Origin of the sequence: Micromonospora sp. NPDC049523, assembly GCF_040676775.1 — a bacterium.
Lineage (GTDB): Bacteria > Actinomycetota > Actinomycetes > Mycobacteriales > Micromonosporaceae > Micromonospora_G.
The window spans coordinates 1-115,061 of record NZ_JBFAPP010000002.1 but is presented as its reverse complement, the minus strand read 5'-3'; the positions used below and the strand labels follow the sequence as shown (position 1 = coordinate 115,061).

At 70.8% G+C, this 115,061-nt stretch carries 101 protein-coding genes, 1 rRNA gene, 1 pseudogene and 1 riboswitch (1 of these 104 running past the window's edge); of the genes and pseudogenes, 30 read left to right on the top strand and 73 right to left on the bottom strand.

The annotated features are described in order from the left end of the window. On the bottom strand, positions 1-953 hold the start of the coding sequence (locus tag AB0J90_RS03045; RefSeq protein ID WP_363591583.1) for a polymorphic toxin-type HINT domain-containing protein. 5,569 nt of this gene lie to the left of the window's left edge; 953 of the gene's 6,522 nt are visible here — the first part of the coding sequence; it begins with the start codon at positions 951-953; the stop codon falls past the left edge of the window. Positions 954-1,105: 152 nt separating this feature from the next. Continuing rightward, positions 1,106-1,765 (bottom strand): TetR family transcriptional regulator C-terminal domain-containing protein, encoded by a 660-nt coding sequence (locus tag AB0J90_RS03040; protein WP_363591581.1) that lies wholly within the window; start codon positions 1,763-1,765, stop codon positions 1,106-1,108. An 81-nt stretch (positions 1,766-1,846) separates the two neighbouring features. Between AB0J90_RS03040 and AB0J90_RS03035 the strand changes: the two genes are divergently transcribed. Next, positions 1,847-2,377 carry a GNAT family protein gene (locus AB0J90_RS03035; RefSeq protein ID WP_363591579.1) on the top strand — a complete coding sequence of 177 codons (531 nt, stop codon included), beginning with the start codon at positions 1,847-1,849 and terminating at the stop codon, positions 2,375-2,377. Positions 2,378-2,395: 18 nt separating this feature from the next. Here AB0J90_RS03035 and AB0J90_RS03030 read toward each other — a convergent pair whose 3' ends face one another. From AB0J90_RS03030 to AB0J90_RS03020, 3 genes are all read right to left on the bottom strand, one after another. Continuing rightward, positions 2,396-2,896, bottom strand: a complete 501-nt coding sequence (locus AB0J90_RS03030) for a VOC family protein (protein WP_363591577.1) — start codon at positions 2,894-2,896, stop codon at positions 2,396-2,398. A gap of 112 nt (positions 2,897-3,008) precedes the next feature. Next, the gene (locus tag AB0J90_RS03025) at positions 3,009-3,758 is read right to left on the bottom strand and encodes a TIGR03943 family protein (RefSeq protein WP_363591575.1); all 750 of its coding nucleotides are present in this window, start codon (positions 3,756-3,758) and stop codon (positions 3,009-3,011) included. Continuing rightward, complete coding sequence (locus AB0J90_RS03020) at positions 3,758-4,714, bottom strand: permease (RefSeq protein WP_363592167.1); 957 nt, start codon at positions 4,712-4,714, stop codon at positions 3,758-3,760. Before AB0J90_RS03020 ends, AB0J90_RS03025 begins: the two co-directional genes overlap by 1 nt. Positions 4,715-5,033: 319 nt before the next feature. Next, a riboswitch (TPP riboswitch) is annotated at positions 5,034-5,140 on the top strand. 78 nt (positions 5,141-5,218) lie between these two features. On the opposite strand from AB0J90_RS03020, the gene AB0J90_RS03015 reads away from it, so the two are divergent. The 3 genes from AB0J90_RS03015 (at position 5,219) to AB0J90_RS03005 (ending at position 8,204) form a co-directional block, all read left to right on the top strand. Continuing rightward, positions 5,219-5,791 (top strand): ECF transporter S component, encoded by a 573-nt coding sequence (locus tag AB0J90_RS03015; protein ID WP_363591573.1) that lies wholly within the window; start codon positions 5,219-5,221, stop codon positions 5,789-5,791. 146 nt (positions 5,792-5,937) lie between these two features. Further along, a complete protein-coding gene (locus AB0J90_RS03010; RefSeq protein ID WP_363592165.1) occupies positions 5,938-7,407 on the top strand; it encodes an ABC transporter ATP-binding protein in 1,470 nt (489 codons plus the stop codon). Further along, complete coding sequence (locus tag AB0J90_RS03005) at positions 7,404-8,204, top strand: energy-coupling factor transporter transmembrane component T (RefSeq protein ID WP_363591571.1); 801 nt, start codon at positions 7,404-7,406, stop codon at positions 8,202-8,204. The genes AB0J90_RS03010 and AB0J90_RS03005 overlap by 4 nt, the downstream gene beginning before the upstream one ends. Positions 8,205-8,453: 249 nt before the next feature. On the opposite strand, the gene AB0J90_RS03000 is transcribed toward AB0J90_RS03005, so the two are convergent. The 7 genes from AB0J90_RS03000 to AB0J90_RS02970 all read right to left on the bottom strand — a co-directional run bounded on the left by AB0J90_RS03000 (position 8,454) and on the right by AB0J90_RS02970 (position 16,475). Further along, positions 8,454-9,101 carry a hypothetical protein gene (locus tag AB0J90_RS03000; RefSeq protein WP_363591569.1) on the bottom strand — a complete coding sequence of 216 codons (648 nt, stop codon included), beginning with the start codon at positions 9,099-9,101 and terminating at the stop codon, positions 8,454-8,456. A 37-nt stretch (positions 9,102-9,138) separates the two neighbouring features. Beyond that, positions 9,139-10,413 carry an ABC transporter permease gene (locus AB0J90_RS02995; protein WP_363591567.1) on the bottom strand — a complete coding sequence of 425 codons (1,275 nt, stop codon included), beginning with the start codon at positions 10,411-10,413 and terminating at the stop codon, positions 9,139-9,141. After that, positions 10,410-11,201, bottom strand: a complete 792-nt coding sequence (locus AB0J90_RS02990) for an ABC transporter ATP-binding protein (RefSeq protein ID WP_363591565.1) — start codon at positions 11,199-11,201, stop codon at positions 10,410-10,412. Before AB0J90_RS02990 ends, AB0J90_RS02995 begins: the two co-directional genes overlap by 4 nt. After that, on the bottom strand, positions 11,198-12,454 hold the full coding sequence (locus tag AB0J90_RS02985; protein ID WP_363591563.1) for an efflux RND transporter periplasmic adaptor subunit: 1,257 nt from the start codon (positions 12,452-12,454) through the stop codon (positions 11,198-11,200). The genes AB0J90_RS02990 and AB0J90_RS02985 overlap by 4 nt, the downstream gene beginning before the upstream one ends. A gap of 41 nt (positions 12,455-12,495) precedes the next feature. Then, the gene (locus AB0J90_RS02980) at positions 12,496-14,274 is read right to left on the bottom strand and encodes a HAMP domain-containing sensor histidine kinase (protein WP_363591561.1); all 1,779 of its coding nucleotides are present in this window, start codon (positions 14,272-14,274) and stop codon (positions 12,496-12,498) included. Continuing rightward, positions 14,271-14,999: a response regulator transcription factor gene (locus tag AB0J90_RS02975; RefSeq protein ID WP_363591559.1), complete on the bottom strand. Its 729-nt coding sequence runs from the start codon at positions 14,997-14,999 to the stop codon at positions 14,271-14,273. Before AB0J90_RS02975 ends, AB0J90_RS02980 begins: the two co-directional genes overlap by 4 nt. Before the next feature lie 90 nt (positions 15,000-15,089). After that, entirely contained in the window at positions 15,090-16,475 is a 1,386-nt protein-coding gene (locus tag AB0J90_RS02970; protein ID WP_363591557.1) for an HlyD family efflux transporter periplasmic adaptor subunit, read from the bottom strand. 497 nt (positions 16,476-16,972) lie between these two features. On the opposite strand from AB0J90_RS02970, the gene AB0J90_RS02965 reads away from it, so the two are divergent. After that, positions 16,973-17,605 carry a hypothetical protein gene (locus tag AB0J90_RS02965; RefSeq protein WP_363591555.1) on the top strand — a complete coding sequence of 211 codons (633 nt, stop codon included), beginning with the start codon at positions 16,973-16,975 and terminating at the stop codon, positions 17,603-17,605. A 36-nt stretch (positions 17,606-17,641) separates the two neighbouring features. Here AB0J90_RS02965 and AB0J90_RS02960 read toward each other — a convergent pair whose 3' ends face one another. Together AB0J90_RS02960 and AB0J90_RS02955 are read right to left on the bottom strand one after the other, a co-directional pair. Then, entirely contained in the window at positions 17,642-18,169 is a 528-nt protein-coding gene (locus AB0J90_RS02960; protein WP_363591553.1) for a hypothetical protein, read from the bottom strand. A gap of 110 nt (positions 18,170-18,279) precedes the next feature. Next, complete coding sequence (locus tag AB0J90_RS02955) at positions 18,280-18,903, bottom strand: helix-turn-helix domain-containing protein (protein WP_363591551.1); 624 nt, start codon at positions 18,901-18,903, stop codon at positions 18,280-18,282. Positions 18,904-19,004: 101 nt separating this feature from the next. Here AB0J90_RS02955 and AB0J90_RS02950 point away from each other — a divergent pair, with 101 nt between their 5' ends. Then, positions 19,005-19,472, top strand: a complete 468-nt coding sequence (locus tag AB0J90_RS02950; protein ID WP_363591549.1) for a nuclear transport factor 2 family protein — start codon at positions 19,005-19,007, stop codon at positions 19,470-19,472. A gap of 72 nt (positions 19,473-19,544) precedes the next feature. Here AB0J90_RS02950 and AB0J90_RS02945 read toward each other — a convergent pair whose 3' ends face one another. Next, positions 19,545-19,799: a hypothetical protein gene (locus tag AB0J90_RS02945; RefSeq protein WP_363591547.1), complete on the bottom strand. Its 255-nt coding sequence runs from the start codon at positions 19,797-19,799 to the stop codon at positions 19,545-19,547. Between the two features lie 312 nt (positions 19,800-20,111). On the opposite strand from AB0J90_RS02945, the gene AB0J90_RS02940 reads away from it, so the two are divergent. Next, complete coding sequence (locus AB0J90_RS02940) at positions 20,112-20,408, top strand: MTH1187 family thiamine-binding protein (RefSeq protein WP_363591545.1); 297 nt, start codon at positions 20,112-20,114, stop codon at positions 20,406-20,408. After that, complete coding sequence (locus AB0J90_RS02935) at positions 20,405-21,169, top strand: haloacid dehalogenase-like hydrolase (RefSeq protein ID WP_363591543.1); 765 nt, start codon at positions 20,405-20,407, stop codon at positions 21,167-21,169. The genes AB0J90_RS02940 and AB0J90_RS02935 overlap by 4 nt, the downstream gene beginning before the upstream one ends. A gap of 90 nt (positions 21,170-21,259) precedes the next feature. Here AB0J90_RS02935 and AB0J90_RS02930 read toward each other — a convergent pair whose 3' ends face one another. Beyond that, entirely contained in the window at positions 21,260-22,213 is a 954-nt protein-coding gene (locus AB0J90_RS02930) for a chlorophyllase (RefSeq protein WP_363591541.1), read from the bottom strand. A 215-nt stretch (positions 22,214-22,428) separates the two neighbouring features. Here AB0J90_RS02930 and AB0J90_RS02925 point away from each other — a divergent pair, with 215 nt between their 5' ends. Beyond that, positions 22,429-23,016, top strand: coding sequence for a TetR/AcrR family transcriptional regulator (locus AB0J90_RS02925; protein ID WP_363591539.1), 588 nt, complete (start codon positions 22,429-22,431; stop codon positions 23,014-23,016). Here the strand turns inward: AB0J90_RS02925 and AB0J90_RS02920 are convergent. Next, positions 23,013-23,786 (bottom strand): isoprenyl transferase, encoded by a 774-nt coding sequence (locus tag AB0J90_RS02920; RefSeq protein WP_363592163.1) that lies wholly within the window; start codon positions 23,784-23,786, stop codon positions 23,013-23,015. The genes AB0J90_RS02925 and AB0J90_RS02920 overlap by 4 nt on opposite strands. A 35-nt stretch (positions 23,787-23,821) precedes the next feature. Continuing rightward, on the bottom strand, positions 23,822-24,664 hold the full coding sequence (recO, locus tag AB0J90_RS02915) for a DNA repair protein RecO (RefSeq protein ID WP_363591537.1): 843 nt from the start codon (positions 24,662-24,664) through the stop codon (positions 23,822-23,824). 147 nt (positions 24,665-24,811) lie between these two features. On the opposite strand from recO, the gene AB0J90_RS02910 reads away from it, so the two are divergent. Then, positions 24,812-25,594 (top strand): DUF4097 family beta strand repeat-containing protein, encoded by a 783-nt coding sequence (locus AB0J90_RS02910; RefSeq protein WP_363591535.1) that lies wholly within the window; start codon positions 24,812-24,814, stop codon positions 25,592-25,594. 26 nt (positions 25,595-25,620) lie between these two features. On the opposite strand, the gene AB0J90_RS02905 is transcribed toward AB0J90_RS02910, so the two are convergent. The 7 genes from AB0J90_RS02905 to AB0J90_RS02875 all read right to left on the bottom strand — a co-directional run bounded on the left by AB0J90_RS02905 (position 25,621) and on the right by AB0J90_RS02875 (position 32,932). Beyond that, a complete protein-coding gene (locus AB0J90_RS02905) occupies positions 25,621-26,829 on the bottom strand; it encodes an acyltransferase family protein (protein WP_363591533.1) in 1,209 nt (402 codons plus the stop codon). 229 nt (positions 26,830-27,058) lie between these two features. Then, positions 27,059-27,982: a GTPase Era gene (era, locus tag AB0J90_RS02900; protein WP_363592161.1), complete on the bottom strand. Its 924-nt coding sequence runs from the start codon at positions 27,980-27,982 to the stop codon at positions 27,059-27,061. 8 nt (positions 27,983-27,990) lie between these two features. After that, entirely contained in the window at positions 27,991-28,392 is a 402-nt protein-coding gene (locus AB0J90_RS02895) for a cytidine deaminase (protein ID WP_363591531.1), read from the bottom strand. Further along, complete coding sequence (locus AB0J90_RS02890; protein WP_363591529.1) at positions 28,385-29,815, bottom strand: hemolysin family protein; 1,431 nt, start codon at positions 29,813-29,815, stop codon at positions 28,385-28,387. The genes AB0J90_RS02895 and AB0J90_RS02890 overlap by 8 nt, the downstream gene beginning before the upstream one ends. Next, positions 29,815-30,282, bottom strand: coding sequence for an rRNA maturation RNase YbeY (ybeY, locus tag AB0J90_RS02885; RefSeq protein ID WP_326556276.1), 468 nt, complete (start codon positions 30,280-30,282; stop codon positions 29,815-29,817). Before ybeY ends, AB0J90_RS02890 begins: the two co-directional genes overlap by 1 nt. Positions 30,283-30,315: 33 nt before the next feature. Beyond that, positions 30,316-31,374: a PhoH family protein gene (locus AB0J90_RS02880; RefSeq protein WP_363591527.1), complete on the bottom strand. Its 1,059-nt coding sequence runs from the start codon at positions 31,372-31,374 to the stop codon at positions 30,316-30,318. Between the two features lie 148 nt (positions 31,375-31,522). Next, on the bottom strand, positions 31,523-32,932 hold the full coding sequence (locus tag AB0J90_RS02875) for a serine hydrolase (RefSeq protein ID WP_363591525.1): 1,410 nt from the start codon (positions 32,930-32,932) through the stop codon (positions 31,523-31,525). A 206-nt stretch (positions 32,933-33,138) separates the two neighbouring features. On the opposite strand from AB0J90_RS02875, the gene AB0J90_RS02870 reads away from it, so the two are divergent. Beyond that, positions 33,139-34,080: a sigma-70 family RNA polymerase sigma factor gene (locus tag AB0J90_RS02870; RefSeq protein ID WP_363591523.1), complete on the top strand. Its 942-nt coding sequence runs from the start codon at positions 33,139-33,141 to the stop codon at positions 34,078-34,080. A 110-nt stretch (positions 34,081-34,190) separates the two neighbouring features. Next, complete coding sequence (locus AB0J90_RS02865) at positions 34,191-35,081, top strand: alpha/beta hydrolase (protein WP_363591521.1); 891 nt, start codon at positions 34,191-34,193, stop codon at positions 35,079-35,081. A gap of 48 nt (positions 35,082-35,129) precedes the next feature. On the opposite strand, the gene AB0J90_RS02860 is transcribed toward AB0J90_RS02865, so the two are convergent. Continuing rightward, the gene (locus AB0J90_RS02860) at positions 35,130-35,480 is read right to left on the bottom strand and encodes a histidine triad nucleotide-binding protein (protein WP_326556271.1); all 351 of its coding nucleotides are present in this window, start codon (positions 35,478-35,480) and stop codon (positions 35,130-35,132) included. 37 nt (positions 35,481-35,517) lie between these two features. On the opposite strand from AB0J90_RS02860, the gene AB0J90_RS02855 reads away from it, so the two are divergent. Next, positions 35,518-36,270, top strand: a complete 753-nt coding sequence (locus AB0J90_RS02855; RefSeq protein ID WP_363591519.1) for an SDR family oxidoreductase — start codon at positions 35,518-35,520, stop codon at positions 36,268-36,270. Between the two features lie 137 nt (positions 36,271-36,407). Then, positions 36,408-36,725 (top strand): helix-turn-helix transcriptional regulator, encoded by a 318-nt coding sequence (locus AB0J90_RS02850; protein ID WP_363591517.1) that lies wholly within the window; start codon positions 36,408-36,410, stop codon positions 36,723-36,725. Positions 36,726-36,958: 233 nt separating this feature from the next. Here the strand turns inward: AB0J90_RS02850 and AB0J90_RS02845 are convergent, their stop codons facing one another. Together AB0J90_RS02845 and AB0J90_RS02840 are read right to left on the bottom strand one after the other, a co-directional pair. Next, positions 36,959-37,231: a hypothetical protein gene (locus tag AB0J90_RS02845; protein ID WP_363591515.1), complete on the bottom strand. Its 273-nt coding sequence runs from the start codon at positions 37,229-37,231 to the stop codon at positions 36,959-36,961. Continuing rightward, the gene (locus AB0J90_RS02840; protein ID WP_363591513.1) at positions 37,225-37,467 is read right to left on the bottom strand and encodes a hypothetical protein; all 243 of its coding nucleotides are present in this window, start codon (positions 37,465-37,467) and stop codon (positions 37,225-37,227) included. The genes AB0J90_RS02845 and AB0J90_RS02840 overlap by 7 nt, the downstream gene beginning before the upstream one ends. A 146-nt stretch (positions 37,468-37,613) precedes the next feature. Between AB0J90_RS02840 and AB0J90_RS02835 the strand changes: the two genes are divergently transcribed. Both AB0J90_RS02835 and AB0J90_RS02830 read left to right on the top strand, forming a co-directional pair. Beyond that, positions 37,614-38,456, top strand: a complete 843-nt coding sequence (locus tag AB0J90_RS02835) for a helix-turn-helix transcriptional regulator (protein WP_363591511.1) — start codon at positions 37,614-37,616, stop codon at positions 38,454-38,456. Between the two features lie 9 nt (positions 38,457-38,465). Then, positions 38,466-38,642, top strand: a complete 177-nt coding sequence (locus AB0J90_RS02830) for a DUF397 domain-containing protein (RefSeq protein WP_363591509.1) — start codon at positions 38,466-38,468, stop codon at positions 38,640-38,642. A gap of 396 nt (positions 38,643-39,038) precedes the next feature. On the opposite strand, the gene AB0J90_RS02825 is transcribed toward AB0J90_RS02830, so the two are convergent. After that, the gene (locus AB0J90_RS02825; protein ID WP_363591507.1) at positions 39,039-39,443 is read right to left on the bottom strand and encodes a hypothetical protein; all 405 of its coding nucleotides are present in this window, start codon (positions 39,441-39,443) and stop codon (positions 39,039-39,041) included. Next, positions 39,424-46,929 (bottom strand): ricin-type beta-trefoil lectin domain protein, encoded by a 7,506-nt coding sequence (locus AB0J90_RS02820; RefSeq protein WP_363591505.1) that lies wholly within the window; start codon positions 46,927-46,929, stop codon positions 39,424-39,426. The genes AB0J90_RS02825 and AB0J90_RS02820 overlap by 20 nt, the downstream gene beginning before the upstream one ends. A gap of 266 nt (positions 46,930-47,195) precedes the next feature. Here AB0J90_RS02820 and AB0J90_RS02815 point away from each other — a divergent pair, with 266 nt between their 5' ends. Beyond that, positions 47,196-49,646 (top strand): glycoside hydrolase family 3 C-terminal domain-containing protein, encoded by a 2,451-nt coding sequence (locus AB0J90_RS02815; protein ID WP_363591503.1) that lies wholly within the window; start codon positions 47,196-47,198, stop codon positions 49,644-49,646. A 10-nt stretch (positions 49,647-49,656) separates the two neighbouring features. Here the strand turns inward: AB0J90_RS02815 and AB0J90_RS02810 are convergent, their stop codons facing one another. The 6 genes from AB0J90_RS02810 to hrcA form a co-directional block, all read right to left on the bottom strand. Further along, positions 49,657-50,391: a 16S rRNA (uracil(1498)-N(3))-methyltransferase gene (locus AB0J90_RS02810; protein WP_363591501.1), complete on the bottom strand. Its 735-nt coding sequence runs from the start codon at positions 50,389-50,391 to the stop codon at positions 49,657-49,659. Between the two features lie 9 nt (positions 50,392-50,400). After that, positions 50,401-50,742 (bottom strand): hypothetical protein, encoded by a 342-nt coding sequence (locus tag AB0J90_RS02805; RefSeq protein ID WP_363591499.1) that lies wholly within the window; start codon positions 50,740-50,742, stop codon positions 50,401-50,403. Continuing rightward, positions 50,742-51,203, bottom strand: a complete 462-nt coding sequence (locus AB0J90_RS02800) for a hypothetical protein (protein ID WP_363591497.1) — start codon at positions 51,201-51,203, stop codon at positions 50,742-50,744. The genes AB0J90_RS02805 and AB0J90_RS02800 overlap by 1 nt, the downstream gene beginning before the upstream one ends. Further along, complete coding sequence (locus tag AB0J90_RS02795; RefSeq protein ID WP_363591495.1) at positions 51,190-51,828, bottom strand: hypothetical protein; 639 nt, start codon at positions 51,826-51,828, stop codon at positions 51,190-51,192. Before AB0J90_RS02795 ends, AB0J90_RS02800 begins: the two co-directional genes overlap by 14 nt. Before the next feature lie 490 nt (positions 51,829-52,318). Continuing rightward, entirely contained in the window at positions 52,319-53,452 is a 1,134-nt protein-coding gene (gene dnaJ / locus AB0J90_RS02790; protein ID WP_363592159.1) for a molecular chaperone DnaJ, read from the bottom strand. Between the two features lie 100 nt (positions 53,453-53,552). Further along, positions 53,553-54,575: a heat-inducible transcriptional repressor HrcA gene (hrcA, locus tag AB0J90_RS02785; RefSeq protein ID WP_326556264.1), complete on the bottom strand. Its 1,023-nt coding sequence runs from the start codon at positions 54,573-54,575 to the stop codon at positions 53,553-53,555. A gap of 252 nt (positions 54,576-54,827) precedes the next feature. On the opposite strand from hrcA, the gene AB0J90_RS02780 reads away from it, so the two are divergent. Further along, complete coding sequence (locus tag AB0J90_RS02780; protein ID WP_363591493.1) at positions 54,828-55,547, top strand: DUF4870 domain-containing protein; 720 nt, start codon at positions 54,828-54,830, stop codon at positions 55,545-55,547. Positions 55,548-55,621: 74 nt separating this feature from the next. Here the strand turns inward: AB0J90_RS02780 and hemW are convergent, their stop codons facing one another. Beyond that, positions 55,622-56,845 (bottom strand): radical SAM family heme chaperone HemW, encoded by a 1,224-nt coding sequence (gene hemW / locus AB0J90_RS02775; RefSeq protein ID WP_363591491.1) that lies wholly within the window; start codon positions 56,843-56,845, stop codon positions 55,622-55,624. Positions 56,846-56,862: 17 nt separating this feature from the next. On the opposite strand from hemW, the gene AB0J90_RS02770 reads away from it, so the two are divergent. Both AB0J90_RS02770 and AB0J90_RS02765 read left to right on the top strand, forming a co-directional pair. Continuing rightward, positions 56,863-57,648, top strand: a complete 786-nt coding sequence (locus AB0J90_RS02770) for an enoyl-CoA hydratase family protein (RefSeq protein ID WP_363591489.1) — start codon at positions 56,863-56,865, stop codon at positions 57,646-57,648. A gap of 192 nt (positions 57,649-57,840) precedes the next feature. After that, the gene (locus AB0J90_RS02765; protein WP_363591487.1) at positions 57,841-58,704 is read left to right on the top strand and encodes a hypothetical protein; all 864 of its coding nucleotides are present in this window, start codon (positions 57,841-57,843) and stop codon (positions 58,702-58,704) included. A gap of 10 nt (positions 58,705-58,714) precedes the next feature. On the opposite strand, the gene AB0J90_RS02760 is transcribed toward AB0J90_RS02765, so the two are convergent. From AB0J90_RS02760 to AB0J90_RS02730, 7 genes are all read right to left on the bottom strand, one after another. After that, the gene (locus AB0J90_RS02760; protein ID WP_363591485.1) at positions 58,715-59,455 is read right to left on the bottom strand and encodes a VOC family protein; all 741 of its coding nucleotides are present in this window, start codon (positions 59,453-59,455) and stop codon (positions 58,715-58,717) included. Positions 59,456-59,476: 21 nt separating this feature from the next. Then, on the bottom strand, positions 59,477-60,121 hold the full coding sequence (locus AB0J90_RS02755; RefSeq protein ID WP_363591483.1) for an MOSC domain-containing protein: 645 nt from the start codon (positions 60,119-60,121) through the stop codon (positions 59,477-59,479). 122 nt (positions 60,122-60,243) lie between these two features. Further along, positions 60,244-60,525: a GlsB/YeaQ/YmgE family stress response membrane protein gene (locus AB0J90_RS02750; protein ID WP_363591481.1), complete on the bottom strand. Its 282-nt coding sequence runs from the start codon at positions 60,523-60,525 to the stop codon at positions 60,244-60,246. 81 nt (positions 60,526-60,606) lie between these two features. Beyond that, a complete protein-coding gene (locus AB0J90_RS02745; RefSeq protein WP_363591479.1) occupies positions 60,607-61,134 on the bottom strand; it encodes an NUDIX domain-containing protein in 528 nt (175 codons plus the stop codon). Then, positions 61,131-63,020: a translation elongation factor 4 gene (gene lepA / locus AB0J90_RS02740; protein ID WP_363591477.1), complete on the bottom strand. Its 1,890-nt coding sequence runs from the start codon at positions 63,018-63,020 to the stop codon at positions 61,131-61,133. Before lepA ends, AB0J90_RS02745 begins: the two co-directional genes overlap by 4 nt. A 236-nt stretch (positions 63,021-63,256) precedes the next feature. Beyond that, on the bottom strand, positions 63,257-63,871 hold the full coding sequence (locus tag AB0J90_RS02735; protein WP_363591475.1) for a DUF4240 domain-containing protein: 615 nt from the start codon (positions 63,869-63,871) through the stop codon (positions 63,257-63,259). A gap of 94 nt (positions 63,872-63,965) precedes the next feature. Then, a complete protein-coding gene (locus AB0J90_RS02730; protein ID WP_363591473.1) occupies positions 63,966-64,499 on the bottom strand; it encodes a DUF4240 domain-containing protein in 534 nt (177 codons plus the stop codon). A 214-nt stretch (positions 64,500-64,713) separates the two neighbouring features. Between AB0J90_RS02730 and AB0J90_RS02725 the strand changes: the two genes are divergently transcribed. After that, complete coding sequence (locus AB0J90_RS02725) at positions 64,714-65,697, top strand: phosphotransferase (protein WP_363591471.1); 984 nt, start codon at positions 64,714-64,716, stop codon at positions 65,695-65,697. Between the two features lie 146 nt (positions 65,698-65,843). Beyond that, positions 65,844-66,116, top strand: a complete 273-nt coding sequence (rpsT, locus tag AB0J90_RS02720) for a 30S ribosomal protein S20 (protein ID WP_363591469.1) — start codon at positions 65,844-65,846, stop codon at positions 66,114-66,116. A 487-nt stretch (positions 66,117-66,603) separates the two neighbouring features. Here the strand turns inward: rpsT and AB0J90_RS02715 are convergent. The 4 genes and pseudogenes from AB0J90_RS02715 to AB0J90_RS02700 all read right to left on the bottom strand — a co-directional run. Further along, positions 66,604-66,921, bottom strand: a pseudogene (locus AB0J90_RS02715) (hypothetical protein); the annotation flags it as partial. Positions 66,922-67,157: 236 nt separating this feature from the next. Then, entirely contained in the window at positions 67,158-68,132 is a 975-nt protein-coding gene (gene holA / locus AB0J90_RS02710) for a DNA polymerase III subunit delta (protein WP_363591467.1), read from the bottom strand. A gap of 140 nt (positions 68,133-68,272) precedes the next feature. After that, on the bottom strand, positions 68,273-70,678 hold the full coding sequence (locus AB0J90_RS02705) for a ComEC/Rec2 family competence protein (protein ID WP_363591465.1): 2,406 nt from the start codon (positions 70,676-70,678) through the stop codon (positions 68,273-68,275). After that, a complete protein-coding gene (locus AB0J90_RS02700; RefSeq protein ID WP_363591463.1) occupies positions 70,675-71,448 on the bottom strand; it encodes a ComEA family DNA-binding protein in 774 nt (257 codons plus the stop codon). Before AB0J90_RS02700 ends, AB0J90_RS02705 begins: the two co-directional genes overlap by 4 nt. A gap of 239 nt (positions 71,449-71,687) precedes the next feature. On the opposite strand from AB0J90_RS02700, the gene AB0J90_RS02695 reads away from it, so the two are divergent. Continuing rightward, on the top strand, positions 71,688-72,362 hold the full coding sequence (locus AB0J90_RS02695; protein ID WP_363591461.1) for a maleylpyruvate isomerase N-terminal domain-containing protein: 675 nt from the start codon (positions 71,688-71,690) through the stop codon (positions 72,360-72,362). Between the two features lie 14 nt (positions 72,363-72,376). On the opposite strand, the gene AB0J90_RS02690 is transcribed toward AB0J90_RS02695, so the two are convergent. The 5 genes from AB0J90_RS02690 to pepN form a co-directional block, all read right to left on the bottom strand. Next, the gene (locus AB0J90_RS02690) at positions 72,377-73,243 is read right to left on the bottom strand and encodes a DegV family protein (RefSeq protein ID WP_363591459.1); all 867 of its coding nucleotides are present in this window, start codon (positions 73,241-73,243) and stop codon (positions 72,377-72,379) included. A gap of 132 nt (positions 73,244-73,375) precedes the next feature. After that, entirely contained in the window at positions 73,376-74,005 is a 630-nt protein-coding gene (locus tag AB0J90_RS02685; protein WP_363591457.1) for a histidine phosphatase family protein, read from the bottom strand. Further along, positions 74,002-74,400: a ribosome silencing factor gene (gene rsfS / locus AB0J90_RS02680; RefSeq protein WP_363591455.1), complete on the bottom strand. Its 399-nt coding sequence runs from the start codon at positions 74,398-74,400 to the stop codon at positions 74,002-74,004. Before rsfS ends, AB0J90_RS02685 begins: the two co-directional genes overlap by 4 nt. A gap of 103 nt (positions 74,401-74,503) precedes the next feature. Beyond that, on the bottom strand, positions 74,504-75,097 hold the full coding sequence (nadD, locus tag AB0J90_RS02675) for a nicotinate-nucleotide adenylyltransferase (protein WP_326556244.1): 594 nt from the start codon (positions 75,095-75,097) through the stop codon (positions 74,504-74,506). Positions 75,098-75,270: 173 nt separating this feature from the next. Then, on the bottom strand, positions 75,271-77,802 hold the full coding sequence (gene pepN, locus AB0J90_RS02670) for an aminopeptidase N (RefSeq protein ID WP_363591453.1): 2,532 nt from the start codon (positions 77,800-77,802) through the stop codon (positions 75,271-75,273). 69 nt (positions 77,803-77,871) lie between these two features. Between pepN and AB0J90_RS02665 the strand changes: the two genes are divergently transcribed. Further along, complete coding sequence (locus AB0J90_RS02665; protein ID WP_326556242.1) at positions 77,872-78,090, top strand: DUF397 domain-containing protein; 219 nt, start codon at positions 77,872-77,874, stop codon at positions 78,088-78,090. A gap of 103 nt (positions 78,091-78,193) precedes the next feature. Here the strand turns inward: AB0J90_RS02665 and AB0J90_RS02660 are convergent, their stop codons facing one another. Both AB0J90_RS02660 and AB0J90_RS02655 read right to left on the bottom strand, forming a co-directional pair. Next, complete coding sequence (locus tag AB0J90_RS02660) at positions 78,194-79,072, bottom strand: NAD(P)-dependent oxidoreductase (protein WP_363591451.1); 879 nt, start codon at positions 79,070-79,072, stop codon at positions 78,194-78,196. A 144-nt stretch (positions 79,073-79,216) separates the two neighbouring features. After that, positions 79,217-81,463, bottom strand: a complete 2,247-nt coding sequence (locus AB0J90_RS02655; RefSeq protein ID WP_363591449.1) for an FUSC family protein — start codon at positions 81,461-81,463, stop codon at positions 79,217-79,219. A gap of 286 nt (positions 81,464-81,749) precedes the next feature. Between AB0J90_RS02655 and trpS the strand changes: the two genes are divergently transcribed. After that, complete coding sequence (trpS, locus tag AB0J90_RS02650; protein ID WP_363591447.1) at positions 81,750-82,763, top strand: tryptophan--tRNA ligase; 1,014 nt, start codon at positions 81,750-81,752, stop codon at positions 82,761-82,763. Positions 82,764-82,810: 47 nt separating this feature from the next. Here the strand turns inward: trpS and AB0J90_RS02645 are convergent, their stop codons facing one another. From AB0J90_RS02645 to AB0J90_RS02610, 8 genes are all read right to left on the bottom strand, one after another. Beyond that, on the bottom strand, positions 82,811-83,272 hold the full coding sequence (locus tag AB0J90_RS02645; protein ID WP_363591446.1) for a GNAT family N-acetyltransferase: 462 nt from the start codon (positions 83,270-83,272) through the stop codon (positions 82,811-82,813). Positions 83,273-83,342: 70 nt separating this feature from the next. Continuing rightward, positions 83,343-84,842 carry a GTPase ObgE gene (gene obgE / locus AB0J90_RS02640; protein WP_363591444.1) on the bottom strand — a complete coding sequence of 500 codons (1,500 nt, stop codon included), beginning with the start codon at positions 84,840-84,842 and terminating at the stop codon, positions 83,343-83,345. Positions 84,843-85,061: 219 nt separating this feature from the next. Beyond that, positions 85,062-85,319 (bottom strand): 50S ribosomal protein L27, encoded by a 258-nt coding sequence (rpmA, locus tag AB0J90_RS02635; RefSeq protein WP_326556236.1) that lies wholly within the window; start codon positions 85,317-85,319, stop codon positions 85,062-85,064. 49 nt (positions 85,320-85,368) lie between these two features. Next, a complete protein-coding gene (rplU, locus tag AB0J90_RS02630) occupies positions 85,369-85,683 on the bottom strand; it encodes a 50S ribosomal protein L21 (RefSeq protein ID WP_326556235.1) in 315 nt (104 codons plus the stop codon). A 163-nt stretch (positions 85,684-85,846) separates the two neighbouring features. Next, positions 85,847-86,437: a hypothetical protein gene (locus tag AB0J90_RS02625; protein ID WP_363591442.1), complete on the bottom strand. Its 591-nt coding sequence runs from the start codon at positions 86,435-86,437 to the stop codon at positions 85,847-85,849. Between the two features lie 166 nt (positions 86,438-86,603). Then, positions 86,604-89,693, bottom strand: a complete 3,090-nt coding sequence (locus AB0J90_RS02620; RefSeq protein ID WP_363591440.1) for an Rne/Rng family ribonuclease — start codon at positions 89,691-89,693, stop codon at positions 86,604-86,606. Positions 89,694-89,831: 138 nt separating this feature from the next. Then, positions 89,832-90,551: a TIGR03936 family radical SAM-associated protein gene (locus AB0J90_RS02615; RefSeq protein WP_363592157.1), complete on the bottom strand. Its 720-nt coding sequence runs from the start codon at positions 90,549-90,551 to the stop codon at positions 89,832-89,834. Between the two features lie 143 nt (positions 90,552-90,694). After that, positions 90,695-92,671, bottom strand: a complete 1,977-nt coding sequence (locus tag AB0J90_RS02610; RefSeq protein WP_363591438.1) for a TIGR03960 family B12-binding radical SAM protein — start codon at positions 92,669-92,671, stop codon at positions 90,695-90,697. Between the two features lie 161 nt (positions 92,672-92,832). On the opposite strand from AB0J90_RS02610, the gene AB0J90_RS02605 reads away from it, so the two are divergent. After that, positions 92,833-94,605: a hypothetical protein gene (locus AB0J90_RS02605; protein ID WP_363591436.1), complete on the top strand. Its 1,773-nt coding sequence runs from the start codon at positions 92,833-92,835 to the stop codon at positions 94,603-94,605. An 81-nt stretch (positions 94,606-94,686) separates the two neighbouring features. Further along, positions 94,687-96,159: a cryptochrome/photolyase family protein gene (locus AB0J90_RS02600; RefSeq protein ID WP_363591434.1), complete on the top strand. Its 1,473-nt coding sequence runs from the start codon at positions 94,687-94,689 to the stop codon at positions 96,157-96,159. A 28-nt stretch (positions 96,160-96,187) separates the two neighbouring features. On the opposite strand, the gene AB0J90_RS02595 is transcribed toward AB0J90_RS02600, so the two are convergent. The 3 genes from AB0J90_RS02595 to AB0J90_RS02585 form a co-directional block, all read right to left on the bottom strand. Beyond that, complete coding sequence (locus tag AB0J90_RS02595; protein ID WP_363591432.1) at positions 96,188-96,880, bottom strand: lysophospholipid acyltransferase family protein; 693 nt, start codon at positions 96,878-96,880, stop codon at positions 96,188-96,190. A 236-nt stretch (positions 96,881-97,116) separates the two neighbouring features. Further along, a complete protein-coding gene (gene ileS / locus AB0J90_RS02590) occupies positions 97,117-100,281 on the bottom strand; it encodes an isoleucine--tRNA ligase (RefSeq protein ID WP_363591430.1) in 3,165 nt (1,054 codons plus the stop codon). Between the two features lie 379 nt (positions 100,282-100,660). After that, a complete protein-coding gene (locus AB0J90_RS02585; protein ID WP_363591428.1) occupies positions 100,661-102,226 on the bottom strand; it encodes an alkaline phosphatase D family protein in 1,566 nt (521 codons plus the stop codon). Positions 102,227-102,308: 82 nt separating this feature from the next. Between AB0J90_RS02585 and AB0J90_RS02580 the strand changes: the two genes are divergently transcribed. Further along, positions 102,309-102,902 (top strand): carboxymuconolactone decarboxylase family protein, encoded by a 594-nt coding sequence (locus tag AB0J90_RS02580; protein ID WP_363591426.1) that lies wholly within the window; start codon positions 102,309-102,311, stop codon positions 102,900-102,902. Between the two features lie 226 nt (positions 102,903-103,128). On the opposite strand, the gene AB0J90_RS02575 is transcribed toward AB0J90_RS02580, so the two are convergent. The 3 genes from AB0J90_RS02575 to ndk form a co-directional block, all read right to left on the bottom strand. After that, positions 103,129-105,924 (bottom strand): DUF6493 family protein, encoded by a 2,796-nt coding sequence (locus AB0J90_RS02575; protein WP_363591424.1) that lies wholly within the window; start codon positions 105,922-105,924, stop codon positions 103,129-103,131. After that, positions 105,921-107,273: an SWIM zinc finger family protein gene (locus AB0J90_RS02570; protein WP_363591422.1), complete on the bottom strand. Its 1,353-nt coding sequence runs from the start codon at positions 107,271-107,273 to the stop codon at positions 105,921-105,923. The genes AB0J90_RS02575 and AB0J90_RS02570 overlap by 4 nt, the downstream gene beginning before the upstream one ends. 94 nt (positions 107,274-107,367) lie before the next feature. Then, the gene (ndk, locus tag AB0J90_RS02565) at positions 107,368-107,793 is read right to left on the bottom strand and encodes a nucleoside-diphosphate kinase (protein WP_363591420.1); all 426 of its coding nucleotides are present in this window, start codon (positions 107,791-107,793) and stop codon (positions 107,368-107,370) included. Between the two features lie 154 nt (positions 107,794-107,947). On the opposite strand from ndk, the gene AB0J90_RS02560 reads away from it, so the two are divergent. Then, positions 107,948-109,594 (top strand): VOC family protein, encoded by a 1,647-nt coding sequence (locus AB0J90_RS02560; RefSeq protein ID WP_363591418.1) that lies wholly within the window; start codon positions 107,948-107,950, stop codon positions 109,592-109,594. Positions 109,595-109,615: 21 nt separating this feature from the next. Here the strand turns inward: AB0J90_RS02560 and AB0J90_RS02555 are convergent, their stop codons facing one another. Genes AB0J90_RS02555 through AB0J90_RS02545 form a run of 3 tightly spaced genes read right to left on the bottom strand, consistent with a single transcriptional unit; the run spans position 109,616 to position 114,085 of the window. Beyond that, positions 109,616-110,125, bottom strand: coding sequence for a DUF4233 domain-containing protein (locus AB0J90_RS02555; RefSeq protein ID WP_363591416.1), 510 nt, complete (start codon positions 110,123-110,125; stop codon positions 109,616-109,618). Positions 110,126-110,138: 13 nt separating this feature from the next. Next, the gene (locus AB0J90_RS02550; RefSeq protein WP_363591414.1) at positions 110,139-111,473 is read right to left on the bottom strand and encodes a folylpolyglutamate synthase/dihydrofolate synthase family protein; all 1,335 of its coding nucleotides are present in this window, start codon (positions 111,471-111,473) and stop codon (positions 110,139-110,141) included. Beyond that, a complete protein-coding gene (locus AB0J90_RS02545) occupies positions 111,470-114,085 on the bottom strand; it encodes a valine--tRNA ligase (protein WP_363591412.1) in 2,616 nt (871 codons plus the stop codon). The genes AB0J90_RS02550 and AB0J90_RS02545 overlap by 4 nt, the downstream gene beginning before the upstream one ends. Positions 114,086-114,154: 69 nt before the next feature. On the opposite strand from AB0J90_RS02545, the gene AB0J90_RS02540 reads away from it, so the two are divergent. Further along, the gene (locus AB0J90_RS02540) at positions 114,155-114,844 is read left to right on the top strand and encodes a hypothetical protein (RefSeq protein WP_363591410.1); all 690 of its coding nucleotides are present in this window, start codon (positions 114,155-114,157) and stop codon (positions 114,842-114,844) included. 122 nt (positions 114,845-114,966) lie between these two features. Here AB0J90_RS02540 and rrf read toward each other — a convergent pair. Then, positions 114,967-115,061: ribosomal RNA gene (rrf, locus tag AB0J90_RS02535) — 5S ribosomal RNA — on the bottom strand; the annotation flags it as partial.

Sequence of the window (115,061 nt, the reverse complement as noted above, 5' to 3'; positions counted from 1 at the left end):
TCGGCCCGGACCACCACGCCGTCGGCCGACTCGGTGACGGTCATGCCGTAGGACCAGGCCCAGCCGGGACCGAACGGACCGCCGGCCGGGCTCGCCGAGGAATAGGTGCGGGACGAGGCGAACGGTACGCCGAACGACGCCATGCCCAGGTCCTGCTCGACCCGGACGAACGCGCCGGTGGCGGTGTTCACGCCGATGCCGCGTACCGCCTGACCGGCGGCGGTCAGGCCGAGCGCGTTGCCACAGCCGCAGCCGGCGGCCTGACCGGCCGGGATGGCCGGCGGCTCGATGGTCGTACGCGGCTTCGCGTTGTCCGACGGCTCGGAGATGATTTCCCGGCCGTCGTCGAAGATCGCGGTGGCGGTGACGTAGTAGTCCTTGGTCGGGTCGAGCACCCAACCTTCCCTGGTGCCGAACGACCGACAGTACTGACGCTGGCCGGTGCACCGCGCCCGCTCCAACTCGTCCTTGCCGAGCGTGGTCGACGCCTGCTCGGTACGGGACTCGGCGTCGTAGATCGTCGCCTTCCAGGAGGTCCAGGGCTGTTCCTCGCCGGCCACGTCGAAGTAGGCGACGACCGAGGTCTCGCCGAGCGCGAAGCCGGACCGGAGCAGCAGGTTGTCGAAGACCTCGTCCTCGGCGGCGGTGCGGGCGACGCCCGGCTTGGGCACCCGGGCCCACTCGGCGGCCGAGAGTCGGTTCGGCTCGCCCTGCGCGGCGGTGCCCGGCGGCACCACGGGTGGGCGTTTGTCCGGCGGGAATTCCTTGTCGGGCCGGACCGAATCGGGCAGCGGCCGGTCGACCGGGCCGGGGCCGGGACTGGCGGTCGGAACTGGCGCGACCTGGGCGCGGGCCACCTTCGCGGGCGGCGCCAAGGTGACGACAAGGGTCAGGATGCAGAGCAGCGCCAACCATCGGGCGCGCGGAATCCACAGCAGGGTACGACTGAACACGATCGGAGCCTCCCCGTGAAAGCCATGCCCGATGGTTCAGATCACCGGGCATTTACCCGACCGATAATAGGTGCTGGTCAATATTCGTGCGGGTCATGAAGGCGACAGGAAATTCCCCCGATAAGCCCATAGAGATCGATCATGAGCTATTGCTATGGTTGCACCGATTTCCACTGATCCCTTGTGGACTGACGATCAGTCGCTACCGGCACACCGGTTCCTGGCGGGTGCCCGAGGGTGCCGAGAAAGCCGTCGAGCAGCTCGACCTGCCGGGCGGGTGGGAACTGCGCCTGGTCGAACAGCGCCTGCACGACCAATCCGTGGGCGAAGGCCGCGGCGATCGCCACCACCTGGTCGGTGTCGGTCGCGAGGGGCAGTTCCCCGAGGTCACGGGCGGTTTCGACGTGCGTACGCAGGCGGGCCCGCCAACGGTCGTAGCGGGCGGTCTGGCTGGCGCCGAGCGCCGGGTCGGCGAGTGCCGCGTCCCAGAAACTGACCCAGGCCCGGCTCACCGCCGTCAACTCGGGGGTCACCGGCAGTACGTCCAGCAGCGCGGCCCGCAGCGCGGCCAGTCCCGGCCCGGCGGCGACGTGCCGAGGTCGGGCGGCGGTGCGTTCCTCGGCCAGGTCGAGCGCGTGCCGCAGCAGCGCCTGCTTGCTGGGAAAATAGTGGCTGACCAGGCCGGTGGAGGCACCCATCCGGGCGGCGACGGCACGCATGGTCAGGCCGCCGAAGCCGTGCTCGGCGAGCACGTTCCAGACCGCGTCGGAGACGTCCCGCCGCCTCGCGTCATGGTCACCCTTCGCGGGCATCGCGTACTCCTCACCGCCGTGGCCGACGCTATAGTACGTAACAAACGTTTGGTACGTACATCCTGAGTCTGGAGCCCCCGCATGCTCAGTCACCCCCTCGCCCCCGGCGCGGACCTCCGGCCGCTCGAACCCTGGCAGGCGGCCGAGTTCGCCGGGTACGTCGAACGGCACCGGGCGCACCTGGCCCCGTGGCTGCCCTGGGCGGTGACCATCACCGACACCGACTCGGCCCGGCAGTTCCTCCAGCGCTACGCCGACTCCCAGGCTGCCGACGGGGGCCGGATATTCGGCATCTGGCTCGACGGCGTACTCGTCGGCGGGGTGCTGTTCCGGGTCTTCGACAGCCGGGTCGGCACCTGCGAGATCGGGGTCTGGCTCGCCCCGCGGGCGCAGGGGCGTGGGCTGGTCACCCTGGCCGCCCGGCAGCTGATCGACTGGGCGCTCGGCGTACGCGGTCTGACCAGGGTGGAATGGCGTACGGTGCCCGACAACAACCGCAGCATCGCGACCGCCCGACGGCTGGGCATGACCCGCGAAGGTGTGCTCCGTCAGGCGTTCCCGCACAACGGCGTACGCCACGACATCGAGATCTGGGCCCTGACGGCGGCGTAGGCCGATCGTGGTCCCCGGTCAGCTCGGGCCGGCGAATCCGCCCCTGGGCTCGATCAGTTCGAGGTTGGTCCCGTCCGGATCGTCGAAGTACGCGACCCGGGTGCCGACCGCGTCCGGCGGGGTCACCTCGTCGGCGGCAAAGGTGTAGGGCTCGCCGAGGAAGTCGTAGCCGGCGTCGCGCATCCGGGTGTAGACCGATTGGAGATCGTCCACCTGGAAGCAGAGGTGCATCGACCCCGGCCGGTTGGCGGCGGACTGCCCGGGAGCACCGACCGGGTCCTCGAACTCGATCAGGTCGATGCCGAGATTGCTCAGGTGGAAGGTGGCGTAACGCAGCTTCGACACGGGCAGCCCCTGCGATCGCGCGAAGCCCTGACCCTTCATGCTCTCGTTGTCGACCGCCGGCTCCACCCCGGTCAACGCCCGGTAGAAGGCGACCGAGCGATCAAGGTCGGAGACGGAGATTCCGACGTGTGCGGCCGTGTCGAGGCCGAACGATTCCTCCGGAGTGCCTGCCATGCTGTCCCCTTCCACGGTCCCGGTCGCGCCTGCGCGCACCGATCCCATGGCAGTGCCCACTGGCCGGGGAACTAACCGTCGAGCGGGGCAACTCACCCCGACCGGCCTCGCTTCACTCGTACGGTTGCTTCGGTGGTTCGACCTGGCGCCACGACTCCACCTCGAGGTACGGGATCTCCTCGTCGTTGACCGGGTCCTTGGCGATCCGGTCGGAGTAGCGGCCGACCACGTCGACCCAGGTGTCCGGGGCCAGGCCGGTCGGCGGGTCACCGGCCAGGCCGAGCTTGATCGGCCGACCGTCGGCCGCACAGCAGGACAGGATCATGCGGGCCAGGATCGGTTCGCCGTCGGCACCGGTGGCGACGAACCCGGTGAGCTGCACCCGCCGGTCACCGAGCGAGACGCCCTTGTCGAAGATGGCCCGGGAGGCGTAGTCGAGCACGCCGATCCGGACCGGGTCACCCTCGGGCAGCGGTGGGTAGTCGGACAGCGGCTGGCTACCGAGCGCGGTCCCGGCCTGGCCGGCCGCGTACGAGCCCAGCGCCGGTGGGGCGACCAGCAGCAGGCCGAGCACGGGCAGGATGAGCAGCCAACCGACCCGCGGCTCGTGGTGGCCCTTGCCCCCGTGCCCGTGGTCGTGCCCGTGGTCGTCCGCCACCGCCTCGCCGCCGGCCGTACGCCGGGCCGGGCGCAGGTCGTGCACCAGGGTCATCACCGCCACGGCGATCAGCAGGATCGCGGACCCGATCAGGAAGGGTTGCAAACCCTCCTTGACGTAACGCAGGTACATGTCGCCGAGACTGGCCTTGAGCACCGCCCCGCCGAGCAGCAGCAACACGACCGCCTGTGCCTGTCGGTTCATCAGAGCACCACCGCTCCCACTCCCACCGCCACCAGTACGGCGACCGCGAACGTCGCCGGGGCGAACCGGAACGCGAACCGTCGCCCGAAGACACCGGCCTGCATCGAGATCAGCTTGAGGTCGACCATCGGCCCGACGACCAGGAACGTCAGCCGGGCGGTGAGCGAGAACTGGGACAGCGACGCGGCGACGAACGCGTCCGCCTCCGAGCAGATCGACAGCAGCACCGCGAGGACCGCCAGCGCCAGCACCGACAGGATCGGATTGTCGGCGAGGGTCTGCAACCAGCGTTCCGGGACCAGCACGTTGATACAGGCCGCAGCCATCGCGCCGAGCACCAGGAAGCCGCCCGCGTGCACCACGTCGTGCCGTACGGCCGAGAAGAACGCCCGCCCCTTCGACAGTCCGTCCAGGTCGGGGCGGTGCGGCAGCCGGATCCAGTCGGCCCGGCCCAGGCGCAGCCAGAGCCAGCCCATCAGCATCGCGACGATCAGGCTGGCGACTCCCCGACCGACCACCATCTCCGGGTTCTGCGGGAAGGCGACCGCGGTGGCGGTGAGCACTATCGGGTTGATCGCCGGTGCGGCGAGCAGGAACGCCAGCGCGGCGGCCGGGGTGACGCCCCGACGGATCAGCGACCCGGCGATCGGCACCGCGCCGCACTCGCAACCGGGCAGGATCACTCCCGCGCAGCTCGCCACCGGTACGGCCAGCGCCGGATGTTTCGGCAACGCCTTCGCCCAGAAGGAGCGGGGCACGAAAACCGCGATCACCGCGCTGAGTACGACACCGAAGACGAGGAACGGCACCGCCTGCACCATCACCGAGACGAAAACCGTGGTCCAGGTCTGCAGCCGGGGGCCGGAGATCGCGTCGGCGATCGGGCCACGGAAGACGACCAGCAGGACGAGCAGCCCGGCGAGCACCTCCACCGACCCGATCCGGTCGCCGAACAGCCGTTGACGAGGTGCCGGGTCGCCGGCTGTGGGCGTACCGCCGGGGGTGGTGTGGCCACGGTCGGGACCGGTGGTCAGACCCGGCGCCGTGCCGTCGACGCCACCGGTCGCGGGCGGGATCGTCCAGTCGATCTCGTCGCCGGGCCCGGCGCGGCGCTGCGTCGCGCGGTCGGAGGCGGTCACGGCGTCTCTGCTCTCCTCGCTCGGCCGGGTCCGGGGGCAGCTCACCCTAACCCGAGTCGCGGTGTCCACCACCACACCCGATCGATACGCCACTGTGCCGTGCCGCCGGTCGGTGCTAGCGTCGCCGAAACAACTTCACATCCGACAGGGGAGCGCACAGCGCTGAGAGTGCGGGATGACATCCGCAGACCCTCGAACCTGATCTGGGTAATGCCAGCGCAGGGAGTTCGGTCATGCTCCGGCCGCGCCGGAGTCCGGCACCACGCCGGGCCGAGGCGTGCGACTTCTCCTGGTTCATTTCGAGAACTGGGAGCCAACACCATGAACAACCGCTGGCGGACACTCGACATCGTCATCGCCTCGACCCTCGGGGTGGCGTTCGGCGTCATCTTCTGGGCCTGGGGCCTGCTCTGGAACGGTCCGGCCGACGCCATTCCGCTGCCCGGTCGCGCCGTCATCTACGGCGTGTGGCTGGTGCCGGCCGTCCTGGGCGCGCTGGTGATCCGCAAGCCGGGCGCGGCCCTCTACACGCTGACCCTGGCCGCCCTGGTCTCGGTGGCCCTGGGCACCAGTTGGGGCTGGACGCTCGTGGTGCAGGGGCCGATCGAGGCGGCCGCCGCGGAGCTGGCCTTCGCCGCTTTCGCGTACCGGGTCTACCGGCTGCCGGTGAGCCTGCTGGCCGCCGCGCTGGCCGGCCTCGCCGCCGCCATCTACGACATCTACGTCTGGTACCCCGGCACCGCCTGGGACAGCTTCCGCCTCCCCTACCTCGCCCTGACCACCGCAAGCTCCCTGGTGGTGGCCGGCCTAGGCAGCATCGCCCTAACCCAAGCCCTAGCCAACACCGGCGTCCTGGACCGCTTCCCCGCCGGCCGCACCCGCCCCACGATCTAACCCCCCTCCCTCCCCCCTCCTCCCTCCTCCCTCCTTCCCCCCGGACACATGGTGTTGATCATGAAGTTAGCGACGATTTGATCTTGTTCTGGGGGCGTCAACTTCATGATCAACGACTTGGGGAGGGGGTGAGCGCGGTGGGTGGGGTGGGTGGGGTGGTGGTCAGGGGGTTTGGGTGGCGGCATGCGGGGCGGAAGGGGTGGGCGGTTCGGGGGGTTGATCTGCGGATTTCGCGCGGGGAGCGGGTGTTGTTGCTGGGGGGTTCGGGGGCGGGTAAGAGCACGTTGTTGGCGGCGCTCGCGGGGCTGCTCGCCGAGGACTCCGGTGAACAGGCGGGGCTGATCGAGGTCGACGGGGTCGATCCGCGTACGGCACGGGACCGGGTCGGCATCCTGTTCCAGGACCCGGAGAGCCAACTCGTGATGGCACGGGCCGGCGACGACGTGGCGTTCGGGCTGGAGAACCGGGGCGTGGCGGCCGGCGAGATCTGGCCCCGGGTCGACGAGGCGATGCACCGGGTCGGTTTCCCCTACGGACGTGACCGGTCCACCGCCGCCCTCAGTGGCGGCGAACAGCAACGACTCGCCCTGGCCGGCGTACTGGCGCTCCGGCCCCGGCTGCTCCTGCTCGACGAACCCACCGCCAACCTCGACCCGGCCGGCGCCGCCCTGGTCCGGGACGCGATCGCCGCCGCGGTGGACCGCGACACCACCCTGATCCTGGTCGAACACCGGGTCGCGGAGGCACTTCCCCTGGTCGACCGCGTGGTGGTCCTGGAGCCTGGCGGCGGCATCCGCGCCGACGGCAGCCCGGACGAGGTCTTCGCCGCGCACGGCGACGCCCTCGCCGACGCCGGGGTCTGGGTACCCGGCCGGTCGGTGCGCGCCCGACCGGCAACCACCGCCGCCGGCGAACTGCTGCTCACCGCCGACCGGCTCGGCCTGCCACCCCGGCTGGCCCCGACCGATCTGACCGTACGGGGCGGCGAGGCGGTTGCCGTACTCGGGCGAAACGGGGTCGGCAAGACCACCCTGGCGCTGCAACTCGGCGGGCTGATGAAACCCGGCACCGGGCGACTCGACGCCACCCCCGCCCTGGCCGGAGCCGACGCCGGTACGCCACCACACCGCTGGCGGGCCAACACGCTGGTACGCCGGATCGGCTCGGTCTTCCAGGACCCCGAGCACCAGTTCCTCGCCGGTACGGTCTTCGACGAACTGGCCCTCGGGCCACGCCGGACCGGCCAACCAGAACCCGTCGTACGCTCCACGGTGGACGATCTGCTCACCCGGCTGCGGCTGGACCGGCTCGCCGGGGCGAACCCGTACACCCTCTCCGGTGGCGAGGCGCGGCGGCTGAGCGTGGCGACCGCCCTGGCCACCGCGCCCCGGCTGCTCGTACTCGACGAGCCCACCTTCGGCCAGGACCGGCGTACCTGGATCGAGCTGGTCGACCTGCTCGCCGACCTGCGCGACGCCGGCCACGGCATCGTCACCGTCACCCACGACGCCGACTTCGTCACCGCGATCGCCGACCGGACCGTGACCCTGCCCGGCCGAGACGACCCCGCCACCGACCCGACAACCGACCGCCTGAACCGGGGAGTTGGCGCGTGATCAGCACTGGGCCGGTGGGGGCGGCAACGGCGCCGCTGGCGCGGCGCAATCCGGTGGCGAAGCTCGCCGCGGCGCTGGTCTTCTCGTTCACCCTGGTCGCGACGATCGACCCGGTCGCGCCCGCCGTCGCCATCGCCATCGAACTGGCCGTGCTGCCGCTGTTCGGCCTCGGCTACCGCACCCTGGCCCGGCGGGCCTGGCCACTGCTGATCGGCTCGCTGGGCATCGTGCTCACCATGGTGCTGTTCGCCGCCGACCGGAGCGGAACGGTGCTGCTCGACGCCGGCCCGATCACGGTCACCACCGGCGTGCTCACCACCGCGCTGGGCCTGGTCCTGCGGGTGCTCGCGGTGGCACTGCCCGGCGTACTGGTCTTCGCCACCACCGACCCGACCGACCTGGCCGACGCGCTGATCCAGAACGCCAGGGTGTCACCCCGATTCGCGCTCGGCGCGCTGGCCGCGTTCCGGATGCTGCCGCTGCTCGCCACCGAATGGCAACTGCTGGGCATGGCGCGGCGGGCCCGAGGCGTGGACGCCGGACGTAACCCGATCGCCCGGCTGCGACTGTTCGGCGCCACCGCGTTCGCCCTGCTCGTCGGGGCGATCCGTCGGGGCACCCGGCTCGCCACCGCGATGGACGCCCGCGGCTTCGACGGCGGCACCCCGCGTACGGTCGCCCGGCGGCAGCGGTTCACCGTCGCCGACACCGCGCTGGTGGCCGGTGCCGCCGTACTGGCCGGGGCGGCGCTGACGGTCAGCGTCCTGCTCGGTACGTTCCAACCTCTGCTCGGCTGATCATCACCGGCATGGCACTCGCCGGCTTGCCGGCAGCGCTCGTCACCGGCATCCCAATCCCGCACGCAGGCCGACGCGAGCACGGGGCAGGAGACGGAGGGCGGCGCGAACACGGGGCACGAGACGGAGGGCGGCGCGAACACGGGGCACGAGACGGAGGGCAGCGCGAACACGGGGCACGAGACGGAGGCGGCGCGAACACGGGGCAGGACACGGAGGGCGGTGTGGGGACAGGTGACGGCGCCGGGCTTACTTCGACTGGGCGGTGACCTTCGTGGCGGTGACCGTGCCGGCGGAGTTGGGTCCGTCGACGGTGACGGTGTCACCGGCCTTGAGGTCCTTGAGTGAACCGGTCTTGGCGACCGCTACCGCAGTGTCGGCGCCGGTCCGGACGGTGATCACGGTGCCGTCGTCGGTCTGCACGTACACGGTGGTGCCGTCGACCAGCTTCACCGTGCCGGTGGTGGTCTGTGCCGTACCGCTGTCGGCGCCGGGCGCGCTGCCGCCGGTAGTGCCGTCCGGTCGGCCGGCGCCGCCGGGGAAGCCGGCGAAACCGCCCGCGCCGCGCTGGGTGCCCCGGCCGGTCGCGGCCGCCGGACCGGAGCCGGGCGGATCGCCGTACGACTTCTGCACCTGCACCCCGCCGAGGAAACCGCCGATCAGCAGCACCGCCGCCCCGAGGTAGAGCGTTGCCCGGTTCCACCAGCGACGCCCCGCCACGGCGGCCAGTTCGGCGGCGAGGTCACCGTCGTCGTCCGGGCCCGCCCCGGCCTGCGGGGTGAACGTGTCGGCGACCACGAGGGGCGGGCCGACGACGGTCGGGGCGTCCGCCGCGTCGTCCCGATGGACTCCGGGTGCACCCGGCGAACGGCGACCCCACCGCACTGCTCTGCTCATCGCTGCTTCCCCGGAATCGCTGGTAGTCACTCGTGGCTCACTCGTAACGGAGGGCGTCGATCGGCCGCAGACCCGCGGCCCGGCTGGCTGGAACGCTGCCGAAGAAGAGTCCGATCGCGACCGAGACACCCAACGCCAGGGCGATCGAGCTCGGCACCACCACCGGTTTCACGCCGACGATGGTGAAATGACTGCCGGCCAGCGCCGCCAGCACCCCGAGTCCCCCGCCGACCAGGCTGAGCATGGTCGCCTCGGCCAGGAACTGGGTGAGGATCACCCGGCGGGGCGCACCGAGCGCCTTGCGGATGCCGATCTCGCGGGTCCGTTCGGTCACCGTGACCAGCATGATGTTGGTGATGCCGATCCCGCCGACGAGCAGGCTGATCCCGGCCACCGCACCGAGCAGTACGGTGAACGTGTCCGCGGTCTCGGTCTGGGTCTGGAGCAACTGGGCCGCGTTCTGGATCCGGTACGGCGTACCCTGCGCCCGTCCGGCGGCGGCGCCACCGCGGGCAGCCGCCCCTGCGGCAACCGGGCCACCCGCAACCGCTCCACCGGCGGCTGGTGCGACCTTGAGCCGCTGGTCGAGAATGGTGGCGATCTGCGCCTGGGCGTCGTCCACCCGGTCCGGTCCGGTCGCCTCGACGAGCACCGAGTTGACCGCGCCGTACCCGGTCAGGGTCTGCTGCACCGCGGTCAGCGGCGCGATCGCCACGTCGTTGGCGTCCTGGAAACCGGTCGCCGACCCCTTCTCCGCGAGTACGCCCACCACCGTGTAGAGCGCACCGCCGACGGTCACCTGCGCGCCGAGTGGGTCCGTACCGGGGAACAACTCGGCGGCCACGGTCTGCCCGATCAGCACCACCCGGCGGCCCTGGGTGAGATCCGAGTCGCCGAACGCGGCACCGGTCGCGACCGAGGTGTTCGACGCACCGAGGTAACTCGGGTACGTGCCGACGAACTGCGACACCTGATGGTCGGCGCCCTGGTACGTGATGGTCGCCGAGGCGCTCACCACCGGGGAGACCGACCGCACGTCCGGTGCCAGCACCGGGTCCTTCAGCGCCAGCGCCGTCGGTACGGTGATCGCGTCGCTGCTGCTGCCGCCCCGCGCGGTGCTCTGCACGGTGAGGGTGTTGCTGCCCAGCGCCGCGATCCGGTCGGTGATCTGCTTCGCCGAGCCGTTGCCGACCGCGACGAGCAGGATCACCGCGCCGACCCCGATCAGTACGCCGAGCATGGTCAGCGCCGAGCGGAGCTTGTTCACGGTGATCCCGCGTACGGCGAACCGCAGGATCTCGAAGAAGCTCATCCGATCCGCTCCAGCCGTACGGTCGGCCGGTCGGCCCCGCCGTCGCCGACGGAACCCGGGCCGCCGCCCTTACCCCTGCCGTCGCCCGGACCGTCCTGGCGCTGGTCGCTGGCGATCTCCCCGTCGAAGAGCCGGACCAGGCGTTTGGCCCGGTCACCCACTTCCGGCTCGTGCGTGATCATCACGATGGTGCGTCCGGCCGCGTTCAGCCGGTCGAAGATGGCCAGTACGTCCGCGGTCGACCGGCTGTCCAGATTGCCGGTCGGCTCGTCGGCCAGGATCAGCGCCGGTTCGGTGACCAGTGCCCGGGCCACCGCGACCCGTTGCTGCTGACCGCCGGAGAGCTGGTTCGGCTCGTGCCCGGCCCGGTCCGCCAGCCCCACCAGGTCCAGCGCGGCCAGCGCCCGCCGACGCCGTTCGTTCGCCTTGACCCCGGCGTACGCCAGCGGCAGTTCCACGTTGGCGACCGCGCTGGTCCGGGCGATCAGGTTGAACGCCTGGAAGACGAAACCGATCCGCCGGTTGCGGACCAGGGCGAGTTGGCGATCGTCGAGCCGGCTCACGTCCACCCCGTCGAGCAGGTACTGCCCGGTGGTGGGCACGTCCAGGCAGCCGAGGATGTTCATCAGCGTCGACTTGCCCGAACCCGACGAGCCCATGATGGCCAGGTAGTCACCCGCACCGACGACGAGCGACACCCCGCGCAGCGCGTGCACGGTCGCCTCGCCCTCGCCGTACCGCTTGGTCAGCCGGCGGACGTCGAGCACCGCGCGCTCCGGCGCGGTCATCGCCCGCCTCCCGCGGCGCCGGCACCGCGCGGGAAGCCGCCACCGCCGGTGAAGCCGCCACCGCCGGTGAGCCCGCCGCCCGGCCGGCCGCCACCGGTCGTCCCGGTACCGGTCGTGCTGGTACGGAGCACGACCAGCTCACCGACCTGCAACCCGGACGTGACCTGTACGGTCTGGTCGCCGGTCAGCCCGACCTCGACCGGGCGGGTCACCGGCTGCCCGTTCTCCAGCACGGTGACGGTGTGCCGGTTGCCGACGGTGGTGAGCGCCGCCGAGTTGACGTAGATGGTGTCCTCCACCTGGCCGACCGTCACCGACGCCTGCACGGTCTGGCCGGGGCGGGCGCCGGGCGGTAGCTGGTCCACCCCGAACACCACGCCGTAGGTGACCACGTTGTTGCTGGTGCTGGCGTTCGGGTCGATCGAGGACAGCTTGCCGGTCGCGGTCGCACCGGCGAGCGCGTTCCAGGTGATCGTGGCCGGCTGGCCGACCTTGAGTTTGGTCGCGTCGGCCTCGGCGACCGAGGCGGACACCTCCAGTTTGCCCAGGTCGGCGAGCTGGACGAAACCGGTGGTCGAGCTGCCTGACGCCGAAGCACCTCCGGAAGACCCACCGCCGGAAGACCCATTGCCGGACGACGATCCTCCCGACGAGGACCCCGACCCGCTCGACCCGGAACCGGACGAACTGGAACCGGAACCGCCGGTGGAGCTGCCGACGCTGCCGTTGACGGCCACCACGGTCCCGGCCATCGGTGCCTTCAGCACCGTCCCGTCGACCGCGTCCCGGGCCGTGTCGACGGCCAACTGGGCGGTGGTGACCTGGCTCTGGGCGTCGGTGGTGTCGGTGCCGGCCGCCTCGGCTCGGTCCCGGGCCGCCCGGGCCGCGTCCAGATTGGCCTGCGCGGCGGTGAGCTGCCGGTTCGCGGCGGTCGGGTTCACCTTGGCCAGCACCGTGCCCTGGGTGACCAGATCACCGACCTTGACCCGGATTTCGCTGACCGTACCGCCGGTGCCGAAGGTGGCGCTCGCGGTGGCGGCGCTGCGCAACGTACCGGCCGCCGACACGGTGGCGGTCACCGTGCCCTGCCCGACCGGGATCGTACGGGTGGCGCCCCCGGTCGCCGCCGAACTCGACTCGGGCTTGACGAAGGAGGTGTAGATCCAGACACCGCCGCCGATGATCGCCAGGCCGAGTATGGCGTTGACGAGCACCGACGGGCGGCGTAGCGAGACCAGACGTCGCACCGGCATGCGGGCCAGCCTGGATCGTCCGGCTCGGAACAGCCCCGGCGTCAGCTCGGAGCAAGCTGGGAACCACCCGCGTGCTCGGGCGGCGGGCTGCCGTCGGGCGTGGTGGTGACCTGTTCGGCGGGGCTGACCGGAGCGGGGTCCATCATGGTCGGTAACACCACCCGGAAGGTGGCGCCGGTGCCGGGCGGGCCGACCAGGTCGACCCGGCCGCCGTGGGCGTGCACGATCGCCGCCACGATGGCCAGCCCCAACCCGGAACCGACACCGGGAGTACGGGTACGGCTCTGGTCGACCCGGTAGAGCCGTTCGAAGATCCGGCCCGCGTGCTCGGGCGGTACGCCCGGACCGGTGTCGGAGACCTCCAGCACCGCGTACTCGGGTCCGCTGCCGGGCAGGGCGGGATCAGCGGCGGTGAAGTGGCCGACCCGGACGGTGATGTCGGCGTTCGGCGGGGTGTGTTGCAGCGCGTTCGTGACCAGGTTCGTCGCCACCTGCCGCAACTGGTGCTCGTCGCCGAGCACGGTCACCTGTTCCAGCCCGCCGCCGAACGGATCGGGGCCGGACGGATCCGGGCCGGACGGATCCGGGCCGGACGGATCGGGGCCGGACGGATCCGGGCCGCCGCCGGGCTTCGGGGCGGTGCCGAGCGGGACCAGCCGGACCGGGCGGTCGGGCCGGCGGGCGTGCGCGTCCCGGATGGTGTCGGCGGCGATCGCCAGCAGGTCCACCGGTGCCCGGCGCATCGGCCGGCTCAGGTCCAGCCGGGCGAGTTGCAGCAGGTCCTCGACGAGCAGGCCCATCCGGGCCGCCTCGTTCTCGATCCGGCTCATGGCCTCGTCCAGCACCGGCCCGGGTGGCGTCCCGCCGCGCCGGTACAGCTCGGCGAAGCCGCGGATCGAGGTGAGCGGCGTACGCAACTCGTGCGAGGCGTCCGCGACGAACTGCCGCAACCGCTGCTCGGAGACCGTACGGGCGGCCATCTCGGCGCCGATCCGGTCGAGCATGACGTTGAGCGCGATGCCCAGCCGTCCCGGCTCGGTGTGCGGGTCGGCGTCCTCCACCCGCCGGGCCAGGTTGCCGGCGGTGATCTCGCTGGAGATGCGTTCCATCCGGGTCAGCGGGCGCAGTCCGATCCGTACCACCAGGGCGGCGACCAGGCCGAGCACGAGCAGGACCAGCAGCATCACCGCGCCGTCGATAAGCAACAGACCGTCGGCGGTGGCGTCGACGTCGCGCAGCGAGGACGCCACCACGGCCAGCCCGCCGTTCGCGGTCGGTGCGGCCAGCACCCGCCAGCTGCTGTGCGAGTCCGCCGAGTCGACCGTGAACGGTTCACGGCGCTCGGCCAGGTCGGTGAAGCCGGTCAGGTCGGGTGGGGAGAGTTCCTCGTGGGACAGGACGGCGACCAGCACCCGCCCGTCCGGGCCGTAGATCACCACTGCCTGGCCGGGGCCACCGGCGGGAGCGGGTCGGCCGCCGCGGGCCGCCCCGGGTCCGAAGTCCGGCACCAGACCCGCGATGTACGGGCGGATCGACCGCGCCAGCTGCTCGTCCACCCGGTCGGTGAGGTACGACCGCAGCAACACCAGCCCGGCCGCGTTCGCCACGATCAACGCGATCGCGGTCAGTACGGCGATCACCACCACCAGCCGGGCACGCAGTGTCCAGTGGCTCCACCTGCGTACCCGGGCCAGTCGCCGCCGCCACCGCCCGACCGGGGGTGCCGCCGTCCAGTCGGGCGGTGGCGGGGGCGGCCAGCCGGGTACGGCGGTCCCACCCGGTGGGGCGTGACCGCCGGGCTGGCCGGGCCGGCCGGTCATTCGCCGGCCGGTCGAGGCAGCCGGAGCGCATACCCCACGCCCCGTACCGTCTGGATCAGTGGCGGATCCCACCGGTCGATCTTCTTGCGCAGGTAGTAGACGTACGACTCGACGATCCGGCCGTCGCCGCCGAAGTCGTAACTCCACACCCGGTCCAGGATCTGTGCCTTGCTGACCACCCGACCGGCGTTGACCATGAGGTAGCGCAGCAGGTTGAACTCGGTCGGCGACAGGTCCACCAACCGGCCCGCGCGGCGTACCTCGTGCGCGTCCTCGTTCAGCTCCAAGTCGGCATAGTGGATCACACCCGGCTCCGGCTCGACCCGGCTGCGCCGCAGGATGGCCCGGATCCGCAGCACGACCTCCTCCAGGCTGAACGGCTTGGTGACGTAGTCGTCGGCACCGACGGTCAGCCCGGAGATCCGGTCCTCCACCGCGTCCCGCGCGGTCAGGAAGAGCACCGGTACGCCCCGGCCGTCGGCCGCCGTCCGCAACCGCCGGGCCACCTGGAAGCCGTCCAGGTCCGGCATCATCACGTCGAGCACCACGAGGTCCGGCTCGAATTCGGCGGCGGCGGTCAGCGCCTCGTGCCCGCCGTACGCGATCCGCACCTCGAAATCGATCAGCCGCAGGGTCGCCGACAGCAACGCGCAGATGTTCGGCTCGTCGTCCACGACGAGCACCCTGGTCGACCGCCGGGCCGACGCTCCTGCCGATGGGCGCACCCGTCGACCTCCTCCCCCTCGAACTCCGCGTCATCTTTAGCCGAGCCCGCTGGGAGCGACCTGGGAGCCGGGTCACGATGAGCTGGGGAATCACCAGCCGAGTACGACTTCGTCCCCTTCGGCGAGGCCGTCGGTGATCTCGACGTACTGGTCACCCCGTACGCCGGTGGTCACCTGGCGGGCCTCGGTGCCGCCGGCCGGGGTCCGGACCTGCACCTGGCCGGTCGCCGGCCCGCCGCCGCTCTGCTCGGCCCCGGTGAAGTGGACGGCGGTGGCGGGCACCCGCAGCACGCCCGGCACCGACTCGATCGTCACCCGGGCGTTCGCGCTCTGCCCGACCAGCGCGTCGGCGGGCACCTGCGCGAAGCTGAGCAGGGCGCCGTACCGGACGAGTTGCCCGTCGACGGTGCCGACCGGATCGACCTGGGTCACCGTGGCCGGGAACTCCTCGCCGGGCCGGTTCGCCAGGGTCACGGTGGCGGTGAGGCCGACGGCGAGCCGCCCCGCGTCCGCCTCGGGGAAACTCGCCTCGACCTCCATCCCGGCCACGTCGCCCAGCGTGATGAAGGAACTGCCGCCGCCCACCACCGCGCCGACTCCTCCGGCGACGGAAAGGATCTTGCCGGCGATCGGCGCGGTGATGCTGGTGCCGGCCAGCGCATCCGAGGCGTTGTCCAGGTTGAGCTGGGCGTTGGTCACCTGCTGAGACGCCCGCAGTACGGGGTCCGGGCCGCCCGCCGACGCGGAGCCGCCGCGGCCGGCGCAGTCCCGCGCACCGCCCGAGGGCTGGCCAGCGGTCTGCCCGGTCCCGGTCGGTGCCGACGCCCAGCCCGACGTGGCGGCCGGGCTCGGCGTCGGCGAGCCGGGATGGCTGGACGCGCTCGGCGTGACAGACCTGCTCGGCGTGACGGACCTGCTCGGCGTGACGGACCTGCTCGGCGTGGCGGACCTGCTCGGCGTGACGGACCTGCTCGGCGTGGCGGACCTGCTCGGCGTCGCGCCTGCTCCCCCGCCCGTACCGCCGCTGCCGGTGCCGGTTGCCGGGGCGCAGGTGGTGGACGGGGTGGCCTGTCGCTGCTCGGCGGCGTCGAGCGCGGTCCGCGCCTCGGCGAGCGCGTCCCGGGCGGAGTCGACGCGCTGTTGGGCGTCGGCGGGGTCGAGCCGGGCCAGCAACTGACCGGCGCTCACCTGGTCACCCGCGCGTACCTTGACCTCGGTGACCGTACCGGCGCCGGTGAATCCGAGACTGCGGGTCTGTGCCGGTCGCAGCGCGCCGGTGGTGGCGATGGCGAGCGTGACGTCGCCCCGGTCCACCCGGGCAGTCGCCGCCGGGCGGGACGGCTCACCGTCGTCGCCGGTCAACGCGTACGCGGCAACCGAGCCGGACAGTACGAGCACGACGACCACGACACCGGAAAACCACCACACCCGCCGGCCGCGTCCGGCACGCCCCGACGCACTCAGGCCGATCCCCATGACGGGCGAGTGTCGTCGCCCCGGCTCGGGGCTGACTCGGCCGTACCTCGGAATTAGCTGAGAGTCCCCCGAAACAACCGCTGGGAGCAGGAGCCGAGCCGGAACCGGAACCGAGCCGGAACCGGAACCGAGCCGGAGCCGGGGCCGGAACCGAGCCGGAGCCGGGGCCGGAACCGAGCCGGAGCCGGGGCCGGAACCGAGCCGGAGCCGGGGCCGGGGCCGGGGCCGGAACCGAGCCGGAGCCGGGGCCGGGGCCGGAACCGAGCCGGAGCCGGGGCCGGGGCCGGAACCGAGCCGGAGCCGGGGCCGGGGCCGGAACCGGATGCGAAACCGATGCGGAACCGGCGGGCGGCGGCGGGTGGTTCGTGCGGCGATTCCCAGCCGGCGTCGAGCTTGGTCCTATCTGGCCCGGAGGTGGTGCCGGTTTTCTGTGGACGCGCCCCGGGGCCCCTCTCACCCTCTCCGTCCCGGTGGCGTCAACCCAGAGGGAGGTACCGGTGGCGGTGTTGAGCTGGCGGGCGCGCTGGACGTTGACCGCGGCGGCGGGGTCGGCGGCCCTGATCCTCGCGACGGCCTGCGGCGGCGCCGACACCAGCGGTCAGGATGCGGCGGCACCGGCGTCGAGTGGTCGACCCGACGCCTTCGCCGCGTACGTCGGCTGCCTCAAACAACAGGGCATCGACGTACCTGACAACCTGCCCGGCGGGCGGCCGTCCGCGCGACCCCGGCCCGACGGCTCCGGTCGACCGTCCGGCTTTCCGTCCGGACGGCCGTCCCGCTTCCCCTCCGGGCGCCCGTCCGGCCAGCCGTCGCCAGGTGCGTCCGGCTGGCCGGGCGGCAATCGGGGACCCGGCGGCGGGTTCGGCGGGTTGCGACCGTCCGGTGTGGACGAAGCGACCTGGCAGAAGGCGCAGCAGGCGTGCGCCTCCGCCCTGCCCAGCGGCGGTCCCGGCCGAGGCCAGGGCGCCCGTCCCGGTGGCGGGGCCGCACCCGGCGGCGCGTACGCGAACTGTCTCACCGACCATGGTGTGACGCTCGCGCCCGACCTGAACACCACCGACCCGAAGGTCAGCGCCGCCCTGGACGCGTGCAAGGTGCTCAGCCCCGCCCCGTCGCCCGCCGCGAGCTGACCCCGCCGACCCTGACCGCGCCCGCGCCGGGCGCGGTCAGGACAGCAGGTCCGGCGGTACGGCCACACCCAGGTGTTCGAGCAGCTGGCCGACCTTGTGGTCCAGCTCGACCGCGACCGAGGTGATTTCCGGGCGGCCGTACGAGCCCAGCGTGCAGCTCGGCTGGTCGATCGAGAACCAGGTGCCGGTGCTGCCGTCGTCGCTGATGTTGACCCGCAGCGGCACGTACAGGAAGACGGTCGGGTCGTGCCGGAACATCCGCTCGGCGACGGTGTGGTTGCCCATCAGGTACTGGGCGCAGTCGGCCGGGTCACCCGCGATCCCCATCATCGGCTGCGCGTCGATCTGCCAGTAACGGAGGAAGTCGTACGGCGCCGCCCGGTGCGTCACGTCGAGCCACTCCGACCAGTCCGCCTTCCGGTCGTACAGGGGCTTGAAGGCGGCGGGGTCGAACACCGGTACGGCTTCCTCGTACCGCCGCCGGAAGTCGTCGAAGGGTGCGTCCACCGGGATGGTGAGCCGGCGCGCCTGATACTCGGTCCGTAGGACCTGACGGGTGACCATGACCCCACCTCCTCGGTTGGCCCCGGTGGCACCCGCGCACCGTAGCCCGGAGCAGCCACCGCCCACGCCGGAACGCCATTTTTCAGCCACTGCCGAGGTGGCCCCCCTGCTCAGCGCCGGCTCGCCGTACCCTCCGGGGCCGGACGGAGTCCGGCGAAGACGACCGCGAGCGTACGGCGCTGCAGGTCGGCGTCCCAGCCGGCGTGGAGCGCCCCCTGACACGTGCTGACCAGCAGGGCCATCACCTCGTCGAGTCGCACGTCGGCGCGTACCACGTCGGCCCGTTGGGCGCGGGCCAGCAGCGCGCCGACCGCCTCCTGGAGGGCTCGGACCGAGTCGCCGAGGTCGACGCCGACGCCCGCGTCGGCCAGCAGTTGGACGACGGTCCTCTTTGCCGCCGACTCGGCGACCATCCGGGCGAAGAAGGTGAACAGGCCGGTGGCGGCGTCGCCGTCGTTGTCGAGCGTACGCACGTCGTCGGTGAGCCGTCGCAGCAGTTCCTTCATGATCGCGGCGAGCAGGTCCGTCTTGGTCGGGAAGTGCCGGAAGACCGTGCCGATGGCCACTCCGGCCCGGTTGGCGACCTCCTCGGTCGACGCGGCCGCGCCGCCCTCGGAGAAGACCGCTTCGGCCGCGTCGAGGATGCGGGTCCGGTTGCGCCGGGCATCGGCTCGCAGGGGCTTGGGAGCGTCGCTGCTGCTGCCTACGGGTGGCCGCGGGGGTGGCGCGATCATGATTGATCTTCCTCGATCATTGACAAGGTGAGTGGCGACTCACTATTTTCGCTCTTAAGTCGAGCCTCGGCTCACATTACTCTCCGGGACAGGAGAAGCTCATGACCGGATCGAACGACGTCGACACGCTCGCCGGACCACACGAGATCTTTGCCCGCATGCAACAGCGCTGGCTGGCCAACACCGTCAGCACCTTCGGCGACGACCTGGCCGAAGACGTCGTGATCGAGACGCCGTTCGCGGCACCGGGTCGACCGCGACGGGTCGAGGGGCGGGCGGCGTGCCGGGCCTTCACCGAGGCCGGGCGGGCCGCCCTGCCGGCACGGTTCGAGGAGTGCCGCAACGTGGTGGTCCACGAAACGGCCGACCCGGAGACGATCGTCGTCGAGTACGAGTTGGCCGGCACGGTCACCACCACCAACCGGAGCGCCGCCGCCAGCTTCATCGCCGTACTGCGGGTTCGGGGCGGGCAGGTGGTGCTCTGGCGCGAATACCAGGACGTCCTGGCCATCGCCCAGGCCCTGGGCCAACCACCCGCCCTCCCCGGCACTGACGAGGCCAGCCAGTAGTAGGAGGGACCCCTTCCTGTCCGGGAAAGACAGGAAGGGGCCCCTCCTTGCACCACCCAGATGCAGCGGGGATCAGCTACGGCGGAAGGCGTACTGGCGGGTGGAACGGGCGGCCTGGGACCGCCCGACACCACCCGAGCGCCCACCCCGTACCGGCGGGCCGGCCTTCGGCGCGGCCGGTGCGGGTGACGCCGGTTCGCCGGTCTCCGGCACCTCGATCGGTCCGAGTTTCCCGGTCACGTCGAGTTCCCGCTGCTCCACCGGTACGGCGAACGCGGCCCCACTCTTGCGCTGACGGTTGCTACGAGAGTCTCGCTTACCAGGCATCCTGGCCTCCTCCGAAGATCTCCGCCCTGCTCACGCCGGGGCGGTCAGGTGAGAAAGGGAGTGCCCGGAGCGTCCTGTGCAGCGGCGACCCGCCAACGGTGTCGACGATCGAACGGTCGAGACGGTGACGGAGAGCGCGGACGCCCCGGCACGGGCCCACGGCGCAAAGGCGGCGGGCCGGCACGGTGCACAAAGGCGTCAGTAGCGCATGGATCCCACGCTAACCGCACGGCTTCCCCCGGCGCATCCGATTTATCTCCACAGCGGCGATCACGGTGGTCCGGGCCGGGTGACAGTGCGACCATCAACGACATGCTGATCGCGTTTTCGGTGAGTCCACTCGGCGGCGGCGAGTCCGTGGGTGATGCGGTGGCCGAGGCCGTCCGGGTGGTCCGGGAGTCGGGACTGCCGAACGAAACCAACGCCATGTTCACCCTGATCGAGGGCGAGTGGGACGAGGTGATGGCGGTGGTGAGACGCGCGGTCGACGTACTCGCCGAGCAGTCGCCGCGGGTGAGCCTGGTCCTCAAGGCGGACATCCGGGCCGGTGTGACCGACGCGATGACCGCGAAGGTGGCGCACATCGAGGCCCGGCTGGGCCAGGGATGAGCACCCCGGCCCAGTCCGTGCCCACGGATCCGGTGGCGGCGGCGCCACGGCTGTTGATGTGGGACATCGACGGGACACTGGTGCAGACCGGGGCTGCGGCGAAGCTCGCGTACGCCGAGGCGTTCACCGCGCTGACCGGGGTGGCCTGGCAGCGGATGCCGTACTCGGCCGGTCGGACCGATCGCGACCTGGCCGCCGAGGCGTTCACCACGCACGGCGTCGCCGACTACGAGCCGTACCTGGAGGAGTTCTTCCACCGGTACGCCGCCGCGCTCGCCGCCCGCCGGCATCTGATCGCCGAACAGGGACGGGTACTACCGGGTGTCGGCGCGGTGCTCGCCGGGCTGGCCGGTCACCCCCACGTCGTCCAGACCCTGGTGACCGGCAACATCCCGCCCGTCGCCGCGGACAAACTCGCCGCGCTCGGCCTCGGCGCCGAACTGGATCTCGACATCGGCGGCTACGGCCGGCACGACACCGTACGCGCGGCCCTGGTCCGACGGTGCCGCGACCTGGCCGAGGCCAAGTACGGCCACCGCTTCGCCCCGACCGACATCCTGGTCATCGGCGACACCGTGCACGATGTGGCCGGCGCCCTCGCCAACGGGGTAACCGCCGTCGGTGTGGCCACCGGCTCCACCTCCGCCGCCGACCTGGCCGCGGCCGGCGCCCAGATGGTCCTCACCGACCTCAGCGCGGTGGAACCGGTCGTACGCATCCTCGCCGGGACCGACCGGATGGCCGCGCCCAGTATCGCCTGACCGCACCGCGCCCGACGTGGTCGGGTCGACTCCGAACCTCGACCCGTCCGAGTTACCTGGACTCGACCGAGTTACCTGGACTCGTCCGAGTTACTTGGACTCGACCCGTCCGAGCGGATCGGGGTCCGCCGCCAGTGCGTCCCGCGCCGCCTGCCAGGCGGAATCCCCGGCGTGGAGCTGCGACCGGAGGTACGCCGAGGTGAGCCGCTGGACCGCCGAGACCCGTTCGGGGTTCTCGTCCGTGGTCTCGGCGACGTCGTAGCCGGAGATCCCGCCGAGCCCGTGCTCCGCGCCGAACAGGGTGAGCAGGTCCTTGCGCCCCGGCGAGAGCAGGTACGGATCGAGGTGCCAGTCCGGGCCCCGGACCGTCAGGTGGGTCGAGCTGTCCTTGTCCCCGACGACCACGAGGGTGGGTGTTGTCATCTGCGAGAAGTCCGTGGTCAGGAAGAAGGGGTAGTTCTCGGCCGCGTACGCGCTGAGGGCGTCGCCGCCCCGGCCGGGCGCAGCAAGCAGCACACCCGCCCTGATCCGGGGCTCGGCCAGGTTCACCTCCGTGCCGTCGTCCGGGTCGGTGAGCCGGGCGCCGAGCAGCAGGCTCGCGGTGTGCCCGCCCATCGAGTGCCCGGCCACGGCGACCCTGCTCCGGTCCAGGCGCCCGAGTAGCTGCGGGACGGCGGCCTCGATCACGTCGAGGTGGTCGAGGATGCGGGTCATGTCCGCGGCCCGTGATCGCCAGTACAGCGGCGCTCCCGGGGTGTCGGGGGGCAGGCTCAGCGTCCTGGAGCTCAGGTGGGTGGGCTGGATCACGACGAAGCCGTGGGCCGCCCAGAAGTTGGCGAGCGGGGCGTAGCCGTTGAGCGAGGAGAGGTTGTTCGAGGGGCCGTGGCCGTGCGAGAGCAGGATGATCGGCAGCTCGCCGCCGGTCACCGGCGCGGAGATCCGCAGTTCCAGGTCCACCGCGCGGTCGGGAGCCGGCAGCACCACCGGGCTGACCGAGAGGACCTGGGTGGGTGAGTTGCCGGCTGGGTAGGTCGATTCACTCATGATGCATATTTCCCTTCGATGGCCTCTGCCGCCGGTCCCGTACGAGCGGCGGTGGGGTGAGGCGGTCGCGACGGCCGGCTTCGGCTACGCTGAAGCGGAACGTCGCTCCGATTAATATACGGAGCACTGTTCCGCTTTGTCAACGGCCGGAGCCGGCCGCCACCCCTCGACCAGGGGCGCGGCAACGGCCAGCAGGGAATCGGAAGGAGAGCGTGGTGTCGACTACGAGCCCGTCCGGGGAGGTGCCGGCCCGGAACAAGCGGGCCGACGCGCTACGCAACCAGCAGACGCTGCTTGCCGCCGCCGCCGAGGTGTTCGTCACCTCCGGCGTCGACGCGCCGATCCGGGAGATCGCGACCAGAGCGGGCGTCGGGATGGGGACGATCTACCGCCACTTCCCCACTCGGGCGGATCTTGTCGTCGCCGTCTACCGGCACCAGGTCGAGGCGTGCGCCGAGGCCGGCCCGACCCTGCTGGCCGGCGCCGAATCCCCGTACGCGGCGCTGCGCCAGTGGGTGGACCTGTTCGTCGACTTCCTGGTCACGAAGCACGGGCTCGCCAACGCCATGCAGTCGGACAGCAGCGGCTTCGAGGCGCTGCACACGTACTTCCTCGACCGGCTGGTGCCCGTCTGCGGGCAACTGCTCGACGCCTCGGTCGACACGGGCGAAATCAGGCCCGGCACAGAGCCCTACGAACTGATGCGCGGCATCGGCAACCTCTGCATCGGACGGGACAGCGACCCGTGCTACGACCCGCGCCGACTGGTCAAACTGCTGCTGCGCGGACTACGGCCTGGCTAGCTCGGCGCCACCGGGTTCGGCAGGGCCCCGCCGAAGCGGCGGTCGCGCTGGGCGTACAGCTCGCAGGCGTACCAGAGGTGGCGGCGGTCGAAGTCGGGCCAGAGCACGTCCAGGTAGATCAGCTCGGCGTACGCGCTCTGCCAGAGCAGGAAGTTCGAGGTCCGCTGCTCGCCGGAGGGGCGCAGGAAGAGATCGACCTCGGGCACCTCGGGGTGGTAGAGGTACCGGGCGACCATCTTCTCGTTGACCTTCGCCGGGTCGACCTTGCCGGCCGCGACGTCCCGGGCGATGGCCGCCGCCGCGTCGGCGATCTCGGCCTGACCGCCGTAGTTGACGCAGAACTGGAGCGTCAGCTTGGTGTTGTCGCGGGACATCTCCTCCGCGGTCTGCAGCTCGGAGATCACGCTCTTCCAGAGCCGCCCGGCCCGCCCGGACCAGACCACCCGTACGCCGAGGTCGACCAGCTGGTCGCGACGGCGCCGGATCACGTCCCGGTTGAAGCCCATCAGGAAGCGCACCTCGTCCGGCGAGCGCCGCCAGTTCTCGGTGGAGAACGCGTACGCCGACAGGTAGGGCACGCCCAGCTCGATCGCGCCCTCGATCGTGTCGAACAGGGAGAACTCGCCGGCCTCGTGTCCCTTGGTACGGGGCAGGCCCCGGTCCTTGGCCCACCGTCCGTTGCCGTCCATCACGACCGCGATGTGCTTGGGCAGGGCGTCCGCGGGCAGGGCCGGCGGACGGGCACCGGACGGGTGCGGGGTCGGCGCCATCGGCTGCCGACGCGCTCCGCGGGTCATGGATCGGATCACTGCGCTGTCTCCCCCTGCTCCGGCCCGTACTCCGAGGTCCCGGCCGGTTCGTTCAGATCGGTCCGGACGGACCGGTCGTCTCGATCAACCAACGGCAGCGAGCGTAGCGCGCGTTCCAGGTGCCATTGCAGGTGAGCGGCGACCAGGCCGCTGCACTCGCGCCGGTGGTTGACCTCGGTCGCGTCGGCCACCCGCCAGTCGCCGGTGGTCAGCGCGGACATCAGATCGATGGTGGCCGGGGCCGGGTGGGCCGCGCCGGGTGGTCGGCAGTCCGGGCAGACACAACCCCCGGCCGGTACGGAGAAAGCCCGGTGCTGTCCGGGGGTGCCGCAGACGGCACAGGCGACCAGAGCCGGCGCCCAGCCGGCCAGCGCCATCCCACGCAGCAGGTACGCGTCGAGCACCAGGCTGCTCGCGTGGCTCCCCTCGGCCAGCGCGCGCAGTGCGCCGAGGGTGAGCTGGAACAGCCGCAGCGACGGTTCACGTTCCACCGGGGTGAGCCGCTCGGCGGTCTCGGCGATCGCACTGGCGGTGGTGTAGCGGGGGTAGTCCTCGAGGAACCGCCGCCCGTACAGGTCGATTCCCTCGACCTGGCTGACCGTGTGCAAGGCGCTGCCGATGTTGCCCTGCGGGTCACCGGCGAGTTGCAGGTCGACGTGGCCGAAGGGTTCCAGCCGGGCGCCGAAGCGGGAGGTGGTCCGGCGTACCCCTCGGGCGACCGCCCGCAGCCGGCCGTGCCGCCGGGTCAGCAGGGTGATGATCCGGTCGGATTCACCGAGCTTCTGTACGCGCAGCACCAACGCGTCGTCGCGGTAGAGCTGTCTGCGGTACCCGGCCATCCGACCATTCTCCCCCGCCCCCGGTCCTGCCCCGCACACCCGGGTCGGGGCGGTGTGACCCTGAGTGCGTTCTCAGGGTCTTCTCCGGGATGGATGCGTGGCTCCTCCCTGATGTCCGGATGGCTGCCGGCTCCTAGCCTCGTCTGTATGACCATGTTCCGGATCGTCACCGCCGTCACGGCGGGCGCGCTCACCCTGGGCATCCTGGCCGGCTGCGACGGGTTCTCCGTGGGGCAGCGGCGGCTCGACTTCGACCAGACCGAAGCAGTCAAGATCACCAAGATCGCGCTGGAGCCGGGCTCGGGTGACGTCGTGGTGTCGACCGCGGCGGTGTCCGACGTACGGATCAAACGGGTGGTTCGGTACTGGGGCTCCGAGCCCGGCTCCACCTACGTGATCGAGGGCACCGAACTGCGGATCGACACCGACTGCGGGTCCCGCTGCGGTGTCTCGTACGAGATCGTCGCCCCGACCGGAGTCTCGGTCAGCGGTGAGAACGGGTCCGGTGACATCGAGCTGTCCGATGTCGGTGACGTGGACGTCAAGGTCGGATCCGGCGACATCACCCTGATCGGCGCGAGCGGCACGGTCCGGGCGCAGACCGGTTCGGGCGACATCGACCTCAGCCGGGTCGGCACCGCGTCGACCGTACGCACCGGTTCGGGCTCGGTGAACGGCCACGGTCTCGGCGGTACGGTCGACGCCACCACCGGTTCCGGCGACATCGTGCTGACCCTGGACACGGCGGGCTCGGTGAACGCCCGCGCGTCCAGTGGTTCGATCGAGCTGACCGTGCCGGCCGGGGCGTACCGGGTCCGGTCCACGAGTTCGTCCGGCACCGCCCGCTCGGAGCTGGCCGACGACCCGACCGCCACGAACCGGCTCGACCTGCAGACCGCCAGCGGGGACATCACGATCACTCCCCGCTGACCCGGTCCACTCCCCCGCGGCCCGGTTCACCGCCCGGATCCGGTCCGGTCGACGGTTTGCGGAACCGCCGCTGCACCCCCGCGGTCCACGGTCTCCGGACGGGCCGGCCCACTCCGGTCCCGATCCACGGTTCCCGGCCGGGCGGGGCCATCGCGGTCGCCGGATCGGCGGCCGGGCGCGGGTCCGGTCCGCTGGGTCGGGATGACCGGGCGGGCCGGGCTGGGCCGGGGCCGGCTCGTCTCGCCGCCGGGCAGCAGGGCGGTACGGCGGCGTGCGGCCAGGTCCTCCATCCAGCCGAAGAGCGCGGTGGCCAGCGCGACCAGGGTGCTGACCACGACCAGCCGTACGGTGACGCCGGTCGCGTCGGTCAGGCTCCAGCCGGCGCGCACCATCAACGCCGTCAGGCCGATCACGATCGGCATGTGCCAGAGGTAGACCGTCAGCGCCCGCCGGTTGAGCACCGTCACCGCCCGGCTGAAGATCTCGTTGCGGTCCACCCAGGCGGCACCGGCCGGGGCGAGACCGAGCAGCAGCAGGGTGAAGCCGGCGGACCAGAGTCCATTGCCGAGCCGGATGTCGTTGAGGTCGAAGCCCCGCGGACCCGGATGGGTGAAGATCCATGCCGCGCCGAGGGCCGCGAGCGTGCCGGCGACCGGGATCAGCACCCGCCGGGAGAGCCGCCGCAGCATGCCGTCGTGGTGCGCGAAGCCGATCAGCCACGCTCCGAAGTAGAGCCCGAAGTCGCGCAGCACGTTCGGTGCGCTCGGGAAGCCGAACTCCACCACGACCAGCAGCACGTACGGTGCCGCCAGGGTGGGCAGCGGGAAGCGCCGGAACAGCCACAGGGCCAGCGGCGACACCAGTACGAACCAGAGGTAGTCGCGCAGGTACCAGATGGCGCTCAACGCGAGCGCACCCCAGCCGTTGCTCGGCGGGTCGGCGATCGGTGCGACCCAGAGCAGTAGCCGCCAGTTGACCGGTAGTCCGGTGAGCAGCATCGCCGGTACGAAGAACGCGGCGAGCAGCCAGAGCGACGGGAGCAGGCGGCGTAACCGGCGGCCCACCGCCCCGACACCGGAGCGGTCGAGGGACGCTGCCATCAGCGATCCGGCGAGGGCGAACATCACCGACATCGCCGGGAACGCGATGGTCAGGAACGCCCAACCGGTGGTGTGGTAGACGACAACTCGGATGATTGCCAGAAAACGGAGGAGATCTACGTATCTGTTTCGCATCAGCCTGCATCTGAACCGGGGCGACAGGGGGTCGTACGTTTTCCTACCCTGCCTGTCCACCGTTCGAACGATGCACGGGGTGTCCCACAGGTGAACAATCCCATAGGATTCGGCTATATCGCCTAGAAGCGATCGCGTGTATGCGCGTGGGACGCCAACGCCAGACCCAGCACCTGGGGCCGGCTGATCCGGTGACGAGCGGTTCCCGGGCCAGGCCCGCCCCCCGCTGTCAGAAGCCGAGCTTGCGCAACTGCCTCGGGTCCCGCTGCCAGTCCTTCGCGACCCGTACGTGCAGGTCGAGGTAGACCCGGCTGCCGAGCAGTTCCTCGATCTGCTGCCGGGCCCGGGTGCCGACGTCCTTGAGCCGGCTGGCCTGGTGGCCGATCACGATCGCCTTCTGGCTGGGCCGCTCCACGTAGACATCGGCGTAGATCCGGATGAGCTTGTCCTCGGGGACCATCTCCTCGACCACCACCGCGATCGAGTGCGGCAGTTCGTCGCGTACGCCCTCCAGCGCCGCCTCCCGGATCAGCTCGGCGACCAGCACCTGCTCCGGTTCGTCGGTGAGCATGTCGTCGGGGTAGAGCTGCGGCGACGGCGGCAGGTAGCCGGTCATCACGTCGACGAGGGTGTCGACCTGGTGGCCGGAGACCGCGCTGACCGGCACCACGGCCGCGAACTCGCCCATCTCGTTGACCGCGAGCAACTGCTCGGCCAGCCGCTTCTTGTCGACCAGGTCGGTCTTGGTGACGACGGCGATCACGCTGGCCTTCAGCTCGGCCAACTCGCCGGTGATGAACCGGTCGCCGCGTCCGACCGGCTCGTTCGCCGGCACGCAGAGGCCGATCACGTCGACCTCGCTCCAGGTGGACCGGACCAGGTCGTTGAGTCGCTCGCCGAGCAGCGTACGGGGGCGGTGCAGGCCGGGGGTGTCGACCAGGACGAGCTGGGCCTCCGGCCGGTGCAGTACGGCCCGGATGACGTGCCGGGTGGTCTGCGGCTTGCTGGAGGTGATGGCGATCTTCTGTCCGACGATCGCGTTGGTCAGGGTCGACTTGCCAGCGTTGGGCCGTCCGACGAAGCAGGCGAAGCCCGCCCGGTACGGCTGGCCGTTGGTCCCGTCCGCGCCACGGACCCCGCGCGGGGTCGGCATCCGGCCGCTCACGCGAGCACCGTGCCGAGCAGGGTGCCGTCCGGGGCGGCGACGTGGATCGGCGCCTCGGCGGCCAGGTCGCGTACGGCTGCGTGCCCGGCACCGTCGAGCGTCGACGCCTCGGTGACGACCGCGGCGGCCTCCAGGCGGCTGGCACCGGCGGCAGCCGCCGAGGCGACCGCCAACTGGAGGGCGGTGATGGTCAGCGAGGGCAGGCTGACGCTGGCCGCGGCGTACGTCCTGCCGTCCTGGTCGCGTACGGCCGCTCCTTCCACCGCGCCGATCCGGGCGCGCGCGCCCCGCGCCAGGACGACCAGCTTGGCGTCCTCGGCGCTCAACTCGGCGGGCGCCGCGGCGGAGCCGATCGGCCCGGCCGGTGCGGCGGCGGATACGGCGTACGACTCAGGCATCAGCGGGTTGCCTCTCCTCGGATCGGTCTTGTTTCTGCTTCTGGGACTTGCTCTGTTCGGTGTTCCTGCGCGACTCGCGGTCGCCGCCGTCGCCTCGGTTCGCCGGGTCGTCCTTGTCGCCGGTGGCGAGCCGGCTGACCAGCACCGAATCGATCCGGTTACGCCGCCCGGTGGTGCCTTCGGCGATGAGTCGCAGGCCGCCCAGTTCGGCGGCGGCACCCGGGATGGGCACCCGGCCGAGCGCCTGGGCGAGCAGGCCACCGACGGTTTCCACCTCGTCGGCGGGGAGTTCCACGTCGAAGAGTTCGCCGAGGTCCTCGACCGGGAGCCGGGCGGTGACGCGTACGTCGCCGCCGTCGAGGCGTTGCACCGGAGGGCGTTCCACGTCGTACTCGTCGGTTATCTCGCCGACGATCTCCTCCAGGATGTCCTCGATGGTGACCAGGCCACCGGTGCCGCCGTACTCGTCCACGACGATTACCAGGTGGGTACGGGCGGCCTGCATCTCGGAGAGCAGGTCGTCCACCGGTTTCGACTCCGGTACGAAGGTCGCCTCGCGCATCAGTTCGGAGACCGGCACCTCCTCGGCGGCCGGGTCGCCGCCCTGGGTGCGCCGGATCAGATCCTTGAGGTAGAGCACACCGAGCACGTCGTCGACGCTCTCGCCGATCACCGGGATCCGGGAGAAACCGGAGCGCAGGAAGAGCAGCATCGCCTGCGGCGGTTTCTTGTGCGCCTCGATCCACACCATCTCGGTACGCGGCACCATCACCTCGCGGGCGATGGTGTCACCGAGGGCGAAGACCGAGTGGATCATCTGCCGTTCGCCGTGCTCGACCACGCCCCGCTGCTCGGCCAGGTCGACCAGCTCACGCAACTCCACCTGGGTGGCGAACGGACCCTCGCGGAAGCCCCGACCGGGGGTGACCGCGTTGCCGATCAGGATCAGCAGCGAGGCGAGCGGGTTCAGCGCCCGGCCCAGCCACCGCACCAGCGGTGCGCTCGCCCGGCCGACCGCGTAGGCGTGCTGCCGGCCGATGGTGCGCGGTGCGACACCGACGACCACGAAGCTGACCACGGTCATCGCACCGGCGGTGACCAGTGCCGCCCGCCAGCCGGCGCCGAAGGTGTCGACCGCGACGAGCGCGACGAGGGTGGTCGCGGTCAGTTCGCAGAGCAGCCGCAGCAACAGCAACAGGTTGAGGTGCCGGACCGCGTCGGCGGCGACGATCTGGAGCGTACGCGCGCCGCGTGCCCCGTCCCGGGCCAGCTCACCGGCACGGGCCGGGGAGACCGCGGCGAGCGCGGCCTCGGTCATCGCGAAGAGCCCGGCGAGCACCACCAGGGCGGCGCCGAAGAAGAGGAGCTGCAGATCGGGCAGGCCGGCGGCGGTGGCGCCGGCGGCGGCTAAGTGGTCCGGCATCACTGGGCCCGCGCTGCTCGCCACCCGGAGAGGAGCTTGGCCTGCAGTGCGAACATCTCGCGCTCCTCCTCCGGCTCCGCGTGGTCGTAACCGAGCAGGTGCAGCACCCCGTGCACGGTGAGCAGGTGCAGCTCGTCGGCGGCCGAGTGGCCGGCGGTGGCCGCCTGCTTGGCCGCCACCTCGGGGCAGAGCACGATGTCGCCGAGCAACGCCGGCTCACCGCCGCTGACCTCGCCGGGGCCGTGGTCGACGCTGCCCTCGTCCATCGGGAAGGCGAGTACGTCGGTCGGACCGTCCCCGCCCATCCAACGGTGGTTCAGCTCCGCCATGTACTCGATGTCGACGAGCAGCACCGACAGCTCGGCGAGGGGGTTGACCCCCATCTCGTCCAGGGCGTAGCGGGCGACGGCGAGCACCGCGTCGGTATCGACCTCGGCGCCCGACTCGTTGGCGATCTCGATGGACAACTTGTTCCCCTGCTGCTCTCTTGGGCTGCTGGTCTAGCGGCGCCGGCTGGCGCGGCCACCCTGTGCGGTAGTTCCGGGCACGGCGTGCACGCCCTGGGCCTGCTTCGCCTCCCGCTCGGCGTCCCACCGGGCGTAGGCGTCGACGATGTCACCGACCAGTCGGTGCCGTACGACGTCCGAGCTGGCGAGTTGGGCGAAGTGGACGTCCTCCACGTTCGCCAGGATGTCGCGTACGACCCGCAGGCCGCTGGTGGTGCCGCCGGGCAGGTCGACCTGGGTGATGTCACCGGTCACCACGATCCGGGAACCGAAGCCGAGTCGGGTGAGGAACATCTTCATCTGCTCGGGCGTGGTGTTCTGCGCCTCGTCCAGGATGATGAACGCGTCGTTGAGCGTACGGCCCCGCATGTACGCCAGCGGCGCGACCTCGATCGTCCCGGCCTGCATCAGCTTCGGGATGGAGTCCGGGTCGAGCATGTCGTGCAGCGCGTCGTAGAGCGGGCGCAGGTACGGGTCGATCTTCTCGAAGAGGGTGCCGGGCAGGAAGCCCAACCGCTCCCCCGCCTCGACCGCCGGCCGGGTCAGGATGATCCGGTTGACCTGCTTGGCCTGGAGCGCCTGGACGGCCTTTGCCATGGCGAGGTAGGTCTTGCCGGTACCGGCGGGGCCGATGCCGAAGACGATGGTGTGCCCGTCGATCGAGTCGACGTAGCGCTTCTGGCCGAGCGTCTTGGGCCGGATGGTGCGCCCGCGCCGGGACAGGATATTGAGGGTCAGCACTTCGGCGGGCCGCTCGGCGCTGCCCTGTTCGAGCATGCCGACGGTACGCCGGACGGCGTCGACGGTCAGTGTCTCGCCCTTCTCGATCAGTTCGAGCAGCTCGGTGAAGAGCCGCTCGGCGAGCGCGTTGTCGGCCGGGGCGCCGGTGATGGTGATCTCGTTGCCCCGTACGTGTACGTCGCTGTTGATCGAGCGCTCGACCAGGCGGAGAACCTCGTCTCCGGGCCCGAGCAGGTTAACCATGATCTGCGAGTCAGGAACGGTGATCCTGGTCTGCACCCGGGCCTGGCCGGGAGGTGGGGTACCGGTCATAGGTCGGGCCCGGCGGGCCCCACGCCACCTGCTCTCGATCTCATGGCCGCGCCCTGGTGGCGCAGCGTACGGACGACTTTCCCATCGTATCTGCTCAACGCCGACAGGGCGCCGCCCATTTCCCCACCTGGCGCCACACCTGGCGACGTCACGGCTGACGTTCGGTGACGGCTCGGAAGTCGAAGCCGTCGAAGGTCTCCTGGGACCGGGTGAACCGGTACGTCGCCCAGTGCATTCGTACCACCGTGCCCCGATCGTCCCTGGTCAGCCGGAGCAGTTCACCCGTCTCCCGCCCGGAGACCGTACGCAGCACGTCCGGCCGGTCCGGCAGCGGCACGAAGATCGACGGGGGCCAGCCGGCCGGGGCGTCGGCACCCCGGGCCTGGAGGGTTCCGTCGTGCCAGCCGAAGACGTACTCGTAGCCCTCGCCCCACCAGCGGCCGAGCATGCCCCGGTAACGCTCGGGAGCGGGTTCGCCGGGCGCCCAGGCGACGATCTCGGCCGGGTCGTCGGCGACGGCGGCGTCGAGCAGGCGGTGCGGCAGGTCCAGGATCGCGCTGGCCGTACCGGACGAGGCGAGCACCGCGGCACCCATCGCGCCCGGCGTACCGGGTCCGCCCCGGCGGCCGTAGACGGCGGCCAGGAAGCCGGGCATGGCGCCGTCGTGCCCGACGTGCACCACCCGCCGCGCCGCCCCGGTCACCGGGTCCGGCTGCGGGACCATGATCAGCCCGAGTCCGAAGGTGCGGTGCCAGAGCGTCTGGTCGGTGACCGTCAGCGGCCAGCGCATCTCGTCCAGGGTGTCGGGCCGCAGCACCGCGCCCGCCGGGTCGACCGCGGCGGGGTCGGCCAGGAAGGCTGCCCACCGGGCCATGTCCGGTGCGGTGCTCCAGAGCTGCGCGGCCGGGGCGACCGCGCCGAAGTCGGTGGGCGGCTCCGGGTGGGCGTGGTCGGAGTAGGTGTCGACCAGGAATCCGGTCGCGGCGGTCGGTGCCGGGGCGAGCGTGGTCGCGGACAGGCCGAGCGGGTTGAGCACCCGGTCGGCGAGCACCTCGGCCCAGGTGCCGCCGCGCAGCCGGGCGACCGCGTGGCCGAGCAGCGCCAGCCCGAGGTTGGAGTAGTGGTAGCGGCGGGCCGGCGGCAACACCCGCTCGGCCCGGTCCAGCTCGGCCAGGAGTTCGTCCACGGCGGGCGCGCGCAGGGTGTCCCAGACGTCGCCGTACGGCTCGCGTTGCAGCCCGGCGGTGTGCGAGAGCAACCGGCGTACGGTCAGCTCGCCGTGCGCGGGCAGGTCGAGGTGGGTCCCGATCGGGTCGTCCAGGTCGAGCAGCCCGTCGTCGCGGGCCTGCATCACCAGTACGGCGGTGAAGGTCTTGGTCACCGAGCCGATCCGGAACGGGGTCTGCGGCCCGAGCGGTGCGTTGTTGCCGGTCCCGCCGACGGCCAGGGTCCAGAGCGGGCGGTCGGCCCGGTGCAGCGCCACCGAGAGCGCGGGCACCCGCTCCTCCGCCTGCACCTGCCGGGTCATCCGTGTCAGTCGCCGGCCCACCTCGGTCATCGAAGCCAACCCTCCGCCGCCGCCGTCAAGATCACGCTGATGATATCGGCGGGCCGGCCGGAACCGCACCGGCCGGGCGTTCTCTACGCCGGGTAGCGTGGAACCGCCACGACGATCACCCACAGTTAATTTCGCCACGTCGTCGAACTTCCCGGACCGCTCCCGCATCCAGTCCCGGAAGAGGTGTGCGAGAGAAGGAGACAGGTGTGGTTGCCACCCCGGATTCCGATGCCGAGCTGGTACGGGCCGCCCAGTCCGGCGACCCGACCGCGCTGGGTCTACTGGTGTCGCGGCATCAGGCGGGCATGCAGGCGGTGGCGCTGAGCCTGCTCGGGTACGGACCGGACGCGGAGGACGTGGTGCAGGACGCCGTGCTGGTCGCGCTGAGCCGGATCGGTGAACTGCGCGACCCGGCGGCCGTCGGCCCCTGGCTGCGTGCGGTCGTACGCAACGGTGCCCGGATGCGCCTGCGCCGCTCGCGTACGGTGCCGATGGCCGACCTGGAGGCGCTCGCCCTGCCGGCCGCCGACCCCACCCCGGAGGACCTGCTGGAAAGTCGGTCGATGCGGGACTGGATCTGGCACGCGATGGGTCAGTTGTCCGAACCTGTGCGCCTGGTGACCATGCTGAGGTATTTCAGCCACGTGTCGTCGTACGACCAGATCGCCGCCCTGTGCGGGATCCCGGTCGGCACCGTACGCAGCCGGTTGAGCCAGGCCAGGAGCAAGCTCGCCACCGCGCTGCACGAGACGGCGAACCTGGCCCACGACGACGCCACCGAGCTGACCGCCGCCCGCCGACGCGAGGCGGAGGAGGCGCTGGTGACCGCCGGCCGAGGCGACTTCTCCGACTTCGTACGGGAACACTGGACGCCGGACGCCCAGTTCGTCACCCCCGACGGTCAGGTGGCCGGCGGCCGCCAGTTCGCGGTCTCGGCGATGGAACGTGACCTCGCCGCGGGCGTACGGCAGCGGATCACCAACGTCGCGGCCAGCAGCGACGTGATGATCTGGGAAGCGGACCTGATCAGCCCACCGGACGACCCGACCCACTGCCCGCCCGGCGCGGTCTGGCTGCACACCCTGCGCGAGGGACGCACCGCCCGGATGCGGCTGTTCCACCCGCAGCCGGCGCTGGCCGCCGCCTGACCGGAGAATTTCACGCCAGCAGGTCGAACTTTTCCGCCGCTGCGGCATCTCGTAGGCGACAGCTCAGGCTCGCCTTCGTCAGGCCACAGTTCGGGGAGAGAGATCATCCGATGGGTTCCACCACAGCCGCCGCCCTCACCGCGGCCACGCACGAGATCGACGTCGACGGCGTACGGCAGGTCTACCACGTCGCCGGCACCGGACCGGTCTGCATCGTGCACTCCGGCGGCCCGGGGATCGAGTGGGCGTACCTGCGGATGCCCACGCTCGAAGCGCACCTGACCATGGTCTACCTGGAGCCGGTCGGCACCGGGGCGTCCGGCCAGCTCGCCGACCCCCGCGACTACCGTCTCGACACCTACTCCCGCTTCCTACACGGGGTGGTCGAGCACCTCGGCCAGGAACGGGTGCTGCTGCTCGGGCACTCGCACGGCGGCTTCGTGATCCAGCGCTACGCCCTGGATCATCCCGACCGGGTGGCCGGCCTCATCCTGTACGACACCTCGCCGGTCACCGGCCCCGAGTTCTGGGCCGAGGCGATGGCGGGCGTCCAGCGTTTCGTCGAGCAGCACCCAGAACGAGCGGAGGCGGCCGACGTGGCCGTGGCGTTCCAGGAGACGCCGGACGCGCCGGACGACAACTGGGTCAGCACCAAGTTGCAGCGCATCCTGCCGGTCTACTTCGCCGACTACTGGGGCCGCGAAGGCGAGTACACACCGATGCGCGCCGCCGTACGCGGATGGCTCGGCCCGCAACTCGGTGAGGAACCAACCCCGTTCGACGTACGCGACCAACTCGGCTCGATCACCGCACCGTCCCTGGTCGTCGTCGGCGAGCACGACTTCATCTGCGGTACGCGGTGGGCCACCATGCTGCACGACGGCATCCCCGGCTCGCGGCACGTCCTGCTGAGGGACAGCGGCCACTTCGGCCACCTCGAACAGCCCGAGGAGTTCACCCGCGCGATCGCGGAATTCGTCGGCCGAGTGAAGTTCGGCTGAGTGGAATTCGTCGGCTGAACCGCAGGGGCCGGTTGCCCCGGCCGGCGGTCAGCCGGCCAGCATCGGGCCGAGTGGGGCACCGCCGAGCAGGTGCGCGTGCGCGTGGAAAACCTCCTGGCCGCCCCACTGCCCGGTGTTGAAGATCAACCGGAAGCCGTCCAGGGTCAGCCCCTCCTGCTCGGCCACGGTCGCCGCCGTCTCCAGCAGCGCGCCCGCCAACTCCGGGTCGGCCTGGGCCAGCGTCGCCACATCCACGAAGTGCTCCTTCGGGATCACCAGGATGTGCACCGGCGCCTTCGGCGAGATGTCGCGGAAGGCGAGCATCGTGTCGGTCTCCCGGACCACGGTCGCCGGGATCTCGCCGGCCACGATCCGGCAGAACAAGCAGTCAGTCTCCACCCACGGCATGCTATGCCTCCGGGGGATGATGATGGGCGTGACAGGACGAGCGGTACTGGTGACCGGGGCCTCCCGGGGAGTCGGACGGGCGGTGGCGACCGCGTTCGCGGAGGGCGGGGACCGGGTGGCGATCCACCACCGGGAGTCCGCCGAACTGGCCGGACAACTCGCGGCGGCGCTGCCCGGCACCGGCCACGTCGTGGTCCAGGCCGATCTGACCAACCCCGAAGCCGTACGCAGGATGGTCGACGACGCGGCGGCTCGGCTCGGCGGGCTGGACGTACTGGTCAACAACGCCGGGCAGTCCACCCCGCACCCGATCACCGAGACCACGTACGAGCAGTGGCAGCAGCACTGGCGACAGACCATCGACCTGAACCTGGTCGGGGCGGCCAACGTCACCTGGTGCGCCGTCCAGCACCTGCGTGCACGGGGTGGCGGCCGGATCGTCAACGTCTCCTCGCGGGGCGCCTTCCGGGGCGAGCCGAACCATCCCGCGTACGGCGCCAGCAAGGCCGCGCTGAACTCGCTCGGCCAGTCGCTGGCGGTGGCGCTGGCCCCGTACGGCATCGCGGTCGCCTCGGTCGCGCCCGGCTTCGTCGAACCGGACCTGACCAACGAACACATCAAGGCGCCCCGCGACGAGGCGATGCGGGCACAGAGCCCGTTCAACCGCGTCGCCCGCCCCGAGGAGATCGCCGCCGCCGTCCACTGGCTCGCCTCACCCGCAGCCGAATGGGCCTCCGGCACCATCATCGACCTCAACGGCGCCTCGTACCTGCGTACCTGACCCCGCCCGTTTCGAGCTACCTCCAGGTTTAGCATCCCCTATACCCACCGAGTGGTCGATGGGCAGTGGAAGATCTACCCGGAGAACCGCTATGAGATCTACTTGAAGGAACGCGCCGAGCAGGAGGGCCGACAGACATGAGCAACTACGCGCGCTGGAAGGACATCCGCGCGGCACACGTCGAGCGGGCCGGCGGAGAACAGGCCGTCGAGGCCGGCAAGCAGGAACTGTTGGCCGGTGTGTTCGGGCACCGCCTCGCCGAGGTCCGCCGTACCCGCGGTCTGACCCAGCAGCAGGTCGCCGACCGTATGGGGGTCGCCAAAGGCCGCGTCTCCCAGATCGAGCAAGGAAAGATCTCCGGGCAGGACGTACTTGCCCGTTACGCCGCAGCCCTCGGCGGACGCCTGCACCAGGCAATCTACTTCGACGACGGCAACATCGCCGCCATCGCCTAGCGGCGGTCGCTACCGCACCATCGACCTCAACGGCGCCCCGTACCTGCGCTCCTGACCTGTCGTCCCTGAGTCAGCAAGGGCTCTGAGCCTGCCGGTCGGAGGATTGCGGGGACACGGACACCGGCACCCCCAGTCGCGGTACGGGCGGGTGTCGGGCTGGTCGATGCAGTCGTGCGGGAGGCCGGCGGCCTGGCGCCTCGTGCACCGGATGCAGATCTCCGCCTCCTCCTCCGCTACCCGCTCCCCCGCCCCGGCACCGTCCAGCCGTAGAACCGGGTGAACACCTCGGACGGTTGTGGGACCGAGTCGTCCGGGTTCGGGTTCAACGCGTAGAGGTCGTTCAGGCAGTCCAAGTGGAGCGACGCCAGGTAAAGGCTCAACGACAGCGGCATTCCGTGATATCCGGTCAGCAGTTCCGTACGTGCCGTCGCACAGGGCCAGGGCTGGCCACACGCCTTGCACTTCCAGTGCGGACGACCGGCGACGTGCATGGGCTCCGTCACCATCGCGGGTCCGTCATGTCCGGCAGACCGCGCAACCTCGGCACGAACCCCGGCAGGTAGTGGGCCTGCACGGCAAGGGGGACATCTTCACCGGTACGGGAGTCGGTGGCGACCAGGGCGATCCAGTTTCCCCTGATCGGTGTCAGGCCGTTGGGCAGGCTGGCCACCGTACCGATGAACCCGTACGGCGAGACCTCGAAGTTCCCCATCGTGCCGATCAGGTACCCGCCGCTTCCCACTCTCACCTCGTCGCCGAGTGCACCAGAGGCCGGGCGCTCACCGGGGCGCTCCCGTCACGTCGCCGCCGTCAACCTGTCCAAGCGGGTCAGACAGCACGTGCCTCCGGACATGGCACGCCTTCCACCAGCCCAGGCTGTATCTGCGCATGTACTCCCGGATGCGTTCGTTCATCCCTACTCCCCGGGCCGGACAGGGCGCACCATCCGGGAACGCCCTCCGCCACACCCAGGCAGCCGACGTGATCGAGGTGTCGCCGAGCACTATGCGACGCATCGAGCAGGGACGCGTAGGCATCAAGGGACCTGCGCTGACCGCGCTGCTCAACCAATACGGCGTGACGGACGCCGAGCTACGCGAGACATTGCTGACCATGGCTCGATCCGGCAAGCAGCGCGGATGGTGGGCGAAGTACGGCGACCTGCCTCCGACCTACCGCCAGTACATCGGCCTGGAATCCGCGGCCGACGAGTTACAGAACTTCGAGACGATCGTGGTGCCTGGTCTGCTCCAGACCGAGGAGTACGCCCGCGCGATCACGAGTGGCGAGGCGACGCAACCTACGCCCGAAGCCATCGAGCAACGCGTCGCGGCTCGATTGGAGCGCCAAAAGCTGATCCACGAGGGCAACCTGCGCATGGTTGCCGTGCTGGACGAGGCGGTCCTCCACCGCCAGATCGGCGGACCAGAGGTCATGCATGCACAGCTCACGGCGTTGCTCGACGCCTCGAAGCTGTGGAACGTATCCATTCAGGTGATCCCGTTCCGCGAGGGCGCATACGCCTCCATGCTGTCGAGCTTCGCCATCTTGAACTTCGCGGAAAGTCCTGGAGTCGTCTACATCGAGGGTTTGACCGGCGACCTCTACGCCGAAGGCGAGGACGTCCGGCGTTGTACCGTCGTCTTCAACAGCCTGCGCGCCTCGGCGTTGTCTGCGACCGAGTCGACTGCGATGATCAAGAAGATCCGGGACAGCGAGTACCAAGATTGAGGAGCCGCCATGAATTCCCAGTGGCGCAAGAGCACCCGCAGCGGTGGCAACGGCCGGTGCGTCGAAGCTCGGTACGCCGACCACACCGCCGAGGTGCGCGACAGCAAGGACAAGACCGGCCCAGTGCTGGCGTTCGACCCTGCCGCATGGGCTTTGTTCATCCAGACCATCAAGATCGACGCGTGACGTGTGCCGGGCGGTAGGGGAACTACACCCCGCCTATCCCCATCGGCCACCGGCATACCGGAAGCTCAGCCAAGGCTCAAACACAGCGACCAATGGTCGCGGGCCGCTGTGCCCGGACGAGCCTGACCGTCCCTGGTGCCGCGACCCGTCAGACCAGGTGGCCCCAGGTCAAGTGGAGACGGTCCAAGCAGCTTGATCGGGTCAACGTCGTTCAGCGCCATCGGAAACGCGCCGCTGCCCAGATTTGCTCCTATATCCACACCGGCCGCACCAGACCGCGGCCACCAACGGCTAACCACCACGACCTCGCTTGGAACCGCTGCCCCATGAACGTGACTTCGGCGGCAACCACGAGTAACGACCCGAACACTTACCCCAATAAACCTGCCCCAGCTTCTATCCGGCGAACATGACGACGACCTTGGTCGCCCAGTTCGGTTCGTCGACAAGGACCCTCAAACGACCACCCTTTCGCGATACAGGAATGTTCAATGTCGCCTTCTGATCGGAGTCGCAAACCCTAAGAATTCCCGAACTCAATTCGATCATTCCCGAAAAGACCTCGATTAGGTGACCGACTTCTTCAGGGGATACCTCATCACGATAAGCCGACACCTCAACATGGCCATCTACGGCGCTTTGAACGGCAACATACAGAGAGTCACGATCAAAATGGACGTACTGCTGCGCCGCATCCCACGCGTCATGCGTCGCATTACTCTCGGAATCCTCGATCAGCAACAAACCGTGGTCAAAAGGCGCAATAAATAGACCCAGCAGATCACTCGGGATCGAATTCAAAGTTCCCCCTGTTGAGTTGGGTCACCGTGCCAGCCTGGCTTCGAGCACAGGGCAGACAGTGTGGATAAGCGGTATGAGGGCTCCCCGGAGAGACCGATTTAGTCGGAGGCTGGTGATCAGGTATCCAATTACCACTACGAGTTCCCGGAACCCGAGCTGGGCAGGTATGGCAGCCATTTGCGGCACCAGACTCGTTAACTAGTTCACGCACACCCGGAGCATTGATGTTTCCATCAACAAGCGCAACTCCTTCGCGAGCATTCGGCCCAGCACCGAGGGTAAGGTCGACCACCTTACACTCGTCAGCATTGTGCACCAACACCTGTGTGTCGCCGGCTGCCACATAATACGTATGGATGTCAGCGACAGTAAGATTGTAGACGGTCGCGATGGCATGGTATGAAACGACCGTCTGAACTCGTACGCGTTCACCCTGGGGGGTGAGAAGAACATCATCGGGCCGTAGATCTTCGGCGTTCACCCACTCGGAAGCTTGGTCGTCCCAGAAGGGGTGCTCGTCTGTCGCGGTGATCCTGGCTACGGCTCGACCACGATCACCGTCGATATCGATCGATACTACAACGAGGTCTTTGCCGCCGCTTCCGATAATCGTATCGGTGACCTGCTTGGCCCTTGTTTCTCCGGTCTCGGGGTCGGTGGCGACGACCTCGTCGCCGATATCGACGTCCTCGATGGGTTTTGTTGACCCGTCAGCCATGAGAACGGCCGTTCCGGGCAAGAAGCTGTTACAGCCACGCTTGAGAACCTTGTTGGCCCACGCGACCGACTCGTCCCACTTTTTGATGGCGGTCCCGACGACTTGCAGGCGATTAAGAATTGCCTTCGACTTGAACAGGGCACGGGCCACCTTGCCCGGGGGCAGCAGGTTGATGAGTGCCATAGCGCACGAGGTTAGGTCGCCGCCGATGCAACCCATGATGTCGGTGACTCCGAGGAAGTCCAGCAACAGGCTTCCGGCGGCACGGACGACGACATCCACGACGCTGGTTTTCTTAATCTCCTTGGCCTTGGCAATGTCCGCGTTGCTCGGGCCGTCGGTCTTGGGATCCGGTTTTTTGGGGCCCGGCTTGGTCGGTGGACTCTTGGGCTTTACCTTGTCCTTGACGACGCCCCACTTGCCGCTACTGGTCTTCACGAACTTCTCGCCCGTGTCGCGATAATGCTGCTCGTCTCCGGCAGCGGTCTCGGTAATGAGGGGTTTGAGTCCGTCTGGGTCGGTAAAAGTGACGGGCGAGTTGTACGCGTAGGCGTACCCGTTCACCTGTTGTGGATCGTTGTGGTCGGTGATGGGGTCGACGCTGATGAAGCGGCCGGTGGTCGGGTCGTATTCACGCGCGCCGAGGTGGGTGAGGCCGGTCGGATCCTGGGTGCCGCCGACGAAGCCCTTTTCGCTGGGCCAACTGCCCGGCTGAGGGCCTCGTGGCTCACCGAAGGGTTTGCTGCGCCGGCGGGTTACGTTCAGGGTGTCCGGATCGACCGTGAGTTGGCTGGTGCCGTGGTGGTCAGCGGCGAGCCAGGTCAGACCGGTGACGTTACGGACAGCGATGGTGGTGCCGTTGTGGCTGTAGTAACGGGTGCCGTCGACCTGTCCGTTGGTCTTGAGCCGTAGTTCGGTCCCGCCGAGGTAAAGAGTGGCGCCGGTAGCGTCGCGACGGATCAGGCGGTTGCCCTCGGTGTCGTACAGGTAGCTGGTGTTCTGGCTCGTCTGGCTGGTGGTAGCCAGGTGGCCTTCCTCGTCCCAGGTCAGGGTTTGGGTGACACCGCTGACAGGACGGGTGGTCGTGTTTCCGGCTGTGTCGTAGGTGTAGGTGTCGGTGCGGGTGGTCTCTCCGGTGTAGGCGACCTGGTTGAGGGTGTGGGGTTGATTGGCACCGGGGGTGGGGTAGCTGGAGGTGGCGGTCGTAGTGCCGGTGGCGCTCCAACTCGTTTGGGTCTTCCGGTTGCCGGTCAGGTCGTACGTCCACGCCAACCGGTACGCGTCCGCGCCGGCCCGCTGCGGCGTACTGCAGCCGACATCTGCCTGTGACCAAGCGTCGGTGAGGCGCCGGTGGTAGTCGTACCGATAACACTCGACCTGGTCGCGGATGCCGTTCGTGTCGCCGGCGATGCTGGTGATGTTGCCGGCCGGGTCGTGGGAGTAGTCTGCGCCGGCGCGGTTGGTCCAGGTCCCCGGTGTGGTTTGGTTCTCGGTCTGTACCCGTATTCCGGTGAGGCGGCGGGTGGCGTCGTCGAGGCCGTAGCCGAGCCACACCCGCTTGCCGGCCGCACCGAGCACCTGTTCCTGGAGCTCCCCCTGCCAGTGGTGGTTGGTGGCGGCGACGTAGGTGGTGGTGGCCGAGGCCATGGTGGTGGCGAGACCGGCTTGGCTGTAGCCGTAGGTCAGCGTTTCCGCAGCCAGGCCACCGGTGGCCGGCAGGATGCTGGTGGCGAGTGCACCGGTCGGCAGGTAGGTCGAGGTGCTGGTGTAGGTACCGGCGAGGTTGCCCTCGACCGCCGGGATGGTGATGCTGCTGCCGGTTGGCTGGTAGCGGTCGGTGTAGCCGGTGACGGCCGTGGTGTAGGCGGCGGCACCGACGTGGCGGGTGGACGAGGTGGCTTGTCCCTTGGCGAGGGTGTCGTAGACGTACGACGTACGCAGGGCCCCGGTGGCGCTGTCGTCGCGGAGTTCCTTGATTCGGCCGAGGTTGTCGTAGATCCGGGCGAGGGTTTCGCCACGGCTATCGGTCGTGGTCAGAAGCTGCCCGGCGGCGTCGTAGGTCGACGTCGAGGTGCCCGCGTCAGGGTCGGTCTTCCCGATCTGCCGTCCACGCAGGTCGTACTGGTAGGTCCAGTTGTTGCCGGCCGGGTCGGTGACCTTGGTGAGCTGGTCGGACGGGTCGTACTCGTAGGTGGTCTCGTCGTACGCGCCGGAGTTCGTGGTGCCGTGATACTGCCGCAGCGCGGTTGTCCGGCCGCGTACGTCGTTGATCGCGGTGGTGGCCACCGCGCCGTCGGGCGGGTCGGTATGGGTGCGGTCACCGCGGTAGCTGGTGATGCTCTGCCACTTGAAGGTGTTGTTGGACCAGAACTGGTCGGTAAGGAGTCGTCCTGCTCCGTCGTAGGTGAACCGGGACTGGCTGACCGTGTCGGCATCGCTGAACGCGAGCAGAGTGCCGCTCGGCGCAGCCGCGTTGTGGACCGTCGCCTGCTTGACGGTCAAACCGCGCGAGTCGTACTGGGTGTCCGTGATCGCCCGGGTGCCGGATGGGGTGGTGTTCTGGTTCTGCCGGGGCTGGAGAAGCCCGTCATAGATGGTGAAGGAGCTGACCTGGTTGCCGTTCGGCGCAAGCGTCTTCGTCTCGACATGCCTGGCGGCTTGGCTGACGGTGTAGACGTACTCGGTGTCGGGGGTCTGGTTCGTGGCCCGGCCCGGGTACCAGACCTTGGTCAGCCGGCCGAGGGGGTCGTACTGGGCTGCGGTGGTTTTGTTGTTCGGGTCAACGAGGCCCAGGGTGAGCCCTCGGCGCGGGTCGAGGTGGGTGGTGGTGACGTGCCCGGCCGGATTGGTAACCGTGACCATGGAAGGTACGCCGGTCGACGGGTTGTAGCTCGTCTCTGTAGTGCGGTTGAGGGCGTCGGTGGCGGTCCGCGGCCTGCCGTACTCGTCGTGGGTGCTCTGCATGGTGGTGACGTAGGTGCTGGCGGTGCCGTTGCGCGAGGCGACCTCTTCGGTACGGGTGACCAGGCCTCGGGTCGGGGCGACCCCGAACGCCTGCCCGTCATACGAGGTGACCTCTTCGGCGACGAGATCCTGCGGGTACGTCGGGGCCGCGGCGCAGTTCTTTGAGTCGGTGCCCTGGTAGGAGACGGTGTCGACGATCCACCGGTCGGTGTTCCGGGCGTAGGCGTAGTGGCTGCACCGGTCGTCGGTCGCGACGGCCATATCCCCGTGGTCGTTGACCCGAACGGGTAGCCCATAGGAGTCGTAGTCGGCGGCAACCACGCTCCACCGCCAGGTGCCCGAGTCCGGGAGCCAGGTGCGTTCCCAGGTGTAGTTCTCCCGGGACATCCGGGCTGTGACGTCCTCCCCGGCCGGGTTCGGGTTCGGTCGCAAGCCGGTCTGGGTGACGCTGTAGACGTGGAGGCTGGCGCCGAGGACGGTGGGACCGTCGAGGGAGACCTCGAGCATGGGACGACCTTCAAGACCGTCTTGGTCGGTGATCTGGTGTGCCCACGACTGGGTGATCGAACCGGTGCAGTCCCACAGGTACAACTGCACCCCGTTGCGAGGGTTCGGCCCAGCGTCCAGGCACCGGCCCGACTGCGGGTTGAGTAGTGAACCGTTCGGCTGTGGCTGCCATACCTGGTTTACCTGGCCATTACATGTCCACAGTTGTACCGGGCTGCCGTTCGCCGTACCGCCGCCGGTGACGTCCAGGCACTTGCCGGACGGCCCACTGCTCAGAGTGTTGTAGAGCCATGGCTGCCAGAGCTGCGATGCCGCGCCATTGCACTGGTACGACCGCACCGGTGTCCCGTCGCCGGTACCGGCGGCGTCCATGCACCGCATGCCCTGGGGGCTGACCAGGCTGCCGTTGGCCTGCGGTTGCCACATCTGGCTCCAGGCGTTGGCGCAGTCCCACAACTGCACCGGAGTCTCCGGAACCGTGCTCACGTTGACGATGTCCAGGCATCGACCCGACGCCGGGTTCAGCAGGCTCCCGTTCGGCTGCCGCAGCCACCGCTGGTTGACGGTGTTCGCGCAGTCCCAGATGTTGACATCCGCGCCGTTCGCGGTCGAGAACTGGAACACATCCAGGCACTTGTTGGACAACGGGTTGTACATGAGAAAGTACGGCTCGTCGTTCGACGGATACCTGGTCTGCCACACCTGCGCCCCATGCCCGTTACAGGCCTGCATCTGGACGTTGGTGCCGTTCGCGGTTCCGGCGTTAGCCACGTCGAGGCACTGACCGCCCTGCCCGGAGACCGTCGCCATGAACCCGGGCGTGATCAGCGGGGTGGTGATCCCCGCCCGGCGGGTGCCCCACGCCATCGCACTGTTGTCGGTGGTCGGCATCCCGTCACCGTTCATACCCCGGTAGTAGTGCGCCCGTGAACTGGTCTGCGGGCCACCCGCCGCACCCTTGGTCGTCGTGACCGTGGTGTACCCGCGCCACACCGACCAGGTCCGGTTCGCCAGAACCGCCACCTCGTTGCGGTCATGGGCCCACAACGAGGAGTCCGTCGAGCCCTCCGTCGAGTACGCGTACGAGGTCACCTGATCCGGAGACCCACCCGTGGTGTCCCGCTCAGTAACCTGCGTCACCACGTACTTGTGGAACCACCCGTACCCAGCGGGCATCGACACGGGCTTGTGCACCTGCGGGAAACACCGCGTCGGGTTCGCGTGTGGATTCGGCCGAACCGTCCGGACACACCCCTCCCCCGCATAGCTAACAAGGGTCTCACCACCGACCCCGTTCCTAATCAGATTGATCCGGTAGTGCATGTACGGGGCGACGCCGATGTCGTTACCCCAGTCCACCCGGTTGGACATCCGAACGCCGCCGAAACTCACCGCCGGCTCCGCCAACCCGGTCGTCCCGTCCGGAGCGAACCCGGTATGCGTCACACTCTCCAGCCACAGGTTCGGCGACGTATCGTTCCCCGCCGGGGAGATGAAGTCACCACTGGCCGGGTAGCTGTGGGCCAGGTCCCAACGGTCCACCGCCCGATACGCACCAGCCGAGGAATTCCACGCCTTCGTCGTGACCGAGGCCAGCCGGTCCGATCCCCAGAACGCGGGACTCTTCGTGTTCGGACAACTCGACGTCCCACAATGCAGATCCCACGGCGTGTCCGGGTAGTCCGCCAGTGCACACGCCCCGACACACCGCGGCGCCCGCTCGAAGTCCACCCGCAACGGCGCCGGCGGCCCCTCAAAACCTGCCCGGGTGCCGTAGTCGACGTGGTGCAGGTAGCTCGCCATGTCGTACGGGGCAGCAGCAGTGTTGTTGTTCGCCCCGTAATTGCCAGAGAACCGGTTGTAGTAGTACGTCATCGAGTTACCGATGGCGTCGGTAACGTAGTCCAGGTGCCACCGGTAGCCCTGTAGGCACGACGACGCCGCGAACCCGTCCGCCGAGTAACACGGCTCCCCCAGGTTGTTGCCGAACACCGGCACCGACGACACCGACCACTGCGGCTCGACGTCCCCCGCGCTCCGCTTGTGCCGCCCGAAGTAGTACTGCGTCCCGTCCTGCGTCGTGACGCGCCAGTACTCCCCGTCATTGTCACCATTACCTAACGACAGGTCGGACAACAACTCGATCTTCAAACCGTTGTCCTCAGCGCCCTTCCACACCCCGGTCGCCGCGTCCCGCACCAACCGCGTCGACGACCCGTTCAACACCAACGTCGCGTTGTACGACGAGAACCAACACAAGTCCCCGGTGGTTCCGCCATCGTCAGCGCAGGACCGGTACGACCGCTCGACGTAACCGACCTGCAGATCCCAACCCTCACCCACCCACGACGCCTGACCATTACGCGCCAGCGTCTGACCATCGACCGACCCCGACGAATACCGCAACGCCAGATTCGGTTGCAGCCCCCCGGACGACGGCGGCATCTCGAACGGATACGAGTAGCCGAAATCCCCGCCCTGCCCACCCGCCGACCACTCATACGTCTCCGACAACGACGTCGCGGTGAACGTCCCACCCGCCGACTCCGCCGTCGACGACAACGCCACCACCATCGGCGCCACACCGGACGAGGCCGACACCGAGGCGGCTGGGTCTCCACCCACCGTCACGGTCCCCGACACCACACCGGACCGGTTCACCGAATCCAACGGGGTCTGCACTTGACACAACGGATCTGTCGGCGTCTCCAACACACACCCCGGCAGACTCACCAACCGCAACCGCTGCCCATAATCCGCCCCGAACGCGTTCGCGAACCGCCCGTACTCAACGCTCATCCTTGCCGGACCCGACCGGGCCACCCCGTCCGAACGAGACAGGGCCACCACCACACCCGGTACCCCCGCCGCCCGCGCCACGCCCTCGTCAACCACCCGCGCGGTCACCGAGTCCGGCCCGGTGGCCGCGGCCAGACTGCGCCGCGACGCGTCATCGACCACGACCTCCGGGGCGAACGACACCGGCAGATCGCCGACCTCCGTCGTCTCCCCCGACACCGGTACATCCGACGAACCCGCCGACGGCAACACCTTTCGGTCAACCGCCTTCAGCGCCGCGCCATCGGTCTCAGCCGACGTACGCTTCGCCGGCTTGACCGGCTTCACCGGCACCGACCTCTCCGTCGCCGCACCCGGCCCCGACGGCATCGGCGCCGCCTGCGCAGGCACGAACTGCACCACCGAAACCGCCACTACCACCGCGGTCGCCAGCGCCCCACGCCTCGCCCACCGGAACACCGGCGCAAAAACGCGCGACGAACCCACACCAGCGACCACGTGGTCCTCCCCGACGACAGCAACATCTGACCAAAGCGACCGAACGCTAAAGATCTTCACGACCGAGCGTCAAGGGGCCATCACAAATGGTGAGGACAGACTCGTCACCTTGGGGCAAACCTCGCACAATGGTTACCATGGGTAGTGCCCGGTTTCGGTTGATTGCAAGGCAACTGAGGCACGGAAACCTTGGACTTCGGATTGGCGTGCGGGGACCGTCGATCGCTGGCAGGATCGATCGGAATCGACCTTCAGGGGGCGGCGCGATGACGGCAGCGGCGACAACTTCGGCGACCGAGGCAGCGATCGAACGGGCGCTGGCCGCGCTCGACCTGGAGGCGAAGGTACGGCTGCTGTCCGGTCAGGACTGGTGGACGCTGCCCGCACTCCCCGAGATCGGGTTGCGTTCGCTGGTGATGTCCGACGGGCCGATCGGCGTACGCGGGACCGGCTGGGCGCCGGACGATCCGTCGGTGGCGCTGCCGAGCCCGACCGCGCTCGCCGCCACCTGGGACCCGGAGCTGGCCAGGGAAGCCGGGCGGCTGCTCGGCCAGGAGGCGCGGCGCAAGGGCGTACACGTGCTGTTGGCGCCTACGGTCAACCTGCACCGCAGCCCGCTCGGCGGCCGGCACTTCGAGTGCTACTCCGAGGATCCGCTGCTCACCGGCGAGATCGGCGCCGGCTACGTGACCGGGGTGCAGGACCAGGGCGTCGGCACAACGGTCAAGCACTTCGTCGCCAACGACTCCGAAACCGACCGCTTCACCATCGACGTACGGGTGTCGGAGCGGGCCCTGCACGAGCTGTACCTCGCCCCGTTCGAGCGGATCGTTGCCGCCGGGGCGTGGGGTGTGATGGCCGCCTACAACGGGGTCAACGGCTCCACCATGACCGAGCACGCCGAACTGCAACACGGGTTACTCAAGGAGCGCTGGGGCTTCGACGGGTTCATCGTCTCCGACTGGACCGCCGCCCGGTCCGCGGTGGGCACCGCCAACGGCGGGCTCGACGTGGTGATGCCCGCCCACGGTGACCCGTGGGGACCGGAACTGGTCGCCGCCGTACGCGCCGGCCACGTCGCCCAGGACGTGGTCGACGACAAGGTACGGCGGGTACTGCGCCTCGCCGCACGGGTGGGCCTGCTCGACGGCGTACCCCCGGCGGTGGAACCCGACGACCGGCCGGCGCCGCTGCACGGACCCGACGTGGCGCGTCACATCGCGACCCGCTCGTTCGTGCTCGCCCGCAACGAGGGCCCGTTGCTGCCGCTGGACCGGGCCACGCTGCGGCGGGTCGCGGTCTCCGGAGCGCTCGCCACCGACGCCCGGATCCTCGGCGGTGGCAGTGCGGCGGTCACCCCGGCCCGGGTCGTCTCGCCGCTGGCCGGGCTCACCGCCGCACTGCCCGACGCCGAGGTCACGTACGCGATCGGCGCCGACCCCCGGCCGAAGCTCCCGGCGGCCACCGGCGCACAGTGGTCCCCGATCACCGCGACCCTGCGCGGAGCCGGCGGCGACGTGCTCTACCGGGCCGAACTCGGCACCGCGATCGTCCGGTGGATGGGCGGCCTGCCCGACGGGGTCGACCCGGCGGACCTGGCGTCGGTGGAGCTGACCGCCCGCCACACGCCACGGACCGGCGGCGAGCACCAGCTTGCGATCGACGGGTTCGGGATGTTCAGCCTCAGCGTCGCCGGCACCGCGATCTTCGACGGGCCGGTCTTCGACGAAAACCAGGACCCGACGGTCACGTTCTTCGCCCCGGTCGAACGGCGTTTCCCGATCACCATGGTCGAGGGCGAACCGGTCGAGGTGACCCTCACCCAGCAGGTGGTCGAGGGGATGGCCGGCTTCGTGCAGTTCGCCCTCGGGCACGCCGAACCGACCGCCGACGCCGACGAACTGCTCGACGCGGCAGCCCGCGCCGCCGCCGAGGCGGACATCGCGGTGGTGGTGGTCGGCACCACCGAGCAGGTCGAGTCGGAAGGCTTCGACCGGACCACGCTGGCCCTGCCCGGCCGCCAGGACGAACTCGTGACCAGGGTCGCGGCAGCGAATCCGCGTACGGTCGTCGTGGTCAACGCCGGCTCACCGGTGCTGATGCCCTGGGCCGACGAGGTGGCGGCGATCCTGCTCACCTGGTTCCCCGGGCAGGAGGCGGGTGCCGCGCTCGCCGACGTACTGCTCGGTGGGGCCGAGCCCGGGGGGCGGCTGCCGACCACCTGGCCCCGGCACGCCGACGACGTACCCGTCCTCTCCACCACCCCGGTCGACGGCAAACTCGACTACGACGAGGGCGTTTTCGTCGGCTACCGGGGTTGGCGGGCAGAGCCGCTGTTCCCGTTCGGCCACGGCCTCGGCTACACCACCTGGTCGTACGAGTCGCTGACCGTCGAATCCGACTCCGGTGGTGGTGGTGGTGGCCTGGTCGCGGTGGTGACGCTGCGCAACAGCGGGACGCGTACCGGGCGTGAGGTGGTGCAGGTCTACGTCGGTCCGAGCGAGCCGGACCCGCAGCGCCCGACCCGGCAACTCGCCGGATTCGCCACGGTCACCGCCGCACCCGACGAGACGATCACCGTACGGGTGCCGCTGGCCGCCCGCTCGACCCAGGTCTGGGCCGGTCAGTGGTCCACCGTCCCCGGTCACTACACCGTCGAGGCGGCCCGGGGCGTCGCCGACGTACGCCTGACCGCCACGGTCGACGTCACCGAGTAGGCCGTACCCGCTACCAGCGCCCCAGTCGGGCCGACAGGACGGCGAGTGCCGCTACCCCGGCGGTCGACGTACGCAACACCGCCGGACCGAGCCGTACCGCCCGCGCACCGGCGGACTCGAACGCCGCCACCTCGGCCGGGGTGACGCCACCCTCCGGCCCCACGACCAGCACGATCTCCCCGGTCGACGGCAGGTCCACGGCGGAGAGACCGACCGTCGCCTCCTCGTGCAGCACAAAACCGGCCGCCGCCCCGGCGACCCGGTCCACCACCCGCCCGGTCGACTCGTCCGGTGCTCCGGCCACCACCGGCAACCACGGCCGGCGGGCCTGCTTGGCCGCCTCCCGCGCGGTCGCCGCCCACTTCTCCCTGGCCCGGCCACCCCGCTCACCGCGCCACTGCACCACCGAACGGGACGCCGCCCAGGGCACGATCTCGTCCACCCCGACCTCGGTCATCGCCTGTACGGCCAACTCGCCCCGGTCGCCCTTGGCGATCCCCTGGGCCACCACCAGTCGCGGGTCGGGCGCGTCGACGTACGCGAAAGAGGCGACCCGAAGCTCCAGCGTGCCCCGGCCGACGGCGGTCACCGACGCGGCGGCCGTGCCGCCCTTCCCGTCGGCGAGCAGCAACTCCTCACCGACCCGCAACCGCTGCACGGTGGCCGCGTGATGCCCCTCCGCCCCACCGAGCGTGAACGACTCCCCCGCAGGCAGGGCTTCCACCAGAAACAACGGCACCGACACGGAGAAAGGCTAACCGGCGCCCTGGGCAGCGGCGGATCCGGCGGCATCCACCCAGGCGACGACGGAGACCAGCAGCAGGAGCAGACCGGCGACGAGGAAGACGTACGCCCAGACCCGGCTGTTGCCCATGTCGAATATCACCCCCTCCTCGTCCGGAGGCGCGATCGCCGAGTAGACGAACCACAGGCCGGTCGCGCCGACGAAGAACTGCGCGCCGATGAACTCCCCGTCCACCTTGTTGGCGGCCCGCTCCCCGGCCAGCCTGATGATGACGATCACGAGTGAGACGATCGCCCCGGCACCCGGAAGTACCCGCTCGAAGAGCAGTTTCAGCGCATTTCCCGACGACATCAGATTCTCCGCAGCCCGATCGGGAAGCGCGACAGACGTGCCCGGGAGACCCGCTCCCGTACGTAGTCCCACTGTTCCTGTTCCGCGAGCAGCGGATGGACGTCGCGAAGCAGGGTGACGGCCTCCACCATCGCCTCCTCGTCCCGCAACGCCAAGCCGAGGCGGGGACGGACCAGCCACCGCTCCACGGCGGTGAAGCCGGCCACCGCGACGACACCACCGACGACCAGCCTGGCCACGATCTCCATGGTTCCGCCGGGGGCCACCACCAGCGAGCCCAGGGCCAGCAGCATCGCCGAGACCGCCGACAGCACCCCCAGGGCGCGGTAGATCCGGACCCCTTCCCGCTGCCGGTCCGCCTGGAACAGCAGATCCTCGGCCCGAGCCAGATAACGGTCGTAGAGTTCCCCGGTCAACTCCTTCTCGTCCGACGTACGGGAACCGTCGTCATCGCGCTCCACAGAATTCCTCCACCGCTATCCAGAAGTCGTCCAGCATCTTCGTGGACTGCGTCGCGTCGAGCGCCGGTTCGACCCTGAACCCCAAATCAAGATCTTCGCCGTACGTCGTCGGACCACTGCTCACCGGGACCACCCGGCATTCCAGTCCGGGCACCCGCTGCTGGAGCCGACGCAGCGTACGCCCGAATTCGGACTTGGCGTCGGGGCCGTAATACGCCCGCGCCCGGTCGAGGTCATCCGGATAAAGGTCGGCCTTTGCCAGCGCGACGATCAGCCAGAACTTCGTCTCCTTGTTCCGGCCCGGTTTCCAGACCGCGGCCAGCTTGTCGCAGACCTCGACGAACTCCTGCAACTCCAGTCGCAGGTGATATTGCCGCAGATAGGCAAGCCGCTCGGCCGGCACGTCGACCGGCCCCTTCTTACGTTTCCGGGTCCGCCGCGCCTCCCGGACGCCAGCGGCGTTCCGGCCGCCCCAGGGCTCGTTGTATCCCCAACAGACGACGTGGACCACGCCGACCGGCCGGCGCGGCAGGTGCAGGAAGTTCCGGAAGGTGTCCGTACGCGGACTGGATCCCAGTTGGCCCGGCGCCACGGTGAGTTCGACCCAGACCTGACGTGACAGCAACCACCAGCGCCTACGGCGAAGCGAGAGTAGATGGGGTTCCGAAGACTCGCTCTTGTCGGTGTCCGGGGCGGTACGCCGCTTCGCGCTCTCCCACACGTCCGCGAGCCTGGTCTTGCCCGCGCCCTCCCACCCGGTGACGAGGATAGGAACAACTCGGCGCAACATCGAGCCGTATCCCGACCTCGTCGCGACCGTCACCGGTTGCTGCCCCGAATTGCCGGTGGTGGTTGCGCCGGAACCATTGTTCGACCTGCCGCCGATGTCGCCCTCCCTGTCCGAGCCCGCGACCCGCTCGATTCCCTAAGGAAGGCAGGTCGCCGCAGAGCAAGGCGACCATAAATTCCACAAGCGACATCCCACCACCGTCCGAACGGCCCCCACCCCCTCCCTCACCCCGGCGGCAGCCCCTCGTGTAGAGAAAGAGTGGCTATCCCCGGAGGAATAGCCACTCTTTCTCTACACGTGCGCGGACCGTGAGCCCGAGCGGGGCTCAGTGGCCGTTGAAGGCGTCTCGCATGCGGGAGAAGAAGCCGCCCTGTTTGCTCAGCTCGGCGACCTCCTCGCCTCTGGTCTTGGCGAAGTCGCGGAGCATGCGTTCCTGGTCGGCGTCGAGCTTGGTCGGCGTACGCACGTCCAGGTGGACGAAGAGGTCACCCCGTCCGGTGCCACGCAGGTGCGGTACGCCGCGGGCGCGCAGCCGCAGCGTGCTGCCCGGTTGGGTGCCCGGCTTGACGTCGACGGGTTCGTCGCTGTCCAGCGTCTTGATGGTGAGCCGGGTGCCCAGCGCCGCCGCCGTCATCGGCACGGTGACCCGGCAGTGCAGGTCGTCGCCCTTGCGGGAGTAGACGTCGTGGGTGCGTTCGTGGATCTCGACGTAGAGGTCACCGGCGGTGCCGCCACCGGGGCCGACCTCACCCTGCTGGGCGAGGCGGATCCGCATGCCGTCCTCGACCCCGGCCGGGATCTTGACGGTGAGCGACCGGCGGGTACGGACCCGCCCGTCACCGGCGCAGGTCGGGCAGGGGTGCGGGATGACGGTGCCGTAGCCCTGGCAGACCGTGCACGGCCGGGACGAGACGACCTGGCCGAGGAAGGTCCGCTGGACCGACTGGACCTCGCCGCGCCCACCGCACGCCTCGCAGGTGGCGAGGTGGGTGCCGGCGGCGGTGCCCGCACCGGCACAGGTGGTGCAGAGTACGGCGGTGTCGACGGTGATCGGCGCCTCGACGCCGAACGCCGTCTCGTTCAGGTCGAGTTCGAGGCGCAGGATGGCGTCGGCACCCGGACGCGTACGTGGACGGGGCCCACGGCTGCCGCCCGCGGCACCGAAGAACGCGTCCATGATGTCCTGGAAGCCGACGAACGGGCCCGCTCCGCCGGGTCCGGCACCGCCGCCGCCACCGCCGGGGGCCAACGGGTCCCCGCCGAGGTCGACGATCTGCCGTTTCTGGTCGTCGGAGAGGACCTCGTAGGCGGCGTTGATGTCCTTGAACTTCTCGTGCGCCTCCGGATCCGGATTGACGTCCGGATGGAACTGCCGCGCCAGCTTGCGGTAGGCGCGCTTGATCTCGTCGTCGGAGGCCTCCCGGCTGACGCCGAGAATCCCGTAGTAGTCCTTGGCCACTGTGTTCCGTGTCCCCATGTCAGTCGTGCCGTCCGCCGGTGTCGTCAGGTCAGCTTGTTGATCAGTTCCGTGCCGGTGCCGCCCGCTGCACCGGTGCCCGTCAGTTCTGTGCCAGTAGGTCGCCCACGTATCGGGCCACGGCGCGTACGGTCGCGATGGTGCCGGGGTAGTCCATCCGGGTAGGCCCGAGCACCCCGAGCCCGCCGAGGATGTTGCTGCCGGTGCCGTACCCGGTGCTCACCACCGAGGTGGCGCGCAGGTTGTCGATCTCATTTTCGTCGCCGATCCGAATTCGGAGCGTACTGGGTTCGACCTCGCCGAAGAGCTTGAGCAGGATGACCTCCTCCTCCAGCGCCTCGAGAATCGGTCGCAGCGAGCCCTGGAAGTCGAGCAGGCCGCCGCGGGTCAGGTTGGCGGTGCCGGCCAGGGCGATCCGTTCCTCGTGCCGCTCGACCAGGGTCTCCAGCAGGACCGTCGCCAGCGTCGCCATGGCCGGGCGCAGGTCGGGTGTTACCTCGTCGACCAGTGCCTGGACCAGCGGCGGGGTGTCGGAGAGCCGGCTGCCGACGAGCTTCTCGTTGATCAGCCGGCGCAGGTCGGTGACGTCGTCGGCGAGCAGCGGCGCGGGCATCTCCACCAGGCGCTGTTCGACCCGACCGGTGTCGGCGATCATGACGAACATGAGCCGGGTGGTGGAGATCGGCACGAGTTCCAGGTGGCGCACGGACGAACGGGCCAGGCTCGGGTACTGCACCACGGCGACCTGCCGGGTGAGCTGGGCGAGCAGGCGGACCGTACGGTGCACCACGTCGTCGAGGTCGACGGCGCCGACCAGGAAGCGTTCGATGGCCCGGCGCTCGGCCGGGGTGAGCGGCTTGACCCGGGAGAGGCGGTCGACGAACAGCCGGTAGCCGCGGTCGGTGGGCACCCGGCCGGCGCTGGTGTGCGGCTGCCGGATGTAGCCCTCTTCTTCGAGCACGGCCATGTCGTTACGGACGGTCGCCGGTGACACGCCGAGCTGGTGCCGCTCGACCAGGGCCTTGCTGCCGACCGGCTCCTGGGTGGATACGTAGTCCTCCACGATCGCGCGCAGCACGTCGAGCTTGCGGTCGTCGAGACCCATCCTCACCTCCCTGCGACCGGGTCGGTGCGAGCACCCGGCCCACCAGTCTGGCACTCGACTGTAACGAGTGCCAGTCTACGACGTGGGTCCGACCGGTTGTGATGATCAACCATTGGCCCGGCCGGAGATCTTGAGTGATCTGGTGGACGGTATCCGACCCCCTGTCGGCATAACAGCTTCAGTCAGCAATTGTCCAGTGAAGTCACTCGTGGTAGTTGGCGTCGTTTGATCGATACCCCTACCGTGACCCCCATGACTGAACCACCCCGCCCTCCCGGAGAGGGCGGCCCCGGCGGTTATCCGCCGCCGGAACCGCCGACTACTCCGTTCACGCCGCCGGGCTCGTACTCGAGTCCCGACGAGGCGCCCCCGCCCGGATACGGCCCGCCTCCGGCCGCACCGCAGTACGGCGCACCGGGCACGCCGCCGCCGGCCGGTGGCTATCCCCCACCGGGTGGCTACCCGCCGCCGGGTGGCCAACCCCCGCCGGGTGCCTACCCGCCGCCCGGCGCCGGCTACCCCGGCGCCGGCTACCCCGGTGCCGGGGCCCCGGGCGGTGGCTACCCGCCACCCGGTGGCTACACCCCCGGTTACAACACCGGTGGTTACCCCCCGGGCGGCGGCTACCCCGGCGGCCCGGCCCCGACCGGTTACGCGAACAGCGACGACAAGACCTGGGCCCTGATCGCGCACTTCGGTGGCATCGCCGTCGGCTTCATCGCCCCGTTGATCGCGCTGCTCGCCAAGGGAGACAGGTCGCCGACCGTACGGGCGCACGCGGTCGAGGCGCTGAACTTCCAGATCACCTGGGCGGTCGTCATGCTGATCGCGGTCATCCTCGGGATCTGCACGCTCGGTCTGCTCCCCCTCATCGTCTGGATCGTGATCATCGTGTTCTCGGTCATCGGCGGCCTCCGGGCGAACGAGGGCACCCTCTACCAGTACCCGATGACGTACCGCCTGGTGAAGTAAGCCGTCAGGCAGGCAAGATCCGCTGGCTCGGGTCGGTCCGGACCGGCCCGAGCCAGCGCGGGCCCGACCGGAGGTCAGGGCAGCAGGTCACGTACCACGGCGTCGGCGAGCAGCCGGCCCCGCAGGGTCAGCACCGCCCGGCCGGCCGCGTACTCGGGGCCGCTCAGCAGGCCGTCGGCCAGGGCCCGGTCCGCGCCGAGCCGACCGGCGTCGTCGAGCCCGGCCAACGGCAGCCCCGAGTCCAGGCGCAGCCGCAGCATCACGTCCTCCACGTGCTGGTCGTCCCCGGTGAGCAGTTCCCGGGCGTGACCGGGAGACTCCCCGGCGGCCAGGCGGGACGCGTACGCGGTGGGGTGTTTGACGTTCCACCAGCGCACGCCGCCGACGTGGCTGTGCGCCCCCGGCCCGAGGCCCCACCAGTCCCCGCCGGTCCAGTAGAGCAGGTTGTGCCGGCACCGGGCGTCGGCGGTGCGGGCCCAGTTGGAAACCTCGTACCAGGAGAAACCGGCCGCGCCGAGGGCGGCCTCCGCGGCCAGGTAGCGGTCCGCCGCCACGTCGTCACTGGGGTACGGCAGCTCGCCGCGCCGCATCCGACCGGCCAGCCGGGTGCCGTCCTCCACGATCAGGGCGTACGCGCTCACGTGGTCGACGCCCGCCTCGGTGACCGCCGCCAGCGAGGCGGCGAAGTCCTCGGCGGTCTCGCCCGGCGTGCCGTAGATCAGGTCCAGGTTCACGTGGTCGAAGCCGGCGTCACGCGCCTCCAGCGCGGCCTGCACCGCCCGGCCGGGGGTGTGCTTGCGGTCCAGCAGGGCGAGCACCCCGGCGGCGGCGGACTGCATGCCCAGCGAGATCCGGGTGTAACCGGCGGCCCGCAGCGTCTTGAGCGACTCCGGTGTCACCGACTCCGGGTTCGCCTCGGTGGTGACCTCGGCGTCGGCGGCCAGCCCCCAGGTCCGGTCGATCCCGTCGAGGATCCGGGCCAGCTCGTCGGCGGGCAGCAGGGTCGGGGTGCCGCCGCCGACGAAAACGGTGTCCACCCGGCGCGGCGGGGCCTCGCCGAGCACCCGCCCGGCCAACGCCAGCTCGGCCAGCACCGAGTCGGCGTAGCCGTCCCGGCCGCCACCACCGCCGAGTTCGGTGGCCGTGTACGTGTTGAAGTCGCAGTATCCGCACCGGCTGGCGCAGAAGGGCACGTGCACGTAGACCCCGAACCCCCTGGCGCCGACGGCGGTCAGGGCGGTACGGGGCAGCGAACCGTCAGCGGGTACGGGTTCACCTTCGGGAAGGACGCCGGGCATGCGACTAGTGTGCCGGCATGACCGCAGCCCCCGACACGCTCGTCCGGGTGTCGACCTCACCCGGGGTGACCACCCTCACGCTGGACAGCCCGCACAACCGCAATGCGCTCTCCACACCGCTGATGAGCCAGCTACTCGCCGCACTGGACGACGCTGTGACGGACGACACAGTACGTGCGGTGGTCCTGTCACACACCGGGCCGGTCTTCTGCTCCGGCGCCGACCTGAAGGAAACGGCGGCGGCGTTCAGTAGCGGCTCGGTGCCCGCCGGCAAGCTCGGTGACGTACTCGCCGCGGTGCGGGAGTGCCCGAAGCCGATCGTCGCCCGGGTGGCCGGGCCGGCCCGCGCGGGCGGGCTGGGGCTGATCGCCGCCGCCGACATCGCCGTCTGTACGTCCGAGGCGACCTTCGCCTTCACCGAGGTACGGATCGGGGTGATCCCGGCGGTGATCTCGGCGACCGTTCTGCCCCGGTTGCAGCCGCGCGCCGCCGCCGAGCTCTACCTGACCGGTGAGACCTTCGACGGCGACCGGGCCGAACGAATCGGGCTGGTCAGCCGGGCGGTGCCGGCGGACGCGCTGGACGAGACAGTGGCCGCGTACTGCGCCGCGCTGGTCCGGGGCGCACCCGGTGCCCTGGCCGGGACCAAGGAGCTGCTGCGCCGGCCGGCCGCCACCGACCTGCGCGCCGAACTCGCCGAACTCGGCGCCCTGTCGACCCGCTACTTCCTCTCCGAGGAGGGACGGGAGGGAATCCTCGCGTTCCGCGAGAAACGGCCCGCTCGTTGGGTACCCGGGGCCTGAGCAGCAACGAGCGGTGTCAGGCGCCGGTAGAGAACCGGTGAAGGACCGATGAGCACAGGTTTACCGGGAAAACAAGGCTGGCCGAGAGTACGGAGTCGGGACGTACGCTAGGCCCTGTTCGCCGATCATCCACGGCCCGCGACGGGCCGACGGAGCGGCACAGACGGGTCGGGCCGACCGGACGAGCAGGGGGTGCGGGTGCGGACTCGAGCGATGGTGGCGGCTGGCGTGGCGCTCGCGGCGGTTGCCGCACTCGGGGTCTACCTGGGCTCGCGCGAGATCGTCGGCAAACTGCCGCTGCCGAGCGCCGTACGCGGCTGCGTCGTCGAGGCCGACGGTCGGGTCAACCTCAACCCGGAGCAGATGGCGAACGCCGCGACCATCGCCGCGATCGGTGCCAAACGCAAGATGCCGGAGCAGGCCGTAGTGGTCGCCCTCGCCACCGCGTTCCAGGAGTCCAGGTTGGAGAACCTGGCCGGCGGTGACCGTGACTCGGTGGGGCTGTTCCAGCAGCGCCCGAGCCAGGGTTGGGGCACCCCGGAGAAGATCCGCGATCCGCGCTACGCGGCGGACAAGTTCTACGCCGCGCTGAAGAAGGTCAAGGGCTGGGAGCAGATGCGGGTGACCGACGCCGCCCAGCGGGTACAGCGATCGGCGTTCCCGGAGGCGTACGAGAAGTGGGCCGACGAGTCGGCCGTACTGACCAGGGCGCTGTTGGGCAACGCGACCGGCGCCGTCGCCTGCACCGTCGGCAGCGAACCGCTGCTGCGCGGCGCCGCCGCCGCGACCGCGCTCACCACCGGGCTGAACCTGGACTGGGGCAAGTTGCAGACCACGGTGCCGGCCGAAATGACCGGTCTGGCGGTTCCCGCGGCCAGTGTCCAGACCGGTTGGCGTTACGCCCACTGGCTCGTCTCGCACGCCGGCGACAACGGGGTGAAGCGGGTCAGTTTCGAGAATCTGCAGTGGACCGCCGACGAGGGCGCGTGGCATCCGATCACCGACGGGTCGGCCAACTCGGCGCTGGTCGTGGCCGAGGTCTACGCCGAGGGATAGCGGTTGCGCGTCAGGACGGGGCGAGGACGCAGAACTCGTGGCCCTCCGGGTCGACCAGGCACGTCCACGGCACGTCGCCCTGGCCGAGGTCGAGGTCGGTGGCACCGAGGGCCCGCAGCCGGGCCACCTCCGCCGCCTTGTCGTCACCGGGGTACGGCAGCAGGTCGAGATGGACCCGGTCCGGCACGGTCTTCACGCCGGGCCGGCGAAGGAACTCGAGGTACGGGCCGACGCCCTTCGCGGAGCGGAGCACCGCCTGGTCGTCGGTCACCTGGTGCAGGGTCCAGTCCAACGCCTCACCCCAGAACCGGCCCATGACCCGCGGATCCTGGCAGTCGACCACCACCGCGGCGATCGGCCCGGTGTCCCGGTAGACCTCCCGGGGCTCCAGGACGCAGAACTCGTTGCCCTCCGGGTCGGCGAGAACGGTCCACGGCACGGTCCCCTGGCCCACGTCGGCGGGCGTCGCACCGAAAGCCACCAGGCGCGCGACCAACTCCGCCTGATGGGCCGCGGAGGTGGTGGCGAGGTCGAGGTGGACGCGGTTCTTCGTTGTCGTCCTGGGTTCCGGAACGGGAACGACGTTGATGCCGACGGCGACCGGGTCCGGCCAGACGTAGCCACCGACGGGTCCGACGTAGGTGGTCACCCCGGGCCGGTACGCACTCCAGCCGAGCGCTTCGGCCCAGAACCGGCCGACCGCCGAGTCATCGAGGGCCTTGATGTTCACCTGGACGGGTCGCAGCGCCATGCCGACGATCCTCTGCCTTCCCTAGCGGGGCTGGCGGGCGGTCCGCCGCTCGACCCGCTCCCGCAGGTGGGCCGGGAGTTCGGGTACGTCGAGCAGTCGCGGCAGCAGCTCCGGCGTGAGGTTCAGGGCCCGGAACGTCTCCCCGATCGTCACCCCGTGCGCTGGCCGGTGCACCACCGTCACCTCGTCGCCCGCCGTCACCTCACCGTCGCGGAGCACCCGCAGGTAGGCGCCGGGCAGCGCCCGCGCGGTGAAGCGTTTGATCAGATCGCGTACGTCCCAGAAGCCGGCGAACGTCCGGCAGGGCGTACGCGGCTGGCTCACCTCGAGCAGCGCCGAGCCGACCTGCCAGTGCTCGCCGATCACCGCGCCGGTCAGGTCGAGGCCCTCGGTGGAGAGGTTCTCGCCGAAGCCACCGGGCGGGATCTCCCGCCCCAGTTCCCGTGACCACCAGGCGGCGTCCTCGCGGGCGTACGAGTAGACCGCCTTGTCCGGGCCGCCGTGGACCGAGAGTTCGCCGACGAAGTCGCCGTCCACTCCGCCGGCGCGCAGCGTCACCGGTCCCGGCGCGGGGCGCTTGTCGATGCCGCTGCGTCCGCTCGGATCCCCGGCCCAGGGAGCCAGGGTCACGACGGCCAGGTTGACCGAGACGAGTCTGCCTGTCATGGCACCCACCCTAACCACCGGGCAACCCACCCAGCACGTACGGCAGGGGCGCCGGACCGGTTTCGGTCGGACGCCCCTGCCATGTCGTACAAGGGGGGAGGTAGCTACGTTGCTACCGGGGGTCAGTAGCGGCTGACGCTGCGGCGTCCACCGACACCGGCCACGATGGCCACCGCGATCGCCGCGACGACAACCTGGACCAGCAGCTCGCGCCAGTCGATACCGGCGGTTTCGGTCGCGATGCCCGCGGCCCGTGCGATCACGGTACCGAGAAGCGCGGCGCCTACACCGATCAGCATGTGCAGCCACATCGGGATGTTCTGCTTGCCGGGCACGACCAGGCGGCCGAGCGCACCGACGATCAGGCCAACAATGAGTGCGGTGATGATGCCAGCAACAGTCATCGGTCGTCTCCTACTCAAGTCATCCACACCCTGTTGTGTGGTGACGGCATAGTGCCCGACCCGCTGAATTCTCAAACCGACTTAACATCCCAGTTGTCGTGCGGCAGCCCGAACGGCCTGGTCCATGGTTTCGAAGGCCAGTGTGGGCGGATCGGCCAGATCGAACCACGTCATCTCGGACGACTCCGCCGGATCGAGCCGGATCTCACCCGCGTCGATCGTGGCCAGGTAGAAGACATCCAGTACGGGCAGTGTCTCGCCCTGGTAGTCGTAGCTGCCGACGTACATGCCGACGAAGTCGCCGAGCTTGACCTCGACGCCGAGTTCCTCGCGTCCCTCCCGGACCGCGGCGGTGGCCGGGTGCTCCCACCCGTCGCAGAAGCCGCCCGGGGTTTCCCAGAGCCCCGAGCGGGGCTCGGCGGAGCGGCGCAGGGCCAGGAAGCGGGGCGTGACCGGGTCGCCGTCGAGCACGATCAGGCTGCCCGTCGGGCGGGCGTTGACGAACAGGTTGTACCCGCACGAGCCGCAGGCGGTGGGCGGGGCCCCGGGCAGCGGCGCACCGCAGCGCGGGCAGAACGACGCGTCCGTCCCGTACGCCCGCGGGCTCACTTCTTGCCGCCGCCCTTGCCGCCCTTGCCGTCGCCGGACTCGTCGGAGGAGAGCGCGGCGATGAATGCCTCCTGCGGCACCTCGACCCGGCCCACCATCTTCATCCGCTTCTTGCCTTCCTTCTGCTTCTCCAGCAGCTTGCGCTTACGGGTGATGTCACCGCCGTAGCACTTGGCGAGCACGTCCTTACGGATCGCCCGGATCGTCTCGCGGGCGATGACCCGGTTGCCGATCGCGGCCTGGATCGGCACCTCGAACTGCTGCCGTGGGATCAGCTTCTGCAGCTTCGCCGCGATGGTGACCCCGTAGTTGTACGCCTTGTCCTTGTGCACGATCGCGCTGAACGCGTCGACCGGCTCGCCGTGCAGCAGGATGTCCACCTTGACCAGGTCGGACTTCTGCTCGCCGGAGGGCTCGTAGTCCAGCGACGCGTACCCCTTGGTCCGGCTCTTGAGCTGGTCGAAGAAGTCGAAGATGATCTCGGCGAGGGGCAGGGTGTAGCGCAGCTCCACCCGGTCGGCGGAGAGGTAGTCCATGCCGAGGAGGTTGCCCCGGCGCCCCTGGCAGAGTTCCATCACCGCGCCGACGTAGTCGTTCGGCGTCAGTACGGTCGCCCGCACCACCGGCTCGTACACCTCGGCCACCCGGCCGGTGGGGTACTCGCTGGGGTTGGTCACGGTGATCTCGCTGCCGTCCTCCAGCAGCGCCCGGTTGACCACGTTCGGCGCGGTGGAGATCAGGTCGAGGTTGTACTCGCGCTCCAGCCGCTCCCGGATGATCTCCAGGTGCAGCAGGCCGAGGAAGCCGCAGCGGAAGCCGAAACCGAGCGCGCCGGAGGTCTCCGGCTCGTAGTCGAGCGCGGCGTCGTTGAGCTTGAGCTTGTCCAGCGCGTCGCGCAGGTTCGGGTAGTCCGAGCCGTCGATCGGGTAGAGGCCCGAGTAGACCATCGGCTTCGGGTCCTTGTAACCACCGAGCGCCTGCGTTGCCGGCCGGGAGTTGATGGTGACGGTGTCACCGACCCGCGACTGGCGTACGTCCTTCACGCCGGTGATCAGGTAGCCGACCTCGCCGACACCGAGCGCGGTGTGCTTCTCCATCTCGGGTGAGATGACACCGATCTCCAGCAGCTCGTGCACCGCGCCGGTGGACATCATCTTGATCCGCTCACGGGCCTCGATCCGCCCGTCGATCACCCGGACGTAGGTCACCACGCCCCGGTAGACGTCGTAGACCGAGTCGAAGATCATCGCGCGGGCCGGTGCGTCGGCGTCACCGACCGGCGGGTTGAACTGCCGCACGATCTCGTCGAGCAGGTACGGCACCCCCTCGCCGGTCTTGCCGGAAACCCGGATGCAGTCGCTCGGGTCGCACCCGATCAGGTGGGCCAGCTCCTCGGCGTACTTCTCCGGCTGGGCAGCCGGCAGGTCGATCTTGTTCAGCACCGGGATGATGGTGAGGTTGTTCTCCATCGCCAGGTAGAGGTTCGCCAGCGTCTGCGCCTCGATCCCCTGCGCCGCGTCGACCAGCAGCACGGCACCCTCGCAGGCGGCCAGCGAACGGGACACCTCGTACGTGAAGTCCACGTGCCCCGGGGTGTCGATCATGTTCAGTACGGCGTGCTCGCCCTGCTGCTCGCCCTCCCGTACGGTCCACGGCATCCGGACCGCCTGGCTTTTGATGGTGATGCCGCGCTCGCGCTCGATGTCCATCCGGTCCAGGTACTGGGCCCGCATCTGCCGCGGGTCGACCACGCCGGTGAGCTGCAACATCCGGTCGGCCAGGGTCGACTTCCCGTGGTCGATGTGGGCGATGATGCCGAAGTTCCTGATCCGGCCGGGATCGGTGGCACCAGGAGTGTTCGCGCCTGGGTCGGGCGTCGGTGGCACGGCGGTCCGTTCTAATCGGGCTGGCGAGCGGGTCGGGCTGGCAAGCTGGCATGGTCGGGCTGGTCAGCGGTACGCGACGGCCCGGCGGGCGGTACGCGTCGGTCGGCGCGGGGGCCGACCACTCTCTATGATCCCATGCCCTCCGGAAACCCCGGCGCAGCCCATCCGATCACCCCGAGCCCGCTCGGTCCCCCGCCGAACCCGCTCGCGCGTGATCTAGTTCCCGCTGACCCGGTTCACGCCACCGTCGAACGCCCAGCCGGCCGGTGTTCCTCCTCGGGTGTCAGCGGGAACATCCGCGCCAACCGGGGGAATCGGGCCGCGACCTCCTCCGGATCCGCCACGTCCCAGCGTGCGTCGGACGGATCCGGGGTGAGCTGCACGTCGAAGCCGTCGCGTTCCAGCACCTCGTCCAGCTCCTCGGACCCGTCGGTCACCCGCTCGTACGCCGTGTCCGCCACGTAGTCGAGCCCCTCCCAGTCCGGCCACTCGTCGTCGTCCCAGTCGCGCAGCGCCCGCCCGGCCAGTCGCCGTACCGCCGGCACCTCGGCCAGCTCGTCCGGATCACGCACGACCCGCTCGAAAACGTCCCGACCGAGTCCGACCAGCCACGCCTGGAAGTAGTGGAAACCGTCATCGGAACAGTGACCGGCACAGATCCGGTACGCCGCACCCCACAGCAGGTGGGTGTCGGCCCGGCGGCGCAGCTCGTCGAGGCGTACCGGAAAGTCCATGATCTCGGCGACCGGAAGCTCGGCGAGCCGGTCGGTGAGCCACTCCAGCCGGTCGTCCGGTGACCCGGCCGGTACCGCCGAGCGCTCGATCAGGTCCCAGAACCCGTCGATGTCCATGGCGCGACATTGTGCCGGTGGCCTACGACAACCCCCGGTCGTCGGGACGGCATCGACGGCGCGACGGCGCCGGTTCTCCACCCGACGGTGCCGGTCACTCGGCGGGCGGCTCCACGAAGAGTGCCGCGAGCCGGGGCAGCTGCTGGCGAGCGCTGGCCTCGTCGTCGAAGTCCCAGAACTCGTCCAGCTCCGGGTAGGCGGCGTGCTCCTGCGCCGGCAGCTCGCTCGCGGTCGCCTTCAGGTAGGCGTTGCGGGCCAGGTGCAGTACGTCCTCGGCCTCGAACTCCTCGCCGGTGACCGCCGCCTGGCGGACCGCGGGCAGCGCGGCCAGGGAGTCGGGGTCCTTGACCGCCTGGGCGAAGGTCGCCCGCCCCTGGAGGATCAGCCAGCAGCGGAAGTACTCGAAGCCGTCGTCGGAGCAGCCCCCGTTGATCAGGTACGCCGCACCCCAGAGATCCGCCCGGTAGGAGGCCGCCAGCACCCGCCACAGGTGCTGGTCGAAACCGGCGATCTCGGTCACGTCCCGGGCCGCCAGCAGGGCCACCGCCCGCGCGATGATCGCCTCGCTGTTGCCGTCGGCGCCGGTGCGGGCATCGTCGATCAGCGCCCAGAAGTCGTCGGTCCTCATGTCCCGGCAGTCTGGCAGACCGCTGTGACATCGCCCGCCACCCCCGCCGAAGCCACGCTCCGGCCGGTCTCCGCCCGGCCAGCGGCAACCTCGGCCCGCGGCGACGTCGGTCACCCCGACCAGCGGCGACGTCGGTCACGCCGACCGGCGGCGACGTCGGTCACGCCGACCGGCGGGAACGTCGGTCGGCGCTGGCTGAGGCAGGATGGTGGGCATGGCGAGTTCGTTACCGCTGGTGCCGTACGGTGCGACCGCCGTACGGCCGGACTGGGCCGACCTGCCGGCGGAGTTGCGCGCCGCGATCGGTGCCCGGCTCGGGGCCAGGGTCAGTTGGGCGACCACCGCCGGTGGCGGCTTCACCAACGGCTTCGCCGGGGTGCTCGACACCACCGCCGGGGACAGGGTCTTCGTCAAGGCCGCCTCGCTGGCCGACCAGCGCCACCTGAGCGACTGGTACGCCCGGGAGACCGCGATCATCGCCGCCCTGCCGCCCGACCTGCCGGTCGCCCGCCCCCGGTGGACCCTCATCGCCGCCGGGTACTTCGTGATCTGCCTGGACGCCGTCGACGGAAGGATGCCCGCCCTGCCGTGGCACCCGGCGGACCTGACCGCCACGCTGCACGCGTACGCGCGGGTGGCCGAGGCGCTGCGTGAACCCCCGGCCGAACTTGTCGCGCTGGGCCTGCCGCAGCTCGCCGACCTGCTCCGGGCCGACCTCTCCTGGTGGCGCGAGATCGTCGACGGGCACGAGCCGGTGCCGGCCGGGGTGCCGGCGAGCCTGCGTGACCGGCTGCCGGAGCTGGCCGCACTGGAGGGCCTGCTGCCCGGTTACGCGTACAGCACCAGCGTGATCCACGGCGACCTGCGGCTGGACAACGTACTCGTCGACCGGAGTGGGGCCGCGTGGCTCTGCGACTGGAACTGGCTCTGTTTCGGCCCCGCCTGGTTCGACCTGGCCGGCCTGCTGGTCACCGTGTACGCCAGCGGGCTGGACGCCGACCGGGCCTTCGCCACGCATCCCGCGACCCGCGACGTGCCGGTCGACGGGCTGGACGCCACGCTCGCCGCGCTCGCCGGATACTGGCTGGTCCGGGCGACGACGGAACCCTCCGGCGAGTCCCCGCACCTGCGGGCGCACCAGCGGTGGAGCGGCGAGACCGCGCTGAGCTGGCTGGCCACCCGGCGCGGCTGGCGGTGACCGGTTTTGGCCCCACCGGGCCGACCTGGTAACCTGGCTTTTCGCGTGTGGCGATGTAACTGTGTGTTGGTGCCCCTGAGGGCTTACGCCGATCGTCGCCCGTGCATCAAGCTGACCAACCCGAGCTATCAAGACGAGGCTGTCGCGTGGCGAACATTAAGTCCCAGATCAAGCGCAACCGGCAGAACGAGAAGCGCCGGCTGCGTAACAAGTCGGTCAAGTCGTCGCTGAAGACCGCCATCCGCAAGTTCAACGAGGCGACCGTCGCCGGTGACGCCGAGCAGGCCACCGCGTTGATGCGTGACGCCTCGCGCAAGCTTGACAAGGCTGTCAGCAAGGGCGTCATCCACCAGAACCAGGCGGCGAACCGCAAGTCGGCAATCGCCAAGCGCCTGGAGTCGCTCTCCGTCGCTGCCTGACGGACTCGACAGACTTCACCACTTACGCCCCGAGCCGCGAAGGCTCGGGGCGTAGCTGTGTCGTCTGCGGGCGTAGCTGTGTCGTCTGCACTGATCGCGCCTGCGCGGCGGTCACCCGTTACTCGTAGTGCGGGGCGCCGGACTGACGGGCCCGCTGCTGTGCGGGATCCACCGGGTCGGGCCATCGTCCGGTCTGCTGGCCGGGCCACTGCTCGGTCCGCTCCCCCGCCGCCGGGTGCGTGTTGGTGGGGCGTCCGATCGGCGTACGGCGGGTGCCGGCGTGGCCGGAGTTGGCCCGGATCCGGCTGGCGGCGGCCCGTCCCAGCACCAGCCTCGCGGCGGCGGGCAGGGCCTCCTCCGATTCCGGCTCGGTGGACTCGTCCGCGATGCCGAACGTGGCCGGGTTGCCGAACGTGGCCGGGTTGAGGGTGCCGTACGCGTCAGCCGCACCGACCGGCTCGTACGTGCTGATCCTGCACGAGTCGGGCACCCGGGCCCGGCCGACGACCGGCAGCATCTCGCGCCGGAACCGCTCCTGCTCCAGGTCGGGAACCCGGGCCGCGGAGCGGACCACCGCGGCGGCGACCAGGTCGTTCAGCTTGACCATGACGGCGACCGTCACCGGTAGGACCAGCACTCCCCACCAGTTGACGAGTTCGGCGAGCGCGAGCAGCAGACCGAGGGCCACCGTGCCCTCGAAGAAGAAGAAACAGAGCAGGCCACCTGGGTCGACGTGACGCAGCCGAAGGACGCGGGCGTACAGCGGGCGGACCCGTTCGTCGTCGACGGGTGGCGGTTCGTGCACCGGTTCGTGCAACCGCGGGTAGACCCGTACGGTCGGGTGCTCGGTGCGCGACGCCCCGTCGAGGTCGGCGCAGACCTCCGCGACCAGGCCGGGATAGCTCACGGCGATATCCGCGGCCACCATCGGGCCGTAATCCTCCAGTGCCTGCGACAGGTCGGGGTAGCTGGCGTCCTCGGCGGCACGGCGGCGCCGACCGGTGCGCAGCGGTCCGGGCAGCCGGAGATGGGGTGGTCCGCTCACCGCGTACCACTTCCCGTTCGGGCGGCGGCGACCGCGAAGACCGCCCGCTCCAGCGCGTACCCCCGGTCGTCGGCACCGCCCTTGACCGCGGCGTTGCACTCGGCGGCGGCCTGCATCGCGTCAACCAGCCCTTCCGGGGTCCAGCCACGACCCTGTCGCTGCGCCCGTTCGATTTTCCACGCCGGCATGCCGAGGCTGCTGGCCAGTTGGTACGCGCTGCCGCGCCCGGCGGAACTCACCCGCGCCACGGTCCGTACGCCGTCGGCGAGGGCGTCGGCGATCGGCACCGGGTCGACGCCGACGTGCAGCGCCCAGCGCAGCGCCTCCAGCGCGGCGGGCAGGTCACCGACCATGGCCGCGTCGGCGACGGTGAAGCCGCTCACCTCGGCCCGTCCCTTGTAGTAGCGGGCAACGGTGTCGGCACCGATCCGCCCGTCGGTGTCGGCGATGAGCTGCGCGCAGGCGGAGGCGAGTTCCCGCAGGTCGTTGCCGACCGAGGCGACCAGGGCCGAGGCGGCGTCGTCGCTGGCCTTGGCGCCGCCGCGCCGGAACTCGTCCCGGACGAAGGCGATCCGTTCCCGTTCACCCTTGAGCTTGGCCGCCGGGATCACGGTGGCGCCGGCTGACCGCAGCCCGTCGGCGAAGGCCTTGCCCTTGGCGCCACCGGCATGGGCCACCACCAGGTGGACGTCCGGGTCCGGGTTCTTCGCGTACGCGAGCAGCACGGTGACCAGGTCCTTGCGGGCGTCCTGGCCGTTGCGCAGCAGCAGTACCCGGCGACCGCCGAACAGGGAGGGGCTGAGCATCTCGGCGACCTCGCCGGGGTTGACCGATCCGGCCTCGTAGTCACGTACGTCGGCGCCGGAGTCGATCTCCCGGGCCGATGCGGCTGCCCCGGCGAGCGCCCGGGTGACGAGCAGCTCCTCGTCTCCGAGGACGAGCAGGATCGGGGCGAGGCTAACAGGGGTCACCTGAGCATCGTCGCACGGCAGGTGCGCGCGTCGGGCCTGGTCACCCCAGTACCCGTAGCCGAGCCCGCACTTAGCGCAAATCCAGGCATTTATCTTAATTCTGGCATAACGCGCTTTGACTGCTGGGTCAGCCGGCCCGGTCATCGCTCACCTGCGCCGAGTCCTCGTACGACCACCGCCAGCGCGCCATCGCGCCGGACCACGGCCAGGTCCCCGTCGGTGTCCGTACGCAGCACCCGGGCGCCGTTGCGGGCCAGTCTCGACAGCACGGCCGGGTTCGGGTGGCCGTAGTCGTTGTCCACCCCGACCGGGACCAGTGCCACCGCCGGCGCCACCGCGTCGAGGAAGCCGACCTCCTGATAGGCCGATCCGTGATGGGCCACCTTCAACAGTTCCGCCCGCAGTTCGGTGCCGGGCAGGCCGTCGAGCAACGCCCGCTGTTCCTCCTCCTCGGCGTCCCCGGCGAGCAGCACCCGTACGCCGCCGACCCGCGCCCGAAGCACCAGCGAGTTGTTGTTCGGGTCCGATCTGGTGCCCCGCATCGGGTACGGCGGACCGAGCAGGGTCAGTTCCACCTGGCCGGCGACGTACCGCCAGCCCGGACCGATGCCGCTGACCGGGATGCCGGCCGCCGCACCGGCCCGTTCGACGGCGGAACGGCCGGTGGTCGGCTCCGGCCACTGCGGAGTCACCACCGCACCGACCCGGCGCCCGCGCAGCACCCCGGCCAGCCCACCGACGTGGTCGGCGTGGAAGTGGCTGATCACCAGCAACGGCACCGACCGTACGCCGAGCCGACGCAGGCACCGGTCGGCCGCCGCCGGGTCAGGTCCGGCGTCGACCACGACGGCCCGGCCCGGCCCGATCGGCAGCACGGCGGTGTCACCCTGACCGACCGCGCAGAGCGCGAACACCCAGCCGTCCGGCGGCCAACCCGAGGCGACCAGGCGTACCGGTAACGCGCCGATCACCACCGCGACCGCGACCACCGCGACCAGCCGGCGGACCAGCGGATGCCGGGCGGCGACCAGCAGCGCCACGGTGAGCGCGCCGAGCAGCAGCCCACCGGCGACGCCATCCAGCCAGGGCAGTGTTCCGGCCGGCACCCGAGCCCCGTAACGCGCGACCAGCACCAGCCACCACGCCGGCCAGCTCCCGAGCCAGGCCGCGAACTCGGCGCCCGCCGGCCAGACGGGTGACACCGTGGCGGCGGCCACGCCGAGTACGGTGGCCGGCGCGATCGCCGGCACCGCAAGCAGGTTCGCCGGTACGGCCACCAGGCTGATCGTCCCGGACAGTCCCGCCACCACCGGGGCGCAGGTCAGTTGCGCAGCCGCCGGGATGGCCAGCGCCTCGGCCAGCCCCGCCGGCACTCCCCGAGCCCGCATCCGGTCCCGCCACTTCGGCGCCACCAGCAACAACCCACCCGTGGCCAGTACGGACAGTGCGAACCCGGCGTCACCGGCCAGCTCCGGATCGGCCACCACCAGCACCGTGATCGCGGCACCGAGTGCCGGCAGTGCCGCCCGTGGCCGGCCGACCGCCAGGGCCAGCAGACCGATCGCGCCCATGGTGGCCGCCCGGACCACACTCGGCGAGGGTCGGGCCAGGATCACGAAGCCGACCAGCGCGATCGCGCAGATCACGGCGGTCAGCCACGGGCCGGCGCGGGCCCAGCGGGCGCAGAGCAGCACCAATCCAACGACGATCGCGACATTTGCTCCCGAAACAGCGTTCAAGTGCGTCATGCCGGTGGTGAGGAAGTCGTCCTCGACGGCCGGCAGCAGTCGACTGGTGTCGCCGACCACCAGCCCCGGCAGCAGTCCGCCTGGCTCGTCGGCCAGGGGCAGGCAGGCGCGCTGCAACCCGGCCCGCAGGGTCCCGGCCACCCGCTGGGTCCACGAAGGCGTACCGATCCGCACGGGAGCGCTGTTCGCCGACAGTACGGCCGCCGTCAGGTCACCGCCGCGCGCCCGTGCCAACCGACCGCTGGCGGTCAGCCGCTGCCCCGGCAGCAGGTCGCGCCACTGCGGATCGGTGGCCAGCACCAGAATCCGCGCCGGGATCTCGATCTTCCGCTGGTCCGGCCCGCGCAGCCAGGACAGCTCGGCCGAGAGCAGCAGCATCGCCGGCCGTCCCGCCGCCCCGGCCACCGCACGCGGGTCGTCGCGTACGACCAGTTCGACGGTGACCGGCGCACGCGTACGGGACAACTCGGCCAACGGCTCCGCGTCCCGTACGCCGAGCCGGGCTGCCGTCGCCGCACTGCCGCACACCACCCCGATCAGTACGGCGACCGCGACCCAGCCGTACCGGCCGGCGAGCGGGCTGCGGTGCTGGAGCCAGGTCAGCCGGGCGGCGAGGGCCAGCGCGAATGCGGCGGTGACCAGGGCGATCAGCACTCCGGACCGGGCCGACAGGTAGAGCACGGCGAGGGCTGAGAGCCAGGTCGCCACCGCCACCCCGGCGAGCCGCAGGTCCGGTGGCGCCGTACGGGCGTCCGGCTCGACCGCTTCGCCCGCCTGGACCAGCGCTGCCGCGCTCATACCGTGACCAGTTCCTTGAGCTGCTCGTACCGGGCGTCGCCGATGCCGCTGACCTGCCGCAGGTCGCCCACCGAGCGGAAGCCGCCGCGCTGGTCACGATGGTCGAGGATGCGCTGGGCGAGCACCGGCCCGACGCCGGGCAGCGTGTCGAGTTGGGCGAGGGTGGCGGTGTTCAGGTTGACCTTGCCGCCGCCGGCCGCCGGGTCGGCGGGCTGTCCCGGACCGGCGGGTCCGGCGGCGACTCCGGGCGGGGCGGTCACCCCGACCAGGATCAGCTCGCCGTCGGTGACCTTGCGGGCCAGGTTGAGCAGCGCGACGTCGACGCCGGGCAGGGCACCTCCGGCGGCCGTCAGCGCGTCGGCGACCCGGGCTCCGGTGGGGAGCCGGACCAGGCCGGGTCGGCGTACCTTTCCGGCAACCGCGACGACCACCTCGGCTCCGGCGCTCGCGCTCGGGCCCGGAGCTGTCCCGGCGCTGGCGGATGTCGGCTCTTCGGCGCCCGGCGTGGCGGCGGCGACCGGCTCGGCCTGCGGGCGGGCCTGCCAGGCCCAACCGGCGGCGCCGAGCACCACCAGCACGGCCACCACCGCGAGCGCCCTGACCCCGCGCCGGCCAGGGTCGAACGCACCCGGCCCACCCAGCCCACTCGGCGCCGGGTTGTCACCCGGCGGGGGAACACCAACCCCCACCGGTACGGCCGGACGGGTCGCCCCGCCGCGCAGCAACCGGGCCAGCCGCTCCCGCACTCTGGTCTCGTCGTCATCGGACACCGGTCGGACGGTAGGCGAGGCGGACCGGTCGCGCCGCCGACCGAAGGTCTCCTGTGGACAACTCACCCACCTGTGGAAAACGCCCTGATCACGCTCGTATCTGCTAGGGCTCTCATCCCTCACGGGGATAGCTCATGATGCCGAAGAGTTCGGCTCGCTACAGCCGGCCGAACTCTTCAAGATCATGAGAACCACACCAACGGACGGAGGCTGACCGCCCGATTGGTACGTTGATCATCATGGCGCAGGCAGCGGTGTTGGACGTCTTCCGGGGCGAGGCCGAGCAGCTCACCCGAACACTCACCGGGCTGTCCGAGTCGGACTGGGACCGTCCCACCGCCTGCACCCCGTGGCGCGTACGCGACCTGCTCGCCCACCTCAGAGTGGTGATCGCCTGGCTGCCGGGGATGCTGGCGGCCGAACCACCGCCCCGCGCGGAGGTGGACGCGACGGCGTACTACCGGCCGGACGAGCGGTTCGCCCCGGACACCAACACGACCCGGATCGGGCTGGCCCAGGAGCACGCGGCGACGCTAGGCAGCGGAGACGTGCTGCTCGGGGACTTCACCGCCACCTGGCAACAGGTGGACAAGCTCTGCCGGGCCGAGCCGCACGACCGGGTCGTACGCACCCGGCACGGTGATCCGATGCTGTTGACGGAGTTCCTGCGTACCCGGGTGGTGGAGGTCGCGGTGCACGGCCTCGACCTGGCCGCGGCCCTGGACCGCCCACCGTGGCTGACCGCTCCCGCCGCCGAACTGGTCGAGGACCTGCTGGGCGGTACCACCGCGAGAAGCGCCCTTGGCTGGGACCGGCTGACCTTCCTACTCAAAGCCACCGGACGCACCCCGATCACCCCCGCCGAAACCGAGCGGATCAACCACCTCGGCATCCACTGGCTCACCCTGGGCTGAACAAAGGCGGAAGATCACGCCCGTCGGTGGACCACCACGCAGGCAAGCCCCGGTCCGGCGTGCGCACCGACCACCGCACCCGCCTCGGTGACGTGCCGGTCGTGCAGTCGGTCGCCGAGGCGTACGGCCAGCGCCTCGGCCAGGGCTTCCGCGCGCTCCGGCGCGGCCAGGTGGTGTACGGCGACGTCGACCGCCGACTCGTCGGCGGCGGCAACGGCCAGGTCGACCAGTCTGGCCAGTCCCCGGCTCGCAGTGCGCACCTTGTCCCGGACGGCGATCCGACCGTCACGGACGTGCAGGATCGGCTTGACCGACAGGGCGGTGCCGAACAGGGCCTCGGCGGCGTTGATCCGGCCACCCCGGCGGAGGAATTCGAGGGTGTCGACGTAGAAGAAGGTGAACGTACGGTCGATCGCGTCCCGGGTCGCCTGTGCCACCTCGGCCAGGTCGGCGCCGTGTGCGGCGGCTCGGGCGGCGGCCAGGGCGGGGAAACCGAGCCCCATCCCGGTGGACCGGGAGTCGATCACGGTGACCCGGTGGTCGAACTCGGCGGCGGCCAGCGTCGCCGCCTCGACCGTGCCCGAGAGTTCGGCGGACAGGTGCACCGACACGATCCCGGTCGCGCCCTGCTCGAACAGCCGGCGGTACGCGTCGACGAACTGCTCGGGTGACGGCCGGGAGGTGCTGACCGCGGCCCGGCGCCCGGTCATCGCCCGGGACACGTCGGCCGGTGACACCTCGATGCCCTCCAGCCCCGGCACCCCATTGAGGACGACCGTGAGCGGGACGACGGTGAGCCGGGTTTCAGCGGCAACCGCCGCCGGACCGGTGGGGGGATCCGGCAGGTAGGCGGTGGAGTCGGTGGCAACCGCGACGGGCATCCCGGCACGGTAGCTGATCTACCTGGTGACCGCTGCCGACGATATGGGTCGCGACCAGGATAATTGCCGGCAAATAACCAGTGAACGGCTGGGGAAGACAGCCGAAACGGGCCGGTCGGCCACCGCTACGGCTCAGATGGCGGCGGGAATCGGCTCGCGGGCGGCCGGGCCGACGTTGTGCGCGCGTAGCTGCCAGCCGCGTACCTCGTCGTGGCGCAGCTCGGTCCAGTGGCAGTTCTGCAACGAGCCGAGCGCGCGCAGGATCGGCGGCCCCCAGCCGAGCAGGTGACCGCACCCCTGCTTGGCGCCGCCGCCGTGGGTGGCGACCACGGTGGTGCCGCCGGGCTTGACGTCGGCCGCTGCCTGGAACGCGGTGCCGATCCGCTTGGCCAGGTCGTCCAGGGCTTCGACCTGGCAACCGGGATCGGCGTCACCGTTGCGCCAGCGGGCGTGCTCGGTCGGGAACCGGGCGGCGACCTCGGCCATGGTGAGCCCCTGCCACTGCCCGTAGAAACGCTCGCGCAGCCGGGCGTCGGTGCGTACCGGCAGCCCGGTCAGCGCGGCGAGGGCCTCCGCGGTGCGGGTGGCCCGTTGCAGGTCACTGGCGACGATGGCGTCCGGCTTCAGTTCGGCCAGCAGGGCCGCCGCGGCGGCGGCCTGTTCGAGACCCAGCGCGTTGAGCGGGGTGTCGGTCTGACCCTGGACGCGGTTGTCCGCGTTCCAGTCCGTGTTGCCGTGCCGCCAGATGATCAGTCGGGTCATTCGCCGTGGCCGGCGTCGGCGTCGACGAGGTCACGGTCCACGAACGGGATGATCGGGCAGTCCTTCCACAGCCGGTCGAGAGCGTAGAACTCGCGCTCCTCGGTGTGTTGGACATGCACCACGATGTCGACGTAGTCGAGCAGCACCCAGCGTCCGGCCCGCTCGCCCTCGCGCCGGACCGGCTTAGCCTTCTCCGAGAGGGTGAGCAGCTGCTCCTCGATCGCGTCGACGATCGCCTGTACCTGGCGCTCGCTCGGCGCCGAGGCGATCAGGAACACGTCGGTGATGGCCAGCTGGTCGCCTACGTCGATCAGGACGATGTCCTGCGCCTTCTTGTCAGCGGCGGCCTGTGCGGCGGCCAATGCCAGCTCGAGGGCGCGATCGGAAGCTGTCACCGTACTCCTTTGGGTCGACCATGAGACCTATCTAGCCTCTCACACGTGGCCGAGTTACGACTTGGCAGTTAGCGAACAACGGGTCGCAAACCGTGCCAAACCGTTACTGATAGAGCCGGCGTTTGGCAATGTACTGGACCACACCGTCGGGCACGAGGTACCAGACGGGCTCCCCCGCGGCCACCCGCGCCCGACAGTCGGTGGACGAGATCGCCATCGCCGGCACCTGGACCAGGCTCACCGAGTCGGCCGGCAGGTGCCGGGCGGAGAGTTCGAAACCCGGCCGGGTCACCCCGATGAAGTGGGCCAGCTCGAACATCTGGTCGGCGTCTTTCCACGACAGGATCTTGTCCAGCGCGTCCGCCCCGGTGATGAAGAACAACTGCGCCTTCGGGCCGTACTCCTCGTGCAGGTCGCGCAGGGTGTCGACGGTGTAGGTCGGGCCGTCCCGGTCGATGTCGGCCCGGCTGACCTGGAAGCGGGGGTTCGAGGCGGTCGCGATCACCGTCATCAGGTAACGGTCCTCGGGCGAGGAGACCGGCTCGTCGGCCTTCTGCCACGGGTGACCGGTGGGCACGAAGATGACCTCGTCGAGCCCGAACCGGTCGGCCACCTCGCTGGCCGCGACCAGGTGACCGTGATGGATCGGATCGAAGGTTCCGCCCATGATCCCGATTCGTCGGGTATCTTCCTCCACCGCTTGATCGTATGCCGGGACGGTCGGTCAACCGCCCCGGCATGACGCAGATCGCACCCGCTCGATCCTCCCCCTGCCTGGGGCCGGCGAGCCAGCCAGCGGCCAGGGGGCCGGCGAGCCAGCCAGCGGCCGGGCAGCGGTCAGAGCAGCCCGGCGGACCGGGACAGCAGCGGTCAGAGCAGCCCGGCGGACCGGGACAGCAGCGCCCGACGCAGGTCGTCGGCGGCGTCGGTCACCACCCGACGCAGCCCCGGGGTCAGGTCGTCGCGCTCCAGCAGCGCCGCGGCCAGCTCCCGGGTCCGCGGCTGCACGGCGTACTGGGGGAAGGCCAGCTTGGCCACCTGGTCGGCGGTCCAGGCCGTACGCAGCCGCGCCGCCGCTGGCATCTCGGTGAAGTACCGCTCCAGATAGGACTCGGTCAGCGCCTCCTGCTCCGGCTGCCAGAACCCGCCCGCGTTCGCCTCGACCAACCGGTTCGACAGCGAGGTGTCGCTGACGATGATCCGCCAGGCCCGCTCCTTCGCGGCCGGGTCCGGCAGCGCGGCACGGCACCGGGCGGCCCGTTCCTCGCCGGCCGCACTCCGGTCGGCGGCCAGTTCGGCGGCGATCTCCGCTTCCCCCGCCGCGCCGAGCACCACCAGCCGACCGACCAGCGACCAGCGCAGGTCGGTGTCGACGGCGAGCCCGTCCGGCACGTCGTCACCGGCCAGCCAGCCGGCCAGCCGGGCCGGGTCGGCACTCGCGCCGATCACGCCACGGGCGGCGGCGAGTTGCACCGAACCACCCGCCTCGGCGGTGCCGAGCAGCCGGTCGCAGGCCTGGGTGACGTAGCCGAGGGCGGCCAGCCGGCGCTCCGGGTCGAGGTAGCGGTCGATCAGCGTACGGGCCAGTTTCAGCACGTCCTCGACCACGATCACCTCGGTCTCGCCGGGGAGCGCGGCGAGGATCAACGCCACCAGGTCGGACACCGGCCGTTCCCCGTCGGTCACCGCGTCGATGGTGGCGGTCCAGAGCACCGCGCGGGCCAGCGAGTCGGTCAGACCGGGCAGGATCTGCGGTACGGCCACAGCCGACGCGTCGTCGAGGCGCACCTTGGCGAACGTCAGGTCGCCGTCGTTGAGCAGCAGCACCGCCGCGGCCGGTTGACCGGTCAGCCCGGTCAGCACGGTCCGTCCCTTGTCGACGGTCGGGTCCAGGTCGACCTCGATCCGGTCCCGCAGCACCGCCACCGGCCGGTCGGCCGAGTCCTCGGTGTCGTAACGCCCCACCCCGATCCGGTGCGGGCGCAGCACCGGGTGCTCCGGCGCGGCCGTCTGCACCACCGCCACCTCGGTGTACGTGCCGTCCTCGGCCACGCTCACCTCGGCGCGCAGGGTGTTCACCTGCGGGCGGCGCAGCCACAGCTCGGCCCACTCGGACAGGTCCCGGCCACTGGCCGTACTCATCGCGCCGAGCAGGTCGGCCAGGGTGGCGTTGCCGTACCGGTGGGCGGAGAAGTGCGCGTTCAGCCCGGCCAGGAACGCCTCGTCGCCGAGCCAGGCGACGAGCTGACGCAGCACCGAGGCGCCCTTGGCGTACGAGATGCCGTCGAAGTTGAGCAGTCCGGCGGCCGCGTCGGGTACGTCGGCCGGTGCGACCGGGTGGGTGGACGGGCGCTGGTCGGCCGCGTACCCCCAGCCCTTGCGGCGCAGGCCGAACGTGGTCCAGGCGCCGGTGAACCGGGTCGCCTCGGCGGTCACCCTGGTCCCCAGGTACTCCGCGAACGACTCGTTCAGCCACAGGTCGTCCCACCAGCGCATGGTGACCAGGTCACCGAACCACATGTGCGCCATCTCGTGCGCGATGGTGGTGGCCCGCAGTTCCCGCTCGCTGTCGGTGACCGCCGACCGGAAGACGTAGTCGTCCCGGATCGTCACCAGACCGGGGTTCTCCATCGCACCTGCGTTGAACTCGGGCACGAACGCCTGGTCGTACTTGCCGAACGGGTAGCGGACGTCGAACAGCTCGTGGAACCGGTCCAGGCACTGCTTGGTCACGGTGAAGATCTCGTCGGCGTCCCGGTCCAGGTGCTCGGCCATCGACCGGCGGCAGAAGATGCCGAGCGGGATGCCGTCGTGCTCGTCGTACCGGGCGTGGTACGGGCCGGCGATCAGCGAGGTGAAGTACGTGGCCAGCGGTACGGTCGGGGCGAACTCCCACCGGCCGCCGGTCGGCGGGTGCAGCGGGGCGCCGTTCGCGGCGACGAGCCAGTTCTCGGGTGCGGTCACGCTCAGCGTCACCGGTGCCTTCAGGTCGGGCTGGTCGAAGCTGGCAAAGATCCGGGGTCCCTCGTCGAGGAATGCCATGGCGTAGAGGTACGCCTCGCCGTCGGCCGGGTCGACGAATCGGTGCAGCCCCTCGCCGGTGTTCGAGTACGCCATCTCCGCCTCGACGGTGAGCGTGTTCTCGCTCCGCAGCCCGGTCAGCACAAGACGGTCGTCGGCGAGCGTCGCCGGATCGATCGTCGTGTCGTTGAGCCGTACGCTGGTCAGTTGGGCCGGCTTGATATCGACGAAGGTGGTGCTATCGGGGGTGGCCCGGAAGCGGATCGTGGTGACGGACCGGAAACCGGTGTCACCGGCGGTCAGGTCAAGATCAATTTGGTACGACTCGACGGTCAGCAGCGCGGCGCGCTCGGCCGCCTCGACCCGGGTAAGGCTCGGCATCCGCATATCCTGCAACATGAAGAGTGGAAAGGCTTTCCCATGACGGATCGCGCAGTGGAGGAACCGACGATGGCGCAGCACCCGAAGGGCGACTTCGACCTGTCCCGCGCGGTGTGGCAGCGGGCCGAGGGCGACACGTCCGAAGCGGCGGTGGAGGTCGCGTTCGTGGACGATCTGATCGGCATGCGCAGCTCCGCCGAACCCGACGGCCCGGTGCTCGTCTTCACCCAGGCCGAGTGGGACGCGTTCGTGGCCGGCGCCCAGGACGGCGAGTTCGACCTGGAGTAGCACTCCTGTCGCGGGTCATCCGAGCGGCCATTTCGTTGGCCGGCCGGATGACCCGCGACGGGCTGCCGGCCCGCCCACGGAAGCAGCCTGCTGGACGACGCGGTCACGCGGGGCCCGGTGTCATCGCCCGCGCGACCACCGTCAGGTCGTCGCCGCCGAACCCGCGGTCCACGATGCGCCGCCACTGCGCCGCGAGGCAGCCCGCGACGGTGAACTCCGCCGGGTCGACCGCGTCGAGCGCGAGCAGCAGGTCCTTGAGCGCCAGGGACAACGGGAACTCTGGCGAATAGTCGTCGCGTGCCATCCGGGGCAGCTTCCCCTCCGCCCACGGCGGCACGATCGGGTTGCCGGCCAGCGCGGTCAGCACCGTCTCCGTACCGATCCCGAGCGCGTGCGCCATCGCGACCGACTCGGAGACCCCCTCGGCGAGGAACGCCAGCAGCATGTTGTTGACCAGTTTGAGCCGGGACCCCTGCCCGGCCGGGCCGACCCAGAGGGTCCGCTGGCCGAGGGCGTCGAACAGCGGTGCCAGCCGGTCCCGTGCCTCGATCGGCCCGGACGCGTAGATGGACAGCTTCCCCGCCTCGGCCGGTCCGCGGCTGCCGGCCACCGGGGCGTCGACGTACACCACGTCCGGGCGCTCCCGTTGCACCAGCGCGGCGAGCCGCTCGGTGCCGGCCACCCCGATCGTGCTCATCTGCGCCCAGATCGCCCCCGGCGGCAACGCGGCGAGCGCTCCCTGGTCGACCACGATGGCGGTGACCGCGACGATGTCGGTCACCATGGTGACCGCGATCGCCGCCCGGCCGGCCGCCTCGGCCGCGCTACCGGCCACCTGCGCGCCGAGATCGGCCAGCGCCTGCGCCGACCCGGGTGTCCGGTTCCAGACCACCGTCGGCAGGCCGGCCCGCAACGCGTTCGCCGCCATCGGCCGACCCATGCCGCCGAGGCCCAGGAAAGCGACCGTCTGCTGCTGCGCCATGGCACCCCCTCCGCCGCCCGTCCGGGCTCGTCTCCAGGCTGCGGCGCGGCCCGGTCCGGCGGGCGGCCGTACGCCGGATCTGGGCGAACATCGGCCGGTCCTACCCGGACGGCTGACCTCGTCCGCGCGCCCGTGCCGGAGTTGCTAGCGCAGGGGCAGTTCGGTGGACGTACCGTCGATCTCGGTCTGGATCCGGTTCAGGTGCGCGGTCAGGCAGATCAGCCAGACCTCCAGGTCGACCAGGTCCAGCGCCGATGCGCGGGTCCCGCCGATCCGCAGCAGCGTACGCAACCGGGCCGCCAGGTCGTCGGGCCCCGGTGGTGGCGTCACCGAGTTCGCCCGCCCGCCCCGCCCCAACTGGTCCGCGACATCCCCGTACGCGCCCCGTACCCGGTGGGCGAAGTCGTCCAACGGCCCCGCCACCTCGTCGGTCAACAGCGGGTACGGCGGCGGCCGCAGATCCCGTCGGGCCTGCCCACCGCGCACCATCTCGTGCCCGGCGATCAGCACCGCGCTCCAGTCCACGCCCTCGTTGCGGCGGGCCGGCTGCTCCGCCTGGTACTGGATCATCGAAGCCTCGGCGAGCACCATCGCCCGGTGCGCCCGGCCCAGTTCCCCCCGGTCCGGTTGACGGCCGGTCAGCACGTCGACCGTCTCCTCGGTCGACGCCGCCGCCGCATCCAGGTAGCTCGCCAGCGACCGGCGCAGTTCGCCACCCCCGCCGCGCGGCCAGAGCAGCAGCCCGGCCAGCACCCCGATCACCGCACCGACCAGCACGTCCGTGAACCGGGCCTGCACGATCCGCAGGCTCGCCGGGCCGATCTGGGCGAACAGGGCGGTGAGCAGGAGCGTGACGAAGCCCTGCCCCCAGGCCAGCCCGAGCAGCGGGCCGACCGCGAAGGCCAGCACCATGGCCACCGGCAGAATCCCCCGGTAGACCTCCGGCCGGTCGGTGACCAGCAACAGTCCCGCCCCGGCGGCCGCGCCGAGCACCGTGCCGATCACCGCCGGCCGCAACGTCGTACGGGTGTCGGCGGCCGACGTACGCAACAGGGTGAGCGTGGCCAGCAGCACCCAGAAGCCGTGGTCGAGGTTCAGGTAACCGGCCACCACCCGAGCCGTCGCCAGTGCCAGGGCGATCCGCGCCGCGCCCTGGAAGTGCACCGAACGCGGAGTCAGGTGCACCCGGTACCGCTGCCAGTAGAGCGCGACCATCGGACGGTGCGCGTACTCGAACGGATGGTGCCGCTGGCCGGGCTCCGGCTTCATCCGGGTGATCGGCAGCCGGGCGACGATCCGGGCCGCGGTGTTCAGGATCGGCGCCTGCTCGACCACCCGCAGCACGATCGCGTCCAGCCACAACCGGGCCAGGCCCGGCTCCTGGGCCTGCTCGCCGCGCGGCCGGGCCCAGATCTCCTCGATCAGCCGGTGCAGCCGCAGCGGCTCCGCGGCATCGGCCGGCTTCCCCTGGCCGACGAGGGTACGGCCGGCCGCCCTGATCTGGTCCGCCCCCTGACGCAGCAGCCAGTCCAGGTCACTGTCGGGGGTTCCCGGCGTGCCGGGCGGCGGCGGTGCACCGACCGGGGCGGACGATCCCGGCAGTGCCGTGTCGACGGCCAGCCGGTCGCCGAAGTCCAACGCCTCCCGTAACGCCACCGCCGCGTCGCGCATCGCCCGGTCCCGACGGCCTGCCGACGTCGGTCGTTCGGTCGGCGGCAACTCCTCGAACGCCAACTGGTCCACCGCCCGACCCGCCCGGGCCTGCCGCCGAGCCGGCTCCGGCCCCGGATCGACCCGGCCGGACAACGCGTCGGCGAGCACGTCGAGAAAGTCCGCGACGGCGTCCGCCGCCGCGGCGAGCCGCCTCGGATAGGACACCAGGGTCACCCGGTCGGGCCAGAGCACCAGTTCGGCCAGGATCAGCAGCAACGCGCTCACTGTCACCCCGGCCAGCCGCTCGCCGAGCGTGCCGGGCGCGTACGGGCCGAAGGAGGACAGGATGTAGAACAGCTGCAACCCGGCCGCCACCCCGGCCAGGCGTGGCCCGCCGACCCCGATGAAGGCGACCACGAATCCGACCACCACCATGCCGCCGGCCGCCGCCCAGATGTTGCCGGCCAACAGGGTGCCGGCGACGACCAGCACCCAGGTCACCGGAAGCGCGGTGATCAGCACCCGGGCCCGCTCCCGCGGGGTGGCCGGCAACTGGGCGAGCACCCCGACGGCGAAGACGGTGAAGACCGAATAGAGCGCCATGGTGGTGCTGTCGAGCAGGTAGATGCCGCCGTAGAAGACCAGGACGCCGATGAGCGTCAGGCGTACGGCGCGGCGGATGATCCGGTAGCCGGGGTCACGTCGACTCAACCAGGCCACGACGGCGCGGCTGCCCACGGATCCCTCCGATGCTCGCCGACCCGGTCAGCTCCTCACGATCGGAAAACGATCACCTGGACGCGGCGTTACGGGGATGCGCCGTCCGGCCACCCGCACGGGGCACCGGATCCGGTGGGTTAAGCTGGGCGCGTGCGGATGACAACCAACGGCTGGCGGGCCCCCTGACGGGCGGCCACGCATCCGCGCACCCCGAGACAGCACCACGGCCGCCCCACCCGGGCGGCCGTTGACGTATGCGCACCCGGGACGGGCAGGTCGCGACGTACTCCCGAAGGAGCCCCCGATGACCGCGACCCCGACGATCACCCGGACCGTGCCGAAACGCCGGCTGACCGGCCTCAAACCCACCGGCTCGCTGCACCTGGGCAACCTGCTCGGCGCGATCCGGCCGGTGGTCGACGCCCAGTACCGGGCCGAAACCATCGTCTTCCTCGCCGACCTGCACGCGCTCACCGTGGCCCACGAACCGGCCCGGGTACGCGAGCGGACCCTGGAACAGGCGACCATGCTGCTCGCCGCCGGTCTCGACCCGGACCGGGCCATCCTCTACGTCCAGTCCCAGTTGCCGGAGCACACCGAACTGCACTTCCTGCTCGAATGCGCGACCGGGGTCGGCGAGGCCCAGCGGATGATCCAGTTCAAGGAGCAGTCCGCCGCCCAGCAGCAGCACGTACGGCTGAGCCTGCTGACGTACCCGGTGCTGATGACGGCCGACATCCTGCTGCACGACGCCGAGGAGGTACCGGTCGGCGAGGACCAGAGCCAGCATCTCGAACTCGCCCGGGACGTGGCGATCCGGTTCAACACCCGCTACGGCGAGACCTTCACCGTGCCGCGCGCCGTACACCCGGAGGTTGCCACCAGGGTGATGGAGCTGAGCGACCCGACCGCCAAGATGGGCAAGACCACCAGCGCGGACGCGGGCACCATCTACCTGCTCGACCCGCCCGAGGTGATCCGGCGCAAGGTGACCCGCGCGGTCACCGACTCGGGCCGGGGCGTCGCGTACGACCCGGAGAACCGGCCCGGTCTGGCGAACCTGTTGGAGATCCTCGCCGCCTGTGTGGACGCCCGCCCGGCCGACCTGGCCGACGAGTTCACCTCGTACAGCAAACTCAAGCGGGCGGTCGCGGAGGCGGTCGAGGCGCTGCTGCGCCCGATCCAACTGCGTCACGCCGAACTGACCCGCGACCCCGGTTACGTGCGGCGGGTACTGGCGGAGGGCGCCGAACGGGCCCGCGACGGCGCCACCGACACCGTGCACCGGGCCAAACGCGCCATCGGCCTGCTCACCTGAAGAGCAGCAACCCGGTGTACGGGGAGATCACGCTCCCCGTACACCGGTCACGCCGCAACTAAGATCCGCTTCTCGAAGCAGGCGCTGTACGGGTTGCCGACGTACCGGCCGTACACCGGGATCTCGGTGTAGCCCGACGAACGGTAGAGCGCCAACGCCGACGGCAGGTACGTGCCGGTCTCCAACCGCAACACGGAGTGACCGGCCCAGAAGGCCAGTTCCTCCAGCGCGGCGAGCAGCTGCCGTCCCACACCACGCCTGCGGTGGGCCGGTCGGACGTACATCCGCCTGATCTCGGCGGTGCTGGGATCGATCGACTGGATTGCCCCGCAGGCCACCGCACGCCCGTTGACCACGCCAACCAGGTGCTGTACGTCGTCAGGGGCGGGAAAGGAGTCGTCCACCGCGCCGACGCCGACCGGCCGGTTCGCCTCACGTAGCTCCCGCTGCTGTGCGGTGAGCAGGGCGACGAGTTCCGGATCGGAGCATGGACGAGACTCGATCAACATCCACTCAGGGTAATCAGACGGCATTTCGCCCAGGTTTCCCGAAAGTGGCGCCAATAGAGCGCGAATCCGTCTAGTCGGCGGTGTTGTCCCCGCCGCCGACGGTCACCGGTGCGTCGTCGAGGTTGGCGGCAGCCGCCGCGGCGAGGGCCGCCTGCGACTCCTCGTCGGAACGCACCCGCCGGGCCTTGCGAGCGGCCAACCGCTGCGAGGCCGACGGACGCGACGACTGGGTTTCCAGCCGGATGTCGGTGCCCCGGTTACCGGGCGTGAAGTCCGCACCGGCGTAGAGCGTCGGCTGCCAGTCGAACTCGCGTACGCCGATCCGGACCAGGCTGCCGGCCACCGCACCGGCCTTGGCGAGCTTCTCCTCGACGCCCAGTCGGGCCAGCCGGTCGGCGAGGAAGCCGACCGCCTCGTCGTTGTCGAAGTTCGTCTGCCGCACCCAGCGTTCCGGGCGCGGGCCGTGCACCACGAACGCCCCGTCCGGGGTGGCCTCGATGGTGAATCCGGCGTCGTCCACCGCGACCGGACGGAGCACGATCCGGGTCGGTTCGAGCACCGGCGCCGCCGCCCGGGACTGCTCGACCAACTCCGCCATCGCGAAGGTCAGCTCCCGCAACCCGACCCGGGTCGCCGCCGACACCTCGAAGACCCGCAGACCACGGGCCTCGATGTCGGCCCGGGTGATGTCGGCCAGGTCCTGCCCGTCTGGCACGTCCACCTTGTTCAGTACGACGATCCGGGGCTTGTCGGCCAGACCGCCGTACTCGGCCAGCTCGACCTCGAGGGCGTCGATGTCGGCGAGCGGGTCCCGGCCCGGCTCCAGCGTGGCGGTGTCCACCACGTGTGCCAGCACCGAGCAGCGCTCGATGTGCCGCAGGAACTGCAGCCCGAGGCCCTTGCCGCTGGCCGCGCCCGGGATCAGACCCGGTACGTCGGCGACGGTGAAGGTGTGGTTCTCCACCCGTACCACGCCGAGGTTCGGCACCAGGGTGGTGAACGGGTAGTCGGCGATCTTCGGCTTGGCGGCCGAGATCACCGAGATCAGCGACGACTTGCCGGCCGACGGGAAACCCACCAGGCCGACGTCGGCGACGCTCTTGAGCTCCAGTACGACGTCGATCTCGTCGCCCGGCTCACCCAGCTCCGCGAAACCCGGTGCCTTGCGCCGGGCATTGGCCAGCGACGCGTTGCCACGTCCGCCGCGCCCGCCACGGGCGACCTCGAAGGTGGTGCCGGCGCCGGTCATGTCGGCCAGCACCTCGCCGGTGGTGCTCAGCACCACCGTGCCGGCGGGCACCTTGAGGACCAGGTCGCCGCCGTTGGCGCCGTCGCGGTTGGAGCCGGCGCCGCCCTTGCCGTTGTCGGCCTTGATGTGCGGCCGGAAGTGGAAGTCGAGCAGGGTGTGCACCTGCGGGTCGACAACCAGCGACACGCTGCCGCCGTGGCCGCCGTTGCCACCGTCCGGGCCGCCGAACGGCTTGAACTTCTCCCGGTGGATCGATACGCAGCCGTGCCCGCCGTCGCCGGCCCGCAGATGCAGGACGACCCGGTCAACGAAGGTAATCACGACGCCAATCCTCTCCGCGGGGCCTATCCCCGCGACAACCACCGACCCGCGACATCGACCCGGTCTCGTACCACGCCTGAACAAGCCTGCCACGGAACGCGCCGATCGGCCCGTGACGCGGCATCGACTGCCCCTCGTGCCAGTCGGCCCGTGACGCAAACAGCGAAGCGGGCCGGGACACTCAGGTCCGCGGCCCGCTTCGCCGAATGGAGAAGCTAACTACTGTGCCGCCGGCACGATGCTGATGACCTTGCGGCCACGCTTGGTGCCGAACTGGACCGCACCCGGGGCGAGCGCGAAGAGCGTGTCGTCGCCGCCGCGCCCGACCAGGTCGCCGGGGTGGAACTTGGTGCCACGCTGCCGGATCAGGATCGTCCCGGCGCTGACCACCTGGCCACCGAACCGCTTGACACCGAGCCGCTGCGCCTGGGAGTCGCGACCATTGCGCGAGCTGGACGCACCCTTTTTGTGAGCCATCTGAGGACGACCTAACTTTCCGCTGGACTCTTACCCTGCCGCCGACTGCTTACTTACCGTTGGAGATGCCGGTCACCTTCACCTGGGTCAGCGGCTGACGGTGCCCCTGACGCTTGTGGTAACCGGTCTTGTTCTTGAACTTGTGGATCCGGATCTTCGGGCCCTTGGTGTGGGCGGCGATCTCGCCGGAAACCGCGACCTTGGCGAGCTTGGCCGCGTCGGTCACCAGGTCGGTGCCGTCGACGAGAAGCACCGCGGAGAGCGTCACCGCGTCGCCAGGCTCACCGACGAGCTTCTCGACCTCGATCACGTCGCCCTCGGCGACCTTGTACTGCTTGCCGCCGGTCTTGACGATCGCGTACATCGGAGGCGGACTCCCTGTCGTTGAGGCTGTTGGGATGCTGTTCGCGGCTGCTCACCTCGGCCGCACGAATGCGGGGGCGGGCACGCGAGAGCTTGGCGCCAAAGGTGCGCCGCAGGCTAGCGTACGCCATGGGCGGTCGGGCGCCCAAACCGGGCCCGGCGGCTCAGCTCCCGCAGAGCTGGGAGATGCGCTCGTTCAGCGACTCGAGCTTGATGTCGTCGATCGAGTTCGCCTCGGGCTTCATGGTACTGACCTGCGTCGCCAGCTCGCCGAGGGTGCTCTTCAGGGTGGCGTCGGTGGCCTTGGCGGCGTGCCCGCGCAGCGCCGTGGTCCACTCGGCCAGCCCCTTCTCCGCCCGGCCCCGGGCCGCTGTCGCGGCGGCGTTGTCACCGTCACTGGTCGCCTGCATCACGGTCACCATCTCGGTGATAAACGCCGTACCCAGGTCGGTGTTGGTCTTCAGTGCCGCCGCACAGACCTCCTTGGCGTTACCCCCGGCCGGGGCGACCACCGGCGGCGGCGGATTCGCCGGGGCGCCGGCGCCACCGGTGGCACCGCCGGGTGCCTCGCTCGAACGGGCCGGGGGCATTCCGCTGGCGTCGGGCGCGGGGGAACCCGAGACGGTCGGAGCGGCCGTACCCGACGGGGCCTGCCCCTCCGTCTTGGGACGCTCGGCGGCACAGCCGGAGCCGATCAGCAGGACGGCGGTGAGTACGGCGGTGGTGATGACGGCGGCCGGCAGCGGGCGTCGCATCTGTGTCTCCTCGCGAGGGGTGCGGATGGTAAAAGGCCCCTTCCAGTCGCATTTTGGCCTGGAAGGGGCCTTCTCAGCGCTCGGCCCCTAGTGCACCGCACCGGCGCGTCGTACGCAACCGGTGCGGAGCACAAGATCGATCAGGTACGGCGCGCTCGGGTACGGATCAGGGGCGGGTACGCCGCCGCGTGCCACCGCGACGCGAACGCCGCCGGCCACCGACACCGCCCTCGGTCGGCTCGCCGTCCTCGTCGAGTTCGCCGCTGTCGCCCAACGCGTCCGGGTCGTCGGCCCCGGCCAGCCGGGCAGACCCGGTCGGCTGGGTGTCGGTGTCGTCCGGCGCCTCGGTCGTGTCGACCTCGTAACGCGACAGGTCGTACCCCATGGTGTCGATCTCGTCGGAGTCGGCGATCTCGACCGCGACCCGCTCCGGCGCCGCGCTCTTGCGGGCCCGGGTACGCCGGCTGACCGCCGGTGCCTCGGTCGCCGTGGCGGCCGGCGCGGCGGTGCTGCTCGGTACGGTCGCCGACGCCACCGCCTTCACCCGGTCGCCGCCACCGTTCGTGCCGGCCGGGGGACGCTTCTCCGGCACCGGCTCGGTGTGGATGATCACCCCGCGGCCCTTGCAGCAGTCACAGGTCTCGCTGAACGCCTCCAGCAGCCCGGCACCGATCCGCTTGCGGGTCATCTGCACCAGACCCAGCGAGGTGATCTCGGTGACCTGGTGCTTGGTCCGGTCCCGGCCGAGGCACTCGGTGAGCCGGCGCAGCACCAGCTCACGGTTGGACTCCAGGACCATGTCGATGAAGTCGATCACGACGATGCCACCGAGGTCGCGCAACCGGAGCTGGCGGACGATCTCCTCGGCCGCCTCCAGGTTGTTGCGGGTGACCGTCTCCTCGAGGTTGCCGCCGGCACCGGTGTACTTGCCGGTGTTGACGTCGACGACGGTCATCGCCTCGGTCCGGTCGATCACCAGGTGACCACCGGAGGGCAGGTAGACCTTGCGGTCCAGGCCCTTGAGGATCTGCTCGTCGATCCGCCGCTCCACGAACACGTCGCCCGTACCGGTGTGCCGGTGCAACCGGGCCACCAGGTCCGGCGAGACGTGCGCCAGGTACGACTCGACCATTGCGTACGACTCGTCGCCCTGCACGACCAGCTCGCGGAAGTCCTCGTTGAACAGGTCCCGGACCACCCGGATGACCAGGTCGGGCTCCTCGTAGAGCAGCGCCGGGGCGCCACCCTCGGCGGCCCGCGCCTGGATGTCCTCCCACTGCGCCTGCAGCCGCTTGACGTCGCGGGCGAGTTCGTCCTCGCTGGCACCCTCGGCGGCGGTCCGGACGATCACGCCCGCGCCGTCCGGGACCAGCTTCTTGAGTACGTCGCGCAACCGCTTGCGCTCGTTGTCCGGCAGCTTCCGGCTGATCCCGGAGGCGTTGCCGTTCGGTACGTAGACCAGGTGCCGGCCGGAGAGGGCGATGTGGCTGGTCAGCCTCGCGCCCTTGTGCCCGATCGGATCCTTGGTCACCTGGACCAGCACCGCGTCGCCGGAGCGCAGCGCGTGCTCGATCGAGCGGGCCCGTCCCTCCAGGCCGCTCATGTCCCAGTTGACCTCACCGGCGTACAGCACGGCGTTGCGGCCGCGCCCGACGTCGACGAACGCCGCCTCCATGCTCGGCAGGACGTTCTGCACCTTACCCAGGTAGACGTTGCCGGCCATGGTGCCGGAGGTGGCGCGGGTGACGTAGTGCTCGACCAGCACCCCGTCCTCGAGCACGGCGATCTGCGTACGGTCGCCGCGCTGGCGGACCACCATCACCCGGTCGACCGCCTCGCGGCGGGCCAGGAACTCCGACTCGCTCAGGATCGGCGGCCGGGTACGGCGCTGCTCGCGCCCGTCCCGCCGGCGCTGCCGCTTCGCCTCCAGCCGGGTGGACCCGGAAACGCCCTGCACCTCGTCGGAGGTCCGGCGCGGCTCACGGATCTTGACCACGGTGTGTACGCCGTCTTCGGCGCCCGTACCGCCCTCGGGGCTGTCCCCGGCGCCCTTGCGGCGGCGACGACGGCGACGGCGGGTCAGCCCGTCGCCCCCGTCGGTGTCGTCTTCCTCGTCGTCTTCCGCCTCGGCCTCGGCGTCGGCCTGCGCCGGTTCCTCGGCTTCCTCGTCTTCGAGTTCGTCGGTCGGGCCCTTGCCCCGACCCCGGCCCCGACGTCCGCGACGGCGACGACGGCGGCCACCGGCCTCGTCGTCCTCGTCGTCTTCGTCCTCGTCCAGGTCCACCGGTTCCGACTCGCCGTCGGTCGCGGCGTCGGTGACCGGCTCGACCAGGTCGACCACCTGCTCGGCCGGCTCGCCGGTACGGCGGCCACGCCGCCTGCGGCGGGAGGTCTCGACCGGCTCGGCCTCGACCTCCTCGGCCATGATCTCGTTGTCGGTGGCTGCGACGACCGGCTCGATCAGCACCGCCGGCGGCGGGGTGGTCGGCCGGGCCGGCGGGATCTCCGGTTCGGGAGCCATGAACAGCACGGTGGGCGCGGAGAGGGCGGCGCGACGGCGACGGGTGCGCGGCACCTCCTCCTCGGCCGGCTCGGCGAGGTCGGGGCCGCTCGGCGCGGTCGCGGCCGTCGGCGGTACGGCGACACCCGGCGACACCTGCTCCGCGTCGGCGGAGGGGGCGGCCGGCTCGGGCGCGGCCGGCGCGACCGGCGGCGTCACCGCGGTCGCCGCAGGCTCGACGGGGGTGTTCTCGGGCTCGGCCTCGGCCGCCGCCGGTACGGCCTTGCGCCGCCGGGTACGGGTGACCTTGACCGGCGGGGTGGGCTCGGGCTGTTCGCTCGACCCTGGGTCGGCGACCGGCGCAGTGCCCGTGAGCTGGGTGGAGTCTCCGCCAGAGGCGGTCAGTTCGGGGTCGGCCTCGCCACCCGTGCCGAGTTCACCGGCAACCGCGGGCGGTTCGTCCCGCTTGTCGGCGGTGGTGGCCTTTCGGCGCCGCCGGGTGACTTTCGGCGCCGGCTCGGTGTCTCCGGCGACCGGGGCGAACACCTCGGCCTGGGGTGCCTCGTCGGAACCCGTACGGGCCTCGCCCGGTGCCTCGACCGGAGCGCCGCCCTCGGTCGACTCGGCGGTGGCCGACGGCGTACGCCGCCTGGTGGTACGGGTGCGCCGCACGGGCGTGGTGTCGGTGGTCTCGGCGGGGTCACCGGCCGGCTGGGAGCCGGTCCGTTCGCCGCCCTCGGGCTCGTTGTCGAGCATTGGACGTTCTCCAGTTCTGGCCGCCCCGGGCGCGGGTGAGCGCTGCCACGCAGGGTTGCCGCAAAGGTGTTTCCGGCAGCGCGTCCAGGTGCACGACTACCGAAGTCTGGCTAACACTTGAGCGCTGGCCGGAATCGACTAGCGTTCACCGATGGTTGCCCCGTCGCGGTCCGCCTCCAACGGATCCGCGATCGCCCCGTGCGCGGTCAACGTGCCCTGCGCCAGCCGGGTAGCCCTTGGCGGCACCGGCGGCTCCAGGTCGGCCACCACGCGGAGGCCGGAAAGGACGTCATCGGGTCGTACGGACGGAGTGACCTGCCGTATGACTAGGTCGAGTATCGCACACGGTACGCCCGCGACCTCGGAAGGTGCCCCAGTCTGGTCGATCACATCGAGCCTGTTGACTGCCTCCCGGGCGTCGAACGTACGCCGGCCCTGCTTGGTCAGCCGCTCGACCAGTACCTCGGACGAGGCCCGGAACTTCTCCACCGCCTGCCGTGCCACGTCGGACTCGATCCCCGGCAACTCGATCCGCCAGTGCGAGGCGTCGATCCGGTCGGCCAGGCTCCCGCCGTGCGCGACCACCACCTCCAGCACGTCGAGTCCGGGCGACAGGGAGGCGTCCAGGGCGAGCCGCAGTGCCTCCGGGTCGACCTCCGCCTGCAGCCCGACCTCCAGGTACTCCGCCTCGCTCGCGGTACCGGTGGGTGCCGCGCTGGCGTACGAGATCTTGGGGTGTGGGGTGAAGCCCTGGGAGAAGGCCACCGGTACGCCGGCACGGCGCAGCGCCCGCTCGAACGCGCGGGCGAAGTCGCGGTGCGAGGTGAACCGGAGCGGCCCGCGCTTGGCGTACCTGATCCGGATCCGCTGTACGACCGGCGCCTGACCACCCTCTGGCTGGTTTTTCTTGCTGATCGTGGTGCTCCTCGGTGTGGCGGCCGAGCGGGCGTGGCCCGTCCGGCTCGGATGGGTACGGCCTGCGGCGGCCGGCGGCGGCCTGGTCAGGCGCCGGCCGGCGCTCGCAGTCCGGAGTTGACCGGGGTGAGCGGCAGCAGTTTCTTGCCGGTCGGCCCGATCTGGATCTGGGTGTCCATCGAGGGACAGACACCGCAGTCGAAACACGGGGTCCACCGGCAGTCGTCCTGCTCGAACTCGGACATCGAGTCCTGCCAGTCCTGCCAGAGCCAGTCCTTGTCCAGGCCGGAGTCGAGGTGGTCCCAGGGCAGCACCTCCAGCTCCTCGCGCTGTCGGGTGGTGTACCAGTCGAGGTCGACACCGAAGGCCGGCAGCACCTCGGCGGCGGCGGTCACCCAGCGCTGGTAGGAGAAGTGCTCGCTCCAGCCGTCGAACCTTCCGCCGCCCTCCCAGACCCGGCGGATCACCGCACCGACCCGGCGGTCACCGCGGGAGAGCAGCCCTTCGATCAGCGACGGCTCGCCGTCGTGGTAGCGGTAGCCGATCGCCCGGCCCAGCGACCGGTCGGAGTTGATCGCCTGCTTGAGCAGCCGCAGGCGGTTGTCGATGACCTCCGGCGTCTCCATCTTCGCCCACTGGAACGGGGTGTGCGGCTTGGGTACGAAGCCGCCGATGGAGACGGTGCACCGGATGTCCTTCGACCCCGTCGCCGCCCGCCCGGCCTTGATCACCTCGTGCGCGAGCCGGGCGATCTGGAGTACGTCCTCGTCGGTTTCGGTGGGTAGCCCGCACATGAAGTAGAGCTTCACCTGCCGCCAACCGTTGGTGTACGCGGTGACCACGGTGCGGATGAGGTCTTCCTCCGACACCATCTTGTTGATCACCTTGCGGATCCGCTCCGAGCCGCCCTCCGGTGCGAAGGTCAACCCGGTGCGGCGACCGTTGCGGGACAGCTCCTGGGCCAGGTCGATGTTGAACGCGTCGACCCGGGTGGAGGGCAGCGAGAGGGATACGTTGCTGCCGGCGTACTGCTCGGCCAGGCCGGAGCACATGTCGCCGATCTCGGAGTGGTCGGCCGAGGAGAGCGAGAGCAGGCCCACCTCGGAGAAGCCGGAGAACTCCAGCCCGTCGCGGACCATCTGCCCGACGGTGGTGATCGACCGCTCGCGTACCGGACGGGTGATCATGCCGGCCTGGCAGAACCGGCAACCCCGGGTGCAACCCCGGAAGATCTCCACCGCGTACCGCTCGTGCACCGTTTCGGCGAGCGGGACCAGGGGCTTCTTCGGGTACGGCCACGCGTCGAGGTCCATCGTCGTGCGCTTGTGCACCCGGAACGGCACGTCCGCCCGGTTCGGCACGACCCGCTGGATCCGGCCGTCGGGCAGGTAGTCGACGTCGTAGAACTTGGGCACGTAGACGCTCTCGGTCCGGGCCAGCCGCAGCAGCAGCTCGTCGCGCCCGCCCGGAGATCCCTCGTTCTTCCACTGCCGCACGATCGCGGTGATCTCGAGTACGGCTTCCTCGCCGTCGCCGAGCACCGCCGCGTCGATGAAGTCGGCGATCGGCTCCGGGTTGAACGCGGCGTGCCCACCGGCCACGATCACCGGGTCGGCGTCGGTCCGGTCGGCGGCGAGCATCGGCATGCCGGCCAGGTCGATCGCGGTGAGCAGGTTGGTGTATCCCAGCTCGGTGCTGAACGAGATGCCGAACAGGTCGAAGGTGCCGACCGGCCGGTGCGCCTCGACGGTGAACTGCGGCACCCGGTGCTCGCGCATCAGCGCCTCAAGGTCCGGCCACACCGCGTACGTCCGCTCGGCGAGCACGTCGGGCTGCTCGTTGAGCACCTCGTAGAGGATCTGTACGCCCTGGTTGGGCAGGCCCACCTCGTACGCGTCCGGATACATCAGCGCCCAACGTACGGTCGCCGAGTCCCACTCCTTGACCACTGCTCCCAGCTCGCCGCCCACGTACTGGATCGGCTTGCTCACCTGGGGCAACAGTGGCTCGAGCTGCGGCCAGATGCTGTTGCTGTGGCCGGTCGTGGTCGTCGGGACGCTCATGACCGCCAAGGGTACGCGGCGCGCCCGGCAGACCGGTCGCCATATGCCCGACCGGCCGCGTACGTCGCCGGGGCGTGGAAGTTGATGCCCGTGTGGCCGTCGATGCCGCAGTGGCCCGCCGCTACTACCCTCGTACGGGCGCGCGAGAGGAGCACAACCCGATGCCGGAGCCACAGCCGGAAGTCACCCCACCGGCAGGCCAGTCCCGACCGTCCGAGCCATCGGCCCCCGCCCCGACACCGGAGCGGCGGCCCACCGAGCCGACCGCCATCGCGGACCCGGAGCCACCGACCTCCCCCACGGCGGCACCCGAGAGCACGGACGAAGGCCCGACCGGGGCAGCCGACCCGCCCAGCGGGGCGGAGAAGCAGGTGGCCGGCCCGGACGCCCGCCCGACCGGTACGGCAGCAGCCGACGCCGTCACGGCCGAGCCGCCGACAAAGGCGGAGTCGCCGACAAAGGCGGAGTCGCCGCAAGCCTCGCGGGACACGCCTCCGACGAAGATCCAGGAGACCACGGCAGCCGCTACGGACGAGCCTGCGACCAGGGCGGAGACGCCGCAGACCGGAGACGGTTCGGCGGACCGGGTGGACGAGCCGGCGACCGAGCCGGCGCCGCCGCGCTGGACCGGATCGGCGGCAGTGCCTCCACCCGCGCCGAAGAAGCGCCGTTCCCTGGGCGGCGGCAGCCGTGGCGTGCCGGCCCCCCGCAATCCGACCCTGCGGCTACCGGCCGTCGAACCCGACAAGCACGACCAGGGCCATCCGGGCCAGGGCCACCCCGGTCAGGGCCATCCGGGCCAGAGCCATCCGGGCCAGGGCCACCCCGGTCAGGGCCATCACGACCGGGGCGGCCACGGTCACAGCCACCACGGTCAGGAGGTCCCGGACCGGGACACCCCGGTCGACCCCTGGGCCGCGGCGGATCCCGAGCCGTGGGCCGCGCACGTGGCGTCGATCTCGCCGGCCGAGCCGTACCATCCGGTCTCGCCCGCGGATCCGTACCGGCCGACCTCGCCGGCCGAGCCGTACCAGCCGATGCCGCCGGGGCCGGCGTACCCGCCGGTCGCACCGGCCGAGCCGTACCGGCCGGTTTCGCCAGCGCAGGCGTACCCGCCGGTTTCGCCGCATCCGCCGGTGCGGCCGTACCCGCAGACCCGGCCGTTCTCGGCGGGCCCGGCGCCGGCCCCGCCGGCCGCCGTTCCCCCGCCACCGGCCCGGCCGGGGCGGCCGGCGGCCCCGGCGCCCGCGCCGGTGGCGAAGGTGCCGGCGAAGTCCCGGCGTGGTCGCCGTGACGACCCGCCACCCGGTAACGGTCCCACCTCCGCGCCGCCGCCCGGATGGCGCGCTCCTCCCGGGTACGTGGCGGTGACCGGCCGGCGTCGGCGGCGCTGGCCGAGGGTGATGTTGGTGCTCTCGCTGCTCGGCGTCGCCTGCTGCTGCGGCGTGCCGGGCTGGTACGCCAAGCCGATGTGGGAGCAGTACCCGGTCACCGCCACCCTGCCGGCCGAGGTGTTCGACCTGCACAAACGGGAGGACCGGGCGAGCGAACAGCTCACCACCCAACTCAAGGAGCAGATGGCCACGAGTGACCTGTTCGGCGACACCTTCGCCGGGGTCTACACCGACCCGAACCAGAAGGTGGTCACCATCTTCGGCAGCACCGGCTTCCGGTGGAACCCGGAACAGGATCTCGACGCCGCGATGGCACAGCTCGGCAACGAGTACGCGCTGAGCGACGTCCAGGCGATCGACACCGGGGTACGGGGCGAGTTCCAGCGCTGCGGCGTCGGCCAGGCCGGACGCAGTGACGTGGTGGTCTGCTCCTGGGCCGACCACGGCAGCCTCGGCACGGTCCTGTTCACCCAGCTGTCGGTACAGGACAGTGCGGACCTGCTGACCCGGCTGCGGACCGAGATCATCCGCCACGAATGACCATACTTCATGTGACCGGTGACACAGTCGATCCACGGGCGGGCTACGGTTGATCCCAGCCTGGCCGTGCAGAATCGGGCTATGTCGCGGCGCTGGATCTTCGCAGACCAACTCGGGCCGCACTTCCTCGACGACCACGACCAGCAACTACTCCTGATCGAGTCGAAAGCGGTGTTCCGCCGCCGCGCGTTCCACCGGCAGAAGGCCCACCTGATCCTGTCCGCGCTCCGGCACCGCGCCGCCGAGCTTGGCGACCAGGCAACGTATGTACGGGCGGAGACGTACCGGGATGGCCTGCGGCAGGTTCCCGGACCGATCGAGGTCTGCCAGCCGACCTCACGTCGAGCCCGTGACCTGGTGCGGTCGCTGGAGCGGGTGACCGTGCTGCCGCCACGCGGTTTTGTCACCAGCACAGCCGACTTCACCGCCTGGGCCGACGACCGGCGCGGTGCGATGCGGCTGGACGACTTCTACCGCCACGCCCGACGCCAGCACCGGGTGCTGCTCGACGGCGACGAACCGGTCGGCGGCCGGTGGAGCCTCGACGCCGACAACCGGCAGCCGCCGCCGAAGGACTCCGAAGGCCTCGACGTACCCCTGCCGCCGCTGCCGCAGGAGGACGACATCGACGCCGAGGTCCGGTACGACCTGGACCGGTGGGCGGCCGAGGGCATCAGGTTCGTCGGCCGCGACGGGCCCCGGCTGTTCCCCGCCACCCGCGCCGAGGCGACCGCCCGGCTGCGGCACTTCCTGCACCATCGGCTACCGAAGTTCGGGCCGTACGAGAACGCGATGCTCAGCACCGACCCGTTCATGGCGCACAGCCTGCTCTCCCCGTCGTTCAACCTCGGCCTGCTCGACCCGATGGAGGCGATCCGGGGCGCCGAACAGGCCTACCGGGAGCAGCACGCCCCACTGTCCAGTGTGGAGGGATTCGTTCGGCAGCTCCTCGGCTGGCGGGACTTCGTCTGGCACCTCTACTGGTACTTCGACGCCGGTCACCGAGGCGGCGACCGGCTCGGCGCCCGCAGGTCGGTGCCCGCCTGGTTCGCCGACCTCGACGCCGACGCGGTGCAGGCGCGCTGCCTCGCCGACGTCCTCGCCGGGGTACGCGACCGCGGCTGGGTCCACCACGTACCCCGGCTCATGGTGCTCGCCAACTACGGGTTGCAGCGCGGCTGGCGCCCGTCGGAGCTGGTCGACTGGTTCCAGCGGTCGTTCGTCGACGGCCACGAGTGGGTGCTCACGGCCAACGTCCTCGGCATGAACCAGTACGCCGACCTCGGCCAGGTGAGCACCAAGCCGTACGCGGCCGGCGGGGCGTACGTCAACAAGATGAGCGACTACTGCGGCGGCTGCCGGTACGACCCGAAGCAGCAGCTCGGCGAGCACGCCTGCCCGTACACCGCCGGACACTGGGTCTTCCTCGACCGCTTCCGCGAGCGCCTGCCCGGCAATCCCCGGATGGCTCGCAGCCTGCGTCAACTCGACCGGCTCGACGACCTACCCGCGATCCGGGAACAGGAGAAGCGACGCGGGTCGACGGCACCGTGACCCGGAGCCGGGTCGGCACCGGCCGCAGTCAGCCGTCGGTGGGGTCGGAGGTGGGGCTCACCCGGGCCGGTGCGTAACGCGGCACGTACTCCTGGCCGGTGAGCCGCTGGATCTCGGCCATCAGCTCGTCGGTGACCTCCCGCAGCGAGGTGCGGTCGTCCTGCCGCCCGCTCACGTCGATCGGCTTGCCGAAACGCACCACCACACCGCGCACGTTGGGCCTCGGCACCCGTACACCGATCGGCTGGACCCGGTCGGTGCCGATCATGCCGACCGGGATGATCGGCACCCCGGCCGCCATCGCCAGCCGGGCCGTGCCGGTACGCCCCCGGTAGAGGCGTCCGTCGGGTGACCTGGTGCCCTCGGGATAGATCGCCACCAGCTCACCGCTGCGCAGCACCGGGATCGCGCCGTCGAAGGCCGACAGGGCGGCCCGCCCGCCACCGCGTTCGACCCGGATCGCGCCCAGCCCGCCGATCACCGAGCGGCTCAGCCAGCCCCGGAACCCGGTCCCGGTGAAATACTCCGCCTTGGCCCAGAAAGAGATGTGCCGGGGCACCACCGAACCGAGGAAGAGTTCGTCGGCAACCGAGAGGTGGTTGCCCGCGATGATCGCGCCGCCGCTGGTCGGTACGTTCTCCAGCCCCTCGACCGTCGGCCGCCAGACCAGGTTCATCGCGGTACCGACGGTGACTTTGCCGACGGTGTAGAGCAGCGGCACGCGGCCTCCCCTGGTCAGCGCCGGGCCCACCGGTCGCGACGGCCCTCGCCGCCGCACCGATGGTAGGCCAGAGTCGCTCCGACTTCAGCATCGCCAGCGTTCCATCTCACCGCCCGCCGGCCAACCCCCTTCCGAGCACCGCCATCGACGCCTCGCCCAGCGTCGAGCGCCGCCGCACGGTGATCAGGAGGGGCCCCTTCCTACCCGAAAGCGATAGCAAGGGGCCCCTCCTCCGCTCAGGCGCGTTCGACGGTCACGGCCACCGCTTCGCCCTCGCCGACCTCGCCGGTGAAGGCGCCCGGCAGGTCGCCGGTGGTCGCGTTGACCGCGATCAGGTCGGCGAGCACCTCCGCCGCGACGAAGTCGTGGTACGCCTCGACCGCCGCCGCCACCTCCGGCGACGCCGACAGCGCCACCCCGATCCGGTCCGACACGTCCAGGTCGGCCGCGCGGCGGGCCTGCTGCACCACCCGTACGACGTCACGGGCCAGCCCCTCGGCGGCGAGTTCGGCGGTGACCGTGGTGTCCAGCACCACCACCCCCTCGCCGCCTGGCAACGGGGCCGAGTGCTCGACGTCGGCGGCGACCAGGCGCAGTTCGTACTCGCCTTCTTGAAGGGCGACCCCGGCGGCGACCGGGGCGCCGTCGACCAGCGACCAGTCGCCGGCCTTGACCGCCTTGATCACCGTCTGCACCTGACCGCCGATGCGCGGCCCGAGTGCCCGGGGCACCACCGTCAGGACCTGCTCGCAGTAGCCGGCCAGTTCGGTCGTGAACAGCACCGTCTTGACGTTGACCTCGTCGGCGATCAGGTCGGCGAACGGCTCCAGCGCGTTCGCGTTCGAACTGGCCACGGTGAGCGACGACAGCGGCAGGCGGACCCGCAGCCCCTTCGCCTTGCGCAGCGACAGCGCCACCGAGCAGACCGTACGGGCGTTGTCCATCGCGCTGACCAGCTCGTGGTCGGCCGGGAACTCGGCCGCGTCCGGCCAGTCGGTCAGGTGCACCGAGCGTTCACCGGTCAACCCGCGCCAGATCTCCTCCGCGGTCAGCGGCGCCAGCGGCGCGACCACCCGGCACAGCGTCTCCAGCACGGTGTAGAGGGTGTCGAACGCCTGCCGGTCGCCGGACCAGAAGCGGTCGCGGGAACGGCGGACGTACCAGTTGGTGAGCGCGTCGAGGAACGAGCGGACCGTGGCGCAGGCGCCCGAGATGTCGTACTCGTCGAGCTGGGTCTGCACCGTGCTGACCAGTTCGCCGGTCTTGGCCAGCACGTACCGGTCCAGCAGCCCGCCGCCTCCGGTGCCCGCCGATTCCGGCGCGACCCGCCACGCCTCGTACCCGTCGGCGTTGGCGTAGAGGGAGAAGAAGTACCAGACGTTCCAGAGCGGCAGCAGCACCTGACGTACGGCGTCGCGGATCCCGACCTCGGTCACCGGCATGTCACCGCCACGCAGCACCGGCGAGGACATCAGCATCCAGCGCATCGCGTCGGACCCGTACGAGTCGAAGACACCGTAGACGTCCGGGTAGTTGTTCAGGCTCTTGGACATCTTGCGCCCGTCGGCGCCCTGCAGGATGCCGTGCGCCAGGCAGTTACGGAACGCCGGCCGGTCGAACAACGCCGTGGCCAGTACGTGCATGGTGTAGAACCAGCCGCGGGTCTGGCCGATGTACTCGACGATGAAGTCGCCCGGGTAGTGGTCCTCGAACCAGTCCCGGTTCTCGAACGGGTAGTGCACCTGGGCGAACGGCATCGACCCGGACTCGAACCAGCAGTCCAGCACCTCCGGCACCCGGCGCATCGTCGAGCGCCCGGTCGGGTCGTCCGGGTTCGGCCGGACCAGGTCGTCGACCACCGGCCGGTGCAGGTCGGTGATCCGTACGCCGAAGTCCCGCTCGATCTCGTCCAGCGAGCCGTAGACGTCTACCCGGGGGTAGTTCGGGTCGTCGGACTTCCAGACCGGGATCGGCGATCCCCAGAACCGGTTACGGCTGATCGACCAGTCGCGGGCGTTCGCCAGCCACTTGCCGAACGAGCCGTCCTTGACGTGCCCCGGCGTCCAGTTGATCTCCTGGTTCAGCTCGACCATCCGGTCCCGGAAGCGGGTCACCTCCACGAACCAGGACGACACCGCCTTGTAGATCAGCGGGGTGTCGCAGCGCCAGCAGTGCGGGTACGAGTGGGTGTACGTGTCCTGCCGCAGCACCACCCCCCGGTCCTTCAGCTCCCGGATCACCGGCTTGTTGACGTCGAAGACCTGCTCGCCCTGGTACGTCGGCACGAGCGCGGTGAACCGGGCGTGGTCGTCCACCGTGACGATGGTCGGGATGCCGGCGGCGTTGCAGGCGTTCTGGTCGTCCTCGCCGAACGCCGGGGCGAGGTGGACCACGCCGGTGCCGTCCTCGGTGGTGACGAACTCCGCCCCGAGCACCTGGAACGCGTTCGGTCCGGCGGGCTCGACCAGGAAGTCGTACAGCGGGGTGTAGCGGCGCCCGACCAGGTCACGGCCGTACACCGTGCCGACCTGGGTGTACCCCTCCAACTCCTTGGCGTACGCGCCGACGCGCGCGGCGCCGACGATGTACCGCTGCCCGTCGCGCTCGAGTACGGCGTACTCGATGTCCGGGCCGACGGCGAGCGCCAGGTTCGACGGCAGGGTCCACGGGGTGGTGGTCCAGACGCCGATCTTCTCGCCGGGCTGGCCGTCGGCGGTCGGGTCGAGCTGGAACCAGACGGTCAGCGTCGGGTCGTGCCGCTCCCGGTAGACGTCGTCCATCCGGGTCTCGGTGTTCGACAGCGGCGTCTCGCAGCGCATGCAGTACGCCAGCACCCGGAAACCCTCGTAGATCAGGCCCTTTTTGTGCAGGGTCTGGAAGGCCCACATGACGCTTTCCATGTAGTCCAGGTCGAGGGTCTTGTAGTCGTTGCCGAAGTCGACCCAGCGTGCCTGCCGGTTGACGTACCGCTCCCAGTCCTGGGTGTACTGCAGCACCGACGTACGGCAGACGTCGTTGAACTTCGCCACGCCGAGGTCGAGGATCTCGGCCTTGGTGGTGATGCCGAGTTGCCGTTCGGCGACCACCTCGGCCGGCAGGCCGTGGGTGTCCCAGCCGAACCGCCGCTCGACCCGCCGGCCGCGCATGGTCTGGTAGCGCGGCACCACGTCCTTGACGTAGCCGGTGAAGAGGTGGCCGTAGTGCGGCAGGCCGTTGGCGAACGGCGGACCGTCGTAGAAGACGTACTCGTTGGCGCCGTCGTTGCCGGCGGGCCGCTGTTCGACGCTCGCCTCGAACGTCTTGTCGGCGGTCCAGTGCTCCAGCACGCGGCGCTCGACCGCGGGCAGGTCGGGGCTCGCCGGTACGCCCGTGCCGTCGGAAGCGTGCTTGGGATACGCCATCGGGGGTCGCTCTCCTCGGTGCAGCTCACTGTCAGTGGACTGCGAGGACGAGCCAGACGGTACGCCGGACAGCCGACGTGCCGCGGGACCCGCGGTACCACCCCGCTTGACGGTCAGGATCGACCGCCCGCTCATTGGCCGGCTGTGACGGGCCGAACCCGTCCGGTTCTACTCCGCCGGCACCCCTCACGGGATCCCACCGTTTCTTCCGGAAGCTCACCGGTGATAGCCGGGTCATCGCCTGTCCCCCCACCTTACCCGCCCCACCACCCCCACCGCCCCCGACTAACCCCACCCCCACCCCCAACGCGTTGATCATGAAGTTAGCAACACAGAACGATGATCAAACCGTCGCTAACTTCATGATCAACCTCGCTGGTTATCGGGGTGCGGGGAGGGTGGTGGACCAGAGGGAGTGGCCGTTTCGGTCGCGGAGGTGGACGGTGAGGTCCGCGGAGTGGGCGTCGATGGTTACCTCGCCGAAGTGCTGGAAGCCGTCGGCCGGTGAGGTGTTGGCCACCGGCGGGGCGTTGACGAAGACCGCCTTGGGACCGAACGTGCCGTCCAGCGCGTTCGGGCCGAATGCCCCGGCGTGTGCCGGACCGGAGACGAACTCCCAGAACGGGGTGAAGTCGCGTACCGCCGCCCGGGACGGGTCGTAGTGGTGCGCCGCCGTGTAGTGCACGTCCGCGGTCACGAACACGATCCCGCGTACGCCGCCGCGGTGCGCCGCCCGGAGCACCTCGGCGAACTCCAGCTCACGCCCGGCGGGCAGCCCGTTGTCGCCCTGCGCCACCCCTTCCTGCGCGGTCGACCCGTCCGGTACGACCAGCCCGATCGGCAGGTCGTTGGCGATCACCTTCCAGGTGGCCCGGGACTGCTTCAACTCCCGGATCAGCCACTCGCGCTGGGTTCGACCGAGCAGCCCCCGGTTCGGGTCGGCGTACGTGTTGCCGTCGTTGGCGTCCTTGTACGTCCGCATGTCCAGCACGAACACGTCGAGCAGCGGCCCGTACGACAGCTTCCGGTAGAGCCGCCCGTCACCCGGGGTCGGCAGCCACTCGTGGAACGCCTGCCGGGCCCGCCCGGCGAGTACGTCGACCCGCTTCTCGGTGTAGCGGTCGTCGGCGAGGATCTCCCCCGGGTACCAGTTGTTGGTCACCTCGTGGTCGTCCCACTGGTTGATTTGCGGCACCTCCGCGGCGAACGCCCGCAGGTGCTCGTCGAGCAGGTTGTACGCGAACTGCCCCCGGTATTCGGCGAGCGTCTCGGCGACCTTGCTCTTCTCCGGCGTGACCAGGTTGCGCCAGATCCGCCCGTCGGGCAGCGCGACCGTCTCGGCCAGCGGCCCGTCGGAGTAGACGGTGTCACCGCTGCACAGGAAGAAGTCGGGCCGGACCGCCCGCATCGACTCGAAGATCTTCATGCCGTCGTAGTCGGAGGAGAGGCCCCAGCCCTGGCCGACGATGTCACCGGTCCAGACGAACCGCAGGTCCGACCGGCGCCCCGACGCCGGGGCGGTACGCAGCGACCCGACCAGCGGCTCGCTGAGCAGGCCGGGCCGGTCCAGGCTCTCCACCCGTACCCGGTAGTGCAGACGCTCGCCGCTGGGCAGGTCACGCAGGCGTACCTTGCCGGTGAAGTCGCCCGACGGTGCCAGCAGCGGCCCACGGATCCGGCGGGCCCCGCGGAAGTCGGGCCGGCGGCTGACCTCGACGTGCAGCCGGCCGGCGCGGTCCGCCCGGGTCCAGACCACGGCGGAGTCGGCGGTGGCGTCGCCGCTCTGCACGCCGTGGGTGAGCACCGGTCGCCCGCTCGGCCGCCAGGCCGGGGCGGCCGGTCCGCCGGCGGACGCGCCGGCCGCGCCGAGCAGCGCTCCGCCGGCGAGTCCGGCGCCGCCGACGAGTCCGGCGCGCAACAGGGTACGTCGATCGAGTGAGGTCATTCGATTCCTCCACGGTCGGTGGGGCGTTGACCAGGGTTGTCTATCGACCGGAGGTGGCTCTCCCGCGCGGTGGAGGTGACCGATGTCCGAACTGGATGCGAACGCCCGGATGACCCGGATCACATCCCGGTCCCGTCACGTCTCCGACGACCCACCCGTCCACGAGACGCAACCGGAAGCGGTGCCGTACGGCGGCCAACGGGCCGGCGACGGCGGATCGAGGAGGTACGGCGTGAATCAGCGGATGGATATCGGACGGGTGGCGCCGGAGGCGTACCGGGCGGTGGCCGGGCTGGAGAGTTACGTCCAGCGCAACGTCGACCACACCGTGTTGGAGCTGGTCAAGCTCCGGGCGTCGATGATCAACGGGTGTGCGTTCTGCGTCGACATGCACAGTCGGGACGCGCTGGCCGCGGGCGAGTCGAGCCGGCGGCTGTTCGCCGTTTCCGCCTGGCGGGAGTCGTCCTTCTTCGACGAGCGGGAACGCGCCGCCCTGGCCCTCACCGACGAGGTGACCCGGCTGGGCGAGCACGGTGTCTCGGACGAGGTCTGGGACGCGGCCGCCAAGGTGTGGTCGGAGAAGGAACTCGCCGACCTGGTGGTGGCGATCGCGACCATCAACGTGTGGAACCGGGTCGCCGTGACGGTCCACGCCCAGACCCCCACCGAGGTCTGACCGGAGCGCGGCCGGGTCGGCCGGATGGTCCCCGCACTGGCACCACCATCCAGCTCGACCCGGCCGGCCGCCCCGCTCGTCGCTACCGCCGCTCGTCGCTACCGCCGCTCGTCGCTACCGCCGCTCGTCGCTACCCCCGCTCGTCGCTACCCCCGCTCGTCGCTACCGCGGCCCGGCCTCGCGCTACCGCGGCCCGGCCTGTCGTCAGCCGCCCCCGGGCCTGCCGCTAGCCGGCGAGTACCCGGTCGAGGCGTCGCGCCTCGGTTACCAGGCGACCGCTGCCGCCGCGCGCGGCGATCCCGGCCAGGGCGGCCCGCAACGCCCCGCGATCGGCCTCGCGTCCCGTGCCGCCGACGCTCGCCGCCCTGCTCGCGGTCGCGCCGGCGCTGGTGTTGCCGCCTGCGCCCTCGGTGCGGCTGGTGGTCGCCGTCTGGGCGCCGAGGGCGAGCAGGTCCGGCCCGCCGCGGGGAGTGGCGGCCAGCACCGCCGGCAGGGCAGCCTCGATCGCCGCCCACACGTCCGCCCGTGCACCGGCCCGAGCGGCCTCGGCCAGGCCCGCCACCACCCGGGTCAGCTTGATCGTGCCGTCCGCGGCCAACGCACCGAGCTCCCGGCCGAGCGCTGCCCCGTCGAGGTCCCCGGCGCCGGCCAGCGCGAGGAACGCGTCGACCCCGGCGACCCGGTCCGCCTCGTGCCGGGCCGCCAACGTGTACGCCAGCGCCAGGGCCACCGCCGGGCCGACCGGACCGGCGGACTCGGCGAGCAGTGGCAGCAGTTCCGCTCCCCGCTGGTCGGAGTCGGCCAGCCCGGCGAACGCGGGCAGCGCCCACGCCGCGATCACCTCACGATGGTTGGGCAGCACCCCCGGCCAGAGCGGGTACTCCGGGTCACTGTGCTTCATCTCCGGCCGGTCGGTCGGGTCGAGTTCGAACATCTCCTGGGCGAACGGCCCGTACTCGACTCCGCCCGGCCGGAGCCCGACCACCACCCGACGCTCGGGCAACTGGCTCAACTCCCAGTGGTCGAAGCGACGCGGAGTCGGACGCCGCTGCTCCACCTTGACCGAGCCCGGATGGGGTGCGCCACCGTCGGTGAGCCAGCGGGACAGCCGCACACCGGCCGGTGACCGCAGTACGGCGGCTCGACTCAACGCGTCGCCGTCGATCTCGCTCGGCAGCCGCAGCAGCGCCTGCTCCAGGTCGAACCGCCACGGCTGCCAACCCGCCCGCTCGGCTTCCGCGAGCCGCTCGACCAGCACCGTCGCGTCGAGCTGACCGTTCGCCCGGGTCGGTGTCGCCACCAGCATCGGGATCGGCCTGTGCCGGAGGTAGACCGCCACCTCGGCGACCCGGAGGGCGAGCGCCTGCTGCGGCCCCGGCCCGTACCCGGTGGCCGGCAGTTCGGCGGGTGAGCCACCGAGCGCCGCCCGGACCATGCCGACCCCGCGATCCCAGCCGGAGAGCCTGGTCTCGGTACGTAGGGCGGCCCGGATCACCTCACCGAACAGTTGCCGCAGCCGCGGATGGCCCCACCAGGTGTGCCCCGGCCGGAGGTGCACCGCGTACCGGTCGAGGATCGGCGCGAGCGCTTCGCGTAGCAGCACCGGATCGTCCGCGTGGCAGGCGACCAGTCCAGCGAGCACTCGTTCCCAGCCGATCATCGAACCCTGGTCGTGCACCAGCGCGCCGATCTCCTCGGCCAGTTCGGCGGCGCTCGTCACCGGCGGCGGCATCGGCGCCACCGACGGCATCGGCCCCAGCGACCACCCGGCCGGTACGTCGACGGCCACCGCCGCCGGCTCGCCGAGTACGGCGGCAGCCCGCCCCGGCAGGTCACCTGCCAGTACGGCGGCCGCCTCGGCGAGCCGGGTGCGTACCGGCGGCTCGATCCGGGCGACGTGTCGGAGCACGATGGTCAATGCCCGTTCCTGCACGTCGAGGGCGTCGTGTCCGAAGGCGACCGCGACCGTCTCCAGCACCTCGCCGACCCGGTCCCGCTCCCGTTTGGCGACCCGGTCCAGCCAGCTCAACTGTGCTTTGACCAGCATTTTCTCCGGGCGGGCGAGAAGCTGGCGGCTGCCCTGCAACAGGGTGTCCAGTTCCAACCGGCCGTTGTCGTCCAGTCGCCGCAGGGCCCGCTGGGCGAGCGTGGCGACGGTGGAGTGGGCGTCTGGCAGCAGCCGGACGTAGCGGCCGACCCGTGCCGTCAGTTCCGCCTCGGTCGGCGCCAGTTCGTCGTGCAGCACCACGAACGCGCGCAGCGCCGCCACCCTGTCCCCGCGCAGGAACCGTCCCAGTACGCCGTCCAGCAGCACCGCCCGGTCGACGCGTCCCTCGGCGGCGAGTGCGGTCAGGGTGGCCGGCATCGCCGGCCGGTGATCCCACCGCCGCTGATGCTGGTCCCAGGTGCTGCGGGCGAGTTCGACCCCGAGTCCGTCCACCTCGAACAGCCGGGGCAACAGGGCGTCGAGGTACGGGTCGGCCCGCATCCGGTCGATCAGCGGCCGGCGTTCGTCGCCGAGGTGCCACGCCTGCAGGTGTCCGATCCAGCCCCGGACGAACGTGTCGTCGGTGGGCGGGGCGGTGCCGGTCTCGGTCAGCAGCCCGGCGACCAGCGCCCACTGTGCCGCGTCCCCTTCGCGGCCGAGTTTGCCGGCCAGACGCTGGGCGAGATCACCCAGCCAGGGCAGGTCCCGGGCGCGGGACATCTCGACCAGTTCCTCGACCGGGATCTCGCCCCACCAGACACGGACGTTGCGTCGGCTGAGCAGGGCCGCGGCCCGGGCTGCGGACGGCAGGCAGCCGAGCGCGGCGACCGCCACCGCGGTCGCCGGCCCGGGGCGGCTCCACCAGCGCTGCTCGGGCGGGCCCTTGACGTACGCCTCCAGTTCCGCGGCGAGGCTCCGGCGCTGTTCCTCGGTCCCGTCGCGGAGCAGTTTGCCGACCACCTCGACCTTGCCCAGCTCGATCGTCTGCCGCAGGTCGGGCCAGTTCAGTTCGGGCTCCCGGTGGATGACGCTCACGTCCACACCTCGGCCGGTTCGGTCGCGGCGGTGGTGACCAGCCGGACCGCGAGCGCGTGTTTGCACGGCCCCCGACCGCCCCGGTACTTCGCCCACCAGGGACAGGTGCAGGACGACGCCTCCCCGGTCCATCGGACCCGGTACGTCTCCTCCCCGCTGCGTACGGTCGCCAGCTCGCCGTCGACGCTGACGCAACCCGCGTCCACCAGTGCCCGCGCCCCGACCAGCCGCGGGTTCATCCGCTCGGCCGCGGCACCGTCGTACGGCAGCACCCGGTGGAAGTAGCCCGCCTCGGCCACGTCGTAGCCGACCCGGCCGGCGGTGCCGAGCTGGGTCAGCGCGGCGCGTACCCGGTCGACGGGGAGCCCGGCGGCGTCGGCCAGCGCGCCGACGTCGATCGTCGGATCCCAGGAGAGCAGCGCGCTGACCAGGTCGGCGTCGTCGCAGACCTCGTCGGCGGCGAGCGCGGCGAGCACCGCCCCCTCGCCGGAGAAGCCACGGTGCGGTTCCGGTGACAGGGTCAGCGACAGCCGCAGTGCCGGTGTGCTCAGCTCCCAGGTGCTGGCGACCGGCCCGCTGCCCGTCCGGACCACCGGCCCGTAGACCCGCAGCCCGGTGGCGAACCGCAGGAACGGCCGCAGCGCCACCAGCCGTCCCGCTCCGGGCAGGCAGACCGCGCCCGGTACGGCGCGGGAGGTCAGCCGCAGGGACCGCCCGGCCGGCACCACCCAGAGCACCGAACGGTCCGATCCGCTGGGCAGCCGACGCAGGAACGCGGTCGCCTCGGCACCGCTGACCTCGACCCGCGGCTCGAACGGGGCGGTGATGACCTGCGCCTCGGCGAAGCCGCGCAGCCAGCGGGTGGGCAGCGGCACCTTCCGTTCGACGAGCGGTCCGTCGTCGATGGTGGTGACGGTGAGGTCGTCCGGCCCGACCGCGACGTGCATCGGGTCGTCGTCGCCGATGCCGGCCAGCGCCTGGCGCAGCGGCGGGTTGACGTCGACGTTGGTGGTGCCGTGGGTGGTGATCTGCCCGTCGAGCCCGGCCGGCAGCACGTCGAGCCGCGCGTAGACGCCGCAGCAGCCGGAGAACGATTCGAACCGCAGCCGGTCCAGCCCACCGGTGACGACCGGGTCGAGGCTGGCCGGGCTGACCGGCTGGTAGTAGCGCGTCCTGGCGACCTCGGCGACCGCGAGCAGGCCCACCGCGGCCGGCTCGGGGGTGGTCAGGAAGCCGTCGAAGAACCTCGGGTGGGCCGAGGGCCCACCCGAGGTCTGCAGGGTCAGTTGCCGGTCGTCGGGGGTGAGACCGGAAGGGCGCAGATATGAGTACGTCGCCAGCGTGGCCATGTCGGAGAAACTAGCCGTCCGGTACGACAACCGGACCCGCCCGACACCCCATTTGTCCGACCCTTTGTCCTACCCGACGGGGCCGCCTCGAAGGTCAGCCCAGTTCGGGGAACCAGAGCCCGATTTCGCGCTTGGCGCTGTCGACCGAATCGGATGCGTGCACCAGGTTCTCCCGGTTGGACAGGGAGAGGTCACCGCGGATCGTGCCGGCCACGGCCTTGCGTCCGTCGGTGGCTCCGACCAGGCCGCGGACGACCTCGATCACCTGGTCGCCGGAGAGCACCAGCGCGACCAGCGGGCCGCCGGTCATGAAATCCTTCAGCGGCGGGTAGAACGGCTTCTCGACGTGCTCGGCGTAGTGCTGGTCGGCGAACTCGCCGTCGATCGTGCGCAACTCCAGCGCGTCGATAGCGAGGCCCTTGCGCTCGAACCGCGAGATGATCTCGCCGACCAGGCCGCGGCGAACCGCGTCGGGCTTGATCAGAACGAGAGTGCGCTCGTCCTGGCTGCTGGTGGACACGCTGTTTTCCTCCTGAGCGGGACCGGGTACGGCTGGAAGAAGGTCAGCCTAGCGAGCCGGCCGGTGGCTCCCGACGCCGGCCACGTCTCACGGCCCCGCTCTTTCCAATCCTGGCGGATCGGGCCTAGCCTGGCCTTAACCAGGGAGGTCCACTGTGGCAGACGGTGTTCGTCGATCGGTCGCACCCGTGCGCAAGCTCGTCGCCGGGGTGCTGGGCACCTTCGCCACCTTTGTCATCCTCTTCGGCTGTGGCATGCCCAGTTGGGCGATCGTCGCGCTCGGGGTGGCGCTGCTGGTACTCGCCGTCGGGCTCGGCCTGGTGACCACCGTACGCAGTGGCGCCCGCGCCTGGGTTTCCGGCATCGCGCACGTACACAGCGTGTCGGAACCGCCCGCGTCTTCGGTGTTCGGCCGGTGCGAGCTACAGATCGTGCTGGACGCGCCGGGCCTGCCGCCCCGGTCGATCCGGGTACGGGATCCGAGGGTGCCGGTGACCAAGTGGCCGGCACCGGGCACCGCCCTACCGATCATGGTCGCGATCGACGACCCCCGGCACGTACGGATCCTCTGGGACGAGGTGCCCACCCACGCGGAGGCCGCCGAGCGGATGGACCTGCCGCCGGAGTTCGACGAGAACCTCGACCCGCTCGGCGACGACGTGCTGATCGAGGAGGACGTGCCGCCGTGGGTACGCCGGGGAGCCGGCGACGGCTACCGGACGCCCCCGCCGGGCGGTGGCCCGGTCATCGCGGACCTCGACGACGATCTGCGCGACCTGCGGGAGGAACCGGTGGTGGTGCACCACACGCCGGGTGGCACCATCGTGCTGGAGGGTCACCTGGTCGAGCCGCCGGCAACGGTTCCGCTGCCGCGCCGGGCGAAGCCGACCCCCGGCCCGACCCGGCGTACCGGCGGTGCCGCCGCAGATGACCCGTACCCGGACGCGCCGCCCTACCACGAGCCCACCGACCGGTTGGACACCGACTTCCCCGACCGCGACCGCTACCCCGAAGACCGGGTCGAGGACCGCGTCGAGGATCGTCTCGACGACCGGATCGACGACCGGATCGACGAGCGTTACGACGACGACCGGATCGAGGACCGGATCGAGGACCGGATCGACGAGCGTTACGACGACGACCGCACCGGCGAGCATGGCGACGCCGACGACCACGACGACAGCCGCGGCGGCGGCAGCCGGCCGCACCCGTACCCGACGGAGTCCGGGCCGGTGGTGGCCGGCCCCGGACCGGTACGCCCACCGGACGACATCGACCTGGACCTCGATCTCGACTTCGACGAGCGGGCGACGCCGCGGGACCGCTCCGCGGACCCCGAGTCGGCCGACGACCAGCCCGCCGACGACGCCGAACTGCTGGCCGGGCTCGTCACCACACCGCCGAGCGCCGAGGTCGGTGGCGGGGGCCCGATCCACGGCGTCGGCATCACCCTGCTCGTCACCAACCTGGACCGCTCGGTGACCTTCTACCGGGACATGCTCGGCTTCTTCGAGATCGACGGCGGCGACGGCAACGCCGTACTCGCCTCGGGAGCCACCCGGATCGTGCTGCGGGCCATCCCGGACGTCGCGCCGATCAACCGCCGCCTGGTCCACCTGAACCTCGAGGTCGGTGACGTCGAGGCGGTCTACGAGGACCTTCGCGCCAAGGGGGTGCGGTTCACCTACGCACCGAGGGCGGTCAACCGGGGCGCGAAGCTCGAACTGTGGGCGGCGGCGTTCCGCGACCCGGACGGGCACGGCATCGCACTGACCCAGTGGCGCGGTCGCCAGGCGGCCTGAGGAATCCGGCGCCGGGTCCGGTCAACCCAAAATCGTCCGGCGTACGTGCAACACGTACGCCCAGACCAGCGCGAAGATGACCCCGAGTACGCCCAGCGACCAGTGCAGGAAGCTGGCCAGGAGCAGCAGCCCCTGCAACACGGTCGCCGCGTGCCAGGCCCACGACCGGGCCAGCATGCCGCTGAGCAGCACCGCGACCACCGCCAACGCGACGATGGTCCAGATCGCGGTGCCGCTCAGGTCACCGCCGACCAGTCGGATCGGCTGGATGGCCAGCAGCAGTACCAGCATCTCGATGACCAGGGTGCCGGCGCCCAGGCCGCGTACCGCCCGAACCGGGTTACGCAGCCCCGACGGCCGCCCCACCCCCGCATCCTCTCCCGGCCTGTCCTCTCCCGGCCCGTCCCCTGACGGCTCGAGCACTTCCGGCCCGTCCCCTGACGGCTCGAGCACTTCCGGCCCGGCCGGTGACGGCCCGGCCGCTGACGGCCCGGTCACTTCCGGTTCAACCGCTTCCCGTTCCGCTGTCATCGTCTCTCCGGCCTCATCGCTTCAGCAGCCGCCGCGCGTCGGCCACGGTGACCACGGATCCGGTGACCAGGACCCCGACGCCGCTCAGCTCGGCCTCGGGGTTCGATTCGGCGAGTTCCACGGCCAATTCGATCGCGTCGGGCATGTCCTCCGCCGTCGCGACCCGTTCGGGGCCGAAGATCTCCTCGGCCAGCTCCGCCAGTTGCTCGACCGGCATCGCCCGGGGTGACGTGTTCCGGGTGACCACCACCGTGTCGACCACCGGTTCCAGGAGTTCCAGCAGCCCGGCCGCGTCCTTGTCGGCGAGTACGCCGAGCACCGCGACCAGCCGGCTGAACGCGAACTCCTCCTGGAGCGTGTTGACGGTGGCGGCCATCCCGTGCGGGTTGTGCGCACCGTCGAGCAGGATCGTCGGGGCGGATCGGACCCGTTCCAGCCGGCCGGGCGAGCTGGCCTCGGCGAAGCCCTCCCGGACCGCGTCGATGTCGAGCTGCCGGTCGGCCCCGGCGCCGAGGAACGCCTCCACGGCGGCGAGCGCCACCGCGGCGTTCTGCGCCTGGTGCGCACCGTGCAGGGGGATGAAGATCTCGTCGTAGACGCCGCCGAGCCCCTGGATGGCCAGCACCTGGCCGCCCACCGCCACGTCCCGCCGTACCACCCCGAACTCGCTGCCCTCACGGGCGATGGTGGCACCGACCTCGGCGACCCGCTCCAGCAGGGGCTGGGCGGCTTCCTCCGTCTGGGTCGCCGTGATCACCGTGGCGCCCTTGTGGATGATGCCGGACTTGGCCAGCGCGATGTCCTCGATCGTGTCGCCGAGCCACTCGGTGTGGTCGAGCCCGATCGGGGTGATCACGGCTATGCCGGCGCCGAGCACGTTGGTGGAGTCGTCCGCCCCGCCGAGGCCGACCTCGACCACGGCCACGTCCACCGGAGCGTCGGCGAAGATCGCGAACGCCAGCGCGGTGGTCATGTCGAAGTACGTCAGCGGCTCGCTGGCCTTCACGTCGACCAGTCGGGCCAGCGGCAGCACCTCCCGGTACGCGGCCACGAACCGTGACTCGCTGACCGGCTCCCCGTCCAGGCTGATCCGCTCCCGTACGGTCTCCAGGTGCGGGCTGGTGTAACGGCCGGTGTGCAGCCCGAATGCCCGCAACAACCCGTCGATCATGCGGGCGGTGGAGGTCTTGCCGTTCGTACCCGTCAGATGGATCGACGGGTACGCCCGCTGCGGGCTGCCGAGCAGGTCGAGCAGTTGCTCGATCCGGCCCAGGTCAAACACCATCCGGGTGAAGCCGCGCGCCTCAAGTTCGGCGTCGACCTGGTTGAACTCGTTACGGTCGCTCACGCGAGTGCCTCCAGCGCGGCGGCGATCCGGGCCAGGTCGGCCTCGGCGACGGCCAGCCGATCCTTGATCTTGTTGACGACCGGTTCCGGTGCCTTGTCCACGAAGGCGGGGTTGCCGAGCTTCGCCCGGGCCTGGGCGGCTTCCTTCTCCGCCGCCGCCCTGTCCTTCTCCAGCCGGGCCCGTTCGGCCGCCAGGTCGATCGAGCCGCGGGTGTCCAGGGCCACGTTCACCCCACCGGCGACCGCCAGCGTCGCGCTGGCCGAGAAGTCCGGTCCGCCGTCCTCCAGCCGCACCAGCGAACGGATCAGCGGTTCGTGCCCGGCGATCCGCGCCTCGGCCAGGCCGTCGAGCCGGGCGGCGACCCGCTGGGCCGGACGCAGTCCCTGGTCGGAGCGGAACCGACGGATCTCGGTCACCACCCGCTGCAGCATGACCAGCTCGGCCTCGGCGGCGTCGTCGACCAGCGTCGGCTCGGTCACCGGCCAGGCGGCGGTCTGGATCGTCTCCCGACCGGTCAGCGCGATCCACAGCTCGTCGGTCACGAACGGCGCGATCGGGTGCAACAGGCGCAGCACCTGGTCGAGTACGTGTCCCAGCACCCGTCGGGTGACCGCGGCCGGCTCGCCACCGGCGGCCAGTACCGGCTTCGCCAGTTCGACGTACCAGTCACACACGTCGTCCCAGGCGAAGTGGTAGAGGGTGTCGCAGATCTTGGCGAACTCGTACGCCTCGAACTGCTCGTCGACCTCGGCGACCACGTGCTGCAACCGGGACAGGATCCACCGGTCGACCGGTGAGAGCTGGGCCGGTTCCGGCAGCGGTCCCCCGACGTTCGCCCCGTTGATCAGGGCGAAGCGGGTCGCGTTCCAGAGCTTGTTGCAGAAGTTACGGGAGCCCTGGCACCAGTCCTCGCTGACCGGTACGTCCGCACCAGGGTTGGCGCCCCGGGCCAGGGTGAACCTGGTCGCGTCGGCACCGAACCGCTCGATCCAGTCCAGCGGGTCGATCACGTTGCCGAACGACTTCGACATCTTCTTGCCGTACTGGTCGCGGACCATCCCGTGCAGCGCGATGACCTCGAACGGCGGCTTGCCGTCCATCACGTACAGGCCGAACATCATCATCCGGGCGACCCAGAAGAAGAGGATGTCGTAGCCGGTGACCAGGACGCTGGTCGGGTAGAACTTCTCCAGGTCGGCGGTCCGCTCCGGCCAGCCGAGGGTGGAGAACGGCCACTGCCCGCTGGAGAACCAGGTGTCGAGCACGTCCTCGTCCTGCCGCCAGCCCGGCCCGGTGGGCGGCTGCTCGTCCGGCCCCACGCAGACGACCTCGCCGTCCGGGCCGTACCAGACCGGGATCCGGTGCCCCCACCAGAGCTGGCGGGAGATGCACCAGTCGTGCATGTTGTCGACCCAGGCGAAGTAGCGCTTGGCCAACTCGGCCGGCTCGATCCGGACCCGCCCGTCGCGGACCGCGTCGCCGGCCGCCTGCGCCAGCGGGGTCGTGTTGACGAACCACTGCAGGGAGAGCCGGGGCTCCACCGTCGTACGGCACCGCGAGCAGTGCCCGACCGCGTGCACGTACGGCCGCTTCTCCGCCACGATCCGGCCGTCCTCGCGCAACGCGGCGACGATCGCTGGGCGGGCCTCGAACCGGTCCAGACCCTCGAACGGCCCGGCGGCGGTGATCACGCCGCGCTCGTCCATGATCGTGAGCGAGGGCAACTGGTGCCGCTGACCGATCTCGAAGTCGTTCGGGTCGTGCGCCGGGGTCACCTTCACCATGCCGGTGCCGAAGGTCGGGTCGACGTGCTCGTCGCCGACGATCGGGATCATCCGGCCGGTGAGCGGCACCTCGACCTCGGTCCCGATCAGGTGCCGGTACCGCTCGTCCTCCGGGTGTACGGCAACCGCGGTGTCACCGAGCATCGTCTCGGCCCGGGTGGTGGCGACCACCACCTCGTCGCTGTACCGGATCGACACCAGTTCGCCGTCGTCGTCGGTGTGCTCGACCTCGATGTCCGACAGGGCGGTGAGGCAGCGCGGGCACCAGTTGATGATGCGCTCGGCACGATAGATCAGGCCGTCGTCGTACAGCCGCTTGAACATCGTCTGTACGGCCCGCGAGAGACCCTCGTCCATGGTGAAACGCTCGCGTTCCCAGTCGACCGAATCGCCGAGGCGGCGCATCTGGCCGAGGATCGCCCCACCGGATTCGGCCTTCCACTGCCAGACCCGCTCGACGAACTTCTCCCGACCCAGGTCGTGCCGGGACAGGCCCTGGGCGGCGAGTTGTCGCTCGACGACGTTCTGGGTGGCGATGCCGGCGTGGTCCATGCCGGGCAACCAGAGCGCTTCGAAGCCCTGCATCCGCTTGCGGCGGATCAGGGCGTCCTGCACGGTGTGGTCGAGGGCGTGACCCATGTGCAGGGAGCCGGTGACGTTCGGCGGCGGGATGACGATGGTGAACGGCGGCTTGTCGCTGTCCGCCGAGGCCCGGAAGTGGCCGGCGGCTACCCACTGCTCGTACCGTCGCTGCTCTACCTCGCCCGGCTGGTACTGCGCGGGCAGGGACGGGACGGCCGTACGTTGGGTATCCATTGTCTCGGTCACCCTGAAAGTCTACGGAGGCCCCGACCGGGACCGACGTGGACCACCACCGGTTGGGCTACGGTGTCGGTCATGTCCGACGCGAACCTCTCCGATCGCCCTTCGGCCACCGATCCGGTGCCGGTCGACGTCACCCCGGAGCCGTACGACATCACTCCCGGTTTCCGTTTCGACGACGACCCGGAGGAGGAGCGGTCGGGCCCTCCGTCTCGCCGGCGACTGATCGCGCTCGGGGCCGCCCTGCTTGTCGGGGTGGCCGGCGCCGCGGTGCTGGGGACCCTGGGTTGGCGGGTCGCCCAGCAGAAGGACGCCACCCTGACCATTCCCGACCAGGTTGCCGGCCTCACGTTGGACGGCAGTGAGCGGGCGAAGACCACCGCGGACTATCTGCGGAACGGCTTCCTCGCCGACATCGAGGTCAAGCAGAGCATCGCCGCCGTGTACGCCGACCCGGCGAAGCCTGAACAGTCGGTCCTGCTCTTCGGTGGTACGACGTTGATGTGGCAGCCGGAGCAGGATCTGGACCGTCTGTTCAAGCTCGTGGCGGACGACTCCGGACGGATCGACGAGCTGCGCGAGCAGCCCTCGGGTGAACTCGGCGGGGTGCTCAAGTGCGGCACCAGCCACCAGGGCGACGCGCTCACCGTGTGCGGTTGGGCGGACCACGGCAGCGTCGCGCTGGCGATGTTCCCCGGCCGTACGGCCGACGAGGCGGCACCGCTGATGCTGCAGATCCGCTCCGGCGTACAGACCAGGAACTGACCCAGAGAGTGTCGGGTGCGGTGTCGTTTCCCCGTACCCGACGCCGAACAAATGGGACTGGAAAAACAACTTGCCGGAAACAAGTTAGGGCCACCCCGAAGGGTGGCCCTAACTAATAAGAAGTCCGGCGGCGTCCTACTCTCCCACACCCTCCCGAGTGCAGTACCATCGGCGCTGGAGGGCTTAGCTTCCGGGTTCGGAATGTAACCGGGCGTTT

Coding starts and splice junctions, on each gene's coding strand:
- AB0J90_RS02540 (WP_363591410.1), top strand. CDS start 114,155: ATGTCCGACGCGAACCTCTCCGATCGCCCTTCGGCCACCGATCCGGTG.
- AB0J90_RS02835 (WP_363591511.1), top strand. CDS start 37,614: ATGTACTCCCGGATGCGTTCGTTCATCCCTACTCCCCGGGCCGGACAG.
- AB0J90_RS03000 (WP_363591569.1), bottom strand. CDS start 9,101: ATGAGCAGAGCAGTGCGGTGGGGTCGCCGTTCGCCGGGTGCACCCGGA.
- AB0J90_RS02995 (WP_363591567.1), bottom strand. CDS start 10,413: ATGAGCTTCTTCGAGATCCTGCGGTTCGCCGTACGCGGGATCACCGTG.
- AB0J90_RS02580 (WP_363591426.1), top strand. CDS start 102,309: ATGTCCGAACTGGATGCGAACGCCCGGATGACCCGGATCACATCCCGG.
- AB0J90_RS02990 (WP_363591565.1), bottom strand. CDS start 11,201: ATGACCGCGCCGGAGCGCGCGGTGCTCGACGTCCGCCGGCTGACCAAG.
- AB0J90_RS02830 (WP_363591509.1), top strand. CDS start 38,466: ATGAATTCCCAGTGGCGCAAGAGCACCCGCAGCGGTGGCAACGGCCGG.
- trpS (WP_363591447.1), top strand. CDS start 81,750: ATGACCGCGACCCCGACGATCACCCGGACCGTGCCGAAACGCCGGCTG.
- AB0J90_RS02755 (WP_363591483.1), bottom strand. CDS start 60,121: ATGACAGGCAGACTCGTCTCGGTCAACCTGGCCGTCGTGACCCTGGCT.
- AB0J90_RS02985 (WP_363591563.1), bottom strand. CDS start 12,454: ATGCCGGTGCGACGTCTGGTCTCGCTACGCCGCCCGTCGGTGCTCGTC.
- AB0J90_RS02660 (WP_363591451.1), bottom strand. CDS start 79,072: ATGGCGCAGCAGCAGACGGTCGCTTTCCTGGGCCTCGGCGGCATGGGT.
- rplU (WP_326556235.1), bottom strand. CDS start 85,683: ATGTACGCGATCGTCAAGACCGGCGGCAAGCAGTACAAGGTCGCCGAG.
- AB0J90_RS02570 (WP_363591422.1), bottom strand. CDS start 107,273: ATGGCCACGCTGGCGACGTACTCATATCTGCGCCCTTCCGGTCTCACC.
- AB0J90_RS02950 (WP_363591549.1), top strand. CDS start 19,005: ATGACCGGATCGAACGACGTCGACACGCTCGCCGGACCACACGAGATC.
- era (WP_363592161.1), bottom strand. CDS start 27,982: ATGCCGACCCCGCGCGGGGTCCGTGGCGCGGACGGGACCAACGGCCAG.
- AB0J90_RS02665 (WP_326556242.1), top strand. CDS start 77,872: ATGGCGCAGCACCCGAAGGGCGACTTCGACCTGTCCCGCGCGGTGTGG.
- AB0J90_RS02585 (WP_363591428.1), bottom strand. CDS start 102,226: ATGACCTCACTCGATCGACGTACCCTGTTGCGCGCCGGACTCGTCGGC.
- AB0J90_RS02880 (WP_363591527.1), bottom strand. CDS start 31,374: ATGACCGGTACCCCACCTCCCGGCCAGGCCCGGGTGCAGACCAGGATC.
- AB0J90_RS02750 (WP_363591481.1), bottom strand. CDS start 60,525: ATGACTGTTGCTGGCATCATCACCGCACTCATTGTTGGCCTGATCGTC.
- AB0J90_RS02935 (WP_363591543.1), top strand. CDS start 20,405: ATGAGCACCCCGGCCCAGTCCGTGCCCACGGATCCGGTGGCGGCGGCG.
- rpmA (WP_326556236.1), bottom strand. CDS start 85,319: ATGGCTCACAAAAAGGGTGCGTCCAGCTCGCGCAATGGTCGCGACTCC.
- AB0J90_RS02910 (WP_363591535.1), top strand. CDS start 24,812: ATGACCATGTTCCGGATCGTCACCGCCGTCACGGCGGGCGCGCTCACC.
- AB0J90_RS02815 (WP_363591503.1), top strand. CDS start 47,196: ATGACGGCAGCGGCGACAACTTCGGCGACCGAGGCAGCGATCGAACGG.
- AB0J90_RS02610 (WP_363591438.1), bottom strand. CDS start 92,671: ATGAGCGTCCCGACGACCACGACCGGCCACAGCAACAGCATCTGGCCG.
- AB0J90_RS02730 (WP_363591473.1), bottom strand. CDS start 64,499: ATGAGGACCGACGACTTCTGGGCGCTGATCGACGATGCCCGCACCGGC.
- AB0J90_RS02725 (WP_363591471.1), top strand. CDS start 64,714: ATGGCGAGTTCGTTACCGCTGGTGCCGTACGGTGCGACCGCCGTACGG.
- hrcA (WP_326556264.1), bottom strand. CDS start 54,575: ATGGGTCTCGACGACCGCAAGCTCGACGTGCTGCGCGCGATCGTGGAG.
- AB0J90_RS03040 (WP_363591581.1), bottom strand. CDS start 1,765: ATGCCCGCGAAGGGTGACCATGACGCGAGGCGGCGGGACGTCTCCGAC.
- AB0J90_RS02620 (WP_363591440.1), bottom strand. CDS start 89,693: ATGCTCGACAACGAGCCCGAGGGCGGCGAACGGACCGGCTCCCAGCCG.
- AB0J90_RS03030 (WP_363591577.1), bottom strand. CDS start 2,896: ATGGCAGGCACTCCGGAGGAATCGTTCGGCCTCGACACGGCCGCACAC.
- AB0J90_RS03025 (WP_363591575.1), bottom strand. CDS start 3,758: ATGAACCGACAGGCACAGGCGGTCGTGTTGCTGCTGCTCGGCGGGGCG.
- pepN (WP_363591453.1), bottom strand. CDS start 77,802: ATGCCGAGCCTTACCCGGGTCGAGGCGGCCGAGCGCGCCGCGCTGCTG.
- AB0J90_RS02735 (WP_363591475.1), bottom strand. CDS start 63,871: ATGGACATCGACGGGTTCTGGGACCTGATCGAGCGCTCGGCGGTACCG.
- AB0J90_RS02920 (WP_363592163.1), bottom strand. CDS start 23,786: ATGGCGCCGACCCCGCACCCGTCCGGTGCCCGTCCGCCGGCCCTGCCC.
- AB0J90_RS02945 (WP_363591547.1), bottom strand. CDS start 19,799: ATGCCTGGTAAGCGAGACTCTCGTAGCAACCGTCAGCGCAAGAGTGGG.
- AB0J90_RS02875 (WP_363591525.1), bottom strand. CDS start 32,932: ATGACCGAGGTGGGCCGGCGACTGACACGGATGACCCGGCAGGTGCAG.
- recO (WP_363591537.1), bottom strand. CDS start 24,664: ATGGCCGGGTACCGCAGACAGCTCTACCGCGACGACGCGTTGGTGCTG.
- AB0J90_RS02805 (WP_363591499.1), bottom strand. CDS start 50,742: ATGTCGTCGGGAAATGCGCTGAAACTGCTCTTCGAGCGGGTACTTCCG.
- AB0J90_RS02850 (WP_363591517.1), top strand. CDS start 36,408: ATGAGCAACTACGCGCGCTGGAAGGACATCCGCGCGGCACACGTCGAG.
- AB0J90_RS02600 (WP_363591434.1), top strand. CDS start 94,687: ATGTCGCGGCGCTGGATCTTCGCAGACCAACTCGGGCCGCACTTCCTC.
- AB0J90_RS02895 (WP_363591531.1), bottom strand. CDS start 28,392: ATGCCTGAGTCGTACGCCGTATCCGCCGCCGCACCGGCCGGGCCGATC.
- AB0J90_RS02555 (WP_363591416.1), bottom strand. CDS start 110,125: ATGACAGCGGAACGGGAAGCGGTTGAACCGGAAGTGACCGGGCCGTCA.
- AB0J90_RS02605 (WP_363591436.1), top strand. CDS start 92,833: ATGCCGGAGCCACAGCCGGAAGTCACCCCACCGGCAGGCCAGTCCCGA.
- AB0J90_RS02845 (WP_363591515.1), bottom strand. CDS start 37,231: ATGGTGACGGAGCCCATGCACGTCGCCGGTCGTCCGCACTGGAAGTGC.
- AB0J90_RS02980 (WP_363591561.1), bottom strand. CDS start 14,274: ATGACCGGCCGGCCCGGCCAGCCCGGCGGTCACGCCCCACCGGGTGGG.
- AB0J90_RS02705 (WP_363591465.1), bottom strand. CDS start 70,678: ATGAGCGCGGCAGCGCTGGTCCAGGCGGGCGAAGCGGTCGAGCCGGAC.
- AB0J90_RS02960 (WP_363591553.1), bottom strand. CDS start 18,169: ATGGTCACCCGTCAGGTCCTACGGACCGAGTATCAGGCGCGCCGGCTC.
- AB0J90_RS02770 (WP_363591489.1), top strand. CDS start 56,863: ATGACCGCAGCCCCCGACACGCTCGTCCGGGTGTCGACCTCACCCGGG.
- AB0J90_RS02865 (WP_363591521.1), top strand. CDS start 34,191: ATGGGTTCCACCACAGCCGCCGCCCTCACCGCGGCCACGCACGAGATC.
- AB0J90_RS02780 (WP_363591493.1), top strand. CDS start 54,828: ATGACTGAACCACCCCGCCCTCCCGGAGAGGGCGGCCCCGGCGGTTAT.
- AB0J90_RS03035 (WP_363591579.1), top strand. CDS start 1,847: ATGCTCAGTCACCCCCTCGCCCCCGGCGCGGACCTCCGGCCGCTCGAA.
- AB0J90_RS02940 (WP_363591545.1), top strand. CDS start 20,112: ATGCTGATCGCGTTTTCGGTGAGTCCACTCGGCGGCGGCGAGTCCGTG.
- AB0J90_RS02625 (WP_363591442.1), bottom strand. CDS start 86,437: ATGCGACGCCCGCTGCCGGCCGCCGTCATCACCACCGCCGTACTCACC.
- AB0J90_RS02905 (WP_363591533.1), bottom strand. CDS start 26,829: ATGCGAAACAGATACGTAGATCTCCTCCGTTTTCTGGCAATCATCCGA.
- AB0J90_RS02690 (WP_363591459.1), bottom strand. CDS start 73,243: ATGCCCGTCGCGGTTGCCACCGACTCCACCGCCTACCTGCCGGATCCC.
- AB0J90_RS02930 (WP_363591541.1), bottom strand. CDS start 22,213: ATGAGTGAATCGACCTACCCAGCCGGCAACTCACCCACCCAGGTCCTC.
- AB0J90_RS02760 (WP_363591485.1), bottom strand. CDS start 59,455: ATGGCGCTGCGACCCGTCCAGGTGAACATCAAGGCCCTCGATGACTCG.
- ileS (WP_363591430.1), bottom strand. CDS start 100,281: ATGGCGTATCCCAAGCACGCTTCCGACGGCACGGGCGTACCGGCGAGC.
- AB0J90_RS02645 (WP_363591446.1), bottom strand. CDS start 83,272: ATGTTGATCGAGTCTCGTCCATGCTCCGATCCGGAACTCGTCGCCCTG.
- hemW (WP_363591491.1), bottom strand. CDS start 56,845: ATGCCCGGCGTCCTTCCCGAAGGTGAACCCGTACCCGCTGACGGTTCG.
- AB0J90_RS02685 (WP_363591457.1), bottom strand. CDS start 74,005: ATGACCCGACTGATCATCTGGCGGCACGGCAACACGGACTGGAACGCG.
- AB0J90_RS02890 (WP_363591529.1), bottom strand. CDS start 29,815: ATGCCGGACCACTTAGCCGCCGCCGGCGCCACCGCCGCCGGCCTGCCC.
- AB0J90_RS02970 (WP_363591557.1), bottom strand. CDS start 16,475: ATGGGGATCGGCCTGAGTGCGTCGGGGCGTGCCGGACGCGGCCGGCGG.
- AB0J90_RS02955 (WP_363591551.1), bottom strand. CDS start 18,903: ATGATCGCGCCACCCCCGCGGCCACCCGTAGGCAGCAGCAGCGACGCT.
- AB0J90_RS03015 (WP_363591573.1), top strand. CDS start 5,219: ATGAACAACCGCTGGCGGACACTCGACATCGTCATCGCCTCGACCCTC.
- AB0J90_RS02695 (WP_363591461.1), top strand. CDS start 71,688: ATGGCGCAGGCAGCGGTGTTGGACGTCTTCCGGGGCGAGGCCGAGCAG.